Here is a 115,343-nt window from a genome sequence, read left to right as displayed (position 1 = left end):
GACCTCACCGCGGAGGACGACACCATGGCGCTGCCGCGCCTGGACTCCCTGGAGCGCAAGCTCAAGGACCTGGAGCAGCAGTTCGGCTGACCGGGCCGTACAGCGAGGGGGCGTGGCCCGCGGGCCGCGCCCCTTCGGCGTTCACGCCGCCCCGGCCTCCAGCTCGAACCAGACCGCCTTGCCCACGCCGTGCGGGCACACCCCCCAGGCGTCCGCGAGGGACTGCACCAGGAACAGGCCCCTGCCGTTGGTCCCGTCGTCGGCGACCGGTACGCGCAGGCGGGGTCTGCGGGCCACGAAGTCCCGTACTTCCACCCGCAGTCCACGAGGCCCGACCGTGGCGGTCAGGACCGCGTCGTGGTCGGTGTGGACGATCGCGTTGGTGACGAGTTCGCTGGTGAGCAGTTCCGCTATGTCCGGCAGATCCGATCGTCCGGGCTTCCCCCACTGCCCGAGCAACTCCCGCAGGGCCCTGCGGGCTTCCGGCACGGCCCGCAGGTCCGCCCGCCCGAGTCTGCGCCTCAGCTGAGGCCCCGTCGCCCGCTCCGTGACGTCGTCTGCCGTGTCCTGCGCCGTCTTCACCGAGAGGGCCCCTACCGCTGTGGGACCGCCTCCTCGTGCCTGCCTCTCCATGACCCCCGCCCGTGCGCCGATGTCGGTTCCCCTCCTACTCGAACGCGTTCACGGGGATCCATGCCCCACCGGGCACGCGGCAGTCATGTCGAATCGTCAACGACCGGGTGTTCGGCCACGGGAACGGCCCGGCCGGGCCGGGCGGCGGGCCGCCGAGCAGTGCGGCGGTGGCGGGGAGGGAGACAAGAGAGTAGCGGGCCCGTGGCCCCGGGCGGATCGTGACCGCTGGAGATCGGACGATGTGCCGACGGCCGGCTGCCGTTCCGTGCGTACGCGACGAAGGGCCGGGGCGGCTGGCTCCCGCGCCCGGCCCTCCGGTGAGATTGGCCGAAGTACGACGGTCCCTCCCGGGTCCCGGACAGGCTGCCCCTTCGGTCTCCTGGGATCCCTCCGGGTTCCGTCATGTCACACCGGTCGCGGTCACGCCTCCCACACCGCGGCGGCCGTACGGTCGTCCGCATAACCCTTGACCCGTACCTGCGAGTCGGCGAGGAACGCGGCGAGGCCGGGCGGTTCGGGCCGGGACCACCGCTCGGCGAGGTACTCGCCCAGTTCGGGCTCGCCGCGCAGGGGCTCGGCGAGGCCGCCGCTGCACATGAGGAGCGTGTCACCCGGGCGGGCGACGGAGGTGCGGAACCGAAAGGGCTCCCGGGGCGGCTCCGGGGCCGGTTCGTAGGGGCTGGGCGGGGTCGGGATGCCCAGGTCCATGGTGAGCCGGTCGCCCTCGGGGGTCTCGGACGGCGGCGACCCGAAGCCCACGACGGGTTCGCCCGTGACCTCGGTGACCTGTGGTTCGAGGTCCTGCCACTCGCCCTCCCGCAGCCGGAACAGTCCGCCGGGCCCGACGCCGAAGAACACGCGCGTACGGCACCCGGGATCGGCGGACAGCAGCAGGCAGCGCAGGCTGGCCGCGTACTCCCGCGGGTCAAGGCCCTGTTCGCCGGCGCTGGCGCGGAGCTTGCCGAGGCTGCGGTCGGTGAGGCGGTGCAGGCCGGACTTGAGGTCGCCGCGCCGGCCGCCCCTTATGTCCTCGGCCAGCCGCGCATGGCTGCGTCCCACGGCCCGGCCGATCCAGTGACAGGCCTCGGCGGCGGCCCGATGCGCCCCCGGCGTGGCCCGGGCCCCGGTCGCCATCGCCACGAGCAGCAGCGCGTGCTCGCCCACCCCGAACCGCGCGGTGAGCAACGAGTCCCGCCGCGGCTCACCCCGGTACCGGGCGGAGTCCCCGCGCACGGACACGGCCCGCAACGTACAGGCCCCGTACCGGGCCCCGTCCAGCACGGTGTCCGCGACGAGATCGTCCAGCTCGTCGGGATCGGCGGCCGGGAGAGCCGTGGGTTCGGCGTCGTAGGTGGGCGGCCGGGACCCGACGTGGCCACGCGGCGCGGGGGGCTGCGCCGGGCGCTCGATCCGGGGGCCGGGCTGGTCGGCTGGGACGGCTGGGGGGCTGGTGGGAGGCGGAGGCACGGACGGCGGATCGGCCGAGGCGGGAAACTCCGACCCGCCGGGCTCGGCGACGGGCGACGCACCCCTGCTCGGCTCGGCCGCGGCGGACATTCCCCCGCCCGGCTCCGCGCCGGAGAACGCGTCCCCGCCGGGCTCGTCGCCCGGCCCGGGATGCGCTGGGCTTCCGGGACTCGACGCGCTCCCGGGGAACGCGCCCCCGCCCGGCTCGGCGGCGGTCGCCGGAGGTGTGGGGGCCCCTGGCCGGTCGGCCGCCGTAGCGGTGCGGTCCTCGGGGCCCGGCCAGGACGGGGGTGCTGGCGGCGGCGGTGGGGCGGCGGGCGTGCGCGCGGCGGGGATCGTCGGTGCGGGGGGCTCGCCCTGGCGCTCCGGGCGCGTGCGGGGCCCGGTGGGTGGGGCCGCGCCACTCGTGGATGGCTGCTCGGCGCCTCCCGGCGGTTTCGCCGTGGTCGGGAACGTCACCGGCCCCGTCGGCCGGGACGGCGGCGGCTCCCAGGGAGCGCGCTGGGGATCCGGAGTGGCCGGGCGTGGCGAGTCGGGCAGGTCGTCCGCCCCGGCCCGGGGCAGCGGCACCACCGGCCGGTCACCCGCCTCGCCGCGCACCGCTCCCGCTGCCGAGGCGAAGCGGTCGTCCAGGGAATCCGGCGCCGGTGTGGGGCCCGTGTCGTCGGTGGAGTCCTCGTACAACTGCCTCCACCAGTCGTCCTCGTGACCGGTGGGCCTTCCCCCCTGTTGGCTCATGCCCCTGATTGTCCACCGCACGAGCCGGATGAAAACGGGGCTTGTGGAAAAAACCGGCCCGCCGCACCGCCCTGAACGGCACGTCGAGTGAGTCGTAGAACGGTCATGCGATACGGGGCACCCAGCGGGCCGAAAACGGCTGACCTGCGGGTCTGGGCCACGGTCACGCTCCTGACCTGCGCCTTCTCCCGGCTTCCGGCAGTCTGGTCAGATGGGAGCGTGGGATCTCCTGCTGGTCGGGCTGGTCATCCTGCTCGGTCTGTGCGGAGTGCTGCTGCCCGCGATGCCCGGGTCGTGGCTGGTCTGGGCCGCGGTCCTGTGGTGGGCGCTGCAGGATCCGCAGCCCGTCGCGTGGTGGGTGCTGGTGGGCGCCACGGTCCTGCTGCTCGTCTCCCAGGCCGTGCGCTGGACGCTGCCGCCCCGGCGGCTGCGCGCGGACAGCGCCGGCCGCCGGATGCTGGCCCACGCCGGAGCCGGTTCCGTCCTCGGCTTCGTCCTCGTCCCCGTGCTCGGTGCGATCCCCGGTTTCCTGGCCGGCGTCTACCTCCACGAACGCCTCCGTCTCGGTCGCCACAAGGACGCGGTCGCCGCCCTGCGCACGGTCATGCGCTCGGGCGGCTCCAGCATCCTGGCCGAACTGTTCACCTGCCAGCTGATCGCGGCGGCCTGGGTGGGCGCGGTCTTCTGGGGGTGAGCCCTCAGGGGCGCAGCACAGCCTCGTGCGTCAGCAGCCGCACCTTGCGCTCCAGGCCCCCCGCATAGCCCGTCAGCGCACCGCCCGCCCCGATCACCCGGTGACAGGGCCGGACCACCAGCAGCGGATTGGCCCCGATGGCACCGCCCACGGCCCGTACGGCGGCCCTGGGCGCCCCGATGCGCGTGGCGATCTCCCCGTAGGTCACGGTCGAGCCGTAGGGAATGCCGTCCAGCGCGGCCCAGACCTTCTCCCGGAAGGCGGTGCCCTCGGCGCGCCACGCCAGGCGGAACTCCTTCAGCTCTCCGGCGAAGTAGGCCGCGAGCTGCTCCTCCGCCTCCCGGAAGGGCCCGGGGTCCCGCCGCCAGTCGTCCCGCACCTCGCGTCCGCCCTTCTGACCGGGCACGGACAGGGAGGTCAGCTCGCCCGCCGGGCCGGCGGTGAGGAGCAGCGGCCCGAGGGGGCTGGTCACGCTCGTCCAGTAGATCGGGCAGGTCGGACGGGACGGGGAAGTCGGGTGGGTCGGGTAGGTCATCGGAGCTCCCACTCCCCTGCTGCGCGCAGGTGGTTCAGGGCGTACGAGCGCCAGGGGCGCCAGCTGTCGGGGACGTCGAGCCCGGGCGGGGCCACGTCCGGGTCGCCGAGGGCACGGGTGCGGATCCGGGCGGCGGTACGGGCGTCCAGCCCGGGCACGGCCCGCAGGGCGTCCTGCGCGTCGTCGCGGTCGGCGCCGGGGTCGAGGCGTACGGCGTCATCGGCGAGGGCGGCGGTGAGCGCGCCGAGGGTGCCGCCGGGTTCGGCCCCGGCGAGGACGGCGGGCTCGGGGAAGAGGTGGGTGAGGCCGCCGCAGGGGGCGTCGAGGGCCTTGCCGTAGCGCTGTACGAGCCGCTCCGCCTCCGTCCGGCCGACCAGCGCGCGGACCGCGAGTTCCTCCGGGTCGGCGGTGCCCGGCGAGCGCAGTCCGGGCCGGGCGGCGACCAGGGGGGCGAGCCGCGGGTCGGCGCCGAGGCGCTCGTCGACGGCGTAGGGGTCGGCGTCGAGGTCGAACAGCCGCCGCAGCCGCTGTACGGCGGTGGTCAGGTCGCGAAGGTCGGTGAGGTGCAGCCGGGCGTTCAGCCAGCCGCCCGGATGGGCGCCGGGCCCGGTCCGCGTGGTGCCGGGGCGCTCGTCGACGGCGACGATGCCGGTGCCGTACGGCAGGCGGAGCGTGCGCCGGTAGGTGCGTGCCCCGGACGGGCCGCTCACCTCCTCGATGCCGGGCACGGCCTCGCGTTCCAGCAGGTCGAAGACGGGTCCGGCCCGGTAGGGGCCGCGGTGGGCGAGGCGGAGCGGGATGCCTGCGTCCGGGGTGGCCGTACGGCGGCCCCGGCCGTTTCGCGGTGCGGCGGCGCGCAGCTCGCTCGGGGTCGACGCGTACACGGCCCGGATCGTGTCGTTGAACTGCCGCACGCTGGCGAAGCCCGACGCGAAGGCGATCTCGGTGATCGGCAGCGCGGTCGTCTGGACCAGGACGCGCGCGGTGTGCGCCCGCTGGGCCCGGGCGAGGGCCACCGGCCCGGCGCCGAGTTCGGCGGTGAGCTGCCGCTGCACCTGCCGCGCGCTGTAGCCGAGGCGTTCGGCGAGGCCCGCGACGCCCTCCCGGTCGACCACGCCGTCGGCGATGAGCCGTACGGCGCGGCCCACCACGTCCGCGCGGACGTTCCACTCGGCGGAGCCGGGCACGGCGTCGGGGCGGCACCGCCGGCAGGCCCGGAAGCCCGAGCCCTGTGCGGCGGCGGCTGTGGCGAAGAACCGTACGTTGGCCCGCTTCGGGGTGACCGCCGGGCAGCTCGGCCGACAGTAGATGCCGGTCGTCTCGACGGCGAAGAAGAACACCCCGTCGAACCGGGCGTCGCGGCTGCGCACGGCCTCGTACCTGGTGTCCTCGTCCGTCTCGTGGTCTGTCACGGGTCCAGTCTCCGTCGGCGGCGGGCGGGCCGCTGGCGGAAATCGGACACGACGCTCCGGGCGCGTTCCGGCGGTGCTGCGGCAGTGCCGCGCGGCACCGTCAGGTGCCGCGGCGGGGGCGAGAGCACCCACCGCGGCCGCCGCACGCGGAGCCCTGGACCGGGGTGCCGGGGTGCGGTCACGAGCCCCGGGGTGCCGGGGTGCGGTCACGAGCGCCAGTGCGGTCCTCGCTTCGCCTCCATCGCGGCCTTGCCGATCGCTCCCTTCCGCTTCCAGTCCTTGCGGATCTCCGCACGGAGCCGGGCGTCGGTCTTGGCGACGATGCGCTGGTTCTCCCGCAGCAGCTTGCGGTAGCTCTGCAGCCGCCGCTCCGGAAGCCCGCCGGACTCGACGGCGGCCAGCACGGCGCACCCCGGCTCGGCTTCGTGGGCGCAGTCGTGGAAGCGGCACCGCTCGGCCAGTTCCTCGATCTCGGAGAACACCTGCCCCACGCCGGTCCCGGCGTCCCAGAGCCCGACGCCCCGCAGTCCGGGGGTGTCGATCAGGACGCCCCCGCCGGGCAGGGCGAGCAGGTTGCGGGTGGTCGTGGTGTGACGGCCCTTGCCGTCGACGTCCCGGGTGGCCCGGACGGTCATGACGTCCTCGCCGAGCAGCGCGTTGGCGAGGGTCGACTTGCCCGCGCCGGACTGCCCGAGCAGCACGGACGTACCACCGCCGACGATCGCCGCGACCTCGTCCAGGCCGTCCCCGTCCACGGCGCTGACCGCCACCACCGGCACGCCGGGCGCGCTGGTCTCCACGTCCTGGAGGAGGTGGGCGCGGGTGACGGCGTCGGGGACGAGGTCGGCCTTGGTGAGGACGACGACGGGCTGTGCCCCGGACTCCCAGGCGAGCGCGAGGAACCGCTCGATGCGGCCGAGGTCGAGTTCGACGGCGAGGGACACGGCGACGATGGCGTGGTCGACGTTGGCCGCGAGGATCTGACCCTCGGACCGCTTGGAGGAGGTGGAGCGGACGAACGCTGTGCGGCGCGGCAGATAGGCGCGGACGTAGCGCGGGTTCCCGCCGGGCTCGACGGCGACCCAGTCACCGGTGCAGACGACCCGCAGCGGGTCGTGCGGGGTGACGAACGCGGTGTCGGCCCGCAGCACCCCGTCGGCGGTGACGACGTCGCACTGCCCGCGGTCGACCCGGATCACGCGTCCGGGCAGCAGTCCTTCGGTGCCGTACGGGGCGAACTGGTCCGCCCACGCGTCGTCCCAGCCGTAGGGAGCGAGCGCGGAGGAAGAAGAGGGAGAGGAAACGGATGAAGCGGAACTGGAAGTCAAGGGTGACCCTTCCCAGGTCGGCCCCCGGCCCGACAGTCGGTCGGGTCAGCCGGCGGCCATGGAGGTGGACTTGATGAACTGGATGCGGGCAGCGCTCGGCGCGGTGACAGCCATCGGTCAACACCTCCTCGGTCCTCGGCACTTCGTAAGACCTTGCTCTTCGTGGAACTCGGCTCTACGTGGAGTCGGCTCTACGCGAAACCGCCGTCACGGTATCCCGTCGCGGCCACGTCACGTCAACTGCTTTTCGCGCAGGCGCGGCCGTTCAGCTCGAAGTCGTACGGCGGGGAGTTCTTGCCGCGCCAGGAGGCGAGGAAGCCGAAGGCCAGGTCGCCGCCCTCGGTGACCGACTTGTTGTAGTCGGCGGCGGTGGCGGTGACGCGCGAGCCGTCCTGGGAGAAGGAGGCGTCCCACATCTGGCCGACCTGCTGGCCGTCCCGGAAGGACCAGGACACGCGCCAGGAGTCGAGGGCCTTGTGGCTGGTGACGGTGACGGTGGCCTGGAAGCCGTCTGGCCACTGGTTGCCCAGGTCGTACTCGACCCGGCAGGCGGGGCTCTCGCTCTCTTCTGGTTCGCTCCGGCCGGTGGGCGAGGAGGTGCCCTGCGGTTCGGTGTGGCGGTTCCTGCCCTCCGACGCGCCGGGCTTGTCCGGCTTGTCCGTGCCCTCGGTGGCGCTGTCGGCCGTGTCCTCGGTGGCCCTGTCGGCCGGCCTGGAGGTCGCGGGCGGCAGCGAAGGGGCGGACGGCAGTCCGGGGTTGGGGTTGCGGTCGGCCACCGGCTGGCGGTCGACGTCGCCGCGTGCCCCCAGGTCGTCGCCGGAGCCGCCGAAGGGCATCATCGACACGCCGAGCGCCAGCACGGAGACCAGGACGGCGGCGACGAGGAGACCGTTGCGGGCGACGCGGGCCTTCTGCGCGTCGCCTTCCGGGTCCGCGCTCGCCTTGTCCGCCCCGTCGGGGCGGCCGGGGCCGAGCCGGACCTCGGCGGCGCGGCGGCGGCGCTCCAGATAGGCGAGACCGCCCCAGCCGATCACCCCGCCGGCCAGCGCCCCGGGCAGCCCGCCGCCGTGCAGACGCAGGCAGGCGGCGGCCTCGGCGCAGCTCACACAGGTGGCGAGGTGCCGGGAGAGGTCGCCCGGGGTGTCGGCGGCGGAGGAGCGGGTGACGGCGTCCAGTAGCCGGGCGTAGCTGCGGCAGCGGGCGTCCATCGGGGTGTCGAGGTGGTTGCGGTGGCAGCGGTCCCGGAACAGGGTGCGCACCTGCTGGAGTTCCTCGCCGGCGGTGGCCGGATCCAGCCCCAGGCGGCGGGCAACCAGGGACAGCGGCAGCGCCTCCACCTCGGCCAGCCACAGCAGTTCCGCGTCGGCCTGCTGGAGGTCGCGCAGGCCGCGCAGCGCGAGCGGGCGCGTCAGGGGCGGTCCGGTGTAGCGGGCGGCCTTGTCCGAGTTGAGCCACAGGCGCAGGTCGGGGTCGAGTTTGTGGCCCTGCCCCTCCTCCTCCCACGCCGCGGCCGTGGTGCGTACGGCGGTCAGCAGCAGGGGTATGCGGGGCAGCCGGGCGGGGCGGCGGCCGGTGTTCCGGGCCGGGACGGCTTCGGCGGCGCGGGCCTCTCGTATGCCGTGTGCGAACGCCTCGCGGCCCAGTTGTGAGGCGGCGATGGAGCCGGAGGTGCACAGGTCGGCGTAGGCGAGGACCGCGTCCCAGCACTCGGAGAACAGCGCGGCCTCGGAGGCGTCCTGGGGGGTCGGCAGGTCGGGCATGAGTCTCCTGCATCCACAAGCGAGGTCAACTCACCACATTGGCAATGGAGTTGGGGGGACCCTCGGCGCAGGGCAAGAGCTTTTCACGTCATCAACACAACTGACAAGCGCCCTGTTCAGATATTAGGTCAGGGCGGCCTGTCCCCGCGGTTCCGGCCTCTGTATGCCGTACGGGTGAAGCCGCCCGGTGACTCAACGCCGTACCGGAATGATGGACGACGTCATCGAAGTGTTATCAAACGGCGGTGGGTTCGTCCGCCGGGAGGCTGTCCATGAAGGAGCTGACGGAGAAGACCGCGTTGCCGGCGCCGGGCGGGCCGTAGCCGGGGGGCGAGGAGAGGCCGAAGTCCTCCATGGTCTGCCGGTACGCCTGGAGCAGGCGGATGTGGTACTCCAGCGGCGCGCCCTGGGGGTTGGCCTTGCCGAGGGGCGTCGTCGGCTCCGGGCACCAGGTGGTGAAGCGGGGCGTGATGCCGTGCGACATGAAGAAGCGCAGGCCCTCGGTGGTGGAGGCAATGGCCTCGTCGACAGAGGTGAAGCCGAACGGCTCGGCCATCTCCACGCCCGCCACGAAGTTGGGGATGACGTTGCGCGCGCCGAAGACGTCCGCCGAGTCGAGGATCCGCTTGTGCCACTCGTCGCGGCCGACGTAGCGCTCCTTGCCCGGGCAGTACAGCTCGAACAGGCGGCGGTCCCACACCTCGTAGTTGGGGTGGTAGATCTGCACGCCGTAGTCCTTGAAGCGCTGGACGTCGTCGCGCGGCAGTGCCTGGGCCACCACCTTGCCGATCCAGCGGCCGGGGAAGCGCTCCTCGATGGCCTTGGCGTAGTGGCCGTAGAAGTCCGCCTCGTCGCGGCCCGCGACCGTCCTGGTGATGGCGCCGCCGGTGAGGGTGTAGGCGGTGGAGGCCTTCGCCGTGTCGTAACGGTCGATGATCTCCAGGGCTTCCAGGACCTCCTCGACGTCCTTCACCCCGGTGTACGGCCGCCCGGCGGCCTTGTGCTGGCGCCAGTTGTGGTTGATGTCGCAGTACTGGCACTCCTCCTTGGCACCGAAGTACTGGCAGACCCGGAAGACCGTCAGGTAGATCAGGTAGCCCCACTGGATGGTCGGGGCCACCTCCATGACCGACTTCCCGCCTGCGAGCGTGTGCCGGTAGTACTCGGGCATAGGCGGCACGCCGACGTCGGAGATCCGCTTGCCGTCGAGGTAGAGGCCGAGCACGCCGTCCTCGTTCGCGGCGACGCGGTACGGCGAGGAGGGGTTCACCCGGACCGAGACGACCGTGCGGCGCAGGTCGTAGGGGCCGCCGGTGAGGATGATCTCCTCGGGCGGCCGGCGCAGCGCGGCCTCGCCCAGCTCGGGCAGGGTGCCGTGGTCGAAGGAGAAGATGAAGTACGACTTCGGCTTGACGTCGCCGCCCTCGTTGTCACTGAGCGCGGACGGGTCGAAGGCCACACCGCCCCGGAGCAGGTCCTCCTTGAAGACGGCCTCCCGCGGGACATGCGGGAATCGCTCCATCAGATCCTCGACCAGCGCGGTACGGCTGCCGCTGCCCATCCCGTCTCTCCTCCCGGCTCGGACGTACGACTCCTCACGGTATGCCCATGGGTATGCGAAGCCGGTACCGGGTCCCCCCGAAGCGGAAAAATGCCGCGTTCGCCGGTTTCGCCGACGGGGTCACGTCACGGTCGCCGGGCGGCGCGCCTTCACCTCGCGGTTGTCAGGCCGCAGCGCCTTCACCTCACGGTTGTCAGGCCGCAGCACCTTCACCTCACGGCCGTCAGGCCGCGCGCTCCAGCGCCGCGAGATCGACCGCGTGGGCGAGTCCGCCCCCGGCCAGCAGCCGCTCCGCCTCCTCGGCGACCGTCAGGCCGAGTCGGGCCAGCTCGTTGCCCTGGGAGCCGGCGAGATGCGGGGTGACGAACGCGCCGGGCAGGTCGTAGAGGGGCGAGTCGGCGGGGAGGGGCTCGGGGTCGGTGACGTCGAGGACCGCGGTCAGGCGCCCGGCGCGCAGTTCCGCCACGAGGGCGTCGTGGTCGACCAGGGCGCCGCGCGCGGTGTTGATCAGCACCGCCCCGTCGGGCATCAGGGCCAGCTCGCGACGGCCGATCATGTGGTGGGTCTCGGGCGTCTCGGGGGCGTGGACGGAGACGATGTCGCAAGTGCGCAGCAACTCGTCCAGCTCCAGCAGCGGGACGCCCAGCGCGGCGGCCTCCCGCTCGTCGACGTAGGGGTCGGTGAGGGCCGGCCGCAGGTCGAAGGGGCGGAGCAGGTCGAGGACGCGGCGGCCGATGCGGGAGGCGCCGATGACGCCGACGCGGCGGCCGTGGTTGCCGATGCCGGGGATGACGCCCCAGCCGGAGGATGCGCGGGTGGTGCGCATCCGCTCGCGGGCGGCGAGGACGTCCTTCCCGGCGAGCAGGATCATGGCGAGGGTGTACTCGGCGACCGGCAGCGCGTTGGCCGCGGCGGCCGTGGAGACCGCGATGCCACGCTGCCAGATCCCGGGGGTGGCGAAGGACTTCACCGACCCGGCCGAGTGCAGTACGGCACGCAGCCGGGGAGCCGCGTCGAGGATCGCCTCGTCGATCCGGGGGCAGCCCCAGCCGGTCACCAGGATCTCGGTCCGGGCCAGTGCGTCCAGCACGCGCGGGTCGGTGAAGTCCTGCGCCACCAGGGCCGGATCGATGTCCACGGACTCGCGCAGCCGCGCCAGGACCTCGGGCGGGAAGACCTGCGGCACGTTCTCGGGGGCCATGGCGAACAGTGCCTGAGGGCGCTGGCTCAAGGGGGTGACCTTCCGGCTCGGGGACACAGGGGGGCGGCTCCCTGGAATACAGGTAGAAACCGCTCTCTACTACGTCTCCACGGTAGGCCGGTCCGGGCCGCGGCGGCAACGGACTCCGAGGCCGGGTAGGTTCCGGCGGGGGCTTCCCGGCCCCCGCTGCCTCGGGGAAGGACGACGCGATGCACGGGACCGTGACCAACTGGTCGGGCAACATCACCTACACGGCCGGGGAACTGCACCGGCCGGACTCCCTCGGCGCATTGCGCGGGCTCGTCGCGGACAGCGACCGGGTGCGGGTGCTGGGCAGCGGGCACTCGTTCAACGAGATCGTCGAGCCGGGCCCCGAGGGCGTCCTGCTGTCGCTGGCCGGCCTGCCCCCGGAGGTGGAGGTCGACACGGTGGCCCGTACGGTCCGGGTCGGCGGCGGGGTGCGCTACGCGGAGCTGGCCCGCCGGGTGCACGGGCACGGTCTGGCGCTGCACAACATGGCGTCCCTGCCGCACATCTCGGTGGCCGGGTCGGTCGCGACCGGCACCCACGGGTCGGGAGTCCTCAACGGCCCGCTGTCGGGGGCCGTGCGCGAGGTGGAGCTGGTCACGGCCGACGGCTCGACGGTGACCATAGGCCGGGACGAGGAGCGGTTCGGCGGGGCCGTCACCTCGCTCGGCGCACTCGGGGTCGTCACCGCGCTCACCCTCGACCTGGAGCCGGCCTACGAGGTGGAGCAGCACCTGTTCACCGAACTGCCGCTCCAGGGGCTGGACTCCGGGACGTTCGAGACGGTGATGGCGACGGGCTACAGCGTCAGCCTGTTCACCGACTGGCGGGAGCCGGGCTTCCGGCAGGTGTGGCTCAAGCGGCGCACCGACCAGCCGCTGCCCGCCTTCCCCTGGGCCGCGCCCGCCACCGAGAAGCTGCACCCGGTGCCGGGCATGCCGGCGGTCAACTGCACCGAGCAGTTCGGAGCCCCGGGGCCATGGCACGAGCGGCTGCCGCACTTCCGGGCGGAGTTCGTGCCGAGCAGCGGGGCGGAGCTGCAGTCGGAGTACCTGCTGCCGCGCCGGCACGCCGTGGAGATGCTGCACGCGCTCGACGCGATCCGGGAGACGGTCGCCCCCGTCCTGCAGACCTGCGAGGTGCGCACGGTCGCCGGTGACGACCAGTGGCTGAGCCCCTCCCACGGACGGGACACCGTCGCGGCGCACTTCACCTGGGTCGAGGACACCCGGGCGGTGCTGCCGGTGGTGCGGCGGGTGGAGGAGGCGCTGGCCCCCTTCGGGGCACGGCCGCACTGGGGGAAGGTGTTCACCGTGCCCGCGTCCGTCCTGTGTGCGCTGTATCCGCGGCTGCACGACTTCCGGGCGCTGGCGCGGGAGCTGGACGCACGGGGGAAGTTCGCCAACGCCTTCGTGAACGAGGTGCTCACGCAGGGGTAGGCGGCGCGCACGCTCCGCGGCCGGCCGGTCAGGACGCGACGTGCCGCCGGGCAGGTCGCGGCACGCGGCACGCGGCACCTCAGGACGCGGCGCGCGTGGTCGTGAGACGGCCAGCGGCCGGTCAGGGCGCGGCGCGCGGCCGGGACGCAGCACACGACTGGCGAGGACACGGCACACGGCCGGTCAAGTTCGCGGCGCGCGGCCGGTCAGGACGCGGCGCGCCGCACCTCGGTACGCGACGCGCGAACGGTCAGGAGACGGCACGCGCCCGGTCAGGTCGCGGCGCGCGGCCGGGTCCGGGGGGCCGAGGCCGTGGCGCGGTCGGCCTCGTCCTCGGCGAGCAGGGAGAGCAGGGACGCCACGGTCAGACCGGCCTCGGCCGGGTGGCGCAGCACCTTGCCGGGGTCGATCCGGTACGTGTTGGTGCGTCCCTCCCGGGTGTGGGAGAGGTACCCGTCCCGCTCCAGGTCGGCGATGATCTTCTGCACGGCGCGTTCGGTGAGCCGGCAGTGGGCCGCGATGTCCCGGATGCGGGCGCTGTGATTGTCGGCGATCGCCGCCAGCACACGGGCATGGTTGGTGAGGAACGTCCATCCGGTGTGTGGCTCGGGCACTCCATCCATACCGCAACTCTAGCGAACGCATATTCAGGCACTCAAAAACACGTACTCCATTTCATGTATCAGTTGACGTGTGTGGGGTAGAGAGGCGAGGCTGGAAGCGGAGGCAAGGCGAACAGACGAGGGAGAACAGGGCCATGCCGGAGCCTGCGTACTCTGCGCGGTCTCACACCCCGGAGGGCGCCGCACCGACGGCGAGCGACAGTGCGCCGGCGGCGATCCCGCCCTGCATGGCGACCATGGACGTGGCACCCGACGGCGACCGGATGACCGTGACGATGTGGGGCGAACTGGATCTGGGCAGCCGACGGCTCCTGCCCGATCTGCACGACGTTCTCGCACTGTCGGGCAGCGGCCTCGACCTGCGTCTGGACGCGATCGGGTTCTGTGACTGCTCCGGTCTGAACATGCTGCTCGACCTGCGCACGCGCGCCCTCGACCAGGGAAAGACGGTCACCGTCCGGTCCTGCGGCATCGCGGTCGAGCGCCTGCTCGACCTGACCGGCACGAGGGAGCTGTTCGCGGACCCCGGGCCGCCGCGGGACGCCGTACCCCCGGCCGGGGCCGGACCGGCCGCGCGGGAGGAGGACGACGAGGACCTCCGCGCCGAGGTCGCGCAACTGCGGCGGGCCATGCAGACCCGGCCCACCATCGACCTGGCCCGCGGCATTCTGATGGCCTCCTTCGGCCTGAGCCCCGAGGCGGCCTGGAGCGTGCTGGTGCGGACCTCCCAGAACACCAACACCAAGCTGCACCACCTGGCCCGGGACCTGGTGGGCACCGTGCACGGCTCCACGCTGCCCGAGCCCGTGCAGCAGCACCTGGCCGCCGCGGTGGCCGGGGCGAGCCAGGGTGACGAGGCGGCGGTGTGCCTCACGCGCGGGGACGGGTGCTGACGCGGCCTCGGTCCCACCGCGGGCACCTCACGGGCGGGCTCCCCGTCCCACCTGAGGCATCATGGTCCAGCCACGGCCGGTCACCACCGGTCCTCACCAGGAGCGCACTTTATAAAGCCCCTTTCCAAACCCCTTGTCGAAAGTCCCGGCAGCCCATAGCCTTGCGCCGCGCCGGTGCCGACGTCGACCCCGGCCCGGCCGGCCTGGAAAGGAATGGGGCACCCGGTGAAGCGCACCTCACGCGACATCCGCACCGCGAACCGCTACGAGGTGCTGCGCCAGATCATCGCCGAGTCACCGACCTCCCGGCAGGAGCTGGCGGCCGCCACCGGCCTCAGTCTCGCCACGGTCGCCACCCTCGTCGGCGAGCTGCTCGACCTCGGCATGATCACCGAGGTCGGCTTCGAGGACTCGGCCGGCGGACGCCCCCGGGGCCTGGTGGCGGTCAACAGCTCGGGGGGCGCGCTGATCGGCGTCGACATCGCCGAGACCTACGTCCATGTCGAGCTGTTCGACCTGGGGCTGAACGTCCTGGCCCGCGCCGAGGAGGACGTCCGGCCCAGCGAGAGCCTGCCCGAGCAGGTGGTGGGCCATGTGACCACCGCCGTCGGCTCGGTGGTCACCCAGGCCGGCATCGAGGGAGCCCGGGTGCTCGGGGTCGGGGTGAGCGTGCCGGGGCAGGTGGACCGCGCCACCGGTTTCGCGGAGTACGCACCCAACTGGGACTGGCACGACGTGCCGCTGCTCGACCTGCTCACCGAGCACATCGCCTACCCGCTGCACCTGGACAACCCGCTGCGCGCCAGCGCGGTGGCCGAGCTGTGGTTCGGGGCCGCGCGCGGGCGGGGGAACGCCGTGGTGGTCAACCTCGGGACCGGGGTGGGCGCCGGACTCGTCCTGGGCGGCGGGCTGCACCGCGGGGTGAGCAACAGTGCCGGCGAGTGGGGCCACACCACGATGGTGCTGGACGGACGCCTGTGCCGGTGCGGCAACCACGGCTGCGTGGAGACGTACGTCGGCGCGCGCGGCATCATGCTGAACCTACGTGAGATCGACCCCGGCAGCGCGCTGCTGCACCCGGAGGACCAGACGGCGACCATCGACGCGCTGGCCCTCGGACTCGCGGCGGACGACCCGGTGGCACGCCGGGCCGTCCACGAGACCGCGCGCTATCTGGGCGCCGGCGTCGCCGACCTGGTGAACCTGTTCAACCCCGAGATCGTCGTACTGAGCAGCTGGGTCGCCCGCACCCTGGGCGAACCGCTGCTGCACGAGGTGCGCGAGGCCGTCGCCCGGCACGCGCTGCCGCGGCCGCTGGCCGCCACCGAGGTCGTCCTCTCCCCGATCCCCACCGACCCGGTGTGCCTGGGCGCGGCGACGTTCGCACTGGAGGGCGCGCTCCAGGCCGTCGGGCAGAAGAACGGCAAACGCACCACCGCGAAGAGCCGCACCACCGCCCCACCCGCGTAGCGGCGGAAGCAGCTCCTCCGCGACGCCCGCCCGTTCGAAATAACGAACCGGATGCAACGCTTCGAACAGACTTCGTCCAACCCCTTGCCGAAGCCTTAGCCGAAGCTCTAGCGTCCCGCACCGCACCTCTCTTTGAGCCATCTGACAGTGAGCCCCCCGGGCCGTGGGCCATCAGGCAGTGAGCCGCAGAGCCGCAGCCGCACTCGAGACAAGGACGTCAGCATGTCGGCATCGAGCAACATGAACTGGGACCGCCGAACCGTACTGCGGGCCGCGATGGGCCTGGCCGCCGCAGGCGGACTCGCCGCGTGCGGCGGCAACAACGGGCGGGGCGGGGGCAGCGGTTCGGGCGCGAACCTGGTCCAGTACTTCCACGCGTATGGCGAGGCGGGCACCGAGCAGGCCATCAAGCGGTACGCGAAGGCCTACGACAAGGCCAACGTGACCACGCAGTGGATCACCAGCTCCGACTTCGAGAGCAAGCTCTTCGCGACGCTGCTCACCGACAACGCGCCCGACCTGTTCGAGTTCCACCCGCAGATCCAGATGATCAAGAGCGGGCAGGTGGCCGACCTGACCGACATCATCGAGCCGGTCAAGGACGACTTCAACCCGGCGGACATCAAGTCGCACACGGTGGACGGGAAGATATACGGCGTCCGCATGATCGACGACCCGCAGTTCTTCTTCTACCGCAAGTCGATGCTGGAGAAGGCGGGCGTCGACGTGCCGACCACGCTCGACGAGCTGATGGAGGCCGCCGCCAAGCTCACCACCGGCAAGGTCAAGGGCCTGTACATGGGCAACGACCTGCACAACGTCAACGACACGTTGATCTGGTCGGCCGGCGCCCAGCACCTCGACGAGAAGAACGAGATCGCCTACCACACGGACGGGGTCGTCGAGGGCCTCAAGAAGATGCGCAAGCTGTTCACCAGCGGCGACCTTCTCCTCGGCGCACCGACCGAGTCCTGGGACCCCTCCTCGTTCAACCAGGGCCTGTGTGCCATCCAGTTCTGCGGCATGTGGGCGATGCCGGCGATCCAGGACGCGCTCGGCGACGACTGGGGGGTCTTCCCCTTCCCGAAGGTCACGGACTCCGGCAAGCAGTCCGTCTACAACGGCGGCTGGTCGATGTTCGTCAACGCCAAGGGCAAGAACGTCGAGGCGGCCAAGGAGTACGTGAAGTGGCTGTGGATCGACCAGAAGCAGTACCAGGAGGACTGGGCCACCTCCTACGGCTTCCACATTCCGCCGCGCACCTCGCTCGCGGAGTCCGCCGACAAGCTCAAGTCGGGCAACGCCGCTGAGGGCGTCCGGCTCTTCAACGAGTTCGGGCACTTCGACAACATCGGCTGGACCCAGGCGATGCGCACCGCCTTCGAGGACGTCTTCGCCAACTGCGTCCGCAAGAACATGGACCCGGAGGCCGCCCTCGACAAGTGCGATGCGGCCGTCAACCGCGAGCTCAAGAAGCTGTTCGGATAGACCGCGGGACGGACCACGACATGTCGACGACCAAGACGCGCGACCTCGCGCGCCCCGCCGCGGCGAAGGCCTCACCGGCCCCGCCGCGGCGGGGTCTGCGGGGCAGCCCCACCTTCAACTTCTGGTTCTTCACCGGGCCGTTCCTCATCGGCCTGGCGATCTTCGTCTACGCGCCGATCCTCTGGAGCCTCTGGCTCAGCTTCTTCGAGGCCCGGTTCACCGTCACACCCGACAAGTTCATCGGCTTCGACAACTACGTGTACATGCTGACGAACGACGACTTCGTCGGCTCACTCGGCACCTTCACCATCTTCGCCGCGTTCATCGTGCCCACCACCTGGGCGCTCTCGCTGAGCCTGGCCCTGCTGGTGAACCGGCTGCGCTTCATGCGGGCGTTCTTCCGCTCGGTGTTCTTCCTGCCGACCGCGTGCAGTTACGTGGCCGCCTCGCTGATCTGGAAGATGTCCATCTTCAGCGGGGTCCGCTTCGGCCTGATGAACACGGTCCTGAGCTGGTTCGGAGTCGAGAACATCGCCTGGCTCTCCGACCCCAATCCGCCCTGGTACTGGCTGGTCATCATTACCGCACGTCTGTGGCTGCAGTCCGGGTTCTTCATGATCCTTTTCATCGCGGCGTTGCAGAACATCCCGGACGAGCTGTACGAGGCCGCCGCCATCGACGGCGCCAAGCCGGGGTGGCAGACCTTCCGGTACATCACGCTGCCCCAACTGCGCGCCACGTCCACCGCGGTGATCCTGTTGTTGCTCATCGCCGCGTACCAGGCCTTCGACGAGTTCTACAACCTGCTGTCGAAGACCACCTGGGGTCGTCCGCCCCTCGTCGAGCTGTACTACAAGGCCCTGGGCGAGAGTCAGGACTACGGTTCCGGCAGCGCGGGTGCGGTCATCCTGACCGTGCTGATCTGTGCCGTGACCCTGTTCCAGGGCAAGATCATGGGCTTCGGAAGGGGGGAGGGTTCCAAGTGACCACCACGATGCCCGAGGTGCGGAAGCCCGCGCCGTCGTCAGGCAAGCCCCGCCGCGACAGGCGCGGTGGCGGGGTGATGAGCTCCACCGGCCTCTACATAGCCACCGGGATCGCCGGCTTCCTCTTCCTGATCCCGTTCTACCTGATCATCCGCAACGCCCTCTCCACCGACGCCGAGATCACCGGAGAGAACTGGAAGTTCTTCCCCACGGACCTCCAGTGGGGCAACGTCAGCGAACTGTTCACCGACGAGACGGTGCCCTTCGGCCAGTCCCTGTGGAACTCGGCGATCGTGGCCACCCTGCACACCGTCGGTGTCCTGCTGGTGTGCTCCCTCGCGGGTTACGGTCTCGCCCGCATCCCGTACAAGCACGCCAACAAGGTCTTCTACGCCGTCCTGGGCACCCTGATGGTCCCGACGGCGGTCACCTTCGTCCCGAGCTTCGTGCTGGTGTCGTCGCTCGGCTGGGTGGACACCTACCGGGGCCTCATCATCCCGGGCCTGTTCAGTGGTTTCACCTGCTTCCTGTTCCGGCAGTACTTCCTGGGGTTCCCCAAGGAGCTGGAGGAGGCGGCGCGCGTGGACGGACTGGGCTACTGGGGTGCCTACTGGCGCATCGTGGTGCCCAACTCGCTGAACTTCTTCGCGGCGATGGCCACCATCACCTTCATCAACGGCTGGAACTCCTTCCTGTGGCCGTTGGTCATAGGCCAGGACCCGGGATCGTGGACCGTCCAGGTCGCGCTCTCCAACTACATGACCAACCAGACCGTCGTCTTCCATCTGATTTTCATGGCCACCGCCTTTTCCATCCTGCCCCTGGTGTTCGTCTTCCTCTTCCTCCAGCGCTGGCTGGTGCAGGGGATCGCCCAGACCGGCATCAAGGGCTGAGCTAGGAGACCGATGTCTTTCCGCACCACCCCTGATTACGTCGAGGACGTCTCCCCGGGCAGCGGGGCCCTGCCGCCCCGCGCCTGGTACGCGTCCTCGGACGCGCGGTCCCTGTCGCTGAACGGCAGCTGGCGCTTCCGGCTGTCGGCGACGATCGACACCGAGGACGACTCGTTCGCCGAGGAGGGTTACGAGGCCGGGGACTGGGCCGAGGTCACGGTCCCCGGGCACTGGGTCCTCCAGGGCGACGGGGCGTTCGGGTCCCCGATCTACACCAACCACCTCTACCCCTTCCCGGTGGACCCGCCGCACGTCCCGACGGAGAACCCGACCGGTGACCATCTGCGCGTCTTCGACCTGCCGTCCGACTGGCCGGCGGACGGCGGGGCGGTGCTGCGGTTCGACGGTGTCGAGTCCTGCGCCCGGGTGTGGCTGAACGGCACGGAGCTCGGCGAGTTCAAGGGCTCCCGGCTGCCGCACGAGTTCGCGGTCGGGGAACTGCTGCGGCCGGGCGGCAACGTGCTCGCGGTGCGCGTGCACCAGTGGTCGGCCGGGTCGTACCTGGAGGACCAGGACCAGTGGTGGCTGCCGGGCATCTTCCGTGACGTGACGCTGCTGCACCGCCCGCCGGGCAGTGCGGGCGACTTCTTCGTGCACGCCTCCTACGACCACACCACCGGCGAGGGCACCCTGCGCGTCGACTCCGACGTCGACGGGCGGGTGGCCGTCCCGGCCCTGGGCATCGAGGTCCCGACCGGCGAGTCGGTGACGGTCGCGGTCGAGCCGTGGACCGCCGAGACGCCGAAGCTCTACGACGGTGTGCTGGCCGTCGAGGGCGAGCGGGTGCCGCTGCGGATCGGTTTCCGTACCGTCGTCCTCGAGGACGGGCTGATCAAGGTCAACGGCAGGGCCGTCCTCTTCAAGGGCGTCAACCGGCACGAGTGGCACCCCGAGCACGGCCGTGCGCTCGACCTGGAGACCATGCGCGAGGACGTGCTGCTGATGAAGCGGCACAACCTCAACGCCGTGCGCACCTCGCACTACCCGCCGCACCCGGCCTTCCTCGACCTGTGCGACGAGTACGGCCTGTGGGTCATCGACGAGTGCGACCTGGAGACCCACGGTTTCGTCGAGCAGGACTGGCGGGACAACCCGGTCGACGACGACCGCTGGACCCCGGCGCTGCTGGACCGCGCCACGCGCATGGTCGAGCGGGACAAGAACCACCCGTCGGTGGTGTTCTGGTCGCTGGGCAACGAGGCCGGCACCGGGCGCGGGCTCACCGCCATGGCCGAGTGGGTCCACGACCGCGACCCCGAGCGGCTGGTGCACTACGAGGGCGACTGGAACTGCCGCGACACGGACGTGTACTCGCGGATGTACGCCTTCCACGACGAGGTCGACAAGATCGGGCAGGGGCTCGACGGCGGCGCCCGCAAGCGCCGCGAACTGCCGTTCATCCAGTGCGAGTACGGGCACGCCATGGGCAACGGCCCGGGCGGGCTCGCCGACTACCAGGAGCTGTTCGAGAAGTACGAGCGGCTCCAGGGCGGGTTCATCTGGGAGTGGATCGACCACGGCGTCAAGCACCCCGGGCTGGGCTACGCCTACGGCGGTGACTTCGGCGAGGAGCTGCACGACGGCAACTTCGTGTGCGACGGTCTGGTCTTCCCCGACCGGACGCCGTCGCCGGGGCTCGTGGAGTACAAGAAGGTGATCGAGCCGGTCCACATCGAGGGCGACGGCGCGAACGGCATCGTGCGGCTCACCAACAAGCAGGACTTCGCCGACCTGTCCGCGCTGGCCTTCGAGTGGTCGTGCCAGGTGGACGGCGAGACGGTCGAGTCGGGTTCGCTGCCGGTACCGGCGCTGGCGCCGGGCGAGAGCGGCGAGGTGAAGCTGCCGGAGCCGCCCATGGACGGCCGGGGCGGCGAACGCCAGTGGACCGTGCGGGCGGTGCTCGCGCAGGACACGCTGTGGGCTCCGAAGGGTCACGTCGTGGCCTGGGGGCAGTTCGCCGCGGGGGCACGGCCGCTGCCGACCTTCCCCGCGACCGACCGGCCCGTGCGCGACGGGGACCGGTTCACCCTAGGCCCGGCCGCGTTCGACGCCCGCACCGGTGCGCTGCGGTCGATCGGCGGGGTGGAGGTCGGTGCGGCGCCGCGGCTGGACGTGTGGCGGGCGCCGACCGACAACGACGACGGCGCGGAGTGGCAGACCGACACCCGCTACGGGATGCTGTGGCGCAGGCTCGGCCTGCACCGCATGCGGCACCGCCTGGTCTCGGTCGAGGCCGGCGACGACGCGCTGACGGTCCGCACCCGGGTCGCGCCCGCCGCCCGCGAGGTCGGCCTGGACACGGTGTACCGCTGGACGTCCGACGGCGAGCGGCTGCGGCTGGCCGTATCCGTGACGCCGGAAGGCGACTGGACGGTGCCGCTGCCCCGGCTCGGGGTGCGTTTCGGGCTGTCGGAGGCCGACGCCGTGGAATGGTTCGGCGGCGGTCCCGGCGAGGCATACCCGGACACCCGGGCGGCGTCCATGGTGGGCCGCTGGCAGTCGACGGTGGACCGGCTCCAGACGCCGTACGTCCGGCCGCAGGAGAACGGCGCCCGTGCCGACGTCCGCTGGGTGGAGCTCGGCGGTCTGCGGATCGAGGGCGACCCGGAGTTCTGGTTCACCGCGCGGCGCTGGACCACCGAGCAGCTGGACGCGGCGCGGCACCGCACGGACCTCACGCCGGGCGACACGGTGTGGGTCAACCTCGATCACGGGCAGCACGGCATCGGCTCGCAGTCGTGCGGCCCGGGCCCGCTGCCGCGGTACTTCCTGAAGGCGGAACCGGCCGAGTTCGCGTTCCTGTTCTCGACCACCAGGTAAAAACTCGAGAACTCGAGAACCTGAGTACTCGATTAATCGATTGACCCATTGATCGACATTCCGACAGGGTCGGGGCGTCATCCGCGGCCGGTCGGCCCTCGCAGCCGACCGGCCGCAACTGCGTTGCACCACGAGGAAGTCGGTGAACCGGTTGAGTGTCGCCATCAAGGTCCGCGGACTGTCCCGCACCTTCCACACCACCGTCCGCCGCCCCGGTTTCCTGGGCGCCGTCAGATCGCTGGTCAATCCCGAGCGGGTGGCCAAGCACGCCGTCACCGATATCACCTTCGACGTGGCCCCGGGCGAACTCCTCGCCCTGCTCGGCCCGAACGGCGCCGGCAAGTCCACCACCATCAAGATGCTGACCGGCATCCTCACGCCCACGTCGGGCGAGGCCCGGGTCGCGGGCGTGGTGCCCTACCGGGAGCGGGAGCGCAACGCCCGTAACGTCGGCGCGGTGTTCGGGCAGCGCACCCAGCTGTGGTGGGACCTGCCGGTGCGCGAGTCGTTCGCGATCCTGCGGGACATCTACGAGGTGCCGAAGGCCGAACACGCCGCCCGGCTGAAGGAGTTCGACGACATCCTGGAACTGTCGTCGTTCTGGGGCACCCGGGTCCGTCATCTCTCGCTCGGCCAGCGGGTGCGCAGCGATCTGGCCGCCGCGCTGCTGCACGACCCGCCGGTGGTGTTCCTGGACGAGCCGACCATCGGCATGGACGTGGTGGTCAAGGAGCAGGTGCGGGAGTTCCTGCGCCACCAGGTGGAACAGCGCGGCCGTACGGTCCTGCTGACCACGCACGACATGACGGAGGTCGGGCGGCTCGCCGAGCGGGTGGTGCTGGTCAACCACGGCCGGCTGGTCCTGGACGGCACCCTCGACGAGATCCGCCGGAAGTTCGGCTCGACCTGGCAGGTGCGGGCCACGCTCGCCGACCCGCACGCCGTGATCGTCCCGCCGCCCGGCATCACGCTGCTGCGGCACAGCGGCGCGCAGGTCGTCTTCGGCCCCGACGGGGCTTCCGGGCCCACCGTCCACCAGGCGCTGAAGGCCGTGATCGAGCGGTTCGAGGTGACGGACATCGCCCTGGACGAGGCGGATCTGGAAGACGTGATGCGGGCCGCGTACGTGCACGCCGGGGAGGTCTGACGTGGCCGTGCCGCACGCCTGGCGCGCTGCCCGCATCACCCCGCTCGGCGAGCTGAACGCCCCGCCCCGGATAACCGCCGTCGCGCTCCGGCTGGCCGTGCAGGTGGTGCTGGTCTGGTCGCTGTGGCGGGGCCTGTACGCGCAGACCGGCACGACCGCCGGGCTGAGCCGCGACCAGGCGGTGACCTACGCCGTGCTGGCGGTACTGGCGTCCCGGCTGCGGGAGCTGGACCAGTACGCGGGCCGGGACACGGTCCTGCAGCACATGCACTTCGGCACCATCGTCTACTGGTACCTGCGGCCGCTGCCGCCGCAGCGCTACTACGCCCTGCGGGCGGCCGGCGAGCAGTTGTACGGGCTCGCGTGGGCGCTGACGGGGTACGTGATCTGCCTGGCCGCGGCGGTCGTCGAGCCGCCCCGTTCGGCCGCGGTGGCCGGGGTGTTCGTGGTCAGCATGCTGCTGGGCCAGTGGGTCCTGTACTACGTCCTGCTCGTCCTGGACCAGTTGTGCTTCTGGACGGTCCGCAACACGGCCGCGATGCTCATCCTGCTGTTCGCGCAGAACCTGCTGTCCGGGGTGTACGCGCCCCTGTGGTTCTTCCCGGACTGGTTCGTGACGATGAGCGCGTTCCTGCCCTTCCAGGCCACGCTGAGCGTGCCGCTGTCGCTGTACGTGGGTCGGATCCCCCTGTCCGACGCGGCGTTCCAGCTCTTCGTGCAGGCCATGTGGGTGGTGGCGCTGGCGTCGTTCACCCGGCTGCTGTGGCGGCGGGCCGCCCGGCGCGTGATCTCGCAGGGAGGCTGACATGTCGGTGAAGGCTCTGCGGATCGTGTGGCGGATCACCGCCCTCAACTTCCGCGCGCAGCTGGAGTACCGCACCGAGTTCCTGCTGATGATCGCGATCGGGGCGGTCTGGCAGGTGTCGGTGATCGTGTTCGCCACGGTGCTGCTGTCCCGGTTCGCCGGGATGGGCGGCTGGGACAGCTCCGACGTGCTGCTCATCCCGGCGACGCGGATGCTGGCGCACGGTCTGTTCGTGCTGTTCCTGGGGCGAATGCACTGGGCCGGCCGGCAGATCCAGGAAGGCCGGGTCGACATCTACCTGATGCGCCCGATGCCGGTCCACCGGCAGATGCAGCTGGCCTATTTCCCCACTAACGCCATCGGGGACCTCACGGTCGCGGCGGGTCTGATGGCGGGCGCGCTGTCCCGCAGCGACCTCGACTGGACGGCGGGCCGGACCACGTATCTCATCGCGGCCGTGCTGGGCGGCATGCTGCTGGAGGCGGCCCTGTTCACGGTCGTGGCGAGCGCGGCCCTGCGCTTCCCGGCCTCCGACCACTGGGGCCGCTGGCTGGAGGAACTCCTCGGCACGTTCGGCAGCTACCCGCTGAACGTCCTCCCCAAGGCGGTGGGCGGCTTCCTCACCTTCGGTCTCCCGCTCGCGTTCGTCGCCTACTTCCCGGCAGCGGTCCTGACCGGCCACGGCCACACGACGGGGGTGCCGTTCTGGCTGGCGGCCGCGTCACCGCTGCTCGGGCTGCTGGCGTACCTGGGCTCCCGGCTGGTGTGGCGGTGGAGTCTGCGGCACTACAGCGGGATCAACGGCTGAGGCTCCGGCCCGATCCGCAGGTCAACGGGTGGGATTCCGGCCCGACCCGCGAATCGGGGTGAACAGGGCCGTCACGGCGAGCAGGACGCAGGTCGCTCCGGCGGCCAGGGCGACCGGTGTCGTGCCCTGTTCCTCGGCGACCCAGGTCAGCACGGCGGCACCGATCGGTGCCGCCGCGTACTGAAGCGTCCAGAAGGCGGAGGTGACGCGGCCCAGGAGGTTCTCGGGCGTGACCTCCTGGCGCAGCGACATCGAGCAGGTGCCCGCCATGCCTGCGCAGGCGAGGAACGCGGCGCTCAGGGCCGCCACGACCGGCACCTCACGGGCCCAGCCGAGACCCGCGAAGGCGAGCCCGCACACCGCGACCGAGCCGGTCCACGTCGCGCCGAAGCCGAGGCGGCGACGGAAGCGGGCCACGAGCAGGGCGCCGGTGATGGTGCCGAGCGCGCCGACCGCCATGACGGTGCCGACCGTGCCGTCGTCATGGCCGAGGTCGTGCTTGAGGTGGTAGATGACCAGGTCGTTCAGACCGAGGGTGAGGAAGCTGAAGACGAACAGCAGGGCGGTGAGCGAGCGCAGCACGGGGTGGCCGTAGAGGAAGGCGACGCCGGTGCGCAGGTCCTGCCACAGGCCGGTGCTGCGGTCCGTGTACTCGTCCGGGGTGCGCTTGCGGAACCGTACGAAGCACAGGCACGCGGCCGACACCCCGAAGCTGGCCGCGTCCACACCCACCGCCGCGGCCGGGCCGGACCAGGCGGCGACCAGGCCCGCGCACAGCGGCCCGAGGACACCCGCCGCCGCGGCCGTCGCGTTCAACCGGCCGTTGGCTTCCGTGAGTTGTGCGGTTCCGACCAGGCCCCGCACGACAGTGACGTAGCCGACCGCGAACAGCATGCCCACGGCCTCGCACAGCGGCAGCACCACGTACAGCAGCCAGATCTGCGGGCCGAACAGCCACACCAGCGGGATCACCCCGTACAGGCCCATGCGCACGAGGTCGCAGGCGATGAGCAGCCGGCGCCGGTCCACCCGGTCCACCACGACTCCGGCGAACACCGCCGCCACGACCGCAGCCGCCCCGCCCACCGCCGTCAGCAGACCCATCCGTGCTACCGACCCGGTGGCCTCCAGCACCAGCAGGGGCAGGGCGATCAGCCCGAAGGAGTCGCCGAGCACGGAGAGGGTCTGCGCGACCCAGAAGACGCCGAAGTCCCGCTGCCGCCATAGGGGGCGAGTGCCCGATAAGCCCTCGTCGGTGGCGTCCTCGCGCCGCGCCGCCCCGTGCGTCATGCCGCCGCCTCCCCCGCGTCCCCGCCGCCTGGCCCCGGCCACCCTACGGCTCCCCGCGGCGACCGAGGAATGCCGCATCCGCCCGCACCCCGATGCCCGAGAAAACCGATACCGGTGGGCGGTGCTCACGGAGTAGCGTCCGTACCGTGAGGTGATCTCTCCCCCGGTGTCCCGGACACCGCAGACGCGAACCCGACCCGTGCCCTGACGTTCCGCAGGGAGAGATCACCATGCACATCACCTTGGGCAACACTCCTGGCGAGACCCTGGCCGCCTTCACCGCACGGGCGGCCGCCGATCCCGGCGTCGCCGGACTGGTGCTCAGCGGTTCCCGGGTCCACGAGGGCATGCCGACGGTCCACTCCGACTACGACCTGCACGTGATCCTGAGGGATCAGCATGCCTCGCCGATCGCCGAATTGGACTGGTTCCGCTCCGCCCACCTGGACCTCGTGGTCATCCCGCTGGCGGAGTTCCGCACCCGCGGCATGCCCGGCCGGCCCGACAGCTTCGCGCGGTACTCGTACGTCCACGCCGAGGTGCTGCTCGACCGGTTGGACGGGACGGTCGCCCAAATCCTCGACGAGAAGCGGACGCTCGGCGCCGACGAGGCCCGGGCCGCCGTCGACGGCTGGCTCGACGCCTACGTCAACCAGACCTACCGTTCCCTGAAGAGCTACCGCGACGACCGCCCCGACCTGGGCCACCTGGACGCCGCCGAGTCCGTCCCGTACGCCCTGGAGGTGCTCTTCGCCCTGCACCGCCGCGTGCGGCCCTACAACAAGTACCTCCGGTGGGAGCTGGAGCGGCAGCCGCTGGGCGACCCCCGGTGGGAGGCGTCCCGGCTCCTTCCCGTCCTGCGGAGCATCCTGGCCGACGGCGATCCGCCCACCCAGCGCGCCCTGTTCACCGGCATCGAGGACCTGGCGCGCCGGGCCGGACACGACCGGGTCCTCGACTCCTGGGGCGAGGACCTGACGCTGCTGCGCCGGCCCTGAGCGGCGCCGGTGGCCGCGCAGCACGATGCCGGGTCGGGGGGCATCGAAGGCTCGCCTCGTCTTTCACTGTTTCCTCCTGTTTCCTCAACCGGCCTTGTACGTCACACTCGTTGCCATCGAACATGAGCGACGTTCACGTTCCGCTCCGCCTCCTCAGACCGGAGACCTCCCCATATGAGACGACTCCTCGGCACCCTCGCCGCTGCCGCCCTGACCCTCACCGGCCTCACCGCCGCCGGCGCCACCCCCGCGGCCGCCGCGGACTCCGGCTCCTTCGACGTCCTGACGTACAACATCGCGGGCCTCCCCCTCGGCCTCGGCGACAGCGACCCCGAGACCAACACCCCGCTGATCGGGCAGCGGCTCGGGCCCTACGACATCGTCAACGTGCAGGAGGACTTCAACTACCACGCCTCGCTGTACGCCAACGACAAGCACCCGTACCGCACGGCGACCAGCGGCGGCGCGGCCTTCGGTGACGGCCTCAACACCCTCTCGGACCACCCCTTCGAGGACTTCCAGCGGGTGAAGTGGAACGACTGCACCGGGACCAACTGCCTGACCCCGAAGGGCTTCTCCCTCGCTCGGGTGCGGCTGGCCGAGGGCGTCCACGTCGACGTGTACAACGTCCACACCAACGCCGACGCGACCGACGACGCGCTGGCGGCCCGCCGGGCCAACATCGAGCAGCTCTCCGGCTTCATCCGGGCGAACTCCTCCGGCAACGCGGTGATCGTCATGGGCGACACCAACACGCGGTACACCCGCCCGGGCGACAACATCCGCACCCTGCTGTCGGAGAACGGCCTGACCGACGCGTGGGTCGAGCTGGTGAAGGGCGGCACACCCCCGGCCCAGGGCAGCGACGCGCTGGTCTGTGACAAGGCGGCGCCGACGGACGACTGCGAGGTGGTGGACAAGGTCCTCTACCGGGGCGGCGAACTCGTCGGACTCGACGCGACCCGCTACCACAACGACTGGGCGGCCTTCCTCCGCTCCGACGGCAAGCACCTCTCCGACCACTTCCCGCACACGGTCGGCTTCTCGTACACGCTCAACTCCTCGCTGCGGGCGAGCGACTTCTTCGGCGGCCCGCACGGCACGGCCTTCAACGACGCGGACGACCTGCCGGCGACCCCCGCGCCCCGCACCCTCACCCTGCGCGGCGGCGCCCGCCTGGACGCGGTGTCGTTGACCCATGACGGCGGTACGGCCCTGACCCACGGCGGCACGGGCGGCACCGCGACCTCGCTCACCCTGGCCTCCGGCGAGCACCTCACCTCGGTCAAGCTGACGCAGGGCCAGAAGAACGGCCGCACCCGGATTTTCTCGGCGTCCTTCACGACGGACAGGGACCGCACCCTGTCCGCCGGGACGGCCACGTCCGCCGCGAAGACCTTCACGGCCCCGTCCGGCTGGCAGATCGTGGGCTTCACGGGCCGCGCCGACGCGGAGATCGACAAGCTGGGAGTGGTGTACGCGCCGATCCGCTGAGTCCCGTACTACGCTCTTCCCTCATGCCCAGAGCCGGCCTCACCCCCGACCGCCTCGTCGCCGCCGCGGCGGACCTCGCCGACGAGGCCGGCTTGGAGCACGTCACCCTCTCCGCCCTGGCCCGCCGCTTCGGGGTGAAGGACGCGAGTCTGTACACCCACGTCCGGAACCTGAAGGACCTGCGCACGCGGATGGCCGTCCGCGCGGGCGGCGAGATGATCGACCGGATCGCCGCGGCGGTCGAAGGGCGGGAGGCCGGCCGGGACACGCTCGGTGCCTTCGCCGGCGCCTACCGGGCCTACGCCCTGGAACACCCCGGCCGGTACGCGGCGACACAGATCCGGCTCGACCAGGACCTGGTCGCGGACTGCCCCGCGCTGCGCCGCACGGCCGACGTCACCTACGGCATGCTCCGCGCCTACGGCCTGGAGGAACCCGACCTCACCGACGCCGTACGCCTGCTGCGCAGCACCTTCCACGGCTACTGCGCCCTGGAGTCCACCGGCGCCTTCGGCGCGCCCCGTGACGTACAGGCGTCCTGGGACAGGGCGATCGACGCCCTGCACGTACTGCTTCGGAACTGGCCCCGCGAACCGAGGACGACCGATGCCTGACAGCGACGCTCCCCGCGGCGCCGACCGAAGTGAGGTGCTCTCTCACGTGACGTCGAGGGTGACGTCCGCTCCCGGGCCGTCCAGCCGGACCAGCACCGTGCCGGCGTCGCGCCAGCGGACCGCCAGTCCGTTGTGCTCGTCCGCCCGTACGGAGACCAGCTCCGGCAGCGGAACGGGGTCCGCCTCCGCCGTCAGCCGGGCCAGGGCGACGAAGAGCGTGGCGCCCTCGCCGGTGACGCCGGTGAGGGCGTCGTCGAGGCCCGTCACCGGCAGGAGTTCGGCCCGCAGCCCCTCTGCCTCCGGCCAGCCGGTGACCCGTACCGGCGTCCCGGGCTCCGCGCCCGTCACCAGATGCGCCCGTACCTCCGCCGCCCCGTGTGCCAGCACCACGCTCGTCACCTGGGCTCCCCCGCCTGCCGTGTGCCGCGAGGCGGCCCAGCCCTCGCCGGCGCCCAGCGGTTCGATGCCGGTGCGGCTCGGGTCGCCGGCGACGACCACACTGTTGTCGTACGACTTGGCGGGGGCCGTCACGGTCGAATACGCCAGCCGCGTGTAGTACGGGTCGTAGCGGACGTCCTCGCTGCCGTGGTTGTGGAGGCGGACCACACCGTCGGAACGGGTGGACTGGAGCAGCCAGTTGGGAGGGCAGAGGGGGGTGACGGCGTCCGCGCGCTCGGCCGGGGCGGGTTCCTCCGTCGCCGTCCACACCTCGTGGTCGGGCGGCAGGAGCAGGCCCAGGAAGCCCTTGCTCGCCCAGTACGGGGAGGCCGGGCCGGAGTAGCCCTGGAGGACGGACGCGTCGGGGCCGTGCCAGCCCAGGGACAGCAGGCCCCGGTCGTCCACCGCGCCCCGGTCGAGGAAGTAGCGCAGTGCTCCCGAGGCCAGGCGCCGGGTCTCCCCCGGCGGCAGAGGCGTACGGCCGGTCAGCGCGCCGAGCCACAGCGGTGCCGTCGTCGCGAAGCGGTAGGTCAGGGAGCGGCCCTGGTGCATCGGGGCGCCGTCGCCGCCGAACAGGCGGGCGTAGTCGGAGAGGTGGCGTTCGAGACGCGCCCCGTACAGGTCCAGCAGGCGCTCGTCGCGCTCCAGCCAGGCGTGCAGCACCGGGTAGAGGTGCATGGCCCAGCCGTTGTAGTAGTCGAACTTGCGGCCGTCGCCGTCGGTGTACCAGCCGTCGCCCACGTACCACTGCTCGATGCGCTCCAGGCCGCGGTCGATCGCCGCGCGGGAGGCGTCCGGCTCGTGGCCGATCTCGGCGAGGAAGCCGCCCACCGTGACCGGGAACAGCTCCCAGTTGCAGGGCCACGCCTCGGCGGTGAGCGCGTCGCCGAGCCAGGCGGCGGCCCGCTGCCGCACGCCGTCGTCCAGCCGGTCCCACAGCAGGTCCCGCGTCAGACGGAGGGCCAGGGCGATCGAAGCCGCCTCCACCAGGGGCTGGCTGCGGTCCTCAATGCGGGGCCAGACGCCCGAGACGCCGGCGGCCAGCCCGTCGGCGTAGCGCTCCAGGGCCTTGTCGTCGCGGCGGAAGGCTGCCAGCAGCAACGTGCGGGCGTAGCCCTCCAGGCCGTCGGAGAGGCGGCCCGACCAGCTGGTCCGGTCGCCGGGCAGGTGGTACAGCGCGCGGTCCTCGGTCGCGTACGGCTCCACGGCGGTGAGCAGGGCGTCGGCCGCCGTCTCCCAGTGGGCGCGGGTGTAGCCGGTGTACGCGGAGGTCGTGCGGTCGGCGGGAGGCAGCTGCATCGCGTCTCTTTCGTGCTCATACAGGTCGGAACAGGTTGGGCCTGGAGCGCCCCGGTTCCGGTCGGGGCGCCCCAGGTGTTCATCCCACCCGCACCTTGCCCTTCGGCACCAGATGCCGGGTGACGAGTTCGTCGCGGACCAGGCCCGCGTAGACCGTCGCACCGCGCACGGAGGTGTGCGTGTTGTCGCGCGCCTCGTTGTAGAGGTACAGGGCCTTGGAACCCTCGGCGCCCAGGGACTCGACGAGTGCCTTGGTCTTCGCCGTGAGGTCGATCAGCGGCACGCCCTGCTCGGCGGCGACAGCGCGGGTCACGGCCGGGTGATCGACACCGAGGCCGTTGACCAGCAGGGCGGTTCCGTTGTTCAGCGTGCCGTCGGGGCTGAACCAGCGCCGCACGATGGGAGTGACAAGGACCGGCTGTCCGCCCCGCTCCCGGACGCCCGCGACCAGGGTCTCCAGGTTGGCCCGGTAGGTGGCCTCGTCCGTGGTCTTGTCGTTGTGCGCGAGCTGGACGAGGACCAGATCGCCGGGGCGGATCAGGGGCCGTACGGTGGCCCACAGCTTCGGGTTCCCCAGAAACGTGACCGTACTCTCGCCGGAATCGGCGTAGTTGGCGACGGACACGCCCTTGCGGAGGTACTGAGGCAGCTGCTGGCCCCAGCCGGAGTAGGGGTCGCCGGGCTGGTCGCAGACGGTGGAGTCGCCGACCAGGAAGATCTGGCGCGCGTGCCGGGCGGGTGTGACCTTGATGCCGGCGAGGGCGGGGGCGGTACCGCCGATCCGCAGGTCGAGGCCGGGGGTCCCCTCGGGGCCGGTGGGCTCGCCCTCGGGGGTGCGGACGTTCACGGTGAAGCTGCGGGTGACGCGCTCGCCGGCCGGTGCGGCCGTCTCGGGGAGAAGGGCGCGGCGGGTCTCGCCGCTGACGCTCGTGCTGGACGCGGCCTTCCCGCCGAACGTGACCCGGACGTCGTACGTGCCGGGCGGGACGTCGAAGTGGCAGGCGTCGGCGGTGCAGTGGGCGAGGCCCCGGCTCCCGCCTGCCTCGCCCGCGTGGGCGGGTACGGCCGACAGGGCGGTGCTCAGCGTCACGGCCGCCAGCACGGCGATGTTGAAACGTCTCACTCGCAGCTCCTCCGTCACGGCGACAAGGCCTGGCGGCTGAACGTATCGCTTGCGGCAAGCGCTTTCTAGCCCTCGGGGCGTTTTCGCAAAGATGCTCCCTCCAGAAGAACGAAAGCCCTTTCGCGAAATCGATTCAACTGTCACTCTCGCTCACACCCTCCGCCTCACACCCCCACCCTCACCCCCCACACACCCCACATCCACCTCCCGAAGGAGGCACCCCCATGTCCGGACCCGCGAAGAGACCGGTCGGCCGCCGCGCCTTCGTCCTCGGCGCCACCGCCGTCACCGCCACCGGCGCGGCCCTCACCGGCACGGCCCACGCAGCCGGTTTCGGCTGGACCGACGACGGCTCGGCCTACGTCATCGACACCGGCGCCCAATTGGTGTTCAAGGTCAGCAAGTCCACCGGCGACCTCACCTCCCTGGTCTACCGGGGCACGGAGTACCAGGGCTACGGCGGCATGAACTCGCACATCGAGTCCGGTCTCGGCGCCTCCACCGTGAGCATCAGGCAGTCCGGCCCGACGATCCTGGTCTCCGTCACGCACGGCACGCTGCGGCACTACTACGCGGCCCGCAGCGGCGAGAACAACGTCTATCTGTGGACCGACAAGGCCGACACGTCCGTGTCCGCGACCCGGTTCATCGTGCGCGTGAAGAAGGGCGCGTTCCTCAACGACGAACCCGACTCCTACACCTACGCGCCCACCGCCATCGAGGCCTCGGACGTCTTCCGGAAGTCCGACGGCCAGACCCGATCCAAGCACTACTCCAAACTGCGCGTCATGGACTACGACCACATCGGCTGGTCCGCCGGCGGCGTCGGCCTGTGGATGGTCCGCAGCAACCACGAGAAGGCCTCCGGTGGCCCCTTCTACCGCTCCCTGCTCCGCCACCAGAGCGCGGACGGCGGCGGCCTCTACGAGATCCTCTACTACGGCCAGAACCAGACCGAGGACCAGCGCTTTGGCCTGCAGGGCCCGTACGTCATCGCCTTCACGGACGGCGGGGCGCCCTCCTCGGCGCTGTTCCCGGGCACGCTCACCACGCCGTGGGCCGACTCACTCGGCATCCCGGGGTACGTGCCGGCGAGCGGCCGGGGCAAGGTGGCGGGGGTCGGGATCTCCGGGCGGGACACTGCGTACCCGTACACGGTGGGCCTGGCCAACACGGCGGCGCAGTACTGGGGTTCGGCGCGCTCCTCGGACGGCTTCTTCTCCGTCCCGGGTGTGCTGCCGGGCACGTACACGCTGACCGTCTTCAAGGGCGAACTGGCGGTGTACACGACGTCGGTGAGCGTGTCGGCGGGCGGCACGACCACCCTGAACACGATCGCGATCCCGTCCTCCAACGACCCGTCGAACGCGAGCGCGATCTGGCGGATCGGCGACTGGAACGGCACGCCGGGCGGGTTCAAGAACGCGGACCTGATGACGTACGCGCACCCGTCCGACGTCCGGGCCGCGTCCTGGACGGGGAACGTCGTCATCGGCGACGGCGAGACGGCGGCCTTCCCCTGCTACCTCTGGAAGGACGTCAACAGCGGCATCCTGGTGTACTTCCGGCTGACCGCCGCCCAGGCCGCCGCCGCGCACACCCTGCGGATCGGGGTGACGACGGCCTACGCCAACGGCCGCCCGCGGGTGACGGTCAACGACGCCTGGACGTCCGCCGTCCCCTCCCCGCCCACCCAGCCGAACACCCGGTCGCTGACCAACGGTTCGTACCGCGGCAACAACCACACGTTCACGTACAGCGTCCCGGCGTCCGCCTGGAAGACGGACACGAGTCAGTACAACGTGCTCCGGATCGACGTGGTGAGCGGGTCGGGGGCGACCGGCTTCCTCAGCGCGGGGACGGCGATCGACGCGATCGACCTGCTGGCCTGAGGGCACTGGGGGCCGTCACGTCCCGCGTCCACTGCTGGTTGGTGCCGCCGTTGCACGTGTACGTGATGACGGCGGCGGAGTTGGCGGTGGACGCGCCGTTCACGTCCAGGCACTCCCCGGTCGCGCGGGACTTGACGTTCACGTACGGGCCGGTGGTGGTCAGCGACCACTGCTGGTTCGTCGCGGAGGCGTCGCAGTTCTCCTGCGTGACCGTGCTCGCGTTCTCCCGCAGGCACAGGGAGCTGTTCCTGACCATCATCTGGTAGTAACCGCCGCCGACGGACTTGAACCAGTACCTCTGGTTGGTGCCGCCGTTGCAGTCGTACTGCTTGAGCTGGGCGCCCGCCCGGAGCGACTGGCTTGTCACGTCCGCGCACCTGGAGGAGTGGCGGGCGATGAGGGTGTGGTACGTGGCGTTCACGCCGGAGACGGTCCCGGCTGCCGTGTCGATGGTGACCTCCGGCGACCAGGACATGGACATCGTGGTCGAGTTGGAGAAGGTCAGCGGCAGCCAGACGTAGCGCGAGTCGTTGACGGTCCCGCCGAAGGAGTTGCCCCACCGGTCACCCATGTAGAGGTACGAGGTGCCCGAACTGCCCTGTACCGGAAGGACGTAGGCGGTCTGCGAGCCGTACGTCGTCGAGTCGCCGATGTTCCGCATGGCCGACCAGGGTCCGGCGATGCTGGTGGCCGTGGCGTACTGCTGCTGGTTGGGGTTCCAGCCGGTGGCGCCCGAGGTCAGCATGAAGTACACGCCGCCCCGCTTGAACAGCGCCGGGGCCTCGCGGTGGCCGCCCGGCCAGGGGTTGGCGACAAGGCTCGCGATGCCGGTGTAGTCGGCGGTGAGGCGGTAGATCTGGAGGTCGTAGTTCTCGCGGGCGGAGGAGATCACGTACCCGGCGCCGTCGGTGTCGACGAAGACCGTGATGTCGCGGGACATGTGCCGGCCGAGCGGGCGGAAGCTGCCCTTCCAGGTGTAGTCGCCGTCGACGGTGTCGGAGACGGCGACGGCGGCGCGGGCCTCGCTGTAGTCGGTGCCGTTCTCCTTGTGCATCCACATCACGAACTTGCCGGTGGACGCGTTGTACATGACCTTCGGCCGCTCGATCTTGGCGGTCGCCAGCTCCGGGTCGGTGGCCTCGGTCAGGACGTGGTTGCGGAACTCCCAGTTCTTCAGGTCGGTCGAGCGGTAGGCGTCGACGTACCGGAAGGTGTTGTCGGCGTTGCGGTGCTCGCCGAACCAGTAGTAGTAGGAGCCGACCTTGAGGACCCCGCCGCCGTGCGCGTGCACGGGGTTGCCCGAGGTGTCCTTGAACTGGGTGCCGCTGGTGATGCTCTGGGGCGCGGCCTGGGCGGGGCCGGCGGTGGCGAGGGCGCCGAACAGCCCGAGGCACAGGGCGAGGAAGGCGGCGTACGCACGTCTCATGTCATTCACCCGCCGTGGCTGTGTCGGCGACCGGTATGCCGAAGTCCGGGGTGCCGTCCGGCTTCCAGCCGAGCTTCTGGATACGGGTGTGCCGGTTGGGGTCGTTCAGCGGGTCGCCGTTGATCTCCTTGTACTGGCGGGCGTGGTAGACGAGGATGTCGGTGCGGCCGTCCTCGGCGACGGTGAAGCAGCTGTGGCCGGGTCCGTACTGCTTGGTGGTGTCGTTGCTGGTGAAGACCGGCGTCGGTGACTTGGTCCAGCTCACGGGGTCCAGGAGGTGGCTGTCGGTGTCGGCTGTCAGCAGGCCCATGCAGTAGTTGGAGTCGGTGGCGCTGGCCGAGTACGTCATGAACAGGCGGCCGTTGCGCGTGATGACGTACGGCCCCTCGTTGACCTTGAAGCCGATGCGCTCCCAGTCGTACTCGGGAGTGGAGAGCCGGACCTGCGGGCCCTTCAGGGTCCAGGGGTTCGCCATCTCGGACAGGAAGATGCCGGTGTTGTTGTCCATGCCGGGCTCGTGCTGCGCCCAGGCGAGGTAGCGCTTGCCCCGGTGGGTGAAGGTGGTGGCGTCCAGGGAGAAGGTCTCCCAGGCCGTCTTCACCTGGCCCTTCTCCACCCAGGTGCCCTTGAAGGGGTTGGGGTGGCAGTTCTCCAGCACCCAGATGCGGATCGCCCAGACGTCCTCGGCGGGCGCGGAGGCGAAGTAGATGTACCACTTGCCGCCGATGCGGTGCAGTTCGGGCGCCCAGATGTGCGCGCCCATGGGGCCGGTGGCGTGGGCGCGCCAGATCACGGACTCGTCCGCCGTGCCCAGGCCGTTCAGGGTGCGGGAGCGGCGCAGGATGATGCGGTCGTACTCGGGGGCGGTGGCGGTGAAGTAGTAGAAGCCGTCCTTGTGCCGGTTGATGTGCGGGTCGGCCCGGTTGCGGACGAGCGGGTTCACGAAGGGCGCCGGCTTCGGGGGCCTGGCCGGGGTGGCGGCCTCGGCCACGCCCGGAACGGCGGGGACGGCGGCCAGGGCACCGGCGGCTGCGGCGCCCATCAGCAGCATTCTGCGGCTGGGGGGTTCGGGCAGAGCGTGGTCGCGGTCGCGGCTCATGCGGTGGGGGCCTGCCTCTCACTGGGGGACACACGGCGTTGTCGCCTCAAGGGCCTGACGGGTCATCATGACCTTCAGTTGTCTGACATCTCGAACACCATCTGTCATTACGAACGGTGGAAAGGTAAGGGGGTGACCCGAGGAGGTCAACGGGTCTGACGGGACCAACACGGCGCGGCACCACGGCGCGACACCACGGCGGGGCACCACGGCGCTGCGTCAGCAGGGGATCGGGTACTTCTCCCGACGCACGCGGTCGTGGATTCCGCGCAGCCACGGCTCACGGACGGCGGGCAGGCTGGCCAGGGTGGCGAGAAAGACGCGCGCGACGGGGCCCCGCTCGGACGCACCCGATTTTCTGTTATCGGCGGGGGCGCGGCCCGTCTCCGATCACGTGCGCAGCCTCACCCACACCACAGCAGCCGCCGCGGGCGTCCTCGCGGCCATCGCCTCCCTGCTCTCCGCTCCCCCGGCGGCGGCCGCCGGTCCCCGGGACGTCACCGCCGACGTACTGGCCGACCGGGACGTGACGCTCACCGGCGACACGGTCGTCGCCGTGCCGCCCGGGACGACGACGTACGACGGCGTGTTCCGGGGCGAGGGCACGCTCACGGTGCGCGGCAGCGGCACGCTGATCCTCACCAAGGACAGCGACTTCACGCTCCCGGAGTCCCGGCGGCGTCAGCGGGTGCGGACGCTCGGCGGGAACCACCCGTACGTCACCGTCAGCAACCCCGACCCGCCGGCGGTCACGGTCGAGCGCGGCGCGACGCTCCAGTACGGCGACGGCGGTACGACGGGGCTGATCGGCCATTTCCCGTACAACACCCCGGCGTTCCGCCTCAACCAGGACAACATCCGGGTCGACGGCACCCTGCGGCTGTCGCTGAAGAGCGCCTACAACCTGGGTACCGTCAGCGGCTCCGGCCTGATCACGCAGCCCCGCTTCCTCTGGGGCACCTGGGACCTGTCGGGCACGCACTCCTTCTCGGGGGTGATCGACAACGGCACCCAGCTGAACGCGGGCCGCCCGGAGTACGCGACCTCGCTGCCGAACGTCCGCAAGGTCCTCAATCAGGGCACCTGGACCGTCGACACGCCCCTGGGCCAAACGGTCACGATGGGCATGGACTTCTACCAGCGCGAGTACGGCAGCGACATCAACGTACAGTCGCGGCCCGGCAGCAAGGTGGTCCTGACCGGCCAGTACAGCTGGTCGGACCAGGGCGGCGACGGCGATCCCTCGCTCAGCGACCCGGCCCGCAACTGGACGCCCGCCCGCAAGAACGTCAACAAGCGCGGCACCAACATCAAGGGCGCGAACGTCCAGTGGGGCGACGGCACCACGAACAGGATCTTCATGCCGGGCACCGCCGAGACGGTCTACATCAACCTCCTGGCCGCCCGCTCCCGTTCCCGCCTCACCTTCGACTACAACGGCCCGGTGACGCTCGGCGCCCCCATCGGCGGCGGCAGGTTCCACGACACCCTCTCGGCCCCCGGCGCCGGTGACATCGTCATCGCCGGAACCCCCGGCAACGACGTGACCTTCGCGGCCGTCCAGTACTACGACGGCTCGACGACGGTGGAGAAGGGGGCGGTGCTGCGGCTGGGCAGCGGGAAGCGCGGCGGGGACGGCGGACTGTACACGGCAGGCGCCCGCTACAAGATCGTCAACGACGGCTCGCTCATACTCCGCAACACGAACCGGCCCCTCACCCTCTCCCGCATCAGCGGCAGCGGTTCACTCACCCAGTCGGGAGCCGCCACGACGACACTGACGGGTCCCGCCGTCACCTATACCGGGACGACCACCGTCTCCCAGGGCACGCTGGCCCTGCGCAAGGGCGCCACTCTCACGCGCAGCAAGGCGATTCGGCTCACGGCGGCCGGGGCACGGCTGGACACGGGCCTGGCGGGCCTGCGCGTCGCGACCACGCTCACCGGCAAGGGCACGGTCGCGGGAGCGGTGACGAACGAAGGTGTCGTCAGCACCGGCCTCACCGTGAACGGCGCCTACACGCAGCGCCCGAAGGGCACCCTGGTCCTGCGCGGCAAGCCGCTGAAGGTGACGGGGACGGTACGGCTGGCAGGGGACCTGGACGTGTCGGCCGTGGGAAGCCGGGGCAAACCCGCTCGTGAGATCACCGTCCTCGACCACCAGGGCGACGGCAGGATCTCGGGAACGTTCAAGGGGCTGCGGCAGGGCGCCCGCCTGAAACTCGGCGACACCACCTACCGCATCGACTACCGGGCGGGAGACGGCAACGACGTCGCCCTGACGGCCGGAGCCACCCCGAGTCCCTCCCCCACCGTGCCCGAGGCGTCCTCGTCCGGCGCCGTGACACCCAGGAGCACCGGCGCGTCGGACAACGTCGGCTTCGGCTGGTGGCCGTACGCACTCGGGCTGGCCCTCGTCGTCAGCCTCGCCCTGCCGATGGCGACGGGACGTGGCCGGGGCCGGCGTCGCGGCGGTCGGCATGCCTCCGTGCAGACATCGAAGTGAGCTCGGTAGCCGTGGAGCGTCTCGCGAGAAGTGTCTTGACCGGCCTCATGACCAAGCATTCACGGCGTTCACGCCTGCTTCGTCGCTTCCCTGCCCGCTCGTAGTACGGCGGCTCCGGCGGGAGTGAGCGTATGGAGGACGCTCGCCCCGCAGCGGTTGCTGGTGATCAGCCCTGCCGCCCGCAGGGCTGTGGCACATCTGCTGGCGGACGCGGCGGAGATGCCGACCGCCCGTGCGATCTCGCCGTTCGTGGCTCCGACCGCCGCGGCGCACAGCACGCCGGCCCGGGCGCGGCCGAGCAACCCGGTCAGGGCCGCCGGGAAATCGGGCGGGCCGACGGCGTGCCGGGCGCCCCGCGTTCCCGGTGAGTCCGGCGAGCCCAGCGGTGGAGCCGACGGCTCGTGGCGCAGCGGGTAGACCAGGACGGGAGGCAGTCGCGGATCGGCGAGAGTGGTCGGACTGTTCCAGCAGAAGTACGACGGGACGAGTGTCAGTCCGCGGCCGTTCAGATGCAGGTCCCGGTCTTCGGACGGAAAGTCGACATGAAGGACGGATCGACGCCAGCGCATGGCGGGACCGAGACCTGTCAGCAGCCCCTCGACGCCGCCGTCGAGGAGGGCCCGACACCGCATCGCCCGCTCGGCTTCGACGCGGGCCTGGATCCGTTCGCCATAGGGGGCGATGGCGGCATGGTGGTAGGCGCGGATCGCCCGCACAAGTTCCTCCCGTGTCTCCCGCTCCGCGAGCCGTGGGGCCCAGGAGGGGGCTCCCACGACGCGGTCCAGGCGCGCCACCTCCGCCAGGACCCGGCGCGGCGGGGTCGCGAGGAGGGCCTCAAGGCCGGTGTCAAGTCCCTCCATCGACTCGGCCGGGGTCAGGAAGTCGGGGAAGTAGGACGCCCTGGGGAACATGGGCAGCAGGATCTCGCGGAGTACACGCTCAAGCCCTCTCTCCTCCAGACGGGCTCGGGTGGCTCTGTGCCACTCCGCATAGGCCCAGCGTCCTTTCCGCGTCTGGAAACGATGCAGACTGGCGGTGATCTCCCAGAGCGGATTCGGTGATCCACCAAGTCGTGTGCGGGCTAAATCGACGTCCGTGAAATGGATGCGGAGCATTCCACTCCCCCTCAATGACCTCGGCTTTTTCACCCAGATGGAACATCATTGCCCAGTCTGTCACCTCTGGGCAATGCTGGAACAGAAAGCTGATGACATCCGTGCGCACCGTGACCTGATCAGAGACACATGCGTATCGGTCAAGCGCACGAATCAGCCAGCGAAAGAGCGAATGGCCGAAATCACCCAAGCCGAAGGGGAGGATTATGAAGCGAATATTGGCCGTGGCGGCAGGAGCCGTGCTGACCATGGGAGGTATGGCCGGTACGTCCGCGGCCAGTTCGGCGAACGGTTCCAGCGGTACGTCCGTAGCCGTGATGCCCACCAGCGTGAAGGTGGCCGCGGCGCCGGCCGGCTGCAACTCGGGGAACCTCTGCTTCTGGAACGGCGAGAACTACACGGGCGCCGGGCCGGGTCAGCTGTCCGGCAGGAACTCGGACTGGTCGGCCTTCCGCCAGAGTGCCTGTCCCAACGGAACCTGGGACAACTGCGCTTCCTCGGTCTACAACAACGGCGTCAGCTGCAAGGCCGTCGTGTGGACCGGCAAGAACTACACCGGGGGCTTCTACTCCCTGTCCCGGGGCTCCGGTGAGACCCAGCTGGCGTCCTCGCACAACAACGCCTTCTCGTCCAACAGCTGGATTTCCCCCAGCAACACCACCACGTCCACCTGCGGTGGCCCGAACCCCTACGGCTGACCGGATCCGACGGTGCCCGCCGGGCAACCGGCGGGCACCGTCGCGCGTCACACACACCTGCAGCGCGTCTACGAAGGAGCAGTGAGGGCAGCGGCATGGCGCACGGTCGGACCGTCAAGAGAAGCGTGCTTTCCTCCGGTGTCGCAGCGGGGGTGCTCGCGCTGGCGGCTTGCACGTCTGTCGGGGGCAGTGACGCGAACGAGGACAGCCCCGCATCCAGCCTCACTCGAGCGGAGCTCGACCTGCTCACCCAGTCCGGGGACTACACCCGGGACGAGGCCGTGCTCTACCACGCGGAGACGAAGCTCATCGCGGCATGCATGACGGACAGGGGCTTCCGCTACAAGGTCGACGAGTTCGTTCCGTCTTCCGGCTCCTATCAGGAACGTCAGCTGAACCTGGGCGAGCGGCGCACTGCCGGGTACGGGCTCCACCGTGAGTACGCCGCCAAAAGATCATCTGACTCCTCCACTTCCTCTGCTTCTCCGGCAACCGGGAACCGCGCCAAATCCCTGACGAACGACCAATACGTCGCGCGGCTGCCCGCAAAGAAAGCGGCGGCGTACATGCGCGCCTTGCGCGGAGGGGAAACCGACCTCCGCGAAATGCGGTTCGACAAGGAGAGAGCGATCACCTTCTCGGAGGTGGGATGTGAAGCGGAGAGCCGCAAGAAGCTGTTCGGTGAACTGGACGACTGGGCCGCGGCGACCTACATACCCCAGAACCTCAACAGCTCGCTCACGGACAACGTGACAGAAGACGCGAAGTACGCCGCTGTGATACGGAGCTGGAAGAAGTGCATGGCCGAAAAGGGGTACCAGTACCGGACACCCGACGAGGCGGCCGAGCAGCTGAAGGCGGAGTACCAGAGGCAAGGGGCGACGGAAGGCCTTCGGCGGCGCGAGATCGACGTGGCGGTGGCCGACGGCACGTGCGCGGAGCGGCTTCACATCCCCTCGGTCGTCCTGTCACTGAGGAAGCAGTACGCGGGCTCACTCCCAGAACCCGACAAGAGCCGTCTGCGGCAGGCCGCCGAGATCTGGAGGACCGCACTCGGCCGGGCCGGGGCACTCGGCTGAGACCCGGGGACCGCATGCTGAGCAAGGTCAGAAACACTCACCAAGGCCACGAAACGGGAGTACAGCCGCTTCAAGCCGGAGCGGCCGGTGCCCTCCCGCCACTGCACCGGCCGTGCGGCCTTCCGGCCGGCCGCGATGACCAGCCGGCGCAGGAGACTAGCCTGCCGCCTCCCGCCGCCCCCGCAGCCACACGTACACCGGGATCCCGGCGAAGAGGAACAGCACCCCCTGGTACACAGCCGCGTATCCGGCGCCCGCGATCAGCCAGAAGGAGAAGCCGAAGGAGAGGGCCGCGACGGTCAGGTCGCGGGCCAGGCCTGCGGGGCGGACGCGTTCGCGGGTGCCGCGGGCCAGCCAGTACAGCTGGGCCGCCGCCGACAGCAGGTACGGCACGCAGCCGGTGAACGTGGTGATCAGGACGAGGACGCGGAACGTGGTGTCCGGGCCCGCCGTGTAGTTGAGGGCGATGAGGAGCGTGCCGAGGATCGCGCAGGCCCAGACGCCGAAGCCGGGGACGCCGCCCTTGCCGAGGCGGGCGAAGGGCGCGGGGAAGAGACCGTCACGCGCGGCGGCGTACGGCATCTGCGCGGCCATGAGGATCCAGCCGTTGAGGCAGCCGGTGATCGAGGCGACCGCGACCAGGGCGATGGCGACGCCACCCCAGCCGCCGCCGGTCATCGCGTTGACGGCGTCGGCGAACGGGGCGCCGGAGCCGACGAGTTCGCTGTGCGGGACGAGGCCGAAGACGGCGACCGTGCCGAGGATGTAGACCAGGGCCGAGGCCAGCGTGCCGAGGACGCTCGCCCGGCCGACCGTGCGCTCCGGGTCGCGGACCTCGCCCGCGCTGACGGCGGCCGACTCGACCCCGAGGAAGCTGTAGAGCAGCAGCGCGGCCGAGGCGGCCAGCGCGCCGGAGACGCTCTGGCCGGAGGCGTTGAACGGGCCGAAGTTGTCCACGTCGACGAAGAACAAGCCGACCGTGGCGAGCAGGAGCAGCGGGACGAACTTCAGGACCGTGGAGACGACCTGCACCGTGCCGACCCACCGGGTGCCCGCGAAGTTCGCGGCGGCGGGCAGCCAGAGAGCGGCCATGGCGACGGCGGCCTGGAGGACGTGGTTGCCGTGCAGGGGTATCAGGACGTCGACGTAGCCGACGACCGCGACGGCCAGGGCGGCGATGCTGACCCAGCACATCGTCCAGTACGACCAGGCCGACAGGAACCCGGCGAACTCGCCGAACGCGTCCCGCGGGTAGACGTACAACCCCCCGGTGACCGGGCTGCGCCGCGCCAGCTTGCCGAAGAGCAGCGCGAGCAGCACCGCGCCGACCGAGAGCACCAGGAAGGCGAGCAGGCTGATCGTGCCGTAGGGGGCGACGGTGGCGGGCAGGGCGAAGATGCCGCCGCCGATGATGTTGCCCATGACGAGGGCCGTGGCGGCGGCGAGGCCGAAGGTCCGGCGGGGAGCGGGTGCCGGGGCGGCGCCGTCGGCAGTGGCCTTGGCCGGTTCGGCGGGTTCGGCGGCCTCGGCGGGGGTGGGGACGGTCATGGGTGTTCCTGTACGAGCGGGGGTGAGGAGGGCCGTGATCGTAACCCGTCGTCCCACATGCTGGTCGACCTGTTCACTCACTGGACACCATCGGCTGGGGTCCGCCGCCGGGTCTCGGTTACGGTCGTCCGTATGACCAGCACTCTCACCCTCGCCGAAGCCCTCTCCGCCGGGACGGTCGTCCTCGACGGCGGCATGTCCAACCAGCTCGAGTCGGCCGGGCACGACCTGAGCGACGACCTGTGGTCGGCGCGGCTGCTGGCGGAACAGCCGGAGGCGGTCACCGAGGCGCATCTCGCCTACTTCCGGGCGGGTGCGGACGTGGCGATCACGGCCAGCTACCAGGCCACGTTCGAGGGCTTCGCCCAGCGCGGGATCGACCACGACCGGGCGGCCGAACTCATGGCGCTCAGCGTGGAGTCGGCCCGGGACGCGGCCCGGCTCGCACGCGTCCCCCGCCCGCTGTGGGTGGCGGCCTCGGCCGGCCCCTACGGGGCGATGCTCGCGGACGGCTCCGAGTACCGGGGCCGCTACGGGCTGACGGTGGACGAGCTGGAGCGTTTCCACCGGCCGCGTCTGGAGGTGCTGGCCGCGGCCCGTCCCGACGTCCTCGCCCTGGAGACGGTCCCCGATGCCGACGAGGCAGCGGCCCTGCTGCGGGCCGTGCGCGGGCTCGGGGTGCCGGCCTGGCTGACGTACTCCGTCGCCGGTGGCCGCACGCGGGCCGGGCAGCCGCTGGAGGAGGCCTTCGCCCTGGCCGCCGAGGCGGACGAGGTGATCGCGGTCGGTGTGAACTGCTGCGCGCCCGAGGACGTGGACGCCGCCGCCGCGACCGCGGCCCGCGTCACCGGCAAGCCGGTCGTCGTCTACCCCAACAGCGGCGAGACCTGGAACGCCGACGCCCGCGCCTGGACGGGCCGTTCCACCTTCAGCGCCGACCAGGTGAAGGGCTGGCAGCAGTCCGGAGCACGGCTGATCGGCGGCTGCTGCCGGGTGGGCCCGGAGGCGATCGCGGGCATCGCGGGGACGCTGGGGGCGGCATAGGGCCGTGAGTGGGTGAGGTGCGGAAACCGCCGCTGGGATTGGCAGGAGGGCTTGCGGTGGGAGCATCGAGGTGCTCCGCGGGATGAGTAAGGCGTCACACGGTGCCTGCGGAGCTGTCAGCCTGCCAGCCGAGCTTTCCAGATCTCCTCGCTGGGCCATTGCTGGGCCCAGTCGGCGGAAACTTCTTCGTAGTCCCGCGCAGACCGGGGTGCCTGAATCTCAATCAGGTCCTCAACGACGAAGTCGCAGGCCCGCAGCAGACGGAGCATCTCACCGTGCGGCAGGACGAACTCCACGTGATTCCCCCAGTCCAGCCGCGTCAGGCCGAACTGGCCGCGGGACAGAGTGGTGGATGCCGGTCCCTCGGGCGGTACACACAGCGCGAACAGCGGTGAGTAGCGCGAGAACACCAGGTGGCCTCCGGGGACGAGAAGCCGGGCTGCCTCCGGGATCCACTGGTAGGGGTCGCACCACAGCGAGACGCCAAACTCGCTGATCGCCAGGCCGAACGTGTTGTCCTCGTAGGGCACCTTCTCAGCGTTGCCCAGGACAAGGGGGAAGTCGATGCCGAACTCCGCCTGCATCTCGCGAGCAGTGGCGAGCTGCTTCTCCGAGAGGTCGATCCCGACCGGGTGGGCTCCCGCTCTGGCCAGCCAAGCGGAAACGTAGGCAGTGCCGCAGCCCAACTCAATGGTGCGCATCCCGTCGATACCATCGGGAAGCACGGAAACCTGCGACTCGGGGGTGGCCCACAGTCCCCAGTACGGTTCCATCTGCGCCCAGTGATCACGGGCGAGCGGCCCGTGCCACGCAGCCGCCTCGTCATCCCAGAAGCGTCGATTCTGCTCCACATGGTCTGCCGGGCCGTCATGAGTCATGGAGGCATTCGATCGAAGACGCTGCTGTTCCGGCAACGGAATTTCCACGGCGCCAGACTCCCTCGAGACGCGCGACTGGCACGACGGCCAGGCAGGCACCACCACCTGCGGCGCACATCGCTCACAGTGCCGAGACAGCGGCGGCCGGCGGGTTCCCGCCCAGCCCGCACGCCAAGCTCGCCGGCCCCACCTTCCAGGAACGGCTCGACACCCAACCCTGACCCGGCCGCCGGTCGGCCGGTCTCCGCGACCGAGCGCCCCGGGCCCATCGACACCGGTCCGCGCACACCACTCCTCCCCTCCCCTCCTCACTGCTAGCCTCCGTCCAGGGAACCGGTTGCCACGGCGTTGCCGCAGTTCCCGAGGGGTGGGCGCGGACCGGCGCCCGGAGAGACGAGGCAGTCATGACGAGGAAGAGCGGGGACACGAGCCGCAGCACCATCCGGGACGTGGCGGCCCGCGCAGGGGTCTCGGCGTCGACGGTGTCGCGGGTGCTCGGCGGCGTGTACCCGGTGAGCGCGGCGACCCGCGGGCGCGTGATGCGGGCGGTCCGCGAGCTGGACTACGTCGCGGACGCGCGGGCGAAGGCCATCGCGGGCGTCGGCACGCCCACACTCGCGTTCGTGCTGGAGGACATCACCGGCCCGTCGTTCGCGCACATGGCACACGGCGTCGAACGCGAGGCGACCCGCCTCGGCCACCTCTGCCTGGTGTGCAGCACGGAGGGCGACGTCCGGCACGAGTTGGAGTTCGTCGAGATGATGCGCGCCCAGCGCGCCGCCGCCGTGATCCTGGTCGGCGGCACCGCCGACACCCCCGAGTACCGCGAACGCACCCACCGCATGGCCGACTCCCTCGCCTCGGCCGGTTCCCGCCTGGTCCTCTGCGGCAGACCGCCACTGGATCCGGGCGCACCGGTGACGGTCATCGAGTACGACAACGAGGGCGGCGCCTACACCCTGGTCGCCCACGTCCTCGCCCAGGGCCACCGCCGGGTGCTGTTCCTCGGCGGCCGGGCGGACCACACCACGGCCCTGGGGCGTGAACGGGGCTATCTCGCGGCCCATCGGGGCCGGGGCCTGGCCCCCGACCCGTCCCTCCTCCTGCACGGCGACTTCACCCGTGACGCGGGCCACCGCCTCATGCAGCAAGCACTCAAGGACGACCTCGACTTCACGGCCGTCGTGGCCGCCACCGACATGGTCGCGGCGGGCGCCCTCACCGCCCTGCACGAGGCGGGCCTGTCGGTGCCGGGTGACGTCTCCCTGGCCGGCTACGACGACATCTCCTTCGCCCGCGACCTGCACCCCGCCCTGACGACGGTCCACGTCCCCTACGAGGAACTCGGCCGCCTCGCCGTCCGCACGGCCCTCGAACGCACGCCGGGCGCACCGGCCGAACACCTGCTGCTGGGCACGCACGTGGTGGTGCGGGACTCGGTGGGACCGCCGTCGGCCCGCCGGGCCCTGTCGCCGGGATCAACTCCGTGATCCACAGCACTCAGCGGCGAGCGACCGGTTCTTGCAGCTCGGTCACCGAGTGGTCGCCGCAGTGGGGGCACGAGAGGGTCACCTCGTGGGTGGGGCCGACCGACGTGTAGCCATGGGCGTCGATCCAGCGGGCGAGCGCCTGGACGCTGGGAATGACCTGTTCCATCGGGCCGTCATGCACCAGCGTCGCCACCTCCGCCGCCGGCAGTTCCACCACCGCGAAGTCCTGCGAAGGGTCTGGTTCGGCGTCGACGGGGATGGACGCGTGCACCGTCACCGGCCCGTCGAGGTTCTCGTAGTAGGCGACGGCCGCGCCGCTCGCCCGGAGCCCGGCGGCCTGCATCCGGCTCCACAGCTCCTCGTAGAGCGGGGCGATCACCGGGGTGATGAACCGCGGCTCGAAGCTCTCCACCACGGCCGTCAGCTCCGCCACACGCATCGCCGGGACCTGCTTGATCACCACGTCGTCGAACGACATCTGTCCCTCACTCTCGATGACCCGGAGCCTCGCCTCGACCTGCGCCAGCCGGGCGGCGTCGGCCGCCATGGCCGACTCCAGCTCCGCACGCCGCAACCGCAACATGCCGCGCAGCTCCGTCGCGTCCACCTGCTCGTCGAGGATGGCGCGCACCTGTTCGAGCGTGAAGCCCAGCTCCTTGAGGGCGATGACGCGGTTGAGCCGAGCCAGTTGGTCGGCTTCGTAGGACCGGTAGCCGGTGTGCGGATCGACGTGGGCGGGGCGCAGGAGCCCCACGGCGTCGTAGTGGCGCAGCATGCGAACCGACACGCCGCCGTACTTGGCGAATGCTCCGATACTGAACATGACGTCGTCCACTTCACTGGCTGACACGGTGTGAGGGTCAATCCCGGCCGCCCTCGAGCTCGCACCACACGATCTTGCCCGGGCACCTCGCCCCCACGCCCCACTTGTCCGCCAGCTCCGGCACCAGCAACAGGCCCCGCCCGCCCTCGCAGGGCTCCTGGACGTCCTGCCGCGGCAGCACCGGCACGCCGTCACCGCTGTCGTGCACCTCGACCCGCACGCCGCCGTCCTCGCCGTACGGCACCAGCCTCAGCAGGAATCCACGGCATCGAAGTCGCCTACCACTGGCGCAAGTCCAGCTACAGCGGCAGCGAGGGCGGCAACTGCGTTGAGATAGCCCCCCACCCCACCGCCATCCACATCCGCGACAGCAAGACCCCCTCCACCCCCCACCTCACCATCACCCCCGCCACCTGGACCGCCTTCCTGTCGTCACTGGCTCCTCAGGAGTGACGTCGGCGGCGTCGGTCGCCCAGAGGGCGAGTTCGCGGTCGCGGGGTCCGTACGCCGTGTAGGCCACGCCGTTCTCGGCGTCCGGTGCGCGGTCCCCGAAGACGCGCACCGGGTGGGTGGCGTCCCAGCGTTCCCAGCCCGGGTCGCCGTCCGTCGCGAACCGCACCCACGCCGTGTGCATCGCGTCGGCCAGCTCCTGCGGCGCGCCCTCCCCCGCCAGTTTCCGGGACTCCGGGACCTCCCCGGTGTCGAAGACGAAGCCGAGCTCCAGCGCGTGGCAGGAGCCGAGGTCGGGGAGGTTCGAGGGCCAGGCGAACTCGTAGACGTACGAGGGTTCCGTACGGGCGTCGGCCAGGTGGTGCAGGGGGATGCGGAGGAGGCGGTCGGTGACGAGCTGGCCGACGATGTCCGCCGTGCTCGCCTCGGGGTGCAGGGCGCGGTAGCCGCGCGGGACCTCGCTGCCGCAGTGGCAGCGGGCCATGGCGCCCGCGAAGGCGACGGCTCCGAGGCGGTCGAGGCGGTCCAGGAGGCCGCCCGGGACCAGCCACAGCCGGTACTCGTCGCGGGTCCAGCCCGTCATCAGCTCGACGCCCGGGGCGGCGCCGCCCTCCGTGAGGGCCTGAAGGGGGTCGCGCGGGACGGTGTCGCCGTCGATGACGATGCCGAAGGCGGGGCCGCCGAGCACCGGGCTGCTGAGCTTGCCCACCTCGGACTGGGTGTGCAGGAGCAGGTCGCGGTCGACGGCGGCGAAGGCCTCGGCGGTGGCGGGGATCTTCAGCCGGGAGGCCATCCGGCGCACCATCCGCCGGACCTTGGCCCGCTCGGACGCCTCGGGCGGCCCGCTCTGCAGGACCGCCCGCCGGACCAGTCCCTGGGTCTGCGGGGCGGCGATGAGGGCGCCGATGCTGATCGCGCCGGCGGACTGGCCGAAGAGGGTGATGCGGCCGGGGTCGCCGCCGAAGGCCTCGATGGCCTCGTACACCCAGGTCAGGGCGGCGATCTGGTCGCGCAGGCCGGGGTTCGGAGGGGTGTCCGGGAACAGTCCGTAGCCTTCGACGCCCAGCCGGTAGTTGATCGAGACGCAGACGACGCCGTCGCGGGCGAAGGCATGGCCGTCGTACACGGGGACGGCGGACGAGCCCCTGGTCAGGGCGCCGCCGTGGATCCAGACGAGGACGGGGAGGCGGACGCCGGGGTCCGGTTGCGGGGTCCAGATGTTGAGGTTGAGGCAGTCGTCGCCGGGGAGGACCGGGTCGGACAGGTACGGGGCGAAGGCGTCGGAGTACGGGGGTTTCGGCGGGGTGGGGCCGAAGGCGGCGGCGTCGCGGACGCCGTCCCAGGGCGGGAGGGGTACGGGCGGGCGGAAGCGGCGGGGGCCGAAGGGGGGCGCCGCGTACGGGATGCCGCGGAACACCGCGACTCCCCGCTCGTACCTGCCGCGTACGGCCCCGTACGGGCTCCTGACCACGGGATCCGTCCGGCCTGCCGTCATACGCCCACCAGCCCTTCGCCGCGCTCGTGCACCGGTGCTACCAGAGCACCTCATGGTCCACCGGTATTCCGGTGCACGAGCCGGCTTGACCGCTATTCGGCGGACTCCTGGGCTACGGACACGCTATTTGGCGTACATCAGCGTGCCGAACCCGAGCTGGTCGAAGCCGCCGCTGGTGGTGCCGTAGTCGCCTCCCCCGCCCTCGGCGGGGACGGAGAAGCACATCTGGGCGATGTACCTGTCGTCGAGGAGCAGGCGGCGCCCGTAGTGGTAGTGGAGCATGGCCCACACCGGGCGGGGCTGGCCGCGGGAGACGGAACTGATCGCGGTGTGCGACTGCTGGGAGCAGTTCTGGCCGCTGCCCCAGGTGTAGGTGGTGAAGGGCACGTTCATGTTCAGGTTGTACTTGGCGACGTACTGGGCGGCCTTCATGAAGCGGCGGCCGTCGTACGAGTAGAGGTCCTCTCCCTGGTTCCAGGCCATCTCGCAGATCGCGCCCATCTGGCCCATGCCCATGATGGTGTGGCCCTGGTCGCGGCCGGACTCCTGCCACTGGCCGAGGTCGTAGCCCTCGACGCCCGGGTGCAGGAACGGCACCGCGCGCCGGATCTGGCCGTTGCCGCCGCCGTTCTTGAAGTAGTTGACGGCCTGGTCGTACTTTGCGCCGTCGTCGCACAGGATCCCGATGGCCATGACCGAGGCCATGTTGCACAGGTCCCAGTTGGCCCAGTAGTTGGTGATGCAGGCGTCGTTGTGGTTGGTCAGGAAGCTGTTGTTCAGCGGGTAGAACACGTTCAGCATCATCTGCTTGAACTTGTTCAGGTCGAACCCGGCGTAGCCGCGCATGAGTTCGGCGGCGTTGGCGAACTGCCAGCCGTAGATGCCCGCGGCGAGGTACCGGTCGGCGGTGCCTTGGATGGACGTGAGCGTGTTCGCCCAGGCGTTGAGGATGCGCACGGCGCAGTCGCCGTTCGCGGCGGTGCCGGCGATCTGCCAGCGCAGGGCGTTCTGGTAGGCGGCGGCGATGTCGTTGTAGAGGAGCGAGTAGTTCTCGGGGGTGCCCGAGCCCCGGTAGACGACGGACTGCGGCCTGGCGGTCCAGGTGGACTGGGAGTGGGAGTTCTCCCTCAGTTTGTTCCAGCCGGACAGCCAGGGGTTGTCGCCGGCGGCGACCCGGACCTTGGCCCGGTTGATGTCGCCCCAGTTGTGCAGCATGCCGGGGTGGGTGAAGGTCGCCGGGGCCGCGTCCGCCGTGGTGGCGGTGGCGGTGGCGCCGAGGGCAACAGCCGCGGTGAGGCCGCCGGCGGTCTTGAGCAGACCGCGGCGGCTCACTGCGCCGCCCTCGTGGTGCGTGTGGGGGGAAGTGCGGCTCATGCGGTGCGTCTCCAATCCAGGAGGATTACATGGGGGTGATGCTCACCTCGTCGAACTCGGTGGTGCTGCGGGTCAGGGGGCTGCGGGAACAGACCACGAGGCCCACGTAGTAGGGGGCGTCACCAAAGCCGGGGATGTCTCCCTCGGCGAGGGGGGTCCAGGTGGCGCCGTCATCGGACGAGACGGATGCGGTGAAGTGCGTCCCGGTGCGCTTCAGCCGCAGCAGGCAGGGAGCGGTGACCGCCCCGTTGCCCGTGAACGTGGACCGGCCGGCGACAGCCATGCGCAGCATCAGCTGGGCGCTCGTGCCGCCGGTGACGATCGCCCCGGCCGCCTGGTCGAACGGCGACAGGGACTTGGCCATGAGCAGGCCGACCCGGTCGCCGGTGGCTCCGGCGCGGGAGATCAGACGGGCGGTGACCTCGCAGTCGCCGGTGACGGGCCGTCGTACGAACTGACCCGTCATGCCCTGGTTGTTGACGGTGAGGTCGGTCCCGGCGCCCCGCACCACGAAGGTCCCGTCCTGGTGGGAGGTGCTGCCGGGGGTGCGGACGACGGCCACGCCGAAGGTGGCGAAGGCGCGGTCGTCATGGACCACGTCGCCGAGGTCGCCGTAGGTCCAGGGCTCGGGCGGCGGGGTGCCGACCGTGAGGGTGAGGGCGCCGGTGGCGGCTCCGGCGGCGTTGCCCGCGGTGGTGGTGACCTTGAACTCGCCCGTCTGCGTGGGTGTTCCGGAGATCAGGCCGGTGTGCGGGTCGACGCGCAGGCCGTCGGGCAGGCCCTTGGCGGTGAAGCGGACGGGCTCGTGCGTGGCTCGCAGCACGTGCCGGAACTCGTCGCCCCTGTTCGCGAACGCCGTGGTGGCGGAGGTGAGTTCGGGGACGGAGGGCTTGGGCATGGTGGCCGAGGCGGGTGCCGAGCGCGGGCTCTTGCCGCCCGCGTTCGTCTTGGCGACGGCGTAGTGGTATGTCGTGCCGGGCGTGCCGGTGGCGTCGGTGTACCGGATGCGGGTGCCGAAGCCGACCGGGCCGACGTCCTTGGCGAGGGGGCGGTAGGGGCCGTCCGCGCTCTCGGCGCGCAGCACGGTGTAGCGGGCGGCCGGGTCCGGGTCGGTCCAGGCCAGTTCGACGGCGTCGGCGCCGGTGGCCGCGCTCAGCCCGGTCGCGGTGCGGGCGGGGCGGGGCACCGACCAGACCTCGCTGGTCGCGGCGGTGACGGTGACGTTGTCGAAGGCGCCGGTGCCGGTCTCGGCGTACTCCTCGTCCACACCGAGGCAGGAGGTGAGGACGAGACCCGCGTACGCGGTGTGCGGCAGGCCGTCGACCTCGGTGCGACCGACTTCCGTCCACCGTGTGCCGTCGGGTGAGATCTCCCCGGTGCACCACCGCCCCTTCCGGGTCAGCCGCACCCAGTACGGTTCGCGCAGCCGGTAGCCGTCGCCCGCGCCCTCGACGTACGGCGCCTGAAGCGGGGTGGCCGACTCGGGCAGGGCGCCGAGGTCGGAGATCGGGAAGGACGCCTTGGCGGTGATCATCTCCTGCTGGGACGGCGGCACGGGGGTGCTGCCGGTGGCGGAGATCCGGGCCCCGGCCGTCGGGCGCACGGTCCACACGCCGCTCCACGTGTGCAGCGGCAGCCCCTGGAGCAGCATGGCCGCGTGTGCCGCGTCCGCGTCCAGGCCCGCCCGCACGGTGACGCCGATCTTGGAGTACTGCGAGCTGAGCGGGAACACGATCCGCGCGGTGACCGTGCCGTCGCCGCGCAGCGGCAGGTACGCCATGCGGTAGGTGTCGGCGGTGCCGGAGGCCTCCAGCACGAACCGCTCGCCGTCGAACACGGCCGAGCCGGGAGTCTTCACGCCTCCGATGTCCCGGGTCGACCAGGGCTCGGGGAGCCCGGCGGCCGCCGATGCCCAGGCCGAACGGGGGCTCTTGCCTCGGGAGTTGGCAGCGCTGACGGTGTAGTAGTAGGTACGGCCCGCGCGGACGCCGCGGTCGGTGTACGTGGGCTTCGAGACGCCGGAGGCGACGGTCTCGTACGGCCCGTCGGGGCGGGTGGCCCGGCGTACGGTGTAGCCGCTCGCCCAGGCGGACGGCAGCCAGAACACGGTGACCGCCCGGTCCGCGCCGGTCGCCGTGACGCCCGAGGGCGCCGTCGGCGCGCTCGGCGCGGCGGCCTTCGTACCGGCGTAGGTGAGGGTGCCCCAGCCGGGGTGGTCCTCGTGATAGCGCTCGGTCACGCGGGTGCCGTCCGGGCCGCGGAAGACGGCCTTCTGGGTGTACGGCGCGGACATGCCGAGACGGCCCGCGTAGTGCGCGTACCCCATCTCCCACACCGGCCGGAACGCCCCGCGCTGCCGGTCGGAGACGGCCGTCTTGACGTACTTGCCGGTGCGGTCGAGGTCGGGCGTGAACGGAACCGAGTCGTCGCCGAGGTTGTAGCGGGCGAAGTACTCGAAGTTGGCGAGGATCCGGCTCTCGGCGAAGCCGTACAGGTCCACGCCCTGCTGCCAGGCGACCTCGGCCGCGTCGGCGAGCAGGCCGATGGCGAGCTGCTCGTGCGCCTGGTCGCGGCCCGATTCCTGGCCCTGTCCGGTGGCGCTGACGACGCGGTGCAGCACGGAGCCGTTGCCGGCGCCGGTGGCGGCGAACCGCAGGGCGTCCTCGAACATCACGGGGTGGTCGCAGAAGACGGCGATGGCGAGGATGGTGCGCAGCGCGGCGAGGTCCCAGTTGCCGTTGGCGTACAGGCAGTAGCCGGACAGGGCCGGGTACCAGACGTCGGTGAAGGAGCGCTCGCAGCGGCTGATGGAGTCCTCGGGCCAGCCGTCGTAGCCGGAGTGCCGCAGGATCTCGGCGGCGTTGACGAGCTTGAAGCCCTGGATCCCGGCCCCGAGCTGTCCGTCGGCGCCGGTGATGCCGGTGAGGGAGGCGGCCCAGACGTCGAGGATGTCGCGTGCCTTGTCGGCGTGCCGGACGTCGCCGGTGATCGCCCACATCAGGGCGTTCTGGTAGGCGGCGGCCGCGTCGGTGACGGCCTGGCCGGTGTTGTCGGTGGGGCCGCGACCCCAGGTGCGGATCTGTCCGGTGTTGCGGACGCCGTAGGTGTGCTGGGAGCGGGAGTCGGCGGCCAGGGCCGCGAATCCGGTGGCGATCGGGGTGTTCCCGGCGGCGACCGCGGACCGCATGCGGTCCAGGTCGGCGCGGGAGTGCAGCAGTCCGGGATGGGTGAAGGCGTACGCCTGCTCGGCGGTCTGGGCCCAGGCGGGCGCGGCGACGGCGGACAGCAGTCCGCCCGCGGCCACGCCCGCGAGCCCCGCGGCGCCGAGGAACGTCCGTCGGTTGAGGGGTTGCACGGATGACTCCTGGCTTACGCGTTCTGGACGGTGAGCTTGACGGACCGGGTCGCCGTACCGGCGGTGTTGGTGGCCTTGACGGTGACCGTGTAGCTGCCGGGGACCTGCGGGATGCCGGAGATCAAGCCGGTCTTCTCATCGATCGTCAGGCCCTTGGGCAGTTCCTCGGCGGCGAACGAGGTCGGCAGCGCGCTCGCGGTGATCAGGTGGTTGAAGACCTGCTGCTTGACGGCCGTCGCCGTGCCCGCGCTGGTGATCTCGGGCTTCTCCGTGGAGGCGGCGGTGGCCGCGTCGAGGAAGCGGAGGTTCTTCACGTGCTCGTTGGCGAACGCCGGCACCATGTCGGTGGTCAGGTACCAGCCGGGCTTGCGCATCTTGTCGTGGACGACCGTGCCGTTGATGTCCAGGTTCTGGAAGGTGAGGTTCTTGATGGGGTTGTCCGCGTCGTAGCCGGTCAGGATCGCCATGGTGGCGTGCGTGCCGTTGTAGGAGAGGTTGCGGACGTAGACGTCCTCGATGCCGCGGCCGTGTGCGGCGTTGTACCGGTTGGCCATGACCCGCATGTTGATCAGCTGGCCCCAGGTGAAGTCCTCCACCCGGACGTCCTGGATGCGGATGTTGCGGATGAGGTTGCTGTCGCCGGGGTTGAGGGCGAAGCAACCCTGGTAGAGGACCTGCGGCTCGCGGTGCTGGAGGACGTCGATGTTGCTGAAGACGATGTTCTCGATGGTCTCCGGCTTCTCCGGGTTGCCGTGGGTGCCCATGTTCATCGGGTGTGCGACGTCGGCCCAGAGGGTGGAGTCGCGGACGGTGACGTTGCGGCAGTCGCCGTAGTAGTCCCAGCGGTGGGCGTAGATCGCGATGCAGTCGTCGCTGTTGCGCATCCACACGCCCTCGATCAGGACGTCCTCGCTGCTGAACACGTCGATGCCGTCGCCCCACTGGCCGCTGCTGTAGGAGTGCAGGTTGCGGACGGTGACCTGCTTGGACTGGCCGATGGTGCAGGAGTAGCCGGACTTCGGGTTGAGGACGAGGATGCCGTCGATCTCGATGTTCCTGGAGAACGCCACCAGGGTGGCGGCTTCCGAGTTCCAGATGATGCCCCGGCCGAGCAGGCGGGCGTTCTCCACCTTCACGAACTCCACCCGGGCGTTGAGCACCGCGCCGCCGGCCAGGTACACCGTCTTGCCGCTGGGCACCTTCACCACGCCGCCCGCGGGGGTGTGCAGGCCCGGGCCGAAGTAGATGACGTCAGGGTCCTCCTGCTCGGGCCGCGTCATCTCGATGGGGTTGGCGTGCAGTTGCAGGTTGCCGTAGAGGTCGCCGTCGATCTCGACGGAGAGGTTGCGCGGCTCGGTGAGACTGAAGGTGATGGTGTCGCCGCTGACCTCGTGCCGGATGTCGTACGACAGCGGGCGGATCCGAGCGGAGGGGATGGTGCCCTTGGACCAGGTGACCTGCACTTCCACGGTGCCGGCGAAGTCGAGGTTGGCCACCGAGGTGGGGCGGATGGTGCCGCTGCCGGTCTTCTCGTTGATGGTCTTCGTGGTGGCGCGCAGGACGGGCACCGGCTTCCACTGGCCCCCGGGCGTACGGGCCTTGACGACAAAGGTGGTGTTGATCGGCAGTGCGCCCGGGACGGGGTGGATGACCAGCCGGTCGGCGGCCTCCGGTCTGTCGTCCGCCGCGGCGGCGGTGCCGGCTGCCGTGCCGATCAGGGAGTAGGCGGCCGCGGCGGCCCCCGCGGCCTGGATGACGGTGCGCCGGGTCAGGCCGGTGCCCTGAATGTTGTTCATGGCCAAGTTCCTTACGGTGCGGAGAAGTGGCTGCCGCCGGCGGCGGCGGTGAGGTTCATGAGGAGGACGCCGCGTAACAGGCCGGGCGGGTCGCCGTGGGTGAGCATCGCGGTCAGCGGGGTGAGGACGTGCCCGACGACGGTGGCCCGGACGCCGAGTTCCGTCCGGGCCTGCTGGACCAGCTCCGGAGAGACGTCGTCGGAATTGGCCATCAGCGTGACGCTCTCGCCCCTGCCGGTCGCGGCGACGGCCGTCCGCGGGGCGCAGCCGCTCAGCGCCGTGGCACCGACCGCGGCACCCGGCGCGAGCAGGACGAGGAAACGGCGGCTCCGGGAAGCACCGGCATCTGGGTGCACGAACGCACCACCTCCTCGCTGTTCCGGCCTGCTGAGGCAACCGGTTGCTTTGCGTGGGGCAGAGCTTCTTGCCGTCGAGGGGGCGCGTCAAGGGTCTTGACGCGTTTTCGAAAAGACTGTGCACCCTCGGCGTCATCAGCGATGAGCGTCGGTGAGTTCCGTTTCCGGCCGCCACGAACAAGCCACTGGCGGGTCACGGACCGCCCTGACCAGGGGCGCCCGGGATCTCGCCTCGGCAGCACGCTCAGGAACCGGTTGCCAAAGTGGCCATCCGGGTCGTCAGAGGTTTGGCCATCCGGGCGCTCGGGTGCCTGCGGGGTGCACAGCCGGGCTCCACCGCCGCATGCCGAAGCCCTGGTAATCGATTTCCAGAAGATGCTCATGTCGCGCCGGCCCGAGAGCGTGCCGAGCGGCCCCGAGAGGTGGCGGGTCCGGTGCGCCCCTCACAGCCGCACGTGCCTGGTTCTCCCTCTCCGCCGGTTCGTTCGACGTCACGACGTGGGGATTCAGGCCGTCGCCCGGGAAACCGGTGCCCTCGGCCGTCACCCCGGCCCTGCCGATTGACCGCCGCTTCCCGGCGGACCTACGGTAGAAGACGCTTTCTGAAACAGTTTCCGTCCTCCCTCTGCTCCAGGAGAGTCATGCCCAGCCCTCAGCTGCCGCGGGCCGTGTTCGCGATGGACCCGGTACACCTCCCGCTGCTCTTCCCTCCGCCGCTGATGGAGCGGCTGAGGCGCACGGCCGACATCGACCCCGGGTTGGTCGTGCGGGACTTCACCGATCCGGCCGCGGCCGGCGCCCTGGCCTCCGCCGAGGTGCTGATCACCGGCTGGGGCTGCCCGCATCTGGACGCCGGCGCCCTCGCGGCGGCCCCGAAGCTGGACGCCGTCCTGCACGCGGCCGGCTCCGTGCGCTCCCTGGTCGGCGACGCCCTGTGGGAGCGCGGCGTGAAGGTCTCCAGCGCGGTGACGGGCAACGCCGTGCCCGTGGCGGAGTACACGCTCGCGATGATCCTGCTCGCGGGCAAGGACGCCTTCGACCACCGCGAGCGCTTCCGCCGCACGCACGCCTACCCGGGCCCCGCTCAGACCGCCCCGACCGGCAACCTCGGCCGCCGGGTCGGTGTCATCGGCGCGTCCCGTGTGGGCCGTCGGCTGCTGGAGCTGCTGCGGCCGTTCGACCTCACCGTCCTGCTGCACGACCCCTACGTGAGCCCGGCCGAGGCCGCCGCCCTCGGTGCCGAGTCACTGTCGCTGGAGGACCTGCTCGGACACAGCGACATCGTGAGTCTGCACGCCCCCGACATCCCGGAGACCCACCACATGCTCGACCGCGACCGGCTCGCCCTGGTGCGGGACGGCGGCGTGCTCATCAACACCGCCCGTGGCGCGCTCGTCGACCACGAGGCGCTCGCCGACGAGCTGGTCTCCGGCCGGCTCAGCGCGGTCCTCGACGTCACGGACCCGGAGCCGCTGCCGGCCGGTTCCCCGCTGTACCAGCTGCCCAACGTGTTCCTCACACCGCACATCGCCGGCTCCCTGGGCAACGAGCTGGAGCGGCTCGGCCGCATCGTCGTCGAGGAACTGGAGCGTTTGGCGGCGGGCCTGCCGCCGGTCCACGAGGTGCGGCACGCGGATCTCGCACGGGTGGCGTGACGGTTCGGCGAGGCAGGCTGCCGGGGCCGCCGGCGCGGTAGCGCCTCCGGTCCGTGTCGCGGCGTGCGTACGCCTGGTCAGCCGGTGCGTCCGGCCCTGGTCACGACCGCGTGTCCGGCCTCGCCACGGCAGCGCCTTCTGGTCCACGGCAAGGCGGAGCCTCCTGATCCGCGCCACGGCGGCGCGCACGGGCCCGCACTCCAGCCGAACGCCCTGGTCCGCGCACGTCGGGCAGGCCCCTCAGCCCGCCGTCCACAAGCCCTCCAGCCTGGAGTAACGATGGGATACGGTTTCCGCACGGGTGGGGGCGCAGCCCCGGCGCCGGATCGGGCCACGACGGTGAAGGAGCCGCAAGGGTGAGTCAGCGCAAGGCGACGAGTGACGCCGGACGGGCGACGATTCGCGACGTCGCGGAGCGAGCCGGCGTCTCCGTGGCCAGCGTCTCCCGGGTACTGTCCGGCAACTATCCGGTCTCCGAGGAGCTGCGCCGCCGGGTGATGAAGGTCGTCCGGGACCTGGACTACGTCACCAACGCCCACGCCCGTTCGCTGGCCGGGGGCGGCACACCGACGGTGGCGATCCTCATCAACAACATCACCGGCGCCGCGTTCGCCCACGTCGCCAAGGGCGTAGAGGGCGCCGCCACGCTGCGCGGCTGGCTCTCCCTGGTCGGCACCACCGGCGACGACCCGGAGCGCGAGCTGGCCCTGGTGAACCTGATGCGCCAGCAGGGCGTGGCCGCCGTGATCCTGCTCGGCGGCGCGTACGACTACGACGAGTACCAGCTGCGCATGGCCCGCTTCGCCCGCTCCCTGGACGCGGCCGGCTCCCATCTCGTCCTGGTGGGCAGGCCCCCGCTGGAGGGCGATGTCCCGGCGACCACGGTCGACTACGACAACGAGGGCGGCGCCTACGCGATGGCCAGCCACCTGCTGTCGGCCGGCCACCGCAAGGTGCTGGTGCTGCCGGGTCACGCCGAACTCACCACCGCGCAGGGCCGGCTGCGGGGCGCCCGGCGTGCCTTCGAGGCGTACGGGGTGTCCTTCGAACCGGGCCTGGTGCGGCACGGGCCGTACGACTACGAGCACGGTTACGAGGCCGTGGAGGACAGTCTGCGCGAGGGCCCGGACTTCACCGCGGTGCTCGCCGGGACGGACGTGGTCGCCGCGGGCGCCATGCAGGCCCTGCGCGCGAAGGGCCTGCGGGTACCCGAGGACGTCTCGATCGTCGGCTACGACGACATCCCGCTCGCCTCACAGCTCACTCCCCAGCTGACCACCGTGCACGTGCCGTACGAGGAGATGGGCCGCGTCGCGCTGCGCGCGGTCGCCGACCGCCGCGAGGGCGGCGGAGGCCGCCGCAAGGGCGGCGACGGCGAGCACCTGGTGCTGGGCACCCATGTCGTCGTACGCCACTCGGTGCAGCCGCCCGCCCCGCGCGAGTAACGCACGACTGTCGTTACGTAAACGGTTACCCGAGGATTACCACCACCCCGCGGAGTCTTCGGAGACAGCCTGACGAACCCAGGCCCGGCTTGCTTTCTAATGCGCTGACCTGCGCGTATTCCGTTCGCGTCGCCGACATGGCGACGCGCGCCCGCGGATGGCTCCACGGACGATCCGCCGTAACGAATTCCCCCGTGCCTCTTGATATGGCGCGAACATCTCGCCTACCGTCCCAGCAACCGGTTACTACCGCTTCTGCTTGGCCGAGCCCCCGCAACCGCGAGCCGACGGTTTCCCGGCCGCCGTTCCTGGCCAGCACAACCGAGCCGCCACCGTCCTCTCGTTCTGAGACGCCCCAATTCGAAGGATCACGGTCAGATGAACATCACCAGCCCCCGGAGAAGGTTCGCCTCCACCGCTGTCGCGGGCATAGCGCTGACAGGTCTGCTCACCGCCTGCGCCGGATCCGGCTCGGGCGACGACGCCGCGTCGGACTCCGGCCCGGTCACCCTCCCCTTCTGGGGCTGGGCCAACGGCCAGGAGACGGTCGTCAAGGCGTTCAACGCCTCGCACAAGGACGTCCAGCTGAAGTACACCAAGGTCACCGACCAGCTGACCATGCAGAAGCAGCTGACCAACGCGGTCAAGGCCGGCAACGCGCCCTGCCTGCTGCAGAACACCGGCGAGTACGTGACGAGCTGGGTCTCGCAGGGCGCGCTCGCCGACATCACGCAGTACGTCGAGTCCAGCAAGGACAAGTTCAACCCCGGCTCCTGGGCGGTCGGCCAGGTCCAGGGCAAGATCTACGGCGTCCCCACCGCCTCGGCGCCCGCCTTCACCATCTACCGCACCGACCTCTTCGAGAAGTACGGCCTGGAGGCGCCCGAGACGTGGGACGACTTCATCGCCGCCGGCAAGGTGCTGAAGAAGCACGACATCAAGATCACCAACTACGCCGGTGAGGACCCGAGCACCCTGGAGGTGCTCGCCATGCAGGCCGGGGCGAACTGGTACAGCGTCGACGGCGACTCCTGGAAGGTGGACTTCCAGGACGAGGGCACCCTGAAGGCCGCGAAGGTGATCCAGCAGATCATCGACAACGACCTGAACTCCAAGCTCTCCTTCGCCGACTACGCGGCCGTACAGCGCAACTACGACAACGGCGGCACCGCGACCCGGCAGATCTCCACCTGGCAGATGTCCGGCATGGTGCAGAACTTCACCAAGTCCTTCGGCGACTGGGCGCTCGCCCCGTGGCCCACCTTCGAGGGCGAGGCCGCCCAGACGCCGGCCGGCACCAACCAGAGCGGCAACCTGACACTGGTCAGCGAGCAGTGCAAGGACAAGAAGCAGGCCGCCGAGGCTGCGCTGTGGATGTCCACCGACGCCGGTGCGGTCAAGACCATGGCGAGCCCGGAGACCGGCAGCGGTGTGATGCCGGCGCTGGCCGACAGCGAGTCGTACGTCTCCGACGCGATCTCCGAGAAGCTGCTCGGCAAGAACTACAAGCCGGCCAAGGCGATCGTGACGGACAGCCTGGGCACCGTCCGGACCGGTTGGAACTTCGGCCCGAACTGGACGGCGATGTTCACGGAGATGCAGGACGAGTGGGCCAAGGTCGTCAGCAAGGAGCAGAAGGTCACCGACCTCCTCGCGCACATGCAGGAGTGGACGGTCAACGACCTGAAGCAGCGCGGCATCAGCGTCAAGGGCTGAGGCATACCCGATGATTCGCTCCCAGCGCTGGAAGGGTGCCGCGTTCACGGTGCCCTTCCAGCTCGGCTTCGTCTTCCTCTATCTGCTGCCGATCGGCTACGCCGTCCACCAGTCGCTGTTCCTGGAGAAGCAGTCCGGGCTGGGGCTCGGCGGCGCGACCACGGAGTTCGTCGGGCTGGAGAACTACGGCAAGGGTCTGAGCGACTCGGCGTTCATGACCTCCATCCTGCGGGTGGTGCTGTTCGGCTGTGTCCAGATCCCGTTCATGCTGCTCGTCAGCCTGGTCCTGGCGCTCTTCCTGGACGCGGTCACCGCGAAGGCGGCCGGCCGGTTCCGGATCCTGCTGCTGGTCCCGTACATGATCCCCGGCGTGGTCGCGGCCATCATCTGGGTCAACCTGTACAGCCCGGACGTGGGCCCGCTGACCCCGATCGGCGACCTGTTCGGGTTCGACTGGAACTTCTTCGCACCCTCGATGGTGTGGCCGGCCATCGGCAACCTGCTGACCTGGCACGGCATCGGCTACAACATGGTGATCATCTACGCGGCACTCCAGGGCGTGCCCCGCGAGCTGTTCGAGGCCGCGCGGCTGGACGGCGCGTCGGAGCTGAGGATCGCCCTGAGCATCAAGGTCCCGTTCGTGCGCGGCGCGCTCGTCCTGACCGCTCTGCTGTCGATCATCCAGATGCTGCAGATCTTCAACGAGCCCGCGCTGTTCAGGAACGTCACCCCGCAGACGGTCAGCGACAGCTTCACCCCGATCATGATCATCTACAACCAGGCGTTCAACGCCGCCAACTACCACTACGCCGCCGCCCTGTCGGTGCTGCTCGCGCTGATCCTCGGCGTCGCGTCCTTCCTCTTCTACCGGCTGACCTCGAAGGCGGCGGACTGATGGCGCTGACAGAGAACCGCAAGGAAAACGGCACGGAGAAGGACCGCACGGAAGAAGCCGGCACGGAAGCGGCTGCCGTGCCACCCCGCGGGGGTGCCGTGCGACGGATCACCCGCCCGGACCCGGCCGCTCGTTCCCGGGGCGGCCAGCGCTTTCTCCTGGCCGGGCTGGCCCTGGCCAGCGCCTACAGCCTGTTCCCGGTGTACTGGCTGCTGGTCGCCGCGACCAAGGACCGGGTGGGGCTGTACCAGAGCAACGGCCTGTGGTTCTCCGACTTCCACCTGTGGGAGAACCTGCACCAGGTGTTCACGTACGACGGCGGCATCTTCCTGCGCTGGACCGCCAACTCGTTCCTCTACGCGGGGGTCGGCTCCCTCGGCGGCACGCTCATCGCCCTCGCCACGGGCTACGGACTGGCCCGCTTCGAGTTCCCCGGGCGGGGCGTGGTGTTCGCGGCGGTGGTCGGCTCGTTCCTGATCCCGATCGCCCTGCTCACCCTGCCGCTGTATCTGCTGTTCTCGGCGATCGGTCTGGTGGACACCCCGTGGGCGATGCTGATCCCCTGCCTGATCAACCCGTTCAGCGTGTACCTGGCGAAGGTGTACACCGAGGCCACCATCCCGTTCGAACTCCTCGAGGCGGCCCGGATCGACGGCGCCGGCGAACTGCGCATCTTCTTCAGCATCGTGCTGCGGATGATGACCACCGGCGGCGCGACGGTGTTCCTGCTCGCCTTCGTCAACACCTGGAACGCCTTCTTCCTCCCCCTGACCGTGCTGCGCGGAGAGGAGAACTGGACGCTCAACCTGGGCCTGTACAACTGGACCGGCAAGCGCCTGGAGTCGGGCATCGACGTCACCAGCCTCGTCCTGACGGGCGCGCTGCTGTCCATCATCCCGATGGCGATCATGATGGTCGCCATGCGCCGCTACTGGCGGACGGGCGTGACGCTCGGCGCCCTCAAGTGATCTCCCCCGCCTCTCCCTGACTCCCGGGGGCCGCGGTGACCCTGATCCCTCGCGGCCCCCGGGTGCCCACCCCTCCCGGAGCCCTCACGTGACCGTCCTGCACAACCCCGTCCTCCGCGGCTTCGCCCCCGATCCCTCCCTGATCCGGGTCGGCGACTGGTACTACGTGGCGACCAGCTCCTTCGAGTGGTTCCCGACGATCCCGGTTTACCGCTCCCGCGACCTGGCCCACTGGGAGTACGCGGGGTACGTCCGGGGCGCGGCCCCCGGCGGCTCGCTGGCCGGGGTGCCCGACTCCGGGGGCGTCTGGGCACCGTCGCTGAGCTGGGACGGGGAACGGTTCTGGGTGACGTACACCATCGTGCGCTCGGTCGGCACGCCGTACTTCGACCTGGACACGTACGTCTCGACGGCCGCCGACGTGAGCGGCGAGTGGAGCGCGCCGCGCCGGGTCCCGAGCCACGGCTTCGACCCGGCCCTGTTCCACGAGGACGGCAGACTGTGGCTGCTCAACCTCCAGAACGACCACCGGCCGGGCGGCCGGCGGTTCGCCGGGATCGTCATCACGGAACTGGACCGGGACACGCTCGCCCCCGTCGGGCCGACACGTCTGCTGCTCCAGCACGACCGGCTGATCGAGGGGCCCAAGCTGCTACGGCGCGACGGCTGGTACTACCTGGTCCTCGCGGAGGGCGGCACGGGCTGGGAGCACGGGGTGCGGGTGGCCCGCGGCCGTGAGCTGACCGGACCGTACGAACTCGACGAACGGCCCTTGCTGACCACCCGGGACGACCCGGACGTGCCGTTGCAGAAGGCCGGGCACGGCGAGCTGGTCGAGACGCCGGACGGGGAGTGGCTTCTCAGCCATCTGACGGCCCGTCCGCTGCACACGCCGCGGGGCCGTCGCTGCCCGCTCGGCCGGGAGACCGCGATCCAGGCGGTGACCTGGGACGCGGAGGGCTGGCCCCGGCTGCGGCAGGGCGGCTGGCACCCGGCGGTGGACGTCGACGTACCGACGCGGCCGCACCCGCTGCCCCCCGTCGCCCCCACCCCGGACTCGTCCTGGCACGTGTCCTGGCCCTGGAGCTCCCTGCGCGAGCCGCCGGACCCGTCCTGGGCCGACACGACGGCCCGGCCCGGCTGGATCCGGCTGCGCGGGCGGCACGGGCCGGAGTCCCGCTGGGCGAGCAGTCTGCTGGCCCAGCGCGTCACCGAGCACCGCGCCGAGGCCGAGGTCACCGTCGAGGCGCGGCCGGTCACCTTCACCCAGGCCGCCGGGCTGGTGCTCTGGTACAACCCGGAGGCGTACCTCAGCCTGGACCTGACCTGGGCGGAGCCCGAGGGCGAACCGCAGCGCGGACAGCAGTGGCGGGGCACGCCCGGCGAGGGCGGCCGTACGGTGCTCAGCCTCGTGGAGCGCGACGAGGAGGGCACCCGGCAGGTCGCCGTCGTGGCGGTGCCCGCGGAGGCACCCGTGACCCTGGGCGTGACGATCGAGGGAGCCGGGGCACGCTTCTGGCACGTCCGGGACGGGGTGCGTAGGGCGATCGGCCCGACCTTGGACTTCAGCCGGCTGTCCGACGACCACGGTTCCCGGCTGCGCTTCACCGGTGCGATGGCGGGCATCCACGCCCGGGACCTCGTCGACGCGGCGTTCCCGGCGGACTTCACCGGGTTCCGGCTGATCTGCGTACCCGGCTGAGCCGGTTGTTCGGGGTTTCGAAAGTTTTGACCGGCCAGAACCCGTGATTCACCCGTCTTCCCGCCGTCCTGCGCCGCACCTAGAGTAGGAAGCGCTTTCTGCCCGGTCGGACACCGGATCGCGGTGAGCAGCGCTGGTCGAAACTTTCCACGGCCTCAGGCGGGCCGGAGAGGTGGGTTCCCGATGGTCCGTACGGCGAGTGCGAGCGTGGCGGCAGGTCCGACGCTGGCGGTCGTGGCCCGCGAGGCGGGGGTGTCGGTACCGACCGCGTCGAAGGTGGTCAACGGCCGGGAGGACGTGGCGCCCGAGACCCGCCGCCGCGTCACCGAGGCGCTCGACCGGCTCGGCTATGTGCGCAGACCCCGCTTCGACACGTCCAAGACACCCCGGCTGGTCGACCTGGTCGTGCACTCCCTGGAGAGCTCCTGGTCGGGCGCGGTACTGCACGGGGTGGAGGAGGCGGCGCACGACGCGGGCCTGGAGATCGTGGTGTCGGCGGCCCTGACCCGGACCCGGGCCGGCCGCCCGGAGCGGGGCTGGCTGGACAAGCTGGTCGCCCGGGGCTCCTCCGGGGTCCTGTTCAACCTGGCCGAGCTGAGCGACTCCCAGTACGCCTGGCTGGAGCAGCACCGCATCCCGTTCGTGATGATCGACCCGGTCCAGGAACCTCCGGAGGGCGTGGCGTCGGTGGGCGCGGCGAACTGGCAGGGCGGTCTGGCGGCCACGGAGCATCTGCTGTCCCTGGGCCACGAGCGCATCGCCGTCGTCGCCGGTCACCGGCGCACGATGTGCAGCACTGCCCGGGTCGCCGGTTATCGCTCGGCGCTCGCGTCGGCCGGGCTCCGGCACCGCGCCGAGTACGTCCGGCACGCCGGCTTCGACGAGGGCCTGGCCCGCCGCCGCATGCGGGAGCTGCTCGACCTGCCCGAGCCGCCGACGGCCGTGTTCGTCTGCTCGGACCGGATGGCGCTGGGTGTGTACGAGGCCCTGGCCGAGCGGGGGTTGAGGGTCCCGGACGACGTCAGTGTGGTGGGCTTCGACGACCTGCCCGAGGCGCGCTGGGCCTCCCCGGCGCTGACCACGGTCCGCCAGCCGCTGTCGGAGATGGCCGCCACGGCCCTGCGGTCGCTGCTGCGCCTGATGGACGGCCACCAGCCGGAGAGCACGCGGACGGAGTTGTCGACACGGTTGGTGGAACGGGCGAGCACCGCCGCGCCGCCGGCGTGACACCGGACAGCCATTGTTGGCTCGTTCGGCCTGCTTCCCGGAGGACGGCACGATCCACTACGGGACGGCCTGGTGCCGCGACAGGCGACGTTCGCCCCCTGCCGGCTTCGCCACCCGGACCATCCCGCTCTCCCGGCCCTTGGCCGCCTTGGCCGTCACGGCGGCGACGCCACGGGGCGGGTCGCGGGGCGGTCCTGGACGGATTCGGGCAGGTGGGGCCGGTGTCCGATTCCTTCAAGACCGGCCGGCGCGGGCCTGCCTACGGTGGGCCCATGACCGCACGATTCGATGCCATCGGCCTGGTCGTCTCCGACATGGCCGCCTCCGTCGCCTTCTACCGCCGGCTCGGGTTCGCCTTCCCCGAGGGCGCCGAGGGCCAGCCGCACACCGAGGCCGAACTGCCCGGCGGGCTGCGGCTGATGTTCGACACCGAGGAGACGGTCCGCTCCTTCCTGCCCCGGTGGCGGCCGCCGGAGGGCGGGGGCCGGACCTCGCTGGCCCTGCGGTGCGACGGGCCGGAGGAAGTGGACTCGCTGTACGAGGAGTTGGTGGGCGCCGGGTGCCACGGTGAGCTGAAGCCCTGGGACGCCTTCTGGGGGCAGCGGTACGCCGTGGTCCTCGACCCGGACGGCAACGGAGTGGACCTGTTCGCCCCGCTGGTCGACGGGGGCGCTCCGCTAGCCGCCGGGAGCGAGTAGCTCCCCGAGCGGCAGGCCCGCCAACTCCCTCACGTCTCGCGCCAGATGCGCCTGGTCGGCGTATCCGGCCCGGGCGGCCGTGTCCGCGAAGGGCACACCGCCCCGGGCGAGTGCGAGGGCGCGGCGCAGCCGCAGGATGCGGGCCAGGGTCTTGGGGCCGTAGCCGAACGCGGCGAGCGAACGGCGGTGCAACTGGCGGGGGCTGAGGCCGAGTTCGTCGGCGGTGGCGGCGACCGGGCGGCCCGCGCCGAGGGCGGTGACGACCTGCCGCAGCAGCGGGTCCGGGGGGTCGGCACCGGCCGCCTGCCGCAGGGCCAGCTCCTCCAGGCCGCTCACCGGGTCGGGGGCCGCGTTCACGCGTCCGGCCAGGCGCCGCACCCGAGCGGCCGGCCAGAGGTCCGCGAGCCCGACGCGCCGGTCACGCAGTTCGTGCGCCGGTACGCCCAGGAGCGCCGGGGCCGTACCCGGGCAGAAACGGACCCCGGCCCAGGGGCCGCTCTCGCCGTCCGTGAGGTGCGCGCGAGTGTCGGGCCCGGCGACCAGCAGCCGCCCGTCGTGCCACAGCAGATCCATGCAGCCGTCGGGCAGCACCCGCCCCGCCCCGGACCGCCCCGGGGCGTTGGTCCACACGACAGCCCCGGCGAGCCGCGACGCCCGCTCCGCATACACGGGTGCCAGGCTACGCCGCCGGTGTGCGAGCGTCAGTCCGCCAGGCCTCGTCACCAGGGTCCTGGGACAGCACGCGGACCGCCCAGGCGGAGCACGCCCTGATCAGGAACGCGCCCCGGGCGCGCGACGGCCGCGACGCCCACCTCTCCGACGGCGTGCGCGGGACTCGGGGCCGCGCCCCCAAGGGACATCTCGGACTTCGTACGGGAGGCGGCGGCCGGGATCTGGACGGCCTGAGCCGGCACCCGTCAGTTTCCCCCGGGCGGCTGCGCCTCCCCGTGGTTCTGGCCGTTCTTGGCGTGGGTGCTCTTGGGGTGGGTGCTCTTGGCGTGGATGCTCTTGGCGTGGGTGCGCAGGCGGGACGACACGTCCTCCGGGGGCAGGAAGCGGGACCAGCGTTCCGGGAACTCGGAGGGCATGTCGGGGTCGGCCTCGTCCCGGGCGGCGGTGCGGGCCACGTACTCGGCGACCTGGGCCTGCCGGAGCCGTTCGTTGGCCTCGCGGGCCGCGGCCGTGGCGGCGGCCGGCCAGACCCGGTCGATGGCGGCGTTGACCGCCGCCCCGACGAGCACGGCGAACGCGGCCACACCGATCCACAGCAGCACGGCGACGGGCGCGGCGAGGGAGCCGTAGATCGTGGGGCCCTCGACCGTGCTGGTCAGGTAGATCCGCAGCAGGAAGCTGCCGAGGACCCACATGCCGAGGGCGACGAGCGCGCCGGGCACGTCCTCGATCCACGGGGAGCGGACGGGGACGGACACGTGGTACAGCGTCGTCAGGAAGGCGATCGACAGCAGGATCACCACCGGCCAGTACAGGACCTGCACGACCGTCGTCGACCATGGCACGATCCGCACCACCGCGTCCGGCCCGGCCACCATCAGCGGCAGCGCCACGGAGCCGATCAGCAGGGCCACGATGAACAACAGGAAGGCCATGAGGCGGGTCTTCACGATGCCGCGGACGCCGTCGAGGCCGTACATGACGGTGATGGTGTCTATGAAGACGTTCACGGCGCGGGAGCCGGACCACAGGGCGAACAGGAAGCCGATGGAGATGACGTCGGGCCGGCCGCCCTTCGTCACGTCGTGCAGGATCGGCTCCGCGATCTCCCGCACGCCCCGGTCGGACAGCACCGTGCGGGCGGCCTCCAGGAGGTTGGTCCGCAGGCTCTCGATGGTGTCGGCGCCGGTCCAGGCGTCGACGTAGCCGAGCAGCCCGATCATGCTCAGCAGCAGCGGCGGCACCGACAGCAGGGTGAAGAACGCGGCCTCGGCCGCGAGGCCCAGGATGCGGTACTCGATGCAGGAGTTGACGGTGTCCTTCAGCAACAGCCAGGCGGTCTTGCGCTTGGAGACGTTCCGGTACAGGGCACGCGCCCTGTGGAGGCGCCCGGAGGGCGTGTCGGGGGTTTCACTTGCTGGCTGCACCCCCTAAAGGTATCCGTCGCGCCCGGCCCCACCCACCCACAGGCCGGGTCTGCGCGGACCGGGCCCGTTCCCTGGTGACCGAGGGGGGACCGCAGGGTACGTTCGCACCATGGCAGGCAGCACGCACACCGTGACAAACCAGGTCCCGCCCCTGGTCGGGTACGACGTCTTCTCCGCCGACCGGGCCCTGGCCGCCGCGGTCGAACGGCATCTCGATCCCGGCCTGCGCGAGGAGGTGCTCGGCGAGCTGGCGGCGCTCGGGCGGACCTCCGGCTCGGCCCAGGTGCAGGAGTGGGGCGCGCACGCCAACGAGAACCCGCCCCGGCTGCGCACCCACGACCGGTACGGCCACCGGGTCGACGAGGTCGAGTTCCATCCCTCCTGGCACCGGCTGCTCGGCAAGGGCGTCTCGGCCGGCCTGACGGCTGCCTGGGGCCGCCCCGCCGGGCATCTGCGGCGGGCCGCCGCCTTCGTGGTGTGGACGCAGGTCGAGGCCGGCAACGGCTGCCCGCTGTCGATGACGCACGCGGCGGTGCCCGCCCTGCGCGCCGACCCGGACCTGGCCGCCGAGTGGGAGCCGCGGCTGACGTCCATGGTCTACGACCGTGAGCTGCGGCCCGCGCACCTCAAGGCCGGGGCGCTGTTCGGGATGGGCATGACGGAGAAGCAGGGCGGCAGCGACGTCCGGGCGAACGCCACGTCCGCGCGGCCGCTCGCGGAGGACGGGACGTACGAGCTGACCGGGCACAAGTGGTTCTGCTCGGCGCCGATGTCCGACGGCTTCCTGGTGCTGGCGCAGGCTCCCGGCGGGCTGACCTGCTTCCTGGTGCCGCGAGTGCTGCAGGACGGCACGCGCAACGTCTTTCTGATCCAGCGGCTCAAGGACAAGCTCGGCAACCGGTCGAACGCCTCCGCCGAGGTCGAGTTCGCCGGGACCTGGGCGCGCCGGGTCGGCGAGGAGGGGCGCGGGGTGCGGACCATCATCGAGATGGTCGCGGCGACCCGGCTCGACTGCGTGCTGGGCTCGGCCGGGCTGATGCGGCAGGCCGTGGCGCAGGCCGTGCACCACTGCACGTACCGCGAGGCGTTCGGCGGGAAGCTCGTCGACAAGCCGCTGATGCGCAACGTCCTCGCCGACCTCGCGCTGGAGTCGGAGGCGGCGACGACCCTGGCGCTCAGGCTCGCGGCGGCCTGCGACGACGGTGACGAGCAGGAGCGGGCGCTGCTGCGGATCGCGGTGCCGGCCGCCAAGTACTGGGTGACCAAGCGGTGCCCGGCGGTCGCGGTGGAGGCGGCGGAGTGCCTCGGCGGCAACGGGTACGTCGAGGAGTCCGGGATGCCCCGGCTGGTGCGCGAGTCGCCGCTCAACTCGGTCTGGGAGGGCGCGGGCAACGTCCAGGCGCTGGACGTGCTGCGGGCGTTGCAGCGGGAGCCGGGGGCGCTCGACGCCTATCTGCGGGAGGTCGGGCAGGCGCGCGGCGCCGACCACCGTCTCGACGGGGCCATCAAGAACCTGCTGACCGAACTCGCCGATCTGGAGGGCGTGGAGGGGCGGGCACGGCGGCTGGCGGAGCGGCTCGCGCTGGTGCTGCAGGGGTCGCTGCTCGTCAGGTTCGCGCCGCCGCAGGTCGCCGACGCGTTCTGCGCCGCGCGGCTGGGCGGCGACGCGGGCACGGCCTTCGGGACGCTGCCGCACACGCTGGATCTGGCGTCGGTGGTGGAGCGGGCCCGGCCGGTGTCCTGACCGGTCGTGCCGCTCCGGGCACGCGAAGAGCGGGGGTGGTGCTGCGCCGACACGGCACCACCCCCGCCGCACTGGCCCGCTCGAGCCACTGAACGCCGCTCGGGACGGCGCGGCTCAAGTTTCGGTCACGGCCGGGCTGTCCACCAGGGTTGCAAGGGGTTGCAACTTGCTGCTGAAGGTGTGCGGACTGTGCGCGCCCCCCTCAGGCAGACGGCACTATGAGACACACAGTCAAAGAAGCGACTTCGGGGGGCACACGCGTATGGACGTCACGCACTTGGCCGCCGTGGACACCACACGTGCGGCCCGGGTCCTCAGGGAGGTCCGTTCCGCGCGGCTGGCCGGACAGCCCGCTCCCCTGTCGCCGCGTCCCGTGATCGAGCAGTCCTGGGACCGCATGCTGCGCAGCGGAGTCGACCCGGACCACGACGTCCGGGCGGCGCCGCTCTCCCGGGAGGAGGTGCAGCGGCGGCGTGAGACGTCGGCGCTGCGGCATGTGCTGCCGGTGCTGCGGGAGGGGCTGTTGACGGCCGCGGACGTGGCCCACCACATCATGGTGGTGGCCGACGAGGAGGGCCGGGTGCTGTGGCGCGAGGGCAGCGCGCCGGTGCTGCGCAGGGCCGACGGGCTCGGTTTTGAGCTCGGCGCGGACTGGCGGGAGGACGTCGTCGGCACGAACGGCGTGGGCACCCCGGCGGTGGTGCGCCGGCCCGTACAGGTCTTCGCCTCCGAGCACTTCGTGCGGTCCCAGGCCGGCTGGACCTGTGCCGGCGCTCCCCTGACGGACCCGCGGGACGGCCGGCTGCTCGGCGTGGTCGACGTCAGCGGGCCGCTGGAGACCATGCATCCGGCCACGCTCGCCTGGGTCGACTCGGTGGCCAAGCTCGCCGAGGCCCGGCTGCGGGAGATGCACCTGGAGTCGCTGGAGCGGCTGCGCGCGGTGGCGGCGCCGGTGCTGGCCCGGCTCGACGGGCGCGCCCTGGCCGTCGACCCGGACGGCTGGACCGCCGCCGTCAGCGGGATGCCGTACACGCGGCGCGTGGCCCTGCCGAAGTCGCTGTCGCCGGGCTTGCGATGGTTGCCCGGGCTCGGCCTGTGCTCGGTGGAGCCGCTGGCCGGGGGCTGGCTGGTGCGGGCGGCCGCCGACGAGCCGACCCCGCCCGGGGCGGCCCGGATCGTGCTGGACCTCAGACAGGCGCGGCGCTGGTCGGTGGAGGTGTCCGGCGGGGCGGGCTCCTGGGTGCGGGAACTGAGCCCGCGGCACGCCGAGTTGCTGTATCTGATCGCCGTGCACCCCTCGGGCCGCAGCGCCTCGGGTCTGGCCGGGGACGTGTTCGGCGACCCGGCCCGGACGGTGACGGTGCGGGCCGAGATGTCACGGGTACGGCGGTATCTGGGGGCGTTCCTGGAGCACCGGCCCTACCGGTTCGCCGAGGACGCCCAGGTGGAGGTGCTGCTCCCGGACGACCCGCGCGATCTGCTGCCGCACTCGGCCGCGCCGGCGGTGGCGGTGGCACGGCTGCGTACTTCCGCACCGGCACCCTGAGGTTCACTCAGCACCGGCGCCCTGAGGTTCACTCCGCGTGCTGCCGGAGCCGTCCCGGGGGGGCATCTTTGGCATATTTGCAGGTTCTTCGTCCCGCACCCCGCCCACCTGCCGTAGCATCCCCGTAGGGCCACCCCACCTGCTCCTCCGTCAACGTATGGATCACCAGGCGCAGTTGGCCCGCCTCGGGAGGTACGTTATGAAGCATCGCGGCAGACACCGCCGGCGCAGGCGGGGCAGGGCGCTGCGCGGGGCCCTGGCCGGGACGGCTCTCGCACTCACCGCCGCCGCCACTTTGATCAGCGCCTCGCAGGCCACGGTCGCCGACGCGCCCGGGGCTCTGAAGCCGGTCGGTGTGTCGACCGAGGCCGGGCGGCTGCCGCTGGCCGAGCACCGGGTGCCCGGGCAGTGGCTGGACCGGCTCGCGTCGGAGATGGGCCGGCCCGTCGGGGTCGGCGCGGTGCTGGAGGGCGCCGATCTCCGGCTGCGGAACGCGGCCGGCTGTTCGGCGGCCGAGAAGGACAGCCTGCCGGTCGAACCGGCGGCCACGCGCGCGTACTGCTTCGGCGGCGCCGACACCCGGGGCTGGCGGCCCGGCGCGGTCACCACCTCGGGTGACGCGGACGACGACGGCCGCTGGGGCGGGAACCGCGTGATCCTCTCCGGCTGGACCCGCGGCGGCGCCGAGGGCGGCTCCATGGACGGCCCGGCCCCCGAGCAGGGCCTGGCCAAGGTCGCCTTCGTCGACGCGAACGACCCCGCCCGGCTCCGCTACACCTGGGCCCTGCTGGCCGTCCCCGTGGACGGCGGGCGGGACTACCGGGGCCTGGTCTCGCCGCTGTCCGGCATGGTCTGGTACCAGGACAAGCTGCTGGTGACGACCCGCGAGGGCGACCGGGACGCGCTGTACGTGTACGATATGGACCGCATCCAGCGCGCCACCGTCGACTCCGGCGCGGTCGGCCGGGTGCGGGGCGGCTGGGCGGCGCACGGCTCCCGGTACGTTCTGCCCGCCGTCGGCTCGTACACCCTGCCCGGCGGCGACGGGCCGCGTCCGGCCGCCGTCTCCCTGGACCGCAGTTCGTCGCCCGACAGTCTGGTCGCGAGCGAGTGGGTGCCCGCCGACGGTGACCGGCGCACCCGGCTGTGGCGCTACCCCCTGAGCCGGGACCCGGCCCGCTCCGGCCTGCTCGCCACCGGCTCCTCGGGGCGCGCGGACCCGGTCGAGGCGTACGAGACGAAGACGGCCGACGTCCGGGGCGTGCTGGCGTACCGCTCGGGCTGGTACCTGGACCGCGCGGCGGGCAGCCCGGGCGGGCACGGGACGCTGTGGCGCCAGGACACCGAGGGCGCGCGGGCGACGGAGTGCGGCGCGGACGGGACCCGCCACTGCTGGAGCGGCCCGTCGGGCTCCCTGTCGTACTGGGAGGAGACCGGCGAGGTCTGGTCCCAGTCGGGGCGGATGCTGTTCGCGCTACCGCTGGCCTCGGTCGACCGGGCACTGGACCGATCGACAGACGAGTAGGCCAGATGATTTTCTAGCCCGCATGACCACCATCGCCGTGACCACCTGGTCCCTGGAGCAGACCGCCCCGACCGACCTGCTGCCGGCCGCCGCGCCGGTCGGGGACGTCCGAGTGGTGCGCTCCGAGGTGCCCTCGCCCGAGTTCAGCCGGTTCCTGTACGCCTCGGTGGGCGGCGACATCCGCTGGACGGACCGGCTGAGCTGGTCGTACGCCCGCTGGCGGGAGCACCTGGAGCGGCCCGGCGTGGAGACGTGGGTGGCGTACGACCGGGGCACGCCCGCCGGGTACGTGGAGCTGGAGGCGCAGGACGACGCGGTCGTGGAGATCGTCTACTTCGGTCTGCTCCCCGCCTTCCGGGGCCGGCGCATCGGCGGGCACCTGCTGTCGTACGGCACGGCCCGGGCCTGGGACCTGGCCGACCGGTGGGCGGGTCTGACTCCGACGAAGCGGGTCTGGCTGCACACCTGCAGCAAGGACGGCGCGCACGCGATGGACAACTACCAGCGGCGGGGCTTCACGCTGTTCGACACCAAGGTCGAGGAGGAGGCGGACGTCGCCCCTCCGGGACCGTGGCCCGGGGCGTTCCCCGTCTGACCTGGACGGACACCTCGGGGTGACCCGATGTGACCAAGGACACCCTTGTCTCACAGAGCGAGACAAGGGTGTCCGCATCTTGGACAATGCTGGACTGTGTCCAGATCGCCGTGACACGCTTCCGTCATGTCTGGAACTGGAATCGCCTTGGTGAGTCGACGGCACGTCGACCTCGGCCGCATGTCCAGCGCCATCTGTCCGGCGCACTGAGCGTACTCAGCACGCGCCCGACACTCCCCCCTTCTTTTCCCTCCCGCGCAATGACGCGCAGGTTGCCCATGCGCGCGCCCGCGCAGGTCACCGCCTCCCGCCCGTCACCCGACCGCCACCCCGCAATGACAGCGCTACGCGCCGACCCCTACCCACTGCTGTCCCGAAGGACGTATCAACCATGGCCGCCACCCCGCAGAAGCCTGCCGCCGCGACTCCCCGCCGCAAGGTGAGCCGTCACCGCGGTGAGGGCCAGTGGGCCGCGGGGCACCACACCCCGCTGAACGGCAACGAGCAGTTCAAGAAGGACGACGACGGTCTCAATGTGCGGACACGCATTGAGACGATCTACTCCAAGCGGGGCTTCGACTCGATCGACCCGAACGACCTGCGCGGACGGATGCGCTGGTGGGGTCTGTACACCCAGCGCAAGCCCGGCATCGACGGCGGCAAGACGGCGGTCCTGGAGCCGGAGGAGCTGGACGACGAGTACTTCATGCTGCGCGTCCGCATCGACGGCGGGGCGCTGACCACGCGGCAGCTGCGCGTCATCGGCGAGATCTCGCAGGAGTTCGCGCGCGGCACCGCCGACATCACCGACCGGCAGAACGTCCAGTACCACTGGATCCGCATCGAGGACGTCCCCGAGATCTGGAACCGGCTGGAGGGCGTGGGCCTGTCCACCGTCACCGCCTGCGGCGACACCCCGCGTGTGATGATCGGCTCCCCCGTGGCGGGCATCGCCGCGGACGAGATCATCGACGCCACCCCGGCCCTGGAGGAGATGAAGCGCCGGGTCCTGAACAACCCGGCGTACTCGAACCTCCCCCGGAAGTTCAAGACGGCCATCTCGGGCTCGCCGCTGCTGGACGTGGTGCACGAGATCAACGACGTGGCGTTCGTCGGCGTCCGCCACCCCGAGCACGGCCCGGGCTTCGACGTGTGGGTCGGCGGCGGCCTGTCCACCAACCCCAAGCTGGGCGTGCGGCTGGGCACCTGGGTGTCGATCGACGACGCACCCGACGTCTACGAGGGCGTCATCTCGATCTTCCGCGACTACGGCTACCGCCGGCTGCGCACTCGCGCCAGGCTGAAGTTCCTCGTCGCCGACTGGGGCGCGGAGAAGTTCCGGCAGGTGCTGGAGGACGAGTACCTGGGGCGCAAGCTGGTGGACGGGCCCGCCCCGGAGCAGCCGTCCCGGCAGTGGCGCGACCACATCGGCGTGCACCGGCAGAAGGACGGCCGGTTCTACGTCGGCTTCGCCCCGCGCGTGGGACGCGTCGACGGCGCGACGCTCACGAAGATCGCCGACCTCGCGGAGGCGCACGGCTCGGGCCGGGTGCGCACCACCGTCGAGCAGAAGATGATCGTCCTCGATGTCGAGGAGGGCCGGGTCGACTCGCTCGTCGAGGGCCTGGAGGCGCTCGACCTGACCGCCCGGCCGTCCTCGTTCCGGCGCGGCACCATGGCCTGCACCGGCATCGAGTTCTGCAAGCTGGCCATCGTCGAGACCAAGCAGCGCGGCTCGCAGCTGATCGACGAACTGGAACGCCGCCTGCCGGACTTCGAAGAGCCGATCACCATCAACCTCAACGGCTGCCCGAACGCCTGCGCCCGTATCCAGGTCGCGGACATCGGTCTCAAGGGGCAGCTGGTCCTCGACGACCAGGGCGAGCAGGTCGAGGGCTACCAGGTGCACCTGGGCGGCGCGCTGGGCCTGGAGGCCGGCTTCGGCCGCAAGGTGCGCGGCCTGAAGGTCACCTCCGAGGAACTGCCGGACTACATCGAGCGCGTCCTGAAGCGGTTCCAGGCGGAGCGCGAGGACGGCGAGCGGTTCGCCACCTGGGCGGCGCGAGCCGACGAGGAGGCCCTGTCGTGAGCGAGCGGATGGCCCCGTTCTACTGCCCGTACTGCGGGGACGAGGACCTGCGGCCGAGCGAGGAGGGGCACGGCGCGTGGGAATGCGCGGCGTGCAGCCGGGCCTTTCAGCTGAAGTTCCTGGGGCTGCTGGCCCGGGGACCCAAGCGATCCGATTCCGGAGGGGCACAGATATGACGACCGTTCAGCAAGAGCGCACGGCAGAGGATCTGAAGGCGCTCGCCGAGCAGGCGGGTCGCGATCTGGAGGACGCCTCCGCGCTGGAGATCCTGGCGTGGGCGGCCGAGACGTTCGGCAAGCGCTTCTGCGTGACCGCCTCGATGGAGGACGCGGTGGTCGCCCACCTCGCCTCCCGCGCGATGCCCGGCGGCACCAAGGTCGACGTGGTGTTCCTCGACACCGGCTACCACTTCGAGGAGACCATCGGCACCCGCGACGCGGTCGAGGCCGTGATGGACGTCAACGTCATCACGCTCGCCCCGCGCCAGACGGTCGCCGAGCAGGACGCCGAGTACGGCCCGAAGCTGCACGACCGCAACCCCGACCTGTGCTGCGCGCTGCGCAAGGTGCAGCCGCTGGAGGAGGGCCTGAAGGGCTACCAGGCCTGGGCGACCGGGCTGCGCCGCGACGAGTCCCCGACCCGGGCGAACACCCCGGTGGTCGGCTGGGACGAGAAGCGGCAGAAGGTCAAGATCTCGCCGATCGCCCGCTGGACCCAGGACGACGTGGACGCCTACGTCACCGAGCACGGCGTGCTGACGAACCCGCTGCTGACGGACGGCTACGCCTCCGTCGGCTGCGCCCCCTGCACCCGCCGGGTCCTGGCGGGCGAGGACGCGCGGGCCGGCCGCTGGGCGGGCCGCAGCAAGACCGAGTGCGGGCTGCACGGATGACGGCGCCTCAGACTCAGACGACTCAGACGATTCAGGAGACTGACGTGACGACCGGAGCCACCGTCTGGCTCACGGGTCTGCCGAGCGCCGGCAAGACCACCATCGCCTACGAGCTGGCCGGCCGGCTCCGCGAACAGGGCCACCGCGTCGAGGTGCTCGACGGGGACGAGATCCGCGAGTTCATCTCGGCGGGCCTCGGCTTCAGCCGCGAGGACCGGCACACCAACGTGCAGCGCATCGGCTTCGTCGCCGAACTGCTCGCCCGCAACGGCGTGCTGGCGCTGGTCCCGGTGATCGCGCCGTACCAGGACAGCCGCGAGGCGGTGCGCAAGCGGCACCAGGCGAACGGCACCGCGTACGTGGAGATCCACGTGGCGACCCCGGTCGAGGTGTGCAGCGAGCGGGACGTGAAGGGCCTGTACGCCAAGCAGGCCGCGGGCGAGCTCGCGGGGCTCACCGGCGTCGACGACCCGTACGAGGCGCCCGAGTCGCCCGATCTGCGCATCGAGTCGCAGAACCAGACCGTGCAGGAGTCCGCGGCGTCGGTGTACGCCCTGCTCAGCGAAAGGGGACTGGCATGACGACCACCGTGGCCACGGTCTCGGAGGGCACGGACAGCCCGTACGCCCTCTCCCACCTCGACGCCCTCGAGTCCGAGGCGGTGCACATCTTCCGCGAGGTGGCGGGTGAGTTCGAGCGGCCGGTGATCCTGTTCTCCGGCGGCAAGGACTCCATCGTCATGCTGCACCTGGCGCTCAAGGCGTTCCGGCCGGCGTCGGTGCCGTTCTCGCTGCTGCACGTGGACACCGGGCACAACTTCCCCGAGGTCCTCGACTACCGCGACCGCACGGTCGCCCGGCACGGACTGCGGCTGCACGTCGCCTCCGTGCAGGACTACATCGACCGGGGTGTGCTCAAGGAGCGCCCGGACGGCACCCGCAACCCGCTGCAGACGCTGCCGCTGACCGAGAAGATCCAGGCGGAGAAGTTCGACGCCGTCTTCGGCGGCGGGCGCCGCGACGAGGAGAAGGCCCGGGCCAAGGAGCGGGTGTTCTCCCTGCGGGACGAGTTCTCCCAGTGGGACCCGCGCCGGCAGCGCCCCGAGCTGTGGAACCTGTACAACGGCCGGCACGCGCCCGGCGAGCACGTCCGCGTGTTCCCGCTGTCCAACTGGACCGAGCTGGACGTGTGGCAGTACATCGCCCGCGAGGGCATCGAACTGCCGGAGATCTACTACGCGCACGAGCGCGAGGTGTTCCAGCGCGGCGGCATGTGGCTGACCGCCGGCGAGTGGGGCGGGGCGAAGGACGGCGAGAGGGTCGAGAAGCGCGTGGTGCGCTACCGGACCGTGGGTGACATGTCCTGCACCGGCGCGGTGGACTCCGACGCCGACACGATCGAGAAGGTGATCGTGGAGATCGCCGCCTCGCGGCTGACCGAGCGCGGCGCCACCCGCGCCGACGACAAGCTGTCCGAGGCCGCGATGGAAGACCGCAAGCGCGAGGGGTACTTCTAGACATGAGCACGATCACGACCGAGGAACTCTCGGAGACCACCCTGCTGCGGTTCGCCACCGCCGGTTCGGTCGACGACGGCAAGTCCACCCTCGTGGGCCGGCTGCTGCACGACTCCAAGTCGGTCCTCACCGACCAGCTGGAGGCCGTGGAGCGGGTGTCCGCCAGCCGGGGCCAGGAGGCGCCGGACCTCGCGCTGCTGACGGACGGCCTGCGGGCCGAGCGGGAGCAGGGCATCACCATCGACGTGGCCTACCGCTACTTCGCCACGCCCCGGCGGCGGTTCATCCTCGCCGACACCCCCGGGCACGTGCAGTACACGCGGAACATGGTCACCGGTGCCTCGACGGCCGAGCTGACGGTCATCCTGGTCGACGCGCGCAACGGCGTCGTCGAGCAGACCCGCCGGCACGCCGCCATCGCCGCCCTGCTGCGCGTCCCGCACGCGGTCCTCGCGGTCAACAAGATGGACCTCGTCGGCTACGACGAGGAGGTCTTCGCCCGCATCGCCGAGGAGTTCACGGCGTACGCGACGGAGCTGGGCGTCCCCGAGGTCACCGCGATCCCGATCTCCGCACTCGTCGGCGACAACGTGGTGGAGCCTTCCGCGAACATGGACTGGTACGGCGGCCCGACCGTGCTGGAGCACCTGGAGACGGTCCCGGTCGCCCACGACCTGAGCCACTGCCACGCCCGGCTGCCCGTGCAGTACGTGATCCGGCCGCAGAGCACGGACCACCCCGACTACCGCGGCTACGCCGGTCAGATCGCGGCCGGTTCCTTCCACGTCGGCGAGGCCGTCACGGTGCTGCCGTCGGGCCGTGCCTCGCGGATCTCCGGCATCGACCTGCTGGGCGAGCCGGTCGACGTCGCCTGGACGACGCAGTCGGTGACCCTCCTGCTGGAGGACGACATCGACATCTCGCGCGGCGACCTGATCGTGCCGAGCAAGGACGCGCCCGCGACCACGCAGGACATCGAGGCGACCGTCTGCCACGTCGCCGACGCCCCGCTGACCATCGGTCACCGGGTACTGCTCAAGCACGGCACCCGCACGGTCAAGGCGCTCGTCAAGGACATCCCGTCCCGGCTCACGCTCGACGACCTGTCCCTGCACCCGCACCCGGGACGGCTCGTGGCCAACGACATCGGCCGGGTGAAGATCCGCACCGCCGAGCCGCTGCCGGTCGACTCCTACGCCGACTCCCGTCGCACCGGCTCGTTCATCCTGATCGACCCCAACGACGGCACGACGCTGACCGCGGGCATGGTCGGCGAGTCCTTCGCCGCCCCCGAGCCGGTCAAGGACGAGTCCGAGGACGACGGGTGGGACTTCTGACATGACCTCCCCCGGCTTCTACCCCATGTTCGCGAAGGAGGGCGGCCGCGTCGGCAGCGGTGCTCTCGGCAGCGGGCAGGGCGGGGTGGCGCGATGTGTGTACTGACGTACGCGCACCGCTCGCGCGCCCTCACCTCCCGCCGCCGTAGACGAAAACCTGCCGACCCCCCGGCCACGACCTGACAGACCGTGACCGCCGGGCCTCCGAGAGGACCACCTCCCGTGCCTGCTTCATCCGCTCTGCGCCGAGCGTTCGCGGTGCTGGTCACGCTGCCTCTGCTCACGCTGGCCGCGTGCGGCTACGGCTCCCAGGCCAAGGACGACGGGGCGGCGGAGATCGCCGCCGGGGCGAAGAAGATCGAGGGCCTGGACAGCGTCAAGATCGGTTACTTCGGGAACCTGACCCACGGCACCGCGCTCGTGGGTGTGCGGAAGGGTTTCCTCCAGAAGGCTCTCGGCGCCACGCGGGTGCAGCCGGCGGTCTTCAACGCCGGTCCGGCCGAGATCGAGGCACTCAACTCCGGTTCCCTCGACATCGGCTGGATCGGCCCGTCCCCCGCCATCAACGGCTACACCAAGGCGGACGGGAAGAACCTGCGGATCATCGGCGGTTCGGCGTCCGGCGGCGTGAAGCTGGTGGTGAACCCGGACAAGATCAAGTCGTTGAAGGACGTCAAGGGCAAGCGGATCGCGACCCCGCAGCTCGGCAACACCCAGGACGTGGCGTTCCTGAACTGGGTCGCGGAGCAGGGCTGGAAGGTCGACCCGCAGAGCGGCAAGGGTGACGTCACGGTCGTCCGCAGTGACAACAAGGTCACCCCGGACGCCTACAAGTCCGGCTCCGTCGACGGCGCCTGGGTGCCGGAGCCGGTCGCGTCGAAGCTGGTCGCCGAGGGCGGCAAGGTGCTCCTCGACGAGGCGTCGCTGTGGCCGGACGAGAAGTTCGTGATCACGAACATCGTCGTGCGCCAGGAGTTCCTGAAGGAGCACCCGAAGGTCGTCGAGGCGGTGCTGAAGGGCTCGGTCGAGACCAACAAGTGGATCAACGCCCACCCCGGTGAGGCGAAGGCGGCGGCCAACCAGCAGCTGGCGCGGGACGCAGGCAAGGCACTGCCCGCCGATGTGCTGGACCCGGCGTGGAAGTCGATCCGGTTCACCGACGACCCGCTGGCCTCCACCCTCGGCACCCAGGCCGGACACGCCGTAAAGGCCGGGCTGCTGGCGGAGCCGGACCTGACGGGCGTCTACGACCTCGCGCCGCTGAACAAGGTCCTCAAGGCCGAGGGCGAGCCCACGGTCGACGACGCCGGCCTCGGCGTCGGTTAAGCCCCGCATCCCGACCGTTCAAGCCCCGCATCCCGACCCGTTCCCAGGAGGTGACGACCATGGCCACGACCCTCGCCAAGGCCGCCGACGGCACCGAGACGGCCACCCACGCCGCCCGGATCGTCCATGTCTCGAAGTCGTTCCCGGGCCCCGCCGGGCAGCAGCTCGTCCTGGACGACATCACCCTCGATGTCGCCCCCGGCGAGTTCGTCACCCTGCTCGGGGCCTCGGGCTGCGGCAAGTCCACCCTGCTCAACCTGGTGGCCGGCCTGGACCGGCCCTCGGCCGGCGACATCACGACCGACGGCCGCCCCGCGCTGATGTTCCAGGAACACGCCCTGTTCCCCTGGCTGACCGCGGGCAAGAACATCGAACTCGCCCTGAAGCTCCGGGGCGTGCCGAAGGCGGAGCGCCGGGAGCGGGCCGAGGAACTGCTCGAACTCGTCCGGCTGGGGGGCGCCCACCGCAAGCGGGTACACGAACTGTCCGGCGGTATGCGCCAGCGCGTGGCGATGGCCCGCGCGCTCGCCCAGGAGAGCAAGCTCCTGCTGATGGACGAGCCGTTCGCCGCGCTGGACGCCATCACCCGCGATGTGCTGCACGACGAGCTGACCCGTATCTGGCGCGAGACGCAGCTGTCCGTCCTGTTCGTCACGCACAACGTGCGCGAGGCCGTCCGGCTCGCCCAGCGCGTGGTGCTGCTGTCCTCCCGCCCGGGCCGTATCGCCCGCGAGTGGACCGTGGACATCGAGCACCCGCGCCGCATCGAGGACACCGCCGTGGCGGAGCTGTCCGTCGAGATCACCGAACAACTGCGTGGGGAGATCCGCCGTCATGGCCAGCACTGACTCGACGACCGCCGCCAAGGACGGCAGCGATCTCGCCGGACTGGAAGCCGGCCTGGACGCGCTGGAGACGGTGCAGACCCGCCGCAAGCCGTTCCGGCAGACCTTCGTGGAGAAGATCCTGCCGCCCGTCATCGCGGTCGCCCTCGTCCTGGCGGCCTGGCAGGCCCTGGTCTCCTTCAAGATCGTCGACGACCCCACCAAGCTGCCCGCGCCGTCGGCGGTGTGGGACGTCGTCCACACCGCGTGGCTCCAGGGCGAACTGCTCGGCTACATCTGGACCAGCGTCTCGCGCGGCCTGCTCGGCTTCTGCTTCGCCCTGATCATCGGCACCCCCCTGGGCCTGCTCGTGGCCCGCGTGAAGTTCGTCCGCGCGGCCCTCGGCCCGATCCTGTCCGGCCTCCAGTCCCTGCCCTCGGTCGCCTGGGTCCCCCCGGCGGTCATCTGGCTGGGCCTGAACAACTCGATGATGTACGCGGTGATCCTGCTCGGCGCGGTCCCCTCGATCGCCAACGGCCTCGTCTCGGGCGTCGACCAGGTGTCGCCGCTGTTCCTCCGCGCGGGCCGCACCCTCGGCGCGACCGGCCTCAAGCACACCTGGCACATCGTGCTCCCGGCCGCCCTGCCCGGCTACGTCGCCGGTCTGAAGCAGGGCTGGGCGTTCTCCTGGCGCTCCCTGATGGCCGCCGAGATCATCGCCTCCTTCCCCGACCTCGGCGTCGGCCTCGGCCAGCTGCTGGAGAACGGCCGCAACGCCAGCGACATGGCCATGGTCTTCGAAGCCATCCTCCTCATCCTCATCGTCGGCATCGCCATCGACCTGCTCATCTTCAGCCCGCTGGAGCGGTGGGTGCTGCGCAGCCGCGGCCTGCTGGTGAAGTGATCCCATGATCAACAAGCCTGTTCTCCTCGTCATCGCCCACGGCAGCCGCGACCCGCGGCACGCCGCGACGGTGCACGCCCTGGTGCGCCGGGTGCGCTCCCTGCGCCCCGACGTCCGCGTGGAGACCGGCTTCCTGGACTTCAACGTGCCGTCGGTCCAGGGGGTCCTGGAGTCCCTGGCGACGCAGAGGGTCCGCGACGTCGTGGCCCTCCCCCTCCTCCTGACCCGGGCCTTCCACGCGAAGGCGGACATCCCGGCGGTCCTCGCGGAGGCTCCCCCGCAGCTCCGCATCCGCCAGGCGGAGGTCCTGGGCCCGTCCCCCCTGCTGCTGAGAGCCCTGGAGCGGCGCCTGTACGAGGCGGGCCTGTCCCCCGCCGACAAGTCCTCGACCGGGGTCGTGCTGGCCTCGGCGGGGTCCACCGACCCGGAGGCGAGCGCAGTGATCGCAGCAATCGCGCGGGAGTGGCGGCACACCGGCTGGTGCGCCGTGCGGCCTGCGTTCGCCTCCGCGTCCCTTCCCCGCACGGAGGACGCCGTACGGGAACTCCGTGGGCTCGGCTGCTCCCGGGTCGCCGTCGCCCCCTACGTCCTCGCCCCCGGCTTCCTCCCCGACCGCATCGCCCGGGGCGCGGCGGACGCGGACGTCCGGGCGGACGTCCTGGGCCCGGCGCCGGAGGTGGCGCGGGTGGTGCTGGAGCGGTACGAGGCGGCACGGATGCCGGCGCTGGCGGCCGTGAGCGCCTGACGTCCGCTCCCGTGACCTCCCGTGACCGGGCCCGTCGTCACGGCGCGGGTTCCGGCTGGAGGGCGAAGGAGTACGGGGCCCAGGGGCCGCTGACCTCCACGCGGAGGCCGGGGACGCCCGCGGCGGCGGCCAGTATGCCCGTACGGAAGTCGTCGACGCGGTGGGCGGGGACGAGATACGCGTCGTTGCCCACGTTGGTGCCGGAGGCGGAGCCCGCGAGGCTGCCGCGTTCGGGGGCGTGGGCGACGCGGTCGACGGCGAGCGTGCCGGCCGTCTCGGTGAGGCGGGCGGCTGCCTGGGCGACCCTGCGCCAGGCCTCCTCGTTCCTGCGGTGTCTGCGGCGGCGAATCGCCAGGTAGGCGCGGCCGACGCCCAGGCCCGTGACCGGGTCCCGCGTGGTCCCGGTGTCGGCTTCGGGCGGGGCGACGTCCGGGGTGGCGTAGATCTTGACACCGAGTTCGACGTGGCCGGTGAGGCGGTCCAGCAGGGAGTGGAAGTAGTAGCGGCGGGTGTCGAGGGCCTGCCGGGCGCTGCCCTCGTCGGGGTAGACGGTGGCCAGGCGCAGCGGGAGGACGGCCGCGCCGGAGGCGACCAGGGCCGCCACCACGGCGTGGTGGGAGCGGACCGTGGCCTCCAGCCAGTCCAGGTCGTCGAGGTGGGCCTCGAGGGGAGCGTCGCCGTAGTCGGCGGGCGGGACGTGGCCGACGGCGAAGGCGAGGGGCGGGGCGGTGGTCGCCGGGTCGACCAGGTGGATCGGCTCCCCGGCGACACCGCGCAGGTGTGCCGTCGCCGCGGTGGCCTCGGGGGTGCGGCGCAGGACCGCGTAGGCGTAGACGAGGTTCGTGTCGGTCATGGCTCCGGGCTCCTGTCGGTCGCCGTGCGATTCCGCTCGCGAGACTCCGTTCTCGTGCCGTCCGTCCGACCGTAGGTACGGGGGTGGCGGCGGTGGTGTTCACGCGCGCGTCCACCGGGTGGACCTTGCCCCTGGGGCAGGGCCGAGGGTCCCGGCATGGACGACTACCTGAAGCAGACGCCGTACAGCGATCCCGGCGGCCTCGACACGAGCCGGCTGCCCCGCGAGCCGCGCCGGCTGGCGGCGACGGTACGGGGGCTGATCATCCACCGGGGCGAAGGCGGGCTCCTCGGCTGCTCCATCCCCGAGGAGCGGCTGCACCACGACGCCGAGTCCCGCTACGTCAGGGAGATGCTGCGCCTGCTGCGGGAGCGCGGGGACACCCCGCTCACCGAACAGCGGGCGCCCGGGGGGCGGTTCGTGGGGACGTGCCGGGACTTCTCCCTTCTGCTGTGCTCGCTGCTGCGCGCCACGGGGACACCGGCACGCCTGCGCTGCGGCTTCGCCGGCTATCTCGCCGACGGCTGGTACGAGGACCACTGGGTCACGGAGTACCGGGCGCCGGACGGCCGCTGGCGGCTGGCGGACGCGCAGGTCCACTCCGGGTACGACGTGCCGTTCGACCCGATGGACGTGCCGCGGGACGCCTTCCTGGTGGCCGGTGACGCCTGGGGGGCCTGCCGGGCGGGGCGGGCGGATCCGATGGACTTCGGGCTCAGCGGCGTGCACTGGCTGAGGGGGTTGTGGTTCGTGTGGGGCAACGTGGTGCGTGATCTGGCCGCGCTGGACGGCGTCGAGCTGCTGCCCTGGGACGGCTGGGGGCCCGAGTTCCTCGGCCGGGCCCCGCTCACCGAGGACGACCTCAGGGCGGCCGACGCGGCCGCGGCGGGCGGCGGACAGCGGCTGCGCGGGAGTTCACGCCTGTCCGTACCGGCCGGGATCACCTCGTACACGCCCTACCTGGGCGACCACCAGGTCACGTTGCCGGCTCGCTGAACGGCGTCGCCTGGTGGAAGTAGAGCAGCCACCGGCCGTCCGTCCGCCGCCACAGCGAACTGCGGTGCGCGCGGCTGCCGTCGTACTCCGTGTCGTAGATGACCTGGACCAGGTCCGGGGCCAGCTGTACGCCGCGCATCCCGGAGGCGACGACGGGCCGGTCCGCCACGTCGGTGGTCGTCGCCAGGAGGGCGATCATGCCGTCCCGGTCCCAGTGCCGCCCGGAGGCGCCGAACTCGTGGAAGTCGGGGTGCAGCAGTGCCCCGGCCCGCTCGGGCGAACGGCAGGTCTGCGGGTCCAGCAGGGCCAGTTCGCCCTCGACGGCGGACTCGACGTCCCGGTTCCGCTCAGACATCCGTCATCTCCACCAGCTTGACCACGGTGTTCCAGTTGCGGGTCGTGGCGATCACGCCCTTGTTGACGCGGGGCTTCGACAGGTGCTCGGCCAGTTTGGAGCGGCCCAGGCCGTTCGGGGCGTAGAGGTACAGGGCGCGGTCACCGAGGCGGAACTCCTCGGGGAGGCAGGCGGCTTGGTCGATCTCCGCGAAGCGGTCGGGGGCGACGGGTGCGGAGAAGTAGGTGACGTGGAGTTGCCTGGGCTCCAGGTCGGCGGCCGGGAACGGGCAGGCGCCGGCAATCGCCCTGAGGTAGGCGTGGTCGCGCACGATCACGTCGACGCCGAAGCCGAAGTGCTGGTCGATGGCGTGCGCGATCTCGGCGGCCAGCGACTCCTCGTCACCGTGCCCGGAGGAGAACACCGCCTGGCCGCTCTGGAGATGCGTGCGAACGTCGTCGTGGCCGAGGCCGGTCAGGAGCGTGCGCAGATCGGCCATCGGGACCTTTCTGCTGCCGCCCACGTTGATCCCGCGCAGCAGGGCCGCGTATGTCGTCCTCATCCGCTCATCCTAGGACGGCCGTCGTGCCCCGTGGGGGCGGGCACGACGGCCGCGCGGGCAGCTGCCCGGCCCCGTAAATTACTCACCGGTCATCCCGGGGCACAACCGCCTGCTCAAGATCCACACACCCGGGGGAGCCCGGAATGTCTCCCGATAGGTGTAGGGGACCACGGCCCTCTGGGGTCCTCCCCAGTGGGGAGGGAGCTCGGTCCATGTGGATGAGTTCCGGCCCCGCCGGTTCACCGGGCAGCACGACGAGATGGCTTTACACGGCCCCTACCTTCGAGAGGAAGGGGGGCGGCAGGGGGCCGCCGTCGCATCACGAGGGGGCAAGCCCGTCATGGGGATCCAAGAAGTGCGGGTGCGGGGCCTGGCCGCCCGGGCCGGCGGCTGGAGCGCCCGGCACCGATGGGCTGCCGTCGGCATCTGGGTGCTGTTCGTCGTCCTGGCGATGGGGCTCGGTTCGGCGGCCGGCCGGGTCGACGTCAAGGACAGCGACCAGCTGAAGGGGGAGACGCACACCGCCGCTCGCATAGTCGAGGACGCCGGGATCGACGAGCCGGCCGGCGAGACCGTGCTGATCCAGGCCAGGGACGGCGATCTCAAGGCGACGGACGCCGAGTTCCGGGACGCTGTCACCGCCGTCGTCGAGGCCGTCGAGGGCACCGGCCGGGTCACCGACGTGACCTCGCCCTACGACGCGAAGACGATCTCGAAGGACGGGCGCAGCGCGCTCGTGCAGTTCGACATGCGCGGCGAGCCGGACACCGCCGGCGAGCGGGTCGAGCCGGTACTGAAGGCCGTCGAGGGCGTCCAGCAGGAGCACGAGTCGCTGCGGATCGAGGAGATCGGCGGCGCCAGCATGATGAAGACGTTCGACGACGCCTTCGGTGACGACTTCCAGAAGGCCGAGTACTCCGCGGTGCCGGTGGCCCTCGGGATCCTGCTCATCGCCTTCGGCGCGGTGGTGGCGGCGCTGCTGCCGGTGCTGCTGGCGATCACCGCGATCGTGGCGACGATGGGCCTGATGGGCATCGTCAGCCACGTGGTGCCGATGACCGACGCCGCGAACTCCGTGATGCTGCTGGTCGGTCTGGCCGTCGGTGTCGACTACTGCCTGTTCTATCTGCGCCGCGAGCGCGAGGAGCGCCAGGCCGGCCGGGACGCGAAGACCGCGCTCCGGGTGGCCGCGGCCACCAGTGGTCACGCGATCATCGTCTCGGGTGTCACGGTGTGCGTGGCGATGGCGGGAATGCTGTTCACCGGACTCGCCGAGTTCGAGGCGATGGGACTGGCCTCGCTGATGGTCGTGGCGGTCGCCATGGCCGGGTCGGTGACCGTGCTGCCCGCACTGCTGTCGCTGCTGGGTGAGGGGGTCGAGAAGGGCAAGATCCCCTTCCTGCACCCGGAGAGCAGGCTGCGGCGCCGGCGCGGGCGGGGCAACCCGGAGAGCCGGTTCTGGACGGCCGTGCTGAAGGGCGTGCTCGCGAAGCCCGTCGTCTCGGTCGTCGTGGCGGCCGGCGCACTGCTGGCGATCGCGGCGCCCGCGGTCGGCATGAAGACCCAGAACCTCACGCTGGACCAGGAGTTCGGCGACTCGCTGCCGATCGTGCAGACGTACAACCGGGTCAACGAGGCCTTCCCGGGTGGCTCCGAGCCGGCCGAGGTGGTCGTCAGGGCGGACGACATCAACGCGCCGGAGGTGCAGTCCGCGCTCGCCGACTTCCGGGAGCGGGCGATCAGTTCGGGCGCCTCGCGCGGCCCGGTGGAGATCAAGCTGCACGACACGCAGAACGTCGCCTTCGTCTACGTCCCGCTGGTCGGCGGTTCGGACCAGGACAAGGCGGGCGAGAGCCTGGACACACTGCGCGACGAGGTGCGTCCGGCCACGCTCGGCAAGGTCGACGGGGTCGAGGCGCCGATCACCGGGCAGGTGGCCGGGTCGAAGGACTTCAACGACCAGCTGACGGGCGCCGTCGTCCCGGTGTTCGCGTTCGTCGTGGTGTTCGCCTTCGCGCTGATGCTGCTGTCGTTCCGCTCGTTGACCATCGCGGCCACGTCGATCGTGCTGAACCTGCTGTCGGTGGGCGCCGCGTACGGCATCCTCGTCGCGGTCTTCCAGCACGGCTGGGGGGCGTCCCTGGTGGGTGCGGAGGGCGTCGGCGCGATCATCACCTGGCTGCCGCTGTTCCTCTTCGTGATCCTGTTCGGCCTGTCGATGGACTACCACGTGTTCGTGGTCTCCCGGATCCGGGAGGCGCGGCTGCGGGGCCTGGCGACGAAGGACGCGATCCGGCACGGCGTCGTCACCACGGCCGGGGTCGTCACCAGCGCCGCGGTCATCATGGTCGCCGTGTTCGCGATCTTCGGGACGCTGTCCATGCAGTCGATGAAGCAGATGGGCGTCGGCCTCGCGGCCGCGGTCCTCATCGACGCGACGATCATCCGGGGCGTGCTGCTGCCGGCGGTGATGGCGCTGCTCGGTGAGCGCAACTGGTACCTGCCGAAGTGGCTGAACCGGCTGCCGGACCTCACGCACGACGAGACGCCGCAGGCGCCCGCCGACCCGGCGGCCCGGGACGACGAGGGCGAGCCCCTCAAGGTCTGACGGCCGCGGTGCGGTGAAGGGCCCGTTGGTTCACGGGGAAACCAACGGGCCCTTCCCTGCTTCCCTCAGGTCAGCCGGCGTACGAGGCCGCGCGCCGCCCTCCCGGGCCGTCTCCGCCTGGGTCTCCTTCAGGCGGCGGGCGGCCTCCGGGGCGTCGACCAGGCGAGACACGGCATCTCGTGCAATCTCCTGCTCTTCTACGAGGTCAGCACCTCGTGCAGCCGCAGCCACCGCCCTGGCGCCACCTCGCCCACCAGCGCGCCCGGGTCCAGGCGCGCCGCCCGGAACGCGGCGTCCACCCGCCGCCTCGGGTGGGCCCTGCGCAGCGAGGCGTGCAGCGAGCCGCCCACTCCGGAGAAGCCCAGCTCGACCAGGCTCCGCCAGCCCCGGTACGCGGCGGCGTCGAGCAGCGGGGTCGCGCGCCGCTCCACGCGCAGCACCCCGGCGTCCACGCGCGGCACGGGCCGGAAGCTGCGCCGGCCGACCCGGCCGAGCAGCCGCCACTCGTAGCGGGGCCAGCTGCGGACCGTCAGCAGCGTCCAGCTGCCGTAGTCCCCGGTGCGTTTGCGGGCGTACTCGAGCTGGGTGAGCAGGGTGGCGTCGGTGAGGGCGGGGGCGCGCAGACACCAGTCGACGACGGCCGCGGTCCGGGAGAACGGCACGTTCCCGGCGACCGAGAAGGCCGTACGCGGCGGACGCGCGGCCAGGAAGTCCCCGCCGACGACGCGCACGTGCGGGGTGCCGGAGAACCGGGCGCGCAGCACGGGCACCAGCCGCGGGTCGATCTCGTACGCGCGCAGCTCCCGGCAGCGCGGGGCCAGCGGGGCGGTCAGCGCGCCTTCGCCCGCGCCGACTTCGAGCAGCAGCGGTACGGGGTGGGCCGGCGGGACGGCGAGCCGGGCGAAGTGCTCGGCGGCGGCGCGGTCGGTGAGGAAGTTCTGCGAGAGTGCGCGGGAAAGCGTGGTGGGGCGGGCCATGGCCTGCGGTCCTTGTCTTCCGGAAGGTGAGATAGGGCAGACGAGGGCCCTGACCGGAAGACAGGTGGGAGTGCGGGAGGCGGTACGCCGGGCTCAGCGGGCGTGGCTCCCCGGGCCGGTCAGGGCTCCGGGGCGGCGGCGCGTCCTGGCGGCGTGCGCGCAGCCCCGGCCGTGACCGGAGATGTAGATCGCGTTGATACCCACGAGCTGCACGCTAGGCGGTGCCAGCGGTAAGGCACAACGAGTTTTCCGCGCCCTCCGCCGTGTGCGGAGGGGACGCCTGCCGCCCACCGCGGACTACGCTCTGGAACGGATCGCGGACGGCGATCAGTTGGTCATGTCGCACCACAGTCCACCGGCGACAACGTCGGCCGGCCAACGGCAGACGCCGGGCCGCCGCTGACACACCGAAGGGAGCAGCAGATGCTGGGAGTGTCGAATCTTTCCACCTACGCCCTGGGGACACTGCTGATCATTCTGCTGCCGGGGCCCAGTTCCCTCTACACGCTGTCCGTGGCGGCACGGCGGGGCGTGCGAACCGGGTACCGGGCCGCGGCCGGCGTGTTCATCGGCGAGGGCCTGCTGATGCTGCTCACCGCCGCGGGACTCTCTTCGCTGCTGCGCGCCAACGAGCTCGTCTTCTCCGTCATCAAGTACGCGGGGGCCGGCTATCTGGCCTGGATCGCCTTCGGGATGATCCGCTCGGCCCTGGAGATGTGGCGCACCCGCACGGTGGAGGCACCGGCCGCGGACTCCGGGAGCACTCGGGACGACGAGCGGCCGTTCCGCCGGTCGCTGCTGATCACCCTGCTCAACCCGAAGGCGATCCTGTTCTTCATCTCCTTCTTCGTGCAGTTCGTCGACCCGTCGTATCCGTACCCGGCGCTGTCCTTCGGACTGCTCGCGCTGATCTACCAGGTGATCAGTGTCGGTTACGTGACCCTGCTGATCCTCGGCGGCACCTACCTCTCGGCGCAGTTCCGCCGTCGGCGGCGTCTGTCGGCCGGGCTGACCAGCGGGGCCGGTGCGCTCTTCCTCGGATTCGCCGCGAAGCTCGCCACCGCCGGCCCCTGACGCACCGGGGCGCCCATGCGGTCTGCCTCGTCAAGGCGCCGTGCAAGCCCTCCCGAGCTGTGCCGATGCGACACTGACCGGTGGATGGCCGGAACCCGGCGGTCGAAGGGCGGACGACGGAGGAGGACGATGGACGAGGCACGGGCCCGGGACGTACTGGCCGAGGCCGGGGTGCTGCCCGGCGCGGCCCGGGATGCTCTGCTGCTCGCCCTCGGGGAGAACGCGGTGTTCGCCGCCGGTGACCTGGTCGTCAAGGTCGGCCGTGACGCCGAACTCCTCGACCGGGCGCGCCGCGAACTGGACGTGGCGGTGTGGCTCGCGGAGGAGGGTGTGCCGGCGGTGCGGGCGGCGGAGCCGAAGGCGCTGCTGGTCGACGGGCATCCGGTGACGGTGTGGCATCGGCTGCCGGATGCCGTGCGGCCCGCCGAGCCGCGGGATGTGGCCGAACTGCTGCGGGTGGTGCATGCCACGGCTCGGCCTCCCTTCGCGCTTCCGGGCCGTGATCTGCTGGGCGGAGTGGAGCGGTGGCTGCGGCTCGCGGGGGATGCGATCGATCCTGCGGACGCGACGTACCTGCGTCAGCGGCGGGACGCCTTCGCCGCGGAGGTCGCCGCTGTGACGCCGCGGCTGCCACCGGGTCCGATCCACGGGGACGCGCTGCCGCGGAACGTGCATGTCGGGCCCGAGGGGCCGGTGCTCGTGGATCTGGAGACGGTGTCCTCGGATCTGCGGGAGCACGATCTGGTGGTGATGGCGCTGGCCCACGACCGGTACGGGGTGCCGGACGAGGCGTACGAGTCCTTCGCGGAGACCTACGGCTGGGACGTACGCGTGTGGGAGGGGTGCTCTGTGTTGCGCGGGGCCCGCGAGACGGCCAGTTGTGCCTGGGTTGCTCAGCATGCGCCGAGCAACCCGAAGGCGCTGGCCGAATTCGAGCGCCGGGTGAGGTCGTTGAGGGCCGGGGACGAGACCGTGCGGTGGTATCCGTTCTGACGGCCCGAAGGCCGTCTCAGACCGGTTCGTCCGCCAACTCCCGCAGGGGCCACGCCCCGTCGACCAGTGCCGTCGCGTCGCCCTTGCTGCGCAGGAAGTTCTGAAAGTCCGCCGCCCACCGCGCGTACCACTCGATCTGGCGGTGGTGCAGGGCCGCCGGACCCAGGGTCGCGATCTTGGGGTGGCGGTCGGCTATCGCGCAGGCCAGCCGGGCCGCCGCCAGGGCGTCGGACAGGGCGTCGTGGGCGGTGTCGAGGACGACGCCGTACTCGGCGCAGACCGCTTCGAGGTTGCGCTTGCCGCGGCGGTAGCGGTCCACCCAGCGGTCGATGGTGTAGGGGTCGATGACCGGGCCCGGGTCGACGCCGCCGAGGCGGTCGCGCAGGGACGGCAGGCCGTAACGCCGCAACTCGGCGGCAAGCAGGGTCAGGTCGAAGGTCGCGTTGTAGGCGACGACCGGTACGCCCGTCTTCCAGTACGAGGTGAGGACGTCGGCGAGCGCGTCCGCCACCTGGTCGGCCGGACGGCCCTCGGCCGCCGCCCGCTCGCTGCTGATGCCGTGCACCGCCACCGCGTCCTCGGGGATCGGCACACCCGGGTCGGCCAGCCACTCCCGGCGACCTGCCGGCTCCCCGGCCCTGACCTCGATCACGGCCCCCGTGACGATGCGTGCCTGGCGCGGATCCGTGCCCGTCGTCTCCAGGTCGAAGCCGATCAGCAGCTCCCGGTGCCAACCCATGGGCGGCCCCCCTTCTCATGGTGCGTTCCCCCAGTGGTCTCCACCTTCCCACGCACCACTGACAATCAGAGGATCGCGTTCCGCTTGGCCCCGACGGCAGCGGGAGAACCACCCCGTACCGGGGCACAGTTCACGACACCGGCCGCGAATCCGCCCACATCACCTCGAACTCCTCGCGATACGTGGGAAAGAGTCCGCTTTCGTCGACCTCGCCCGACTTGACCACCTTGCCGCCGTTGCGCAGCACGAACACCGGCGCCTCCATGCCCCGCGTCCGGCGCAGGTAGTTCTGCACGACCGCGATGCCGTCCGCACCGTCGCCGTCGACCAGATAGGCCGTGAAGCGGGGCGTCTCGTCGAAGACCTGGATCTCGAAGGCGCCCGGGTCGCGCAGCCGGGCGCGCACCCGGCGCATGTGCAGGATGTTCATCTCGACGGCCCGGCTGAGCTCGCCGCGCTTGATGCCCAGTTCGCGCTCGCGCCGCTTGACCGCGCTGGAGGCGGGGTTCAGGAACAGGAGCCTGACCCGGCAGCCGGACTCGGCCAGCCGTACCAGGCGCCGGCCGGAGAAGTTCTGCACGAGCAGGTTGAGGCCGATGCCGATGGCGTCGAGGCGGCGGGCGCCGCCGAAGATGTCCTCGGCCGGGAACTGCCGCATCAGCCGCACCCGGTCCGGGTGGACGGCGACCACGTCGGCGTACCGGTCGCCGACGAGGTCCTCCACCGCGTCGATGGGCAGCCGGCGCGCGGACGGCACGTCGCCGCCCGCGCCGAGCATCTCCAGCAGCCGGGCCGAGGCGCGCTCGGCCTGGTTCAGGACGGCCTCGGACAGGGCGCGGTTGCGGGAGACGACGTTCCGGGTGACCTCCAGCTCGTCCAGGGCGAGCTCGACGTCCCGGCGGTCGTCGAAGTAGGGCTCGAAGCAGGGCCAGTGCTGCACCATCAGCTCGCGCAGCTGCGGCAGGGTGAGGAAGGACAGCACGTTGTCGTCGGCCGGGTCGAGCAGATAGCCCTTGCGGCGGCTGACCTCGCGGACCGCGACCGCGCGCTGCACCCACTCCTGGCCGGCCGGTCCGGCGGCGGCCACCACCCAGTCGTCGCCGTGGACGGGTTCGTAGACGGGGCGCAGCACGGCGGCGACGACCGCGCGCAGCCGCTGTTCGACGAGGTTCAGCCAGATGTAGGCGCGGCCGGCCCGCTGGGCGCGGGTGCGCACCTCGCGCCAGGCGTCGGCGTTCCAGTCCAGTTCCGGGCCGATCGCGCCCGCCGCGTCCATCGGCCGCGCCAGGGACACGGCACCGGTCGGGACGTCTGCGGAGTTCCCCTTGTGACCCTCGTCACCAGGGGGCAGCTCCAGCCCTCCCGAGCCCACCCGCGCACCGCCTTCCGCTCCCCCGAGCACTCCCCTTGTCAACGATCAAGGAAGGGTACTCCGGGAGCGGTCAGCGGTGCAGCCGGATGGGCAGCATCATTCTCAACGGCGCGGCTGCCAGTGTCCGTTCTGCCAGCCGAGCTCGGCCGGGGTGAGCGGATTCATGGCGGTGACGTCGCGCGGGGCGATGGAGAAGCCCTGCCAGTGGACGGGCATGGGCTGCTGGTCCTCGTCCCGGGCTATGTGGTGGAAGCCGATGTTCATCCAGACCACGGGGTGCTTGAGGGCCTGTCCGTTCACCCACTTGTCGACGGAGGTACCGGCTCCGCGCCCGCAGTTGCCGGGGTTGTGGCTGGCGAACATCTCGCACTTGTTGTACTGGGTGACGTACAGGTCGTGCTTGGTGTAGCTGCGGCCCGGGTACTTGGTCGTGGGGCCCGGGACGATCTCGTAGGAGCGCGCGTGTCCGTCCTTGTTCTTGCCGGCCGCGCTGACCACGCGCCACCAGCGGTAGTCCTTGCTGTTCCCGGCGAGTTCCCTGGTGATCTTGGTGCGGGTCGTCTTCGTGGTGGGGGCCCGCTGTCCCCTGGTGGGCGCGGTGACGGTGGAGTCGTACTGCTCGACGGTGTTCTTCGTGGAGCCGTCGAGCGCGAAGTCGAGCCGCCAGAAGGCGTTGTGGCTGTGGCTGGTGGCCTTGGCGCTCGCGCCCTTGCCGATGGGCCAGCCGCGGCCGTCGCCGGCGTCGTAGTCGTCCCAGGAGAGGCTGCCGGTGGCGCCGACGTTCATGGTGATCGCGCCATCGTCCTGGAAGCGCCACTCGGTCATGTACTCGTACCAGCCGACCTGGTTCACCGTGTAGACGAGGAGGTCCTTGCCCTCGGCCTGGTAGACCTTGTTCGCGGTGTCGCCCTGCATGCGGTAGGCGTGACCGCGGGAGCGGGTGGTGGTGCACAGGCCCTTGACGTTCGGGTCCTCGTTCCAGGAGTCGGGGACCTTGACCGTCTTGATGGTGCCGCCGGGGCACTCGCCGGGTGCCAGGTTCATCAGTCCCTGGGCGAAGTCGAAGCCGGTCAGGTCGTCGTACTCGATGTTGCCGTCGTCGTAGGGGACGTGGATCTGGCCGAGCCGGGCGCTGTTGAGGACCTTGATCGGTTTGGGTTCGCCCTTGCGCTGGTACGAGATCTTCTCCAGGACGAGGCCGGCCTTGTTGTGGTAGCGCCAGCACATCCGCCAGGTCGTGCCGGTGGAGAGCTTCCGCTCGATGCGGTAGGCGGCGCTGCAGTCGGCGGCCGGCGCCGCGGGGGCGGCCTTCGGCTGGGCCGTGGCCGGTCCCGCGCCGGCCGTGGCGCCGGCGGCCAGCGCCGCCACGGTCAGGCCCACGGCCGCACGGGTGCGGGCCTTGCTGTTTCTGTTCACGCGCATGACGAGGTGACTCCCTGACAAGGAGGAGCGAGGTGGACGGGTGAGCGCAAGAGGCGGGTCAGTCGTCGAGCCGGGCGACCTTGCGGGCGCTCAGGTCGATCACCAGCGACCGGGCGTCGACCCACGGACCGTTCTTGATCTTCGGGAACAGCCGGACGCAGCGGTGCTCGCCGCACCGGTCGAGCACGGCGGGCTGGGCGCCCGGCGCGGCCCGGTAGACGGCGCCGCTGAGCTGCAGCTGGTCCGGGGAGGTGAGCTTCCCGGACGTGGCGTCCTGGTAGTCGGCCTTCAGGTCCGCGCCCAGCGGGTCGGCGATGAGGAGCCTGGCCGCCTCGGCCTTCTCGGCGCGGCTGAGGGGTGGCTGAACGCCGCGCTGGGTGCCGGTCCGCACCACCGTGCCGGTGCCGAGGTCGACGGTCCTGGTGACCAGGGTGTCGTTGCGGTAGTCGTAGAACGTGACGTCGGCGCGCCGGGGCGCGTCCGGGTCGCCGACCTCGTCGGACTCCGGTTCGGCGAGGTCGACACCGAGGCGCTGCGGGCCCCGGTCCCCGTCGACGCTCTCGCCGCTTTGGAACAGCTGCCGGCTGAGGGCGATCTTCTCGACCCGCTCCAGCTCGTCGTCGGTGAGCGGATCGCGGCCCTCGCCCTTGTCCTGCTCGGCCGGCGCCTCCTCGACGACTCCCGGTGCCACGGCCCGGCCCGCACCGCTCTCCTGGCGGACGGACTGTCCCGCCCCGGCCCCGGCCACCGTGTCGTCCGCCCCGGCCGCGCCCGGCAGGGTGATCCCGATCATCACGGCGGTCCCGGCCACCGCGATGGCCGTACCGGCCACCACCTTGCCCAGGTGGCGGTGCACTATGTTGCGCACGTCTTCCCCCCACTCCCCCACAGCCCCGGGAGTATGTGATTGCCCCATGGGTTTCGCATACCGCGTATGCACTGGTCACTCGGTAAGAGGGAGATAAGTCATAGGAGGTTCCCTCACTTTCGGGGAGACTCGGGACCAAGGCGTCCCCACCGGCGCCGCACACCTGAAAGAGTCGTATCCATGCAGGTCTGGCCTGGAGAGGCGTATCCACTCGGTGCCACGTACGACGGCGCCGGTACCAACTTCGCGGTGTTCTCGGAGGCCGCGGACCGAGTAGAGCTGTGTCTGCTGCACGACGACGGCTCGGAGACGGCGATCGAGCTCCGGGAGAGCGACGCCTTCGTGCGGCACGCGTATGTGCCGGGCATCATGCCGGGGCAGCGGTACGGGTTCCGGGTGCACGGCCCGTACGCCCCGGAGCGCGGGCTGCGCTGCAACTCCGCGAAGCTGCTGCTCGACCCGTACGCGCGTGCGATCAGCGGTTCCGTCCGCTGGGGCGAGGAGGTCTACGGCTACCACTTCGACGATCCCGGCCGGCGCAACGATCTCGACTCGGCGCCGCAGACGATGACGTCGGTCGTGGTCAACCCCTACTTCGACTGGGGCGACGACCGGCGCCCGCGCACCGAGTACCACCACACGGTGATCTACGAGGCCCACGTCAAGGGCCTCACCATGCGCCACCCGGGACTCCCGGAGGAGCTGCGCGGCACCTACGCGGCACTCGCGCACCCGGCGATCATCGAGCACCTCACCGAGCTCGGGGTCACCGCCCTGGAGCTGATGCCCGTCCACCAGTTCGTGAACGACCACCGCCTGGTCGACATGGGCCTGAACAACTACTGGGGCTACAACACGATCGGTTTCTTCGCCCCGCACAACGCCTACGCGTCCTGGGGCGACCGGGGCCAGCAGGTGCTGGAGTTCAAGTCGGCGGTCAAGGCGCTGCACGAGGCCGGGATCGAGGTGATCCTCGACGTGGTCTACAACCACACCGCCGAGGGCAACCACCTGGGCCCGACACTGTCCTTCAAGGGCCTGGACAACCCGCGCTATTACCGGCTGACGGACGACCCCCGCTACTACATGGACACGACAGGGACCGGGAACTCCCTGCTCATGCGGTCCCCGCACGTGCTCCAGCTGATCATGGACTCGCTGCGGTACTGGGTCACGGACATGCACGTCGACGGATTCCGCTTCGACCTGGCGGCGACGCTGGCCCGGCAGTTCCACGAGGTGGACCGGCTGTCGTCGTTCTTCGACCTGGTCCAGCAGGACCCGGTGGTCTCCCAGGTGAAGCTGATCGCCGAGCCGTGGGACGTGGGCGAGGGCGGCTACCAGGTGGGCAACTTCCCGCCGCTGTGGACCGAGTGGAACGGCAAGTACCGGGACACCGTGCGGGACCTGTGGCGGGGCGAGCAGCGCACGCTCGCGGAGTTCGCCTCGCGGCTGACCGGCTCGTCCGACCTGTACCAGGACGACGGACGCCGCCCGCTGGCCTCCATCAACTTCGTGACCTGCCACGACGGCTTCACGCTGCACGATCTCGTGTCGTACAACGACAAGCGCAACGAAGCCAACGGCGAGGGCAACCGGGACGGCGAGAGCCACAACCGGTCCTGGAACTGCGGCGCCGAGGGCGAGACCGACGACCCGGACGTGCTGCGGCTGCGGGCCCGGCAGATGCGGAACTTCATCGCGACGCTGATGCTGTCCCAGGGCGTGCCCATGATCAGCCACGGCGACGAGTTCGCCCGGACCCAGGGCGGCAACAACAACGCCTACTGCCAGGACAACGAGCTGGCCTGGGTGGAGTGGCCCGAGGAAACAGAGGACGCCGAGGGGGGTCCGAGCAGGGACCTGCTGGCCTTCACGCGCGCGATGGTGTGGCTGCGCCGGGACCACCCGGTGCTCCGCCGTCGGCGCTTCTTCCACGGACGGCCCGTAGAGGGCACCCACGACGACCTGTCCGACATCGCCTGGTTCACCCCGGAAGGACGGGAGATGACCCAGCGGGACTGGGACTCGGCCCAGGCGTCGGCGCTGACGGTGTTCCTCAACGGCAACGCCATCTCGGAGCCGGGCCCGCGCGGGGAACGCATCACCGACGACTCGTTCCTGCTCATGTTCAACGCCTCGCCGAAGCCGCTGGAATTCGTGGTTCCGGTCGATCACGGGCGGCAGTGGCAGGTCGTGGTCGACACCGCCCGCGGGGACGGGGTGCCGCCGGGCACCGGCCCGAAGGTGCAGGCCGGGGACCGGCTGACCCTCACGGACCGGAGCCTGACGGTCCTCCAGCGGCCCGTGTAGCCGCCCGGCGGCCCGCAGGGCCGTGCCGTCGTCGGCCGTCGCCGTGCCGTCGCCGCGTCGTCCGGACAGAGCCACCCGTCCGGGCGACGCGCGGCGCACCCGGAGGCGGCGAGGGCACGAACCGCGGCGGGGCGGGTACGTACGTTTCCATGACACCTGAGCGACCTGACCCGGTGGTGCCCACGGCCACGTACCGGCTGCAGCTGCAGCCAGAGTTCCCGTTCGGAGCAGCCGCGGCCGCCGTGCCGTACCTGGCCTCGCTCGGCGTCTCGCACCTGCACCTGTCCCCCGTCCTGGAGGCGGTGCCGGGCTCGGCGCACGGCTACGACGTCGTCGACCACGCACGCGTGCGCGAGGAGCTGGGCGGCGAGGCGGGGCTGCGGGCGCTGGCGGGCACCGCGCGCGAGCACGGGCTCGGCCTGGTGGTGGACATCGTCCCGAACCACATGGCCATGTCCCCTCGGCACAACCGCGCCCTGTGGGAGGTGCTTCGCGAGGGCCCGAAGTCGCCGTACGCGCGCTGGTTCGACATCGACTGGGAGGCGCAGGACGGTCAGGTGCTGCTGCCGTTGCTCGGCGGGCCGCTGGCCGAGGTCCTCGGGGAGCTGCGCGTCGACGGGGACGTGCTGCGCTACTACGACCACGTCCTCCCGCTGCGCGAGGGCACCGAGGACCTGCCGCTGCCGCATCTGCTGGACGCGCAGTGGTACCGCCCGGTGTGGTGGCGGCTGGCCCGGACCGAGCTCAACTACCGGCGGTTCTTCAGCATTTCGGAGCTCATCGGGGTGCGGGTGGAGGACCCGGAGGTGTTCGAGGCCACCCACGACAAGATCCTCCAGCTGCTCCACGACGGCGTGATCGACGGGCTGCGCGTCGACCATCCCGACGGGCTGGCCGACCCCGACGCCTACCTCACGCGGCTGCACGAGGCGACGGGCGGCCGCTGGACGGTCGTGGAGAAGATCCTGGCCGACGGGGAGCACCTGCCGGCCTCCTGGCCCGTCGCGGGCACCACCGGCTACGACGCCCTGCGGCACGTGGACGGGCTCTTCACGGACCCGGCCGGGTTCGGGGACCTCCTGGGGCGCTACCGGCGCTTCGCGGCCCCGCAGACGGACCGGGGCGGCCAGTGGGAGGCGACGGTGCGGCGGGCGGCGTACAAGGTCCTCACGCACGAGCTGGCGACCGAGACCGACCGGCTGACGCGGGTGACGACCCGGCTGTGCGCGACCTCGCCGGAGCCGGCGCTGCGCGACCGCGCGCCCTGGGCGCTGCGCACCGCGCTCCAGGAGCTGCTGGTGCGGATGGAGGTCTACCGCCCCTACGAGTCCGCCGACGCCGCGGCCGTGGTCACCGAGGAGGCCGCGGCCGAGGCCCGGCACGCCTTCGCCGTGCCCGAGGAGGCCGGCGCGGTGGACGTCGTACGGGACCTCGTGCTGGGACGTTACGGCGACGGGCCCGCGCACGTGGAGTTCCGGACGCGGTTCGCCCAGACCGCGTCGGCGCTGCGGGCGAAGTCCGTGGAGGACACGGCGTTCTACCGGTACGTGCCGCTGCTGTCGGCGACCGAGGTGGGCGGGAACCCGGGGAGTCCCGCCATGTCGCCGGAGGAGTTCCACGCGTACTGCGCGCGCGTGCAGCGCGACTGGCCGGCGACCGGGACGGTGGTCTCGACGCACGACACCAAGCGCAGTGCCGATGTCCGGGCGGCGCTGCACGTGCTCACCGAGTGCCCCGGCCGGTGGGCGGACGTCCTGGCCGAGGTGACCCGCACCGGCGAGGGCGTGCCCGACGCGCAACTGGCGTGGGCGGCCTGGCAGACGGTGTTCGGGCTCGGCCCGGTGTCCGGGTCCGGGGAGCGGGTGCGGGGCGCTCTGCTGAAGCACGTGCGCGAGGCGGGCCTGTACACGAGCTGGACCGAGCAGGAGCCGCCGTACGAGGAGGCGGTGGAGCGGTTCGTGGCGGCCGGGCCGTGCGGGACACCGGGTGAGCGGGTCGCCGCGTTCCGGGAGTCGCTCGCGCCTCACATCCGGGCCAACGTGCTGGGCACCGCCCTGGTCCAGCTGACGATGCCGGGGGTGCCGGACGTCTACCAGGGCACGGAGGCCGAGGCCCGGGCCCTGGTCGACCCCGACAACCGGCGGGCGGTCAGCTTCCCGCCCGAGGAGACCGGCGGCACGTCCGGGGAGAAGGCGGCGGTGACGCGTGCGGCGCTCGCGCTGCGGGCCCGCCGCCCCGACGCCTTCGGCGACACGGCGACGTACCTGCCGTTGCCGGCCCAGGGACCCGCGGCACACCACTGCCTGGCGTTCGTCCGCTCCGGCGAGACGCTGACGGCCGTGACCCGCCTGTCGCTCCGGCTCGCCGAGGCGGGCGGCTGGCAGGACACGGGGCTGAGGCTGCCGCCGGGCCGCTGGGCGGACGTCCTGGAGCCGGGACGCGAGTTCACGGGGCACGCACGCGTGGCGGAGCTGTTCGCGGGGCTGCCGGTGGCGCTGCTGGAGAAGGTGGGCGACTGAGCTCAGGCGACCACGGGGGCGTCCTGCGGGCAGTCCTCGTACACCGCCGGGGGTGCGGCCGGGACCGGGGTCCGGTGCGGACAGGCCGTTCGCAGCAGGTCGCGAACGCCTGTGCCGCACCGATGGGCGGAACGCGCGAGACGACCGTCAGCGTGCGTCTCCAGGCCGGGTCGGGGGTGAGGACGGCGCAGACGCCCACCCCGGCGGCGGCCGTCCGGACCGCCGTGGAGCTGTGCTCGACGGCCCGGACGTGGCCGCCGCCGGCCTCGCCACGGACGAGCCGCCTCCCGGTTCCGGCCTCCCGGAACCGGCTGCTCCGGGCACCGCAGCCGCTCCCCGGCGGTTCATGCTTCCGGGCGCCCCGCGGAGCCTCCCCCAGCGCGCCCTTGACACCGCACCATGGCCATGGGGTACTGCGAGGGCGAACTCGGGGGGATGTGACGGGGATGAGTGCCCTGCCGGAGCTGCGCTACCCGACGGTGACCGAACTGGTCTCGGCTGCCCGGGCGTTGACCACTCACCGCCCTGGCGTCTGCACCCTGCGGCAGGTGGGTGCCTCACGCGCGGGCAGACCCCTGCACCTGCTGTCCGTGGGCCGTGCCCGCCGCGCCGTGCTGGTGGTCGCCGGCGCCCACGCCAACGAGCCGACCGGCTCCTGCACCCTGCTCGCGGTCGCCCGCCGGGTGCTGGAGCAGCGGGAGCTGCGTGACGGCATCTCCTGGCACTTCCTGCTGTGCGCGGACCCCGACGGGGCGAGCTTGCATGTCACACCTGCGCCGCGCAGCCTCTACGACTACCACCTCGGCTTCTTCCGTCCCGCGGGCCCGGAGCAGCCGGAGTGGGCCCCGTCCGTGCTGCCGCCGGACCGGCTGCCGCCCGAGACCCGGGCCCTGACCGGCGTCATCGACGAGCTGCGCCCCTACCTCCAGGTGACCCTGCACGGCACGGACCTGGGCGGCAGCTGGGTGCAGCTGACGAAGGACATACCGGGTCTGGCCGAGCCGTTCGCCAAGTCCGCGGCCGAGCTGCACATCCCGGTGGAGACCGGCGCCTCGGACGCCGCGGGCTGGCCCGCGTCCGGCCCCGGAGTGCATGTGATGCCCGCGCCGGGCATCGGACCGGCGTACCCGAGCCTGCCGGACGACGCCCGGCGCAGCACCTGGTTCCACGCCCACCGGTACGGCGGGCTGACCGCGGTGGTCGAGGTGCCGATGTGGGCGAGCGACCTGGTGGACGACCCGGCTCCGCATCCGGCTCCGGGGGCGGCGATCGGGCGGCTGGCGCGCCGGCTGCAGCGCGACGCGCTGGAGGTGACGCGCGTGCTCGACGCCGCGCTGCCCCGGCTCGCGGGTCTGGACGGGCCGTTGCTGCGGGCTGCCCGGTGGGGGCTGGAACTGGTGCCGGGGCTGGCCGCGGACCTGGTCCAGACACCGCCCGCCGACCGGACCCGGGCGTACGTGGGCAGCGTGGACGCGTTCGCGCGCCGGGTTCCTCTGCGGGCGGCGGCCATGCTGCTGCGGGTGCTGCGCGGGACCGACGAGCAGGCGGCGAAGCGGCTCGAAGAGCTCGTCGCGACCTGGAGCGGCGCTTTCGCGGAACGCTTCCGCGCCCGATGGGTGCCGCTGGAGAACCAGGTCGAGCACCAGTCCCGCACGGTGGTGGCGGCGGCGCTGCACGCGCGCGAGGAGACGCGGTAGCGGCGCCGCCCCGGCTGTAATGCTGTTGGCGAATGCCGCGCGGCGGGAGCCAGATGTCCGCACGGTCCCAGCGGCATGCCGCGTGCACCGCGTGCCGCTGGGACTCTCCCATCACTTGTCGGCCGTCCGCCGAATGCGCCAACAGCAACGGCTGTCAGGGCACGGCCGCCCCGGCGTCCCGCTCCGGTTCGCCCGAGGGGGTGTGCGGGCGGGTGTGCCGCAGGGCCAGTTCGAACGCGGAGAGGACCACGCGCGCCTGGTACGCCGCCTGCCAGGCCACCGGGACCCAGCGCGCCCCGCAGCCGTCGCGGTAGTCGGCGCACCACGCGTCGATCAGCCGGTCCAGCTCCGGCAGCGCCCCGGCCGGGTCGCTGCCGGAGGCCCGCACGAGCTGGTGCAGCAGCCCCGCGGTGCGCAGCGCCAGCCGGCGCCCGGAGATACGCAGGGCGGCCAGGTGGGCGGTGCTCAGGGGCGGGAGGGGGTGCGCCGCGCTGCCGCCGGTGTCGGGGGTGTCAGGGTCCCAGGCGTCGGCGAGGCCGGGGCAGACCAGTAAATAGTCGTCGACCGGGGCGAGCAGACGCGCCGCCTCGGGCACTCCGGCGAGGTGCGGCCGGAGCCGGGCCAGCAGGTGCCGCAAGAGGTCCGTGTCGTGGCGCAGGGTGCTGCTGACGGCCCGGAGCACCGCGTCGCGGTCGGCGGGCGGGGAGCCGTCCGCCACGGCCGCCACGCCCCACATGGGCGCCTCGACGACCGCGGTGACGGTGCCGTGCCGGTAGGGGTGGAACCACGTCGACTCGACGGCGGCCTCGGTGATGGCGGCGGCCAGGTCGGCCCGGCGCGGCGGCGGGATCCGGTAGACGGCGGGCCCGAGGCCGGGCCAGTACAGGGCGTCGTAGGCGCCGAGTTCGCGGGGGATGCCGAGCCGGGCGGCGATGCGGGCGAGGCGCGGGGCGAGGCCGGGCAGGTCGTGGGTGAGTTCGACGAAGCCGCCCCCGACGTCGACGCCGTGCAGGGAGCACTGCAGGAAGGGCCGCAGTTCGTCCTGGAGGCCGAGCAGGGCGCGGGTCTCCGGCAGGGCGGCGCGGGCCGCGCCGTCGGGCAGCCACTCGGGCTGTTCCAGGAAGCCGGGCCGGAAGAAGTTCCGGAAGTACTGGCCGAGGGTGTAGGGGCCGGTCAGCCAGCCCTCGTTGCGGCGCGAACCGTCCGGGTCGAGGCACAGCAGCAGGTTCCACGTGGCGTCGGCGCCCTCGGTGAGCCGCGGGTCGGCCAGGACCCGCTCGGCCAGGCGCAGCACGGTGGCGCCGCCCACGGGTTCGTTGGCGTGGGGGCCGGCGACGACGAGGGCCTGGCGGCTGCCGTGGCCGGCGGAGAGCAGCCACAGGGGCGTGCCCGCGCGGGACGTGCCGGCCCGGCGCAGCCGGGCGTCACGGGGGTGGCGGGCGACGAGGGCGGCGGCCCGGGCGCCCAGTTCGTCGACGGTCGGGTAACGCGGGAGGGGCGACAGGGCACACCTCCCCCGTGCGATGCCGTCGGTTCACCAGGTGTAGATGGCGTACGCACAGTCAGTCACGAGTTCAGGGGTACGTCAACACTGTCGACGGCAAAGGGATTTGAGCCACGCCTTTTCGAGCGGCAACCGGTAATCCCCAGGCCGGGGCTGAGGCGTGCGTCGGTTTCCGGTCAGGTGGCCGACAGCCGGAACGACATCCGCCCGAAGCCCACCTGGTCGCCCTCGCGGACGACGGCCGCGCCGACGACGCGCCGTCCGTTCACCGTCGTGCCGTTGGTGGAGCCGAGGTCGCGCAGGACCCACATGCCCCCCTGGTGGCGCAGTTCGGCGTGAACACGGGAGACCGTCTCGTGGTTGAGGCGCAGCCCGCTGGCGGGGTCGCGCCCTATGCGCAGCGGATGGTCGTGCGCCGGCTGGGGCAGCAGCAGCTTGGGCAGCCGCTCGGCCTGCCAGGCCCTGCGCAGCCGTACGGTGAACCCGGAGACCGCCTCGACGGCGCCGAACACCACGCGGGAGAAGCGGCTCTCCGTGGGCAGGTCGGCGGTGAGCACGGCGAGTTCGTCCGGGCGGCGGGCGGCGAGCGCGAGTTCCATGCGGCGGATGAACGTGTCGTGGGACAGGCGGCCCATGGCGACGCCGTCACGGAGCGCCTTCAGCGCCCTGTCGCGCTCCACGTCGGAGAGCCGCGCGGGGTACGTGTTGAACTCGAAGGACGACGTCACGCTGGTGATTGTCGGGCAGCGCGGCCGGGCTGTCCAGAAAACGGGAAAACGGCCGCCACGCGCGCGTACCCGGCGACACCCGCCGCAAAAGGGCGGATGCACCAGCGGATTGATCTCGTTTGACGCACCATGGACGGGCTACATCACGGTGAGCAGACGAAGGGGAGCCGTCCGTGCAGTTCGAGGTGTGGGCACCGCAGGCCGGCCGAGTGACACTCCAGTGCGACGGCGTCACTCACGCGTTGCAGCGCGATCCGGAACGGGCGGGGTGGTGGTGGGCCGAGGCGGAGGCACGCGACGGGTCACGGTACGGCTTCGCGCTGGACGACGGTCCGGTGCTGCCCGATCCGCGCTCGCGCCGGCAGCCGGACGGCCCGGACGGGCTGAGCGCCGTCGTCGACCACGAGCGCTACGCGTGGCGCGCGGCGTGGCAGGGGCGGCCGCTGCCCGGGGCGGTGCTGTACGAACTGCACGTGGGGACGTACACGCCCGAGGGCACGCTCGACGCGGCCGCCGAGCGGCTCGGCCATCTCGCCGAACTGGGCGTCACGCACGTGCAAGTGATGCCGCTGTGCCCCTTCCCGGGCACGCACGGCTGGGGCTACGAGGGCGTCTCGCTGTGGGCGGTGCACGAGCCGTACGGCGGGCCCGAGGCGCTGCGGCGCTTCGTCGACCGGGCCCACGCACTCGGCCTGGGCGTGGTGCTCGACGTGGTGCACAACCACTTCGGCCCGTCCGGCAACTACCTGCCCCTCTTCGGGCCGTACCTCACTGACACGCACCAGACGCCCTGGGGCGCCGCGGTCAACCTGGACGCGCCCGGCTCGGACGAGGTGCGCGCGTTCCTGATCGGCAGCGCCCTGGCCTGGCTGCGGGACTACCGGCTGGACGGGTTGCGCCTGGACGCGGTGCACGCGCTGGTGGACACGCGCGCGCACCACTTCCTGGAGGAACTGTCGACGGCCGTGGACGCCCTGGCCGCCGAGGTGGACCGGCCGCTGTTCCTGATCGCCGAGTCGGACCTGAACGACCCGCGGCTCATCACCTCCCGAGCGGAGGGCGGCCTCGGGCTGCACGCGCAGTGGAACGACGACTTCCACCACGCCCTGCACACCACGCTGACCGGCGAGGCGCAGGGCTACTACGCCGACTTCGCGCGCGCTCCCCTCGGTGGTCTCGCCAAGACCCTCACGGGCGGCTACTTCCACGACGGGTCGTACTCGAGCTTCCGGCAGCGGCACCACGGACGCCCCCTGGACCGCACGCGGGTGGCCGGGCACCGGCTGCTCGGCTACGGCCAGACCCACGACCAGGTCGGCAACCGCGCCCAGGGGGACCGGCTTTCGGCCCTGCTCTCCCCCGGGCTGCTGGCGTGTGCGGCCACGCTGATCCTGACGGCGCCGTTCACACCGATGCTCTTCATGGGCGAGGAGTGGGCGGCCGGCACACCCTGGCAGTTCTTCACCGACCACACCGACCCGGAGCTGGCGGACGCAGTACGCCGGGGCAGGCGGCGGGAGTTCGCCGCGCACGGCTGGAAGGAGGAGGACGTGCCCGACCCGCAGGACCCGGCCACCCGGAACCGCTCCTGCCTCGACTGGTCCGAAGCGGAACGCGAGCCCCACGCGCGCGTGCTCGCCTGGTACCGGCAGCTCCTCGCCCTGCGCCACGCGCAGCCCGACCTGACCGATCCCGACCTCGCCGACACCAAGGTGGCCTACGACGAGGAGCGGCGCTGGATCGCCTTCCGGCGGGGGGACGTCCTCGTGGTGGTGAACCTGGCCCGGGAGGCGGCCACGCTGCCGCTCGGCGTGCCCCACGCGCGCGTGCTGGCCGCGTGGGAGCCGATTCAGACGCCCGGGGCGGACGGGGTGGTGCGGCTGCCCGGGGAGTCGGGCGTGGTGCTCGTCCAGGACTGAGCCCGGGGAGGGGTCAGCAGGCTTCGCGTCCTGCGTGCCGGTCACGGTGCCGGCGGGGAGACGGCCGCGACGGTGCGCCGCATGGGCGGAGGACGGTCGTAGGGCATCTCCGCGCCCGCGCCGCTACAGGGCGTCGTCGCCGGCTCCCAGGTCCGTCACCCGTTCCAGCAGGATCGGCTCCCAGGCGTGGCGCAGCCGGGTCCGCAGCAGGGCGGTGTCCTTGCCGGTGAGGGCCTCAGCGAGGTGGAGGACGGTGTCGCAGCGGGCGAGCCACAGGCCGCGCAGGCAGGGGCGGGCGCCGTAGCCGGCGAGGGTGGCGGCGCGTACGGCAGCCGGTGAGCCGACGGCGAGGGCGAGGCCCGCGATGTCCTCGGCCGGGTCGCCGACGACCGCCCCGCCCCAGCCGAGCACGCCGCGCACCCGTCCGTCGGCGCTGACCACGAGGTGGCCGCCGGTGAGTGCGTGGTGGGTGAGGACCGCCGAGCCGGGCTGTGCGGCGAGCTGGGCCGCGGCGGGCGGGGTGAGCTGGCCGAGGCGGGCGGCGTCGAACTCGTCGGCTTCGGCGAGGCGTTCGGCGGCGCGCACGGCGGCCCGGCGCAGTGCCTCCAGGGAGCGTGGCGCGGCGCGCGGCACGCCGAGGGTCTCGGCCTGCCGGACGGGCACCTCGCGCAGACCTGTGAGGAGTGCGGCGAGGTCCGCCTCGCCCACGGCCGACACGTCGTGCCGCTCCCCCGAACCGCCGGGCACCTTGGCGTCGAGGGTGTAGGTCAGCCCGGGCGCCCACTCGCCGTGCGCCACGCTGGCCGGCACCGCCATGGGGACGTGCGGGCGGACGAGGTCGCGCAGACGCAGTTCGCGGCGCTGGCGGAGGGTGGCCTCGCGGTCGGGGGCGAGGCGCAGCACGTGGCGGGTGCCGACCCACCAGGTGGCGGGTTCGGCGCCCTCGGTGGCGGGCCGGACCTCGGGGCCGCTGCCCGGCGCGGTCTCCTCGCCGGCCGTGCGGTCCCTGCCGACCTCGCTCGCCTCTCCTCCCTCGTCGTTCTTGCCGCCCTTGCCTTCTTTGCCGCTCCTGCCGTCCTTGCCGTCCTTGAGCAGGGAACGGACCAGTCGGCGGACGGTGTCCGCGGTGGGGGTGGGTGCCTGGGTCATGGTCGCGCCGTTGCCGTTCGGGAGGCGTGAGGGGGACATCGGTGGCGTCACTCCACTATGACCAGCTCGCGGGTGGTGGTGTTCAGGCGCCTCCCGCCGTCCTCGGTGACGGTCACGATGTCCTCGATGCGGACGCCGAACCGGCCGGGCAGGTAGACGCCGGGTTCCACGGAGAAGCACATACCGGGTACGAGCGGCCGCTCCTCGCCCTCGATCATGTAGGGCGGTTCGTGGGTGGTGACGCCGATGCCGTGTCCGGTGCGGTGGATGAAGTACGCGCCGTACCCGGCGTCGGCGATGACCGCGCGGGCGGCCCGGTCGACGTCCTGGCAGGCGGCGCCCGGCCGCACCGCGCGGAGTCCGGCCTCCTGGGCCGCGCGCACGATGTCGTGGACGCGGCGTTCCTCGTCGGTGGGTTCGCCCACGTGGACCGTGCGGGAGGTGTCGGAGCCGTAGCCGTCCCTCAGGCCGCCGAAGTCGAGGACGACCATGTCGCCGCGTTCGATGACCCGGTCCCCGGCCTCGTGGTGCGGGTCGGCGCCGTTCGGGCCCGAGGCGACGATGGTGAAGTCGACCTGCTCGTGACCGTGGCGGCGCAGCAGCCGGTCGAGGTCGGCGGCCACCTCGGACTCCCGGCGGCCGGCGAAGGGGACGTTCCTGATCTCCTCGAACGTCGCGTCGGCGGCGGCTCCCGCGGCCGTCATGAGGTCCAGCTCGGATGCGTCCTTGACGGCGCGCAGCATCGGCAGGGCCTCGGTGAGCGAGACGTACGAACTGCCGGGCACCGTCTGCTGGAGGGCCAGGAGATGCAGGGACCAGGCGTTGTCGCTGATGCCGAACCGGCCCGAGGCGTCGAGCAGCGCCGCGGTGGCGGCGTAGGGGTCGTTGCCGTCGGTCCAGTCGCGCAGGGTCAGGGCGGGCGCGCCGGCCGCCTTCCGCACGTCCCTCGCCTCCAGGGCCGGGACGACGAGGACGGGGTCCTGCCCGGCGGCGAGGACCAGGAGGGTGAGCCGTTCGGTGACCGCCGGGGGTGTGTAGCCGGTGAGCCAGACCAGGTCCGGCCCCGGGGCCACCAGCAGGCCGGCGAGCCCGGCCTCGGCGGCCGAGCGCGCGGCGCGCTCCATGCGGGCCCGGTAGTCGTCGGCGGTGAAGGACGCGGCCGTGCTTCCGGTCATCCGGGCCTCCCAGGACGGACAAAGGGCTACGGGCAGCATCCTGCCCGGCCGGAGGGGGCGGCGCGAGCCGTCTGCGGGCTTTCACTCCGGCGATGCCCCTGGGAGGGCGAGCCGATCGCGGACCGGAAGCGCCGCCCGGGCTCGCCTTCCACGTCCGGGACGGCACGGGGCGGCCCACGGGCCACGTCCGGGTCGTCACGTGACGGCGTGCCTCACGTGACGGCCCCGCACGTGCCGACGGGCGAGACCGGACGGGGCCTCCCGCGCCGGTACGCCGGTGGGCCTCACGTGACGACGGCCGGTACGACCGTCACCTGCTGGTAGCCGCCACTGCGGTGCCGCACCGTCAGCTTCACCTCACGGCCGGGACGTGCGCGGGCGACGGCCCGCACCAGGTCCGCGGCCGTGTCGATGCGGGTCGTGCCGAAGACGAGGAGGACGTCGCCGCGCACCAGACCCGCCTGCTGCGCCGGACCGGGGACATGCAGCCCGACGACCACGGCCCCGGGCTTGCGGGCGTCCATGACCTGCACGCCGAGGGTCACCGCGACGGGCGCGGACGCGAGGGCGGACGGCGAGGGACGGGGAGGCGAGGGCGCGAGCCGCCCGCGCGGGTCGATGACGCCGCCCTTGCCGGCCACCGTGGCGCCCATCGCCCCCAGTCCGATCCCGGACAGCACCAGGACCACCCCCACGAACCCGGCGAACAGCAGGTTGAGCAGCCGTCTCCCGCGCCGCCGGGCGGCGTGCGGGCGGGGCCGTGAGGGGCCGGCCCCTGTCGCCGGCGCCGCCCCGCCGGGGTCCTGGCCCGGCATCGGCTTGGGTCGCAGCGCGGTCTGTTCCATGGCTCGCCTCCGGAGGGTGCCGATCGCCTCCGGCGGATGCGGGACGATCACGGCAGGTGCTCTACCCGGCGCATCGCCTGCCGACGAGCCACGAACGAGTGAGACTGCGGGGCCCCGGACCGGGCCGTCGGGGGCCGGGCGTGCGCGCCGCAGGACGTGCCCATGACGCACGGCACCTGGTCCCCGGGCAGCCGGGAGACGTCCCTCCAGCCGCGCTCGCCGGGCGCGAGCGGGAGGGACGTGCCCTGATGCGGTCGGCCCGGGCGATACGCACGCGCTGCCCGCGCCGGACCTCGACGAGCCGAGTGGAACGGACGGGAGAACGCCGCCTCAGCGGAACGCCGGGACGGGCACGGCCGGCGGCCGGTCCGGGAGGAAGCCGTGAGCGCGCCGGGACAGCCACTCGTCCTTGTAGCGGTCCACCTTCTGGTGCCAGTTCAGGATGCCGGACATCCAGTTCCGCAGGTCCGTCACGTACGTCCCCATGGCGGCGCGTGCCTCTCGCGAGAGCCGGAAGTCGTCGTACAGCACGGGCAGTTCGTGCGCGACGACATGCTCGAACTGCCGCATGCGCTGACTCATCAGGTCGTGCACGATGCCGAGCCCGGTCGGGTAGTCGCAGCCGAAGAAGGACTGCACGACGAGGATCGCGTTGTGGATCTCGCCCTCGAACTCGATCTCCTTCTGGTACGAGAAGACGTCGTTGAGCAGGCACGCGAAGTCCATCGCGGCGTTCTCCAGGGAGCGGACCGGGCCGCTGCGGTAGACCTCGGGCGGGACGGCCGGGCCGTGGCCCATCCGGCACAGGCTCAGGGTGAGGTCGGAGCCGAAGGTCGCCCGGCGCATCTCCAGGTAGTCGACCGGGTCGGGGACGCGGTTCTGGAGCTGGTTGGACAGCTCCCACACCCAGCTCTCGGTCATCACATTGATCGCGTCCTTGAGCGTGCGCCGCGCCTCGGGCGTCATCCGCGCGGTGGTACGCAGCCACAGGTCGGCGAGGGCGCGCTCCATGGCGTTGGCCGGGGGCGGCGGCCCGGCACCGTCGACCGGCATGCAGTCGGACAGGCGGGCCGTGGTCAGCCGGGCCGCGGCCAGGTCACGGCGGTGGCCGTAGACCAGCGGGTAGTAGTCGTCGCCGTAGGTGCCCCAGGCGAGCCACTGCGAGCTGAGGTCGAGGGCCTCGGGGGTGGCGTCCGGGTCGAGGCCGGCCGCGCAGAGCGGGAGGTCGTAGGCCCTGAGTTTGTCCTCATCCCAGACGCCCTCGGCGAGGATGCCCATCCGGCCCACCCAGTCGCGCAGGTTCCGGCGGGAGTTGTCGAGGTGCGGGCTGAGCTCCAGCGGGAACGGCATGCGGATGTCGGGGATCCGTGCCGGCCCGACCTTCTGGTACGGCACGTGCGTGTAGGAGCGCGTGCGCTCGGCGCCGGCCGAGGCGAGCAGGGCGCGGACGTCGGCGGCGGACGTGCCCATGCCGGTGCACCCCGGCCACGGCCTGCCACCGGGCGCCGCGTTCTCGTTCATGTAGCGGCTGGAGCGCAGATGCCACTCGTGGCCGCCGGACTGCCAGTCCTGCAGCCCCTTGGTGTACGCCGCCACGGCAGCGATCTCGTCGGGCCTGAGGCCCTTCTCCAGGGCCAGCGCGGGCACTTCGGTGAACGCCGTGTGCTCGAACTGGTGGAGGCGGGAGGTGAGGACGTCGTTGACGGTGTCGGCGGCCTCCTGGGTGGTGCAGCCGAAGAAGGTCTCCAGCACCAGGACGCCGTTGCTGAGTTCGCCCTCGTCCTCGACCTCGCGCTGGTAGGAGAACAGGTCGTTGCGCAGGTGCACGGCGTCGGAGAAGGTCTCCATCAGCACCCGCAGCGGCCTGGACCCGGCGACGGCGGCGGGCACTTCGGCGGTCGCGTACTCCACGAGCCCGGCCGACCAGGGGGCGCCACCGACCTTGCGGCGCATCTCGATGTACTCGACGGGGTTGGCGATCCGCCCCTCGTTGATGTTGGACAGCTCCCACATCGACTCGTTCAGGAGGTGCTCGGTGGCCACGGCGAAGCGGCGGCGCCAGTCCTCGGACATCTTCGGCACCGTACGCGCCCAAAGGTCGGCGAGGCCCGCCTCGACCGGGTTCTCCGGCTCCGGCAGGGGAGTGGACGGATCCAGCGGCATGAACAGGGGCAGCCGGTCCAGGTGGGCCTTGCCGGCGGCGCGGTCCTGGCTGCGCTTGTACCTCTCCAGGAAGTGGTCGTCGAAGAAGAAGACCCAGACGTACCAGTCGGTGATGAGGGACAGGGCGGGGCCGTCGCAGTCGGGGTGGGTGTAGGCGCAGAGCAGGCCGTAGTCGTGCGCGTCGAGGTCGGCCTGCTCCCAGACGCCGGAGCCCTCCAGCATGCCCATCTCGCGCGCCCACTGGGACGAATGGGCCCGGGCCTCCTCGAGATGAGGGTTCAGCCGCGCGGGGTGCGGCATGTAGAAGTGCGGGAGTTCGAACGGCTGCGTCATGGCCGGGCCCTACCCGGCGCCCGTCGGCGGCATCCGCACGGCCGGACATGATCACACCATCGCGTGAATCAGGGGTGAGGGGGGAGTTCCGGCCGCCCTTGTGACGTTCCCCCTCGGATCACCGTCACCCCGAGCCCCGTTACCCGGCGTCCCGTACCTGGATCAGCGCGTGCGTGCCGCTGGTGCGCCAGCGCTGGTCCTCCGCCGCGACCAGGCCGGCCTCGGTGCGGGCGTCGAGGCCGGTGATCACGTCGGACTTCAGGGTGCGCAGCGCCGCGACCGGGCCGGGGAAGTACGCGGTGACGTCCCAGAAGGGCGTGGTCGGGGCCCAGAGCCGGTCGCCCACCAGGCGGCGGTAGTTGAGGTCGCCCTTGACGATCGTCAGCGTGGCCGAGGCGAACTCGGCGCGCAGGTCGCCGGGCATCTCCGCGTACGGCAGCGGGGCGCTCGAGAAGGGGTGGGCGCGCAGGGTGAGGCGGCCGTCGGCCAGGGCGGACCACAGTTGCTGCCCGTACGCGGCGGCCGCTCCCCCGGCGCCGGTGAGACGGCGCAGGGCGTCGACGACGTCGGAGGTGGTGGCGTCGGAGACGTAGTAGGGATACGGCTTGACGTGCAGGACCGCCCGTCCGATGCGGCCGCTCGTCAGGAGGTGGGCGATGAGGAGCAGGTCGGGGACGAGTTCGCGGCCCGCGTTGTCGGCGACCAGGCACAGTGTGCCCGGGCCGGCGCGGTCGAGCAGGGCCCAGAGCCTCGCGCTGTCGTCGGCGACCAGGCCGGGCGCGGCGTCCGCGCCCCGTGCGCCCTCGGCGGAGAGGCGGAACCCGAGGTCGGCGCGGTTGCCCCAGAGGGAGCCGTGCAGGAGTGCCTGTGCGTGGTCACCGGCGGGCCGGCCGGCGAGGCCGTCGAGCGCGGCGAGTTCCTCGTCGGTCTCGGCGGAGTCGAGTTCGGCCAGTTTGAAGGGGCGGAAGGGGTCGATGCCCTGCCAGGGGCCGGGGCCGAAGTAGCCGACGGCCTGGAGCAGCCGGCGGTAGAACCAGCTCTCCGACCACAGCCACGGCACGTCGAACCAGGACCGGCCGGTGTGGTCGCGCAGTCCCCAGCCGTCCCAGCGGTCGCGGTCGTGCGCGTCGGCGGGGAGGGGCTCGATCGCGCCCTCGGTGCAGTTCGCCAGCAGCTCGTCGAGGGCGCGGTGCTGCCCCGGTTCGTACGGGAAGGCCTCGCGGACCTGCTTGATGATCGCGGGGTGCCGCTCGGCCAGCACGCTGTGGGGGAACGAGCCCGGCTGGTTGCCGAGGAGCACGGGTGCGGTGGGGGTGTCGGGCATGGGCCTCACCGTAACGCGCGGGGCCTTTGCGGTCCCGCCCACTCCGTCAGACCGGTGCGATCTCCCGCTCCAGGCGCGCCGCCAGGCTCAGATAGCGTGCGCGGCGGGTCACCGGGACCAGGCCGCGGATGAGTATGGTCCACATCTCGGCCGTGCGGCGGGGCTGGCGGGCGACGGGTTCCCGGGAGCGGCCCACGACCCGGGTGCCGACGAAGAAGCAGACCAACGAGTGGGCCACGACGTCGATATCGATGTCAGGCTGGACGTCGGACTCCTTCACCGCGCCGACGAGCCGGGCCGTGACGATGTCCAGCCACTCCGTGAACGGGTGACTCAGCGGCGGCCGGGGCCGGATCCCCCCGGTGGCGAGCCGCAGACCGGCCCGCAGCACCGGGTCCTCGACGGACATGCGGGTGATGCCGAACGTGAGGCGCATCAGCGCCTCCAGGGAGGTGTGGCCGCGGTTGTCGGTCTCCGTCGCCAGCCGGCGGGCGGTGCGCGACTGGAGTTCGAGGATCGCGTGGGCGAGATCCTCCTTCGCCGCGAAGTGGAAGTACAGGGCGCCCTTGGTGACCTGGGCGTGCTCCACGATGTCGCTGAGACTGGTCGATTCGTAGCCGCGACGGTCGAACAGGTCAGCAGCCGCCGTGATGATCGTCGAGCGGGTCTGCTCGGCTCGTAACTGCCTCGCCATCGGCTGAACTCTCCCGGGACGGAAATGTACGGGTCATGCCGTTTGTTTTTACCCCCCGTACACGATAACTCACCCTCAGACGGTGCCCATCACGCAAGTACGCCGGAGCGCGGGTGCACATCCGGCGAAACAAACACACCTGGTGAAATAAAACAGCGGGTTTGGTATCCAACTGTGGGGGTTGTGCGGCCAGACGCAAAGGCGGGGGGGGGGGGGGGGGGGGGGGAGGAGCAGGAGCGAAAGCGCTGGGGCGGCTCTCTCCTTCC

At 71.8% G+C, this 115,343-nt stretch carries 93 protein-coding genes and 2 pseudogenes (1 of these 95 running past the window's edge); 53 read left to right on the top strand and 42 right to left on the bottom strand.

The genetic code is table 11. The features are described 5' to 3' along the window. Positions 1–90: the 3' portion of a DUF2637 domain-containing protein gene (locus tag ACZ5TL_RS29050; RefSeq protein ID WP_468593486.1), read on the top strand. The gene continues 951 nt to the left of window position 1, outside the view; the window shows 90 of its 1,041 coding nt (coding positions 952–1,041); the start codon falls outside the window, past its left edge; it ends in the stop codon at positions 88–90. 51 nt (positions 91–141) lie between these two features. Here ACZ5TL_RS29050 and ACZ5TL_RS29045 read toward each other — a convergent pair whose 3' ends face one another. Both ACZ5TL_RS29045 and ACZ5TL_RS29040 read right to left on the bottom strand, forming a co-directional pair. Then, positions 142–633 (bottom strand): ATP-binding protein, encoded by a 492-nt coding sequence (locus tag ACZ5TL_RS29045; RefSeq protein WP_468593484.1) that lies wholly within the window; start codon positions 631–633, stop codon positions 142–144. 420 nt (positions 634–1,053) lie between these two features. Then, the gene (locus ACZ5TL_RS29040; protein WP_468593483.1) at positions 1,054–2,838 is read right to left on the bottom strand and encodes a protein phosphatase 2C domain-containing protein; all 1,785 of its coding nucleotides are present in this window, start codon (positions 2,836–2,838) and stop codon (positions 1,054–1,056) included. A 211-nt stretch (positions 2,839–3,049) separates the two neighbouring features. On the opposite strand from ACZ5TL_RS29040, the gene ACZ5TL_RS29035 reads away from it, so the two are divergent. Continuing rightward, complete coding sequence (locus tag ACZ5TL_RS29035; protein ID WP_468593481.1) at positions 3,050–3,532, top strand: DUF456 domain-containing protein; 483 nt, start codon at positions 3,050–3,052, stop codon at positions 3,530–3,532. 4 nt (positions 3,533–3,536) lie between these two features. On the opposite strand, the gene ACZ5TL_RS29030 is transcribed toward ACZ5TL_RS29035, so the two are convergent. From ACZ5TL_RS29030 to ACZ5TL_RS29005, 6 genes are all read right to left on the bottom strand, one after another. Beyond that, positions 3,537–4,067 (bottom strand): methylated-DNA--[protein]-cysteine S-methyltransferase, encoded by a 531-nt coding sequence (locus ACZ5TL_RS29030; protein WP_468593480.1) that lies wholly within the window; start codon positions 4,065–4,067, stop codon positions 3,537–3,539. Then, positions 4,064–5,479, bottom strand: a complete 1,416-nt coding sequence (locus ACZ5TL_RS29025) for a DNA-3-methyladenine glycosylase 2 family protein (RefSeq protein ID WP_468593478.1) — start codon at positions 5,477–5,479, stop codon at positions 4,064–4,066. Before ACZ5TL_RS29025 ends, ACZ5TL_RS29030 begins: the two co-directional genes overlap by 4 nt. A gap of 206 nt (positions 5,480–5,685) precedes the next feature. After that, the gene (rsgA, locus tag ACZ5TL_RS29020) at positions 5,686–6,807 is read right to left on the bottom strand and encodes a ribosome small subunit-dependent GTPase A (RefSeq protein ID WP_468593476.1); all 1,122 of its coding nucleotides are present in this window, start codon (positions 6,805–6,807) and stop codon (positions 5,686–5,688) included. 236 nt (positions 6,808–7,043) lie between these two features. Further along, a complete protein-coding gene (locus tag ACZ5TL_RS29015) occupies positions 7,044–8,567 on the bottom strand; it encodes a cellulose binding domain-containing protein (RefSeq protein WP_468593475.1) in 1,524 nt (507 codons plus the stop codon). Between the two features lie 235 nt (positions 8,568–8,802). Continuing rightward, on the bottom strand, positions 8,803–10,128 hold the full coding sequence (locus ACZ5TL_RS29010) for a radical SAM protein (protein ID WP_468593474.1): 1,326 nt from the start codon (positions 10,126–10,128) through the stop codon (positions 8,803–8,805). 223 nt (positions 10,129–10,351) lie between these two features. Next, complete coding sequence (locus ACZ5TL_RS29005) at positions 10,352–11,359, bottom strand: hydroxyacid dehydrogenase (protein WP_468593472.1); 1,008 nt, start codon at positions 11,357–11,359, stop codon at positions 10,352–10,354. Positions 11,360–11,538: 179 nt separating this feature from the next. Between ACZ5TL_RS29005 and ACZ5TL_RS29000 the strand changes: the two genes are divergently transcribed. Then, a complete protein-coding gene (locus ACZ5TL_RS29000; RefSeq protein ID WP_468593470.1) occupies positions 11,539–12,795 on the top strand; it encodes a D-arabinono-1,4-lactone oxidase in 1,257 nt (418 codons plus the stop codon). A 272-nt stretch (positions 12,796–13,067) separates the two neighbouring features. Here the strand turns inward: ACZ5TL_RS29000 and ACZ5TL_RS28995 are convergent, their stop codons facing one another. Continuing rightward, complete coding sequence (locus tag ACZ5TL_RS28995) at positions 13,068–13,418, bottom strand: helix-turn-helix transcriptional regulator (protein WP_468593468.1); 351 nt, start codon at positions 13,416–13,418, stop codon at positions 13,068–13,070. Positions 13,419–13,645: 227 nt separating this feature from the next. Here ACZ5TL_RS28995 and ACZ5TL_RS28990 point away from each other — a divergent pair, with 227 nt between their 5' ends. The 9 genes from ACZ5TL_RS28990 (at position 13,646) to ACZ5TL_RS28950 (ending at position 24,788) form a co-directional block, all read left to right on the top strand. After that, positions 13,646–14,311, top strand: coding sequence for an ANTAR domain-containing protein (locus ACZ5TL_RS28990; RefSeq protein ID WP_468593467.1), 666 nt, complete (start codon positions 13,646–13,648; stop codon positions 14,309–14,311). Between the two features lie 213 nt (positions 14,312–14,524). Further along, the gene (locus tag ACZ5TL_RS28985; RefSeq protein ID WP_468593466.1) at positions 14,525–15,781 is read left to right on the top strand and encodes an ROK family transcriptional regulator; all 1,257 of its coding nucleotides are present in this window, start codon (positions 14,525–14,527) and stop codon (positions 15,779–15,781) included. A 222-nt stretch (positions 15,782–16,003) separates the two neighbouring features. After that, entirely contained in the window at positions 16,004–17,269 is a 1,266-nt protein-coding gene (locus tag ACZ5TL_RS28980; RefSeq protein WP_468593465.1) for an ABC transporter substrate-binding protein, read from the top strand. 20 nt (positions 17,270–17,289) lie between these two features. After that, positions 17,290–18,255 (top strand): carbohydrate ABC transporter permease, encoded by a 966-nt coding sequence (locus tag ACZ5TL_RS28975; protein ID WP_468593463.1) that lies wholly within the window; start codon positions 17,290–17,292, stop codon positions 18,253–18,255. Further along, positions 18,252–19,148 (top strand): carbohydrate ABC transporter permease, encoded by an 897-nt coding sequence (locus ACZ5TL_RS28970; protein ID WP_468593462.1) that lies wholly within the window; start codon positions 18,252–18,254, stop codon positions 19,146–19,148. The genes ACZ5TL_RS28975 and ACZ5TL_RS28970 overlap by 4 nt, the downstream gene beginning before the upstream one ends. Before the next feature lie 12 nt (positions 19,149–19,160). Beyond that, a complete protein-coding gene (locus ACZ5TL_RS28965) occupies positions 19,161–22,028 on the top strand; it encodes a glycoside hydrolase family 2 TIM barrel-domain containing protein (RefSeq protein WP_468593460.1) in 2,868 nt (955 codons plus the stop codon). 151 nt (positions 22,029–22,179) lie between these two features. Continuing rightward, positions 22,180–23,175 carry an ABC transporter ATP-binding protein gene (locus ACZ5TL_RS28960; RefSeq protein WP_468593528.1) on the top strand — a complete coding sequence of 332 codons (996 nt, stop codon included), beginning with the start codon at positions 22,180–22,182 and terminating at the stop codon, positions 23,173–23,175. Position 23,176: 1 nt separating this feature from the next. After that, on the top strand, positions 23,177–23,980 hold the full coding sequence (locus tag ACZ5TL_RS28955; protein WP_468593459.1) for an ABC-2 family transporter protein: 804 nt from the start codon (positions 23,177–23,179) through the stop codon (positions 23,978–23,980). 1 nt (position 23,981) lies between these two features. Further along, a complete protein-coding gene (locus tag ACZ5TL_RS28950) occupies positions 23,982–24,788 on the top strand; it encodes an ABC transporter permease (RefSeq protein WP_468593457.1) in 807 nt (268 codons plus the stop codon). A gap of 21 nt (positions 24,789–24,809) precedes the next feature. Here the strand turns inward: ACZ5TL_RS28950 and ACZ5TL_RS28945 are convergent, their stop codons facing one another. Then, positions 24,810–26,078, bottom strand: a complete 1,269-nt coding sequence (locus tag ACZ5TL_RS28945; protein ID WP_468593456.1) for an MFS transporter — start codon at positions 26,076–26,078, stop codon at positions 24,810–24,812. A gap of 230 nt (positions 26,079–26,308) precedes the next feature. Between ACZ5TL_RS28945 and ACZ5TL_RS28940 the strand changes: the two genes are divergently transcribed. From ACZ5TL_RS28940 to ACZ5TL_RS28930, 3 genes are all read left to right on the top strand, one after another. Further along, positions 26,309–27,076, top strand: coding sequence for a hypothetical protein (locus ACZ5TL_RS28940; RefSeq protein WP_468593454.1), 768 nt, complete (start codon positions 26,309–26,311; stop codon positions 27,074–27,076). Between the two features lie 174 nt (positions 27,077–27,250). Then, positions 27,251–28,570, top strand: coding sequence for a jacalin-like lectin (locus ACZ5TL_RS28935; RefSeq protein ID WP_468593453.1), 1,320 nt, complete (start codon positions 27,251–27,253; stop codon positions 28,568–28,570). A gap of 23 nt (positions 28,571–28,593) precedes the next feature. After that, positions 28,594–29,184 (top strand): TetR/AcrR family transcriptional regulator, encoded by a 591-nt coding sequence (locus ACZ5TL_RS28930; protein WP_468593452.1) that lies wholly within the window; start codon positions 28,594–28,596, stop codon positions 29,182–29,184. A 42-nt stretch (positions 29,185–29,226) separates the two neighbouring features. Here the strand turns inward: ACZ5TL_RS28930 and ACZ5TL_RS28925 are convergent, their stop codons facing one another. Then, on the bottom strand, positions 29,227–30,921 hold the full coding sequence (locus tag ACZ5TL_RS28925; protein ID WP_468593451.1) for a DUF2264 domain-containing protein: 1,695 nt from the start codon (positions 30,919–30,921) through the stop codon (positions 29,227–29,229). A 79-nt stretch (positions 30,922–31,000) separates the two neighbouring features. Then, positions 31,001–32,044 carry a rhamnogalacturonan acetylesterase gene (locus tag ACZ5TL_RS28920; RefSeq protein WP_468593450.1) on the bottom strand — a complete coding sequence of 348 codons (1,044 nt, stop codon included), beginning with the start codon at positions 32,042–32,044 and terminating at the stop codon, positions 31,001–31,003. Between the two features lie 224 nt (positions 32,045–32,268). Between ACZ5TL_RS28920 and ACZ5TL_RS28915 the strand changes: the two genes are divergently transcribed. Next, on the top strand, positions 32,269–33,936 hold the full coding sequence (locus tag ACZ5TL_RS28915) for a rhamnogalacturonan lyase B N-terminal domain-containing protein (protein WP_468593449.1): 1,668 nt from the start codon (positions 32,269–32,271) through the stop codon (positions 33,934–33,936). A gap of 22 nt (positions 33,937–33,958) precedes the next feature. On the opposite strand, the pseudogene ACZ5TL_RS28910 reads toward ACZ5TL_RS28915, so the two are convergent. Further along, positions 33,959–35,362, bottom strand: a pseudogene (locus ACZ5TL_RS28910) (RICIN domain-containing protein); the annotation flags it as partial. 1 nt (position 35,363) lies between these two features. Then, positions 35,364–36,461, bottom strand: a complete 1,098-nt coding sequence (locus tag ACZ5TL_RS28905) for a glycoside hydrolase family 43 protein (RefSeq protein ID WP_468593448.1) — start codon at positions 36,459–36,461, stop codon at positions 35,364–35,366. Between the two features lie 394 nt (positions 36,462–36,855). On the opposite strand from ACZ5TL_RS28905, the gene ACZ5TL_RS28900 reads away from it, so the two are divergent. Next, positions 36,856–38,967: an autotransporter-associated beta strand repeat-containing protein gene (locus ACZ5TL_RS28900; RefSeq protein ID WP_468593447.1), complete on the top strand. Its 2,112-nt coding sequence runs from the start codon at positions 36,856–36,858 to the stop codon at positions 38,965–38,967. A 68-nt stretch (positions 38,968–39,035) separates the two neighbouring features. On the opposite strand, the gene ACZ5TL_RS28895 is transcribed toward ACZ5TL_RS28900, so the two are convergent. Further along, positions 39,036–40,082 (bottom strand): ArsR/SmtB family transcription factor, encoded by a 1,047-nt coding sequence (locus ACZ5TL_RS28895; protein WP_468593446.1) that lies wholly within the window; start codon positions 40,080–40,082, stop codon positions 39,036–39,038. Between the two features lie 317 nt (positions 40,083–40,399). Here ACZ5TL_RS28895 and ACZ5TL_RS28890 point away from each other — a divergent pair, with 317 nt between their 5' ends. Then, a complete protein-coding gene (locus tag ACZ5TL_RS28890) occupies positions 40,400–40,780 on the top strand; it encodes a peptidase inhibitor family I36 protein (protein WP_468593527.1) in 381 nt (126 codons plus the stop codon). Positions 40,781–40,875: 95 nt separating this feature from the next. Next, complete coding sequence (locus ACZ5TL_RS28885; protein ID WP_468593445.1) at positions 40,876–41,859, top strand: hypothetical protein; 984 nt, start codon at positions 40,876–40,878, stop codon at positions 41,857–41,859. A gap of 156 nt (positions 41,860–42,015) precedes the next feature. Here the strand turns inward: ACZ5TL_RS28885 and ACZ5TL_RS28880 are convergent, their stop codons facing one another. After that, positions 42,016–43,407 (bottom strand): amino acid permease, encoded by a 1,392-nt coding sequence (locus ACZ5TL_RS28880; protein ID WP_468593443.1) that lies wholly within the window; start codon positions 43,405–43,407, stop codon positions 42,016–42,018. Positions 43,408–43,539: 132 nt separating this feature from the next. Here ACZ5TL_RS28880 and mmuM point away from each other — a divergent pair, with 132 nt between their 5' ends. Next, positions 43,540–44,451: a homocysteine S-methyltransferase gene (mmuM, locus tag ACZ5TL_RS28875; RefSeq protein WP_468593441.1), complete on the top strand. Its 912-nt coding sequence runs from the start codon at positions 43,540–43,542 to the stop codon at positions 44,449–44,451. A gap of 116 nt (positions 44,452–44,567) precedes the next feature. Here the strand turns inward: mmuM and ACZ5TL_RS28870 are convergent, their stop codons facing one another. Beyond that, a complete protein-coding gene (locus ACZ5TL_RS28870; protein ID WP_468593440.1) occupies positions 44,568–45,377 on the bottom strand; it encodes a class I SAM-dependent methyltransferase in 810 nt (269 codons plus the stop codon). A gap of 356 nt (positions 45,378–45,733) precedes the next feature. On the opposite strand from ACZ5TL_RS28870, the gene ACZ5TL_RS28865 reads away from it, so the two are divergent. Next, positions 45,734–46,819: a LacI family DNA-binding transcriptional regulator gene (locus ACZ5TL_RS28865; RefSeq protein ID WP_468593438.1), complete on the top strand. Its 1,086-nt coding sequence runs from the start codon at positions 45,734–45,736 to the stop codon at positions 46,817–46,819. Between the two features lie 10 nt (positions 46,820–46,829). Here ACZ5TL_RS28865 and ACZ5TL_RS28860 read toward each other — a convergent pair whose 3' ends face one another. Both ACZ5TL_RS28860 and ACZ5TL_RS28855 read right to left on the bottom strand, forming a co-directional pair. Beyond that, positions 46,830–47,642, bottom strand: a complete 813-nt coding sequence (locus tag ACZ5TL_RS28860; RefSeq protein WP_468593526.1) for a MerR family transcriptional regulator — start codon at positions 47,640–47,642, stop codon at positions 46,830–46,832. A gap of 37 nt (positions 47,643–47,679) precedes the next feature. Next, positions 47,680–47,907 (bottom strand): annotated as a pseudogene (locus tag ACZ5TL_RS28855) (ATP-binding protein); the annotation flags it as partial. Here ACZ5TL_RS28855 and ACZ5TL_RS28850 point away from each other — a divergent pair. Next, positions 47,901–48,095: a DUF397 domain-containing protein gene (locus tag ACZ5TL_RS28850; RefSeq protein ID WP_468593525.1), complete on the top strand. Its 195-nt coding sequence runs from the start codon at positions 47,901–47,903 to the stop codon at positions 48,093–48,095. The pseudogene ACZ5TL_RS28855 and the gene ACZ5TL_RS28850 sit on opposite strands and share 7 nt — an antisense overlap. Here the strand turns inward: ACZ5TL_RS28850 and ACZ5TL_RS28845 are convergent. From ACZ5TL_RS28845 to ACZ5TL_RS28825, 5 genes are all read right to left on the bottom strand, one after another. Further along, positions 48,043–49,587, bottom strand: a complete 1,545-nt coding sequence (locus ACZ5TL_RS28845; protein ID WP_468593436.1) for a carboxylesterase/lipase family protein — start codon at positions 49,585–49,587, stop codon at positions 48,043–48,045. The two genes, ACZ5TL_RS28850 and ACZ5TL_RS28845, sit on opposite strands and share 53 nt — an antisense overlap. Before the next feature lie 123 nt (positions 49,588–49,710). Then, positions 49,711–50,961: an alginate lyase family protein gene (locus ACZ5TL_RS28840; RefSeq protein ID WP_468593435.1), complete on the bottom strand. Its 1,251-nt coding sequence runs from the start codon at positions 50,959–50,961 to the stop codon at positions 49,711–49,713. Between the two features lie 25 nt (positions 50,962–50,986). Then, on the bottom strand, positions 50,987–54,316 hold the full coding sequence (locus ACZ5TL_RS28835) for an alginate lyase family protein (protein ID WP_468593434.1): 3,330 nt from the start codon (positions 54,314–54,316) through the stop codon (positions 50,987–50,989). A 14-nt stretch (positions 54,317–54,330) separates the two neighbouring features. Further along, positions 54,331–56,112 (bottom strand): putative Ig domain-containing protein, encoded by a 1,782-nt coding sequence (locus tag ACZ5TL_RS28830; protein WP_468593433.1) that lies wholly within the window; start codon positions 56,110–56,112, stop codon positions 54,331–54,333. Between the two features lie 11 nt (positions 56,113–56,123). Next, positions 56,124–56,468, bottom strand: coding sequence for a hypothetical protein (locus tag ACZ5TL_RS28825; RefSeq protein ID WP_468593432.1), 345 nt, complete (start codon positions 56,466–56,468; stop codon positions 56,124–56,126). 641 nt (positions 56,469–57,109) lie between these two features. On the opposite strand from ACZ5TL_RS28825, the gene ACZ5TL_RS28820 reads away from it, so the two are divergent. The 8 genes from ACZ5TL_RS28820 to ACZ5TL_RS28785 all read left to right on the top strand — a co-directional run bounded on the left by ACZ5TL_RS28820 (position 57,110) and on the right by ACZ5TL_RS28785 (position 66,774). After that, positions 57,110–58,123 carry a hydroxyacid dehydrogenase gene (locus tag ACZ5TL_RS28820; protein ID WP_468593431.1) on the top strand — a complete coding sequence of 338 codons (1,014 nt, stop codon included), beginning with the start codon at positions 57,110–57,112 and terminating at the stop codon, positions 58,121–58,123. A gap of 356 nt (positions 58,124–58,479) precedes the next feature. Further along, positions 58,480–59,568, top strand: coding sequence for a LacI family DNA-binding transcriptional regulator (locus tag ACZ5TL_RS28815; RefSeq protein WP_468593430.1), 1,089 nt, complete (start codon positions 58,480–58,482; stop codon positions 59,566–59,568). Between the two features lie 378 nt (positions 59,569–59,946). Further along, the gene (locus ACZ5TL_RS28810) at positions 59,947–61,284 is read left to right on the top strand and encodes an ABC transporter substrate-binding protein (RefSeq protein ID WP_468593429.1); all 1,338 of its coding nucleotides are present in this window, start codon (positions 59,947–59,949) and stop codon (positions 61,282–61,284) included. Positions 61,285–61,294: 10 nt separating this feature from the next. Then, complete coding sequence (locus tag ACZ5TL_RS28805; protein ID WP_468593428.1) at positions 61,295–62,179, top strand: carbohydrate ABC transporter permease; 885 nt, start codon at positions 61,295–61,297, stop codon at positions 62,177–62,179. After that, positions 62,179–63,147 carry a carbohydrate ABC transporter permease gene (locus ACZ5TL_RS28800; RefSeq protein WP_468593426.1) on the top strand — a complete coding sequence of 323 codons (969 nt, stop codon included), beginning with the start codon at positions 62,179–62,181 and terminating at the stop codon, positions 63,145–63,147. Before ACZ5TL_RS28805 ends, ACZ5TL_RS28800 begins: the two co-directional genes overlap by 1 nt. 88 nt (positions 63,148–63,235) lie before the next feature. Further along, positions 63,236–64,849, top strand: coding sequence for a glycoside hydrolase family 43 protein (locus ACZ5TL_RS28795; RefSeq protein WP_468593425.1), 1,614 nt, complete (start codon positions 63,236–63,238; stop codon positions 64,847–64,849). Between the two features lie 183 nt (positions 64,850–65,032). Continuing rightward, positions 65,033–66,076 carry a LacI family DNA-binding transcriptional regulator gene (locus ACZ5TL_RS28790; protein ID WP_468593423.1) on the top strand — a complete coding sequence of 348 codons (1,044 nt, stop codon included), beginning with the start codon at positions 65,033–65,035 and terminating at the stop codon, positions 66,074–66,076. 272 nt (positions 66,077–66,348) lie between these two features. Then, positions 66,349–66,774, top strand: coding sequence for a VOC family protein (locus tag ACZ5TL_RS28785; RefSeq protein WP_468593421.1), 426 nt, complete (start codon positions 66,349–66,351; stop codon positions 66,772–66,774). Here ACZ5TL_RS28785 and ACZ5TL_RS28780 read toward each other — a convergent pair. Next, positions 66,754–67,443, bottom strand: coding sequence for a helix-turn-helix domain-containing protein (locus ACZ5TL_RS28780; RefSeq protein ID WP_468593419.1), 690 nt, complete (start codon positions 67,441–67,443; stop codon positions 66,754–66,756). The two genes, ACZ5TL_RS28785 and ACZ5TL_RS28780, sit on opposite strands and share 21 nt — an antisense overlap. 248 nt (positions 67,444–67,691) lie before the next feature. Continuing rightward, on the bottom strand, positions 67,692–68,873 hold the full coding sequence (locus ACZ5TL_RS28775) for a YihY/virulence factor BrkB family protein (protein ID WP_468593418.1): 1,182 nt from the start codon (positions 68,871–68,873) through the stop codon (positions 67,692–67,694). Positions 68,874–68,982: 109 nt separating this feature from the next. Between ACZ5TL_RS28775 and ACZ5TL_RS28770 the strand changes: the two genes are divergently transcribed. From ACZ5TL_RS28770 to ACZ5TL_RS28700, 15 genes are all read left to right on the top strand, one after another. Then, entirely contained in the window at positions 68,983–70,617 is a 1,635-nt protein-coding gene (locus ACZ5TL_RS28770; RefSeq protein ID WP_468593416.1) for an acyl-CoA dehydrogenase family protein, read from the top strand. 262 nt (positions 70,618–70,879) lie between these two features. Next, positions 70,880–72,163 carry a GAF domain-containing protein gene (locus ACZ5TL_RS28765; protein WP_468593415.1) on the top strand — a complete coding sequence of 428 codons (1,284 nt, stop codon included), beginning with the start codon at positions 70,880–70,882 and terminating at the stop codon, positions 72,161–72,163. A gap of 199 nt (positions 72,164–72,362) precedes the next feature. Further along, positions 72,363–73,688 carry a hypothetical protein gene (locus ACZ5TL_RS28760; protein WP_468593413.1) on the top strand — a complete coding sequence of 442 codons (1,326 nt, stop codon included), beginning with the start codon at positions 72,363–72,365 and terminating at the stop codon, positions 73,686–73,688. 22 nt (positions 73,689–73,710) lie between these two features. Beyond that, entirely contained in the window at positions 73,711–74,283 is a 573-nt protein-coding gene (locus ACZ5TL_RS28755) for a GNAT family N-acetyltransferase (protein WP_468593412.1), read from the top strand. A 126-nt stretch (positions 74,284–74,409) separates the two neighbouring features. Beyond that, the gene (locus ACZ5TL_RS28750) at positions 74,410–74,493 is read left to right on the top strand and encodes a putative leader peptide (RefSeq protein WP_311241247.1); all 84 of its coding nucleotides are present in this window, start codon (positions 74,410–74,412) and stop codon (positions 74,491–74,493) included. 181 nt (positions 74,494–74,674) lie between these two features. Beyond that, positions 74,675–76,372, top strand: a complete 1,698-nt coding sequence (locus ACZ5TL_RS28745) for a nitrite/sulfite reductase (protein ID WP_468593410.1) — start codon at positions 74,675–74,677, stop codon at positions 76,370–76,372. Next, the gene (locus ACZ5TL_RS28740) at positions 76,369–76,548 is read left to right on the top strand and encodes a hypothetical protein (protein ID WP_468593408.1); all 180 of its coding nucleotides are present in this window, start codon (positions 76,369–76,371) and stop codon (positions 76,546–76,548) included. The genes ACZ5TL_RS28745 and ACZ5TL_RS28740 overlap by 4 nt, the downstream gene beginning before the upstream one ends. Then, positions 76,545–77,264 (top strand): phosphoadenylyl-sulfate reductase, encoded by a 720-nt coding sequence (locus ACZ5TL_RS28735; RefSeq protein WP_468593406.1) that lies wholly within the window; start codon positions 76,545–76,547, stop codon positions 77,262–77,264. The genes ACZ5TL_RS28740 and ACZ5TL_RS28735 overlap by 4 nt, the downstream gene beginning before the upstream one ends. 44 nt (positions 77,265–77,308) lie before the next feature. Then, positions 77,309–77,845, top strand: a complete 537-nt coding sequence (gene cysC, locus ACZ5TL_RS28730) for an adenylyl-sulfate kinase (protein WP_468593404.1) — start codon at positions 77,309–77,311, stop codon at positions 77,843–77,845. Further along, a complete protein-coding gene (gene cysD, locus ACZ5TL_RS28725) occupies positions 77,842–78,780 on the top strand; it encodes a sulfate adenylyltransferase subunit CysD (RefSeq protein WP_468593403.1) in 939 nt (312 codons plus the stop codon). Before cysC ends, cysD begins: the two co-directional genes overlap by 4 nt. A 2-nt stretch (positions 78,781–78,782) precedes the next feature. Continuing rightward, entirely contained in the window at positions 78,783–80,117 is a 1,335-nt protein-coding gene (locus tag ACZ5TL_RS28720) for a sulfate adenylyltransferase subunit 1 (RefSeq protein WP_468593401.1), read from the top strand. Positions 80,118–80,339: 222 nt separating this feature from the next. Next, positions 80,340–81,443: an aliphatic sulfonate ABC transporter substrate-binding protein gene (locus ACZ5TL_RS28715; protein WP_468593399.1), complete on the top strand. Its 1,104-nt coding sequence runs from the start codon at positions 80,340–80,342 to the stop codon at positions 81,441–81,443. Positions 81,444–81,502: 59 nt separating this feature from the next. After that, a complete protein-coding gene (locus ACZ5TL_RS28710; RefSeq protein WP_468593397.1) occupies positions 81,503–82,291 on the top strand; it encodes an ABC transporter ATP-binding protein in 789 nt (262 codons plus the stop codon). After that, positions 82,278–83,171 (top strand): ABC transporter permease, encoded by an 894-nt coding sequence (locus tag ACZ5TL_RS28705; protein ID WP_468593395.1) that lies wholly within the window; start codon positions 82,278–82,280, stop codon positions 83,169–83,171. The genes ACZ5TL_RS28710 and ACZ5TL_RS28705 overlap by 14 nt, the downstream gene beginning before the upstream one ends. A gap of 4 nt (positions 83,172–83,175) precedes the next feature. After that, on the top strand, positions 83,176–83,916 hold the full coding sequence (locus tag ACZ5TL_RS28700; RefSeq protein WP_468593394.1) for a sirohydrochlorin chelatase: 741 nt from the start codon (positions 83,176–83,178) through the stop codon (positions 83,914–83,916). Between the two features lie 37 nt (positions 83,917–83,953). Here ACZ5TL_RS28700 and ACZ5TL_RS28695 read toward each other — a convergent pair whose 3' ends face one another. After that, positions 83,954–84,769 (bottom strand): GvpL/GvpF family gas vesicle protein, encoded by an 816-nt coding sequence (locus tag ACZ5TL_RS28695; RefSeq protein WP_468593393.1) that lies wholly within the window; start codon positions 84,767–84,769, stop codon positions 83,954–83,956. A gap of 156 nt (positions 84,770–84,925) precedes the next feature. On the opposite strand from ACZ5TL_RS28695, the gene ACZ5TL_RS28690 reads away from it, so the two are divergent. Next, positions 84,926–85,765 (top strand): transglutaminase-like domain-containing protein, encoded by an 840-nt coding sequence (locus tag ACZ5TL_RS28690; protein WP_468593391.1) that lies wholly within the window; start codon positions 84,926–84,928, stop codon positions 85,763–85,765. Here the strand turns inward: ACZ5TL_RS28690 and ACZ5TL_RS28685 are convergent. Continuing rightward, positions 85,746–86,120, bottom strand: coding sequence for a nuclear transport factor 2 family protein (locus ACZ5TL_RS28685; RefSeq protein ID WP_468593389.1), 375 nt, complete (start codon positions 86,118–86,120; stop codon positions 85,746–85,748). The two genes, ACZ5TL_RS28690 and ACZ5TL_RS28685, sit on opposite strands and share 20 nt — an antisense overlap. Further along, entirely contained in the window at positions 86,113–86,661 is a 549-nt protein-coding gene (locus tag ACZ5TL_RS28680) for a DUF1697 domain-containing protein (RefSeq protein ID WP_468593387.1), read from the bottom strand. Before ACZ5TL_RS28680 ends, ACZ5TL_RS28685 begins: the two co-directional genes overlap by 8 nt. Before the next feature lie 340 nt (positions 86,662–87,001). Between ACZ5TL_RS28680 and ACZ5TL_RS28675 the strand changes: the two genes are divergently transcribed. Further along, the gene (locus tag ACZ5TL_RS28675) at positions 87,002–89,269 is read left to right on the top strand and encodes an MMPL family transporter (RefSeq protein WP_468593385.1); all 2,268 of its coding nucleotides are present in this window, start codon (positions 87,002–87,004) and stop codon (positions 89,267–89,269) included. A gap of 197 nt (positions 89,270–89,466) precedes the next feature. On the opposite strand, the gene erm(O) is transcribed toward ACZ5TL_RS28675, so the two are convergent. Beyond that, entirely contained in the window at positions 89,467–90,246 is a 780-nt protein-coding gene (erm(O), locus tag ACZ5TL_RS28670) for a 23S rRNA (adenine(2058)-N(6))-methyltransferase Erm(O) (RefSeq protein WP_468593384.1), read from the bottom strand. A gap of 423 nt (positions 90,247–90,669) precedes the next feature. On the opposite strand from erm(O), the gene leuE reads away from it, so the two are divergent. Then, the gene (gene leuE, locus ACZ5TL_RS28665; RefSeq protein ID WP_468593383.1) at positions 90,670–91,320 is read left to right on the top strand and encodes a leucine efflux protein LeuE; all 651 of its coding nucleotides are present in this window, start codon (positions 90,670–90,672) and stop codon (positions 91,318–91,320) included. Between the two features lie 129 nt (positions 91,321–91,449). Next, positions 91,450–92,313, top strand: a complete 864-nt coding sequence (locus tag ACZ5TL_RS28660) for a phosphotransferase enzyme family protein (protein ID WP_468593382.1) — start codon at positions 91,450–91,452, stop codon at positions 92,311–92,313. A 16-nt stretch (positions 92,314–92,329) separates the two neighbouring features. On the opposite strand, the gene ACZ5TL_RS28655 is transcribed toward ACZ5TL_RS28660, so the two are convergent. The 4 genes from ACZ5TL_RS28655 to ACZ5TL_RS28640 form a co-directional block, all read right to left on the bottom strand. After that, positions 92,330–93,052, bottom strand: coding sequence for an exonuclease domain-containing protein (locus ACZ5TL_RS28655; protein WP_468593381.1), 723 nt, complete (start codon positions 93,050–93,052; stop codon positions 92,330–92,332). Between the two features lie 130 nt (positions 93,053–93,182). Then, the gene (locus ACZ5TL_RS28650) at positions 93,183–94,454 is read right to left on the bottom strand and encodes an SAV2148 family HEPN domain-containing protein (protein ID WP_468593524.1); all 1,272 of its coding nucleotides are present in this window, start codon (positions 94,452–94,454) and stop codon (positions 93,183–93,185) included. Positions 94,455–94,526: 72 nt separating this feature from the next. Then, positions 94,527–95,846, bottom strand: a complete 1,320-nt coding sequence (locus ACZ5TL_RS28645; RefSeq protein ID WP_468593379.1) for a copper amine oxidase — start codon at positions 95,844–95,846, stop codon at positions 94,527–94,529. Between the two features lie 58 nt (positions 95,847–95,904). Then, positions 95,905–96,714 (bottom strand): Tat pathway signal sequence domain protein, encoded by an 810-nt coding sequence (locus ACZ5TL_RS28640; RefSeq protein ID WP_468593378.1) that lies wholly within the window; start codon positions 96,712–96,714, stop codon positions 95,905–95,907. Positions 96,715–96,894: 180 nt separating this feature from the next. On the opposite strand from ACZ5TL_RS28640, the gene glgX reads away from it, so the two are divergent. The 3 genes from glgX (at position 96,895) to ACZ5TL_RS28625 (ending at position 103,243) form a co-directional block, all read left to right on the top strand. Then, positions 96,895–99,027 carry a glycogen debranching protein GlgX gene (glgX, locus tag ACZ5TL_RS28635; RefSeq protein WP_468593377.1) on the top strand — a complete coding sequence of 711 codons (2,133 nt, stop codon included), beginning with the start codon at positions 96,895–96,897 and terminating at the stop codon, positions 99,025–99,027. A 149-nt stretch (positions 99,028–99,176) separates the two neighbouring features. Continuing rightward, positions 99,177–101,546: a malto-oligosyltrehalose synthase gene (gene treY, locus ACZ5TL_RS28630; RefSeq protein WP_468593375.1), complete on the top strand. Its 2,370-nt coding sequence runs from the start codon at positions 99,177–99,179 to the stop codon at positions 101,544–101,546. Between the two features lie 446 nt (positions 101,547–101,992). Further along, on the top strand, positions 101,993–103,243 hold the full coding sequence (locus ACZ5TL_RS28625; protein ID WP_468593373.1) for a M14 family zinc carboxypeptidase: 1,251 nt from the start codon (positions 101,993–101,995) through the stop codon (positions 103,241–103,243). A 154-nt stretch (positions 103,244–103,397) separates the two neighbouring features. Here ACZ5TL_RS28625 and ACZ5TL_RS28620 read toward each other — a convergent pair whose 3' ends face one another. Together ACZ5TL_RS28620 and ACZ5TL_RS28615 are read right to left on the bottom strand one after the other, a co-directional pair. Further along, positions 103,398–104,747 (bottom strand): M14 family zinc carboxypeptidase, encoded by a 1,350-nt coding sequence (locus ACZ5TL_RS28620; RefSeq protein ID WP_468593523.1) that lies wholly within the window; start codon positions 104,745–104,747, stop codon positions 103,398–103,400. Between the two features lie 176 nt (positions 104,748–104,923). Then, positions 104,924–105,475, bottom strand: a complete 552-nt coding sequence (locus tag ACZ5TL_RS28615) for an FHA domain-containing protein (protein WP_468593372.1) — start codon at positions 105,473–105,475, stop codon at positions 104,924–104,926. A 173-nt stretch (positions 105,476–105,648) separates the two neighbouring features. Here ACZ5TL_RS28615 and treZ point away from each other — a divergent pair, with 173 nt between their 5' ends. Then, positions 105,649–107,394 carry a malto-oligosyltrehalose trehalohydrolase gene (treZ, locus tag ACZ5TL_RS28610; protein WP_468593371.1) on the top strand — a complete coding sequence of 582 codons (1,746 nt, stop codon included), beginning with the start codon at positions 105,649–105,651 and terminating at the stop codon, positions 107,392–107,394. A 123-nt stretch (positions 107,395–107,517) separates the two neighbouring features. On the opposite strand, the gene ACZ5TL_RS28605 is transcribed toward treZ, so the two are convergent. From ACZ5TL_RS28605 to ACZ5TL_RS28580, 6 genes are all read right to left on the bottom strand, one after another. After that, positions 107,518–108,543, bottom strand: coding sequence for an aminoglycoside phosphotransferase family protein (locus tag ACZ5TL_RS28605; RefSeq protein ID WP_468593522.1), 1,026 nt, complete (start codon positions 108,541–108,543; stop codon positions 107,518–107,520). Between the two features lie 47 nt (positions 108,544–108,590). Then, a complete protein-coding gene (locus tag ACZ5TL_RS28600) occupies positions 108,591–109,718 on the bottom strand; it encodes an aminopeptidase P family protein (protein ID WP_468593370.1) in 1,128 nt (375 codons plus the stop codon). Positions 109,719–110,002: 284 nt separating this feature from the next. Beyond that, the gene (locus ACZ5TL_RS28595) at positions 110,003–110,563 is read right to left on the bottom strand and encodes a PDZ domain-containing protein (protein ID WP_468593368.1); all 561 of its coding nucleotides are present in this window, start codon (positions 110,561–110,563) and stop codon (positions 110,003–110,005) included. A gap of 330 nt (positions 110,564–110,893) precedes the next feature. Then, positions 110,894–113,059 (bottom strand): germacradienol/geosmin synthase Cyc2, encoded by a 2,166-nt coding sequence (cyc2, locus tag ACZ5TL_RS28590; RefSeq protein ID WP_468593366.1) that lies wholly within the window; start codon positions 113,057–113,059, stop codon positions 110,894–110,896. Between the two features lie 139 nt (positions 113,060–113,198). Continuing rightward, on the bottom strand, positions 113,199–114,383 hold the full coding sequence (locus ACZ5TL_RS28585) for a damage-control phosphatase ARMT1 family protein (protein ID WP_468593365.1): 1,185 nt from the start codon (positions 114,381–114,383) through the stop codon (positions 113,199–113,201). Between the two features lie 46 nt (positions 114,384–114,429). Next, a complete protein-coding gene (locus ACZ5TL_RS28580; RefSeq protein ID WP_468593363.1) occupies positions 114,430–115,077 on the bottom strand; it encodes a ScbR family autoregulator-binding transcription factor in 648 nt (215 codons plus the stop codon). Positions 115,078–115,343: the final 266 nt, after the last annotated feature.

The organism is Streptomyces sp. NPDC033136 (assembly GCF_055578235.1).
Note: the sequence above shows the minus strand (reverse complement) of the source record. Positions and strands in the feature narration are given on the sequence as shown.

Bases quoted from the DNA above. Each gene is read 5' to 3' on its own strand.
- ACZ5TL_RS28975 (WP_468593463.1), top strand. From the start codon at position 17,290: ATGTCGACGACCAAGACGCGCGACCTCGCGCGCCCCGCCGCGGCGAAG.
- ACZ5TL_RS28645 (WP_468593379.1), bottom strand. From the start codon at position 95,846: ATGCGCGTGAACAGAAACAGCAAGGCCCGCACCCGTGCGGCCGTGGGC.
- ACZ5TL_RS28585 (WP_468593365.1), bottom strand. From the start codon at position 114,383: ATGCCCGACACCCCCACCGCACCCGTGCTCCTCGGCAACCAGCCGGGC.
- ACZ5TL_RS28790 (WP_468593423.1), top strand. From the start codon at position 65,033: ATGGTCCGTACGGCGAGTGCGAGCGTGGCGGCAGGTCCGACGCTGGCG.
- ACZ5TL_RS28830 (WP_468593433.1), bottom strand. From the start codon at position 56,112: ATGAACAACATTCAGGGCACCGGCCTGACCCGGCGCACCGTCATCCAG.
- ACZ5TL_RS29000 (WP_468593470.1), top strand. From the start codon at position 11,539: ATGCACGGGACCGTGACCAACTGGTCGGGCAACATCACCTACACGGCC.
- ACZ5TL_RS28950 (WP_468593457.1), top strand. From the start codon at position 23,982: ATGTCGGTGAAGGCTCTGCGGATCGTGTGGCGGATCACCGCCCTCAAC.
- ACZ5TL_RS28925 (WP_468593451.1), bottom strand. From the start codon at position 30,921: ATGCAGCTGCCTCCCGCCGACCGCACGACCTCCGCGTACACCGGCTAC.
- ACZ5TL_RS28980 (WP_468593465.1), top strand. From the start codon at position 16,004: ATGTCGGCATCGAGCAACATGAACTGGGACCGCCGAACCGTACTGCGG.
- ACZ5TL_RS28735 (WP_468593406.1), top strand. From the start codon at position 76,545: ATGACGACCGTTCAGCAAGAGCGCACGGCAGAGGATCTGAAGGCGCTC.
- ACZ5TL_RS28770 (WP_468593416.1), top strand. From the start codon at position 68,983: ATGGCAGGCAGCACGCACACCGTGACAAACCAGGTCCCGCCCCTGGTC.
- ACZ5TL_RS28660 (WP_468593382.1), top strand. From the start codon at position 91,450: ATGGACGAGGCACGGGCCCGGGACGTACTGGCCGAGGCCGGGGTGCTG.
- ACZ5TL_RS28890 (WP_468593527.1), top strand. From the start codon at position 40,400: ATGCCCACCAGCGTGAAGGTGGCCGCGGCGCCGGCCGGCTGCAACTCG.
- ACZ5TL_RS29030 (WP_468593480.1), bottom strand. From the start codon at position 4,067: ATGACCTACCCGACCCACCCGACTTCCCCGTCCCGTCCGACCTGCCCG.
- ACZ5TL_RS28700 (WP_468593394.1), top strand. From the start codon at position 83,176: ATGATCAACAAGCCTGTTCTCCTCGTCATCGCCCACGGCAGCCGCGAC.
- ACZ5TL_RS28765 (WP_468593415.1), top strand. From the start codon at position 70,880: ATGGACGTCACGCACTTGGCCGCCGTGGACACCACACGTGCGGCCCGG.
- ACZ5TL_RS28840 (WP_468593435.1), bottom strand. From the start codon at position 50,961: ATGAGCCGCACTTCCCCCCACACGCACCACGAGGGCGGCGCAGTGAGC.
- ACZ5TL_RS28935 (WP_468593453.1), top strand. From the start codon at position 27,251: ATGAGACGACTCCTCGGCACCCTCGCCGCTGCCGCCCTGACCCTCACC.
- ACZ5TL_RS28625 (WP_468593373.1), top strand. From the start codon at position 101,993: ATGAGTGCCCTGCCGGAGCTGCGCTACCCGACGGTGACCGAACTGGTC.
- ACZ5TL_RS28930 (WP_468593452.1), top strand. From the start codon at position 28,594: ATGCCCAGAGCCGGCCTCACCCCCGACCGCCTCGTCGCCGCCGCGGCG.
- ACZ5TL_RS29010 (WP_468593474.1), bottom strand. From the start codon at position 10,128: ATGGGCAGCGGCAGCCGTACCGCGCTGGTCGAGGATCTGATGGAGCGA.
- cyc2 (WP_468593366.1), bottom strand. From the start codon at position 113,059: ATGACGCAGCCGTTCGAACTCCCGCACTTCTACATGCCGCACCCCGCG.
- ACZ5TL_RS28685 (WP_468593389.1), bottom strand. From the start codon at position 86,120: ATGTCTGAGCGGAACCGGGACGTCGAGTCCGCCGTCGAGGGCGAACTG.
- mmuM (WP_468593441.1), top strand. From the start codon at position 43,540: ATGACCAGCACTCTCACCCTCGCCGAAGCCCTCTCCGCCGGGACGGTC.
- ACZ5TL_RS29045 (WP_468593484.1), bottom strand. From the start codon at position 633: ATGGAGAGGCAGGCACGAGGAGGCGGTCCCACAGCGGTAGGGGCCCTC.
- ACZ5TL_RS28760 (WP_468593413.1), top strand. From the start codon at position 72,363: ATGAAGCATCGCGGCAGACACCGCCGGCGCAGGCGGGGCAGGGCGCTG.
- glgX (WP_468593377.1), top strand. From the start codon at position 96,895: ATGCAGGTCTGGCCTGGAGAGGCGTATCCACTCGGTGCCACGTACGAC.
- ACZ5TL_RS28945 (WP_468593456.1), bottom strand. From the start codon at position 26,078: ATGACGCACGGGGCGGCGCGGCGCGAGGACGCCACCGACGAGGGCTTA.
- ACZ5TL_RS28600 (WP_468593370.1), bottom strand. From the start codon at position 109,718: ATGACCGGAAGCACGGCCGCGTCCTTCACCGCCGACGACTACCGGGCC.
- ACZ5TL_RS28675 (WP_468593385.1), top strand. From the start codon at position 87,002: ATGGGGATCCAAGAAGTGCGGGTGCGGGGCCTGGCCGCCCGGGCCGGC.
- ACZ5TL_RS28750 (WP_311241247.1), top strand. From the start codon at position 74,410: ATGTCTGGAACTGGAATCGCCTTGGTGAGTCGACGGCACGTCGACCTC.
- ACZ5TL_RS28745 (WP_468593410.1), top strand. From the start codon at position 74,675: ATGGCCGCCACCCCGCAGAAGCCTGCCGCCGCGACTCCCCGCCGCAAG.
- ACZ5TL_RS28580 (WP_468593363.1), bottom strand. From the start codon at position 115,077: ATGGCGAGGCAGTTACGAGCCGAGCAGACCCGCTCGACGATCATCACG.
- ACZ5TL_RS28845 (WP_468593436.1), bottom strand. From the start codon at position 49,587: ATGACGGCAGGCCGGACGGATCCCGTGGTCAGGAGCCCGTACGGGGCC.
- ACZ5TL_RS28895 (WP_468593446.1), bottom strand. From the start codon at position 40,082: ATGCTCCGCATCCATTTCACGGACGTCGATTTAGCCCGCACACGACTT.
- ACZ5TL_RS28695 (WP_468593393.1), bottom strand. From the start codon at position 84,769: ATGACCGACACGAACCTCGTCTACGCCTACGCGGTCCTGCGCCGCACC.
- ACZ5TL_RS28785 (WP_468593421.1), top strand. From the start codon at position 66,349: ATGACCGCACGATTCGATGCCATCGGCCTGGTCGTCTCCGACATGGCC.
- ACZ5TL_RS28940 (WP_468593454.1), top strand. From the start codon at position 26,309: ATGCACATCACCTTGGGCAACACTCCTGGCGAGACCCTGGCCGCCTTC.
- cysD (WP_468593403.1), top strand. From the start codon at position 77,842: ATGACGACCACCGTGGCCACGGTCTCGGAGGGCACGGACAGCCCGTAC.
- ACZ5TL_RS28655 (WP_468593381.1), bottom strand. From the start codon at position 93,052: ATGGGTTGGCACCGGGAGCTGCTGATCGGCTTCGACCTGGAGACGACG.
- ACZ5TL_RS28885 (WP_468593445.1), top strand. From the start codon at position 40,876: ATGGCGCACGGTCGGACCGTCAAGAGAAGCGTGCTTTCCTCCGGTGTC.
- ACZ5TL_RS28985 (WP_468593466.1), top strand. From the start codon at position 14,525: ATGGGGCACCCGGTGAAGCGCACCTCACGCGACATCCGCACCGCGAAC.
- ACZ5TL_RS28680 (WP_468593387.1), bottom strand. From the start codon at position 86,661: ATGAGGACGACATACGCGGCCCTGCTGCGCGGGATCAACGTGGGCGGC.
- ACZ5TL_RS28720 (WP_468593401.1), top strand. From the start codon at position 78,783: ATGAGCACGATCACGACCGAGGAACTCTCGGAGACCACCCTGCTGCGG.
- ACZ5TL_RS28965 (WP_468593460.1), top strand. From the start codon at position 19,161: ATGTCTTTCCGCACCACCCCTGATTACGTCGAGGACGTCTCCCCGGGC.
- ACZ5TL_RS28810 (WP_468593429.1), top strand. From the start codon at position 59,947: ATGAACATCACCAGCCCCCGGAGAAGGTTCGCCTCCACCGCTGTCGCG.
- ACZ5TL_RS28860 (WP_468593526.1), bottom strand. From the start codon at position 47,642: ATGTTCAGTATCGGAGCATTCGCCAAGTACGGCGGCGTGTCGGTTCGC.
- ACZ5TL_RS28595 (WP_468593368.1), bottom strand. From the start codon at position 110,563: ATGGAACAGACCGCGCTGCGACCCAAGCCGATGCCGGGCCAGGACCCC.
- ACZ5TL_RS29035 (WP_468593481.1), top strand. From the start codon at position 3,050: ATGGGAGCGTGGGATCTCCTGCTGGTCGGGCTGGTCATCCTGCTCGGT.
- ACZ5TL_RS28710 (WP_468593397.1), top strand. From the start codon at position 81,503: ATGGCCACGACCCTCGCCAAGGCCGCCGACGGCACCGAGACGGCCACC.
- ACZ5TL_RS28865 (WP_468593438.1), top strand. From the start codon at position 45,734: ATGACGAGGAAGAGCGGGGACACGAGCCGCAGCACCATCCGGGACGTG.
- ACZ5TL_RS28605 (WP_468593522.1), bottom strand. From the start codon at position 108,543: ATGACCCAGGCACCCACCCCCACCGCGGACACCGTCCGCCGACTGGTC.
- ACZ5TL_RS28690 (WP_468593391.1), top strand. From the start codon at position 84,926: ATGGACGACTACCTGAAGCAGACGCCGTACAGCGATCCCGGCGGCCTC.
- ACZ5TL_RS28705 (WP_468593395.1), top strand. From the start codon at position 82,278: ATGGCCAGCACTGACTCGACGACCGCCGCCAAGGACGGCAGCGATCTC.
- ACZ5TL_RS28800 (WP_468593426.1), top strand. From the start codon at position 62,179: ATGGCGCTGACAGAGAACCGCAAGGAAAACGGCACGGAGAAGGACCGC.
- ACZ5TL_RS28755 (WP_468593412.1), top strand. From the start codon at position 73,711: ATGACCACCATCGCCGTGACCACCTGGTCCCTGGAGCAGACCGCCCCG.
- ACZ5TL_RS28820 (WP_468593431.1), top strand. From the start codon at position 57,110: ATGCCCAGCCCTCAGCTGCCGCGGGCCGTGTTCGCGATGGACCCGGTA.
- ACZ5TL_RS28990 (WP_468593467.1), top strand. From the start codon at position 13,646: ATGGCGACCATGGACGTGGCACCCGACGGCGACCGGATGACCGTGACG.
- leuE (WP_468593383.1), top strand. From the start codon at position 90,670: ATGCTGGGAGTGTCGAATCTTTCCACCTACGCCCTGGGGACACTGCTG.
- ACZ5TL_RS28995 (WP_468593468.1), bottom strand. From the start codon at position 13,418: ATGGATGGAGTGCCCGAGCCACACACCGGATGGACGTTCCTCACCAAC.
- ACZ5TL_RS28905 (WP_468593448.1), bottom strand. From the start codon at position 36,461: ATGAGCCGCGACCGCGACCACGCTCTGCCCGAACCCCCCAGCCGCAGA.
- ACZ5TL_RS28805 (WP_468593428.1), top strand. From the start codon at position 61,295: ATGATTCGCTCCCAGCGCTGGAAGGGTGCCGCGTTCACGGTGCCCTTC.
- ACZ5TL_RS29015 (WP_468593475.1), bottom strand. From the start codon at position 8,567: ATGCCCGACCTGCCGACCCCCCAGGACGCCTCCGAGGCCGCGCTGTTC.
- ACZ5TL_RS28880 (WP_468593443.1), bottom strand. From the start codon at position 43,407: ATGACCGTCCCCACCCCCGCCGAGGCCGCCGAACCCGCCGAACCGGCC.
- ACZ5TL_RS29040 (WP_468593483.1), bottom strand. From the start codon at position 2,838: ATGAGCCAACAGGGGGGAAGGCCCACCGGTCACGAGGACGACTGGTGG.
- ACZ5TL_RS28915 (WP_468593449.1), top strand. From the start codon at position 32,269: ATGTCCGGACCCGCGAAGAGACCGGTCGGCCGCCGCGCCTTCGTCCTC.
- treY (WP_468593375.1), top strand. From the start codon at position 99,177: ATGACACCTGAGCGACCTGACCCGGTGGTGCCCACGGCCACGTACCGG.